Origin of the sequence: Collinsella sp. WCA1-178-WT-3 (M1) (assembly GCF_009696325.1) — a bacterium.
Classification (GTDB): Bacteria; Actinomycetota; Coriobacteriia; order Coriobacteriales; family Coriobacteriaceae; genus Collinsella.
The window spans coordinates 1-115343 of sequence record NZ_VUME01000004.1 but is presented as its reverse complement, the minus strand read 5'-3'; the positions used below and the strand labels follow the sequence as shown (position 1 = coordinate 115343).

The 115343-nt window shown below is 59.3% G+C and carries 93 protein-coding genes and 7 tRNA genes; 40 read left to right on the top strand and 60 right to left on the bottom strand.

Going from position 1 to position 115343, the window contains the following annotated elements:
- Positions 1-65: 65 nt before the first annotated feature.
- The 3 genes from FYJ40_RS04080 to FYJ40_RS04070 form a co-directional block, all read right to left on the bottom strand.
- On the bottom strand, positions 66-767 hold the full coding sequence (locus FYJ40_RS04080; protein ID WP_154516658.1) for a hypothetical protein: 702 nt from the start codon (positions 765-767) through the stop codon (positions 66-68).
- Entirely contained in the window at positions 768-2495 is a 1728-nt protein-coding gene (gene folP, locus FYJ40_RS04075) for a dihydropteroate synthase (protein ID WP_154516661.1), read from the bottom strand.
- Positions 2496-2589: 94 nt separating this feature from the next.
- Entirely contained in the window at positions 2590-3342 is a 753-nt protein-coding gene (locus FYJ40_RS04070) for an NAD-dependent protein deacylase (RefSeq protein WP_154516664.1), read from the bottom strand.
- 136 nt (positions 3343-3478) lie between these two features.
- On the opposite strand from FYJ40_RS04070, the gene FYJ40_RS04065 reads away from it, so the two are divergent.
- Positions 3479-4297: an exodeoxyribonuclease III gene (locus tag FYJ40_RS04065; RefSeq protein ID WP_154516667.1), complete on the top strand. Its 819-nt coding sequence runs from the start codon at positions 3479-3481 to the stop codon at positions 4295-4297.
- A 534-nt stretch (positions 4298-4831) separates the two neighbouring features.
- On the opposite strand, the gene FYJ40_RS04060 is transcribed toward FYJ40_RS04065, so the two are convergent.
- Genes FYJ40_RS04060 through FYJ40_RS04050 form a run of 3 tightly spaced genes read right to left on the bottom strand, consistent with a single transcriptional unit; the run spans position 4832 to position 8071 of the window.
- On the bottom strand, positions 4832-5545 hold the full coding sequence (locus FYJ40_RS04060; protein WP_154516669.1) for a DUF6580 family putative transport protein: 714 nt from the start codon (positions 5543-5545) through the stop codon (positions 4832-4834).
- A 4-nt stretch (positions 5546-5549) separates the two neighbouring features.
- On the bottom strand, positions 5550-7193 hold the full coding sequence (locus tag FYJ40_RS04055) for an ABC transporter ATP-binding protein (protein WP_154516672.1): 1644 nt from the start codon (positions 7191-7193) through the stop codon (positions 5550-5552).
- Positions 7193-8071, bottom strand: coding sequence for an energy-coupling factor transporter transmembrane protein EcfT (locus tag FYJ40_RS04050; protein WP_154516868.1), 879 nt, complete (start codon positions 8069-8071; stop codon positions 7193-7195). Before FYJ40_RS04050 ends, FYJ40_RS04055 begins: the two co-directional genes overlap by 1 nt.
- A 205-nt stretch (positions 8072-8276) precedes the next feature.
- Here FYJ40_RS04050 and glmU point away from each other — a divergent pair, with 205 nt between their 5' ends.
- The 6 genes from glmU to gltA all read left to right on the top strand — a co-directional run bounded on the left by glmU (position 8277) and on the right by gltA (position 16030).
- Positions 8277-9689, top strand: a complete 1413-nt coding sequence (gene glmU, locus FYJ40_RS04045) for a bifunctional UDP-N-acetylglucosamine diphosphorylase/glucosamine-1-phosphate N-acetyltransferase GlmU (protein ID WP_154516675.1) — start codon at positions 8277-8279, stop codon at positions 9687-9689.
- Between the two features lie 193 nt (positions 9690-9882).
- Positions 9883-10869, top strand: a complete 987-nt coding sequence (locus FYJ40_RS04040; RefSeq protein WP_154516678.1) for a ribose-phosphate pyrophosphokinase — start codon at positions 9883-9885, stop codon at positions 10867-10869.
- Between the two features lie 747 nt (positions 10870-11616).
- Positions 11617-12453: an endonuclease domain-containing protein gene (locus FYJ40_RS04035; protein WP_229770655.1), complete on the top strand. Its 837-nt coding sequence runs from the start codon at positions 11617-11619 to the stop codon at positions 12451-12453.
- 348 nt (positions 12454-12801) lie between these two features.
- Positions 12802-13431, top strand: coding sequence for an aminoacyl-tRNA hydrolase (gene pth / locus FYJ40_RS04030; protein WP_195838564.1), 630 nt, complete (start codon positions 12802-12804; stop codon positions 13429-13431).
- Positions 13432-13790: 359 nt separating this feature from the next.
- Positions 13791-14630 (top strand): sulfide/dihydroorotate dehydrogenase-like FAD/NAD-binding protein, encoded by an 840-nt coding sequence (locus FYJ40_RS04025; protein WP_006235793.1) that lies wholly within the window; start codon positions 13791-13793, stop codon positions 14628-14630.
- Positions 14621-16030: an NADPH-dependent glutamate synthase gene (gene gltA / locus FYJ40_RS04020; protein ID WP_154516684.1), complete on the top strand. Its 1410-nt coding sequence runs from the start codon at positions 14621-14623 to the stop codon at positions 16028-16030. The genes FYJ40_RS04025 and gltA overlap by 10 nt, the downstream gene beginning before the upstream one ends.
- A 325-nt stretch (positions 16031-16355) precedes the next feature.
- Here the strand turns inward: gltA and FYJ40_RS04015 are convergent, their stop codons facing one another.
- Both FYJ40_RS04015 and FYJ40_RS04010 read right to left on the bottom strand, forming a co-directional pair.
- Positions 16356-22958 carry a leucine-rich repeat protein gene (locus tag FYJ40_RS04015; protein WP_154516687.1) on the bottom strand — a complete coding sequence of 2201 codons (6603 nt, stop codon included), beginning with the start codon at positions 22956-22958 and terminating at the stop codon, positions 16356-16358.
- Positions 22959-23295: 337 nt separating this feature from the next.
- Positions 23296-25296: an LPXTG cell wall anchor domain-containing protein gene (locus tag FYJ40_RS04010; protein WP_154516690.1), complete on the bottom strand. Its 2001-nt coding sequence runs from the start codon at positions 25294-25296 to the stop codon at positions 23296-23298.
- A gap of 226 nt (positions 25297-25522) precedes the next feature.
- On the opposite strand from FYJ40_RS04010, the gene FYJ40_RS04005 reads away from it, so the two are divergent.
- Positions 25523-26926, top strand: a complete 1404-nt coding sequence (locus FYJ40_RS04005) for a LuxR C-terminal-related transcriptional regulator (RefSeq protein ID WP_154516693.1) — start codon at positions 25523-25525, stop codon at positions 26924-26926.
- A 52-nt stretch (positions 26927-26978) separates the two neighbouring features.
- Here the strand turns inward: FYJ40_RS04005 and FYJ40_RS04000 are convergent, their stop codons facing one another.
- The 13 genes from FYJ40_RS04000 to purF all read right to left on the bottom strand — a co-directional run bounded on the left by FYJ40_RS04000 (position 26979) and on the right by purF (position 38202).
- Entirely contained in the window at positions 26979-27602 is a 624-nt protein-coding gene (locus tag FYJ40_RS04000) for an AAA family ATPase (protein ID WP_154516696.1), read from the bottom strand.
- A 173-nt stretch (positions 27603-27775) separates the two neighbouring features.
- Positions 27776-28414, bottom strand: coding sequence for an amino acid ABC transporter permease (locus tag FYJ40_RS03995; protein WP_055285379.1), 639 nt, complete (start codon positions 28412-28414; stop codon positions 27776-27778).
- A gap of 3 nt (positions 28415-28417) precedes the next feature.
- A complete protein-coding gene (locus tag FYJ40_RS03990) occupies positions 28418-29164 on the bottom strand; it encodes an amino acid ABC transporter permease (RefSeq protein ID WP_154516699.1) in 747 nt (248 codons plus the stop codon).
- 25 nt (positions 29165-29189) lie between these two features.
- Positions 29190-30065 carry a transporter substrate-binding domain-containing protein gene (locus tag FYJ40_RS03985; protein ID WP_154516701.1) on the bottom strand — a complete coding sequence of 292 codons (876 nt, stop codon included), beginning with the start codon at positions 30063-30065 and terminating at the stop codon, positions 29190-29192.
- A gap of 8 nt (positions 30066-30073) precedes the next feature.
- Positions 30074-30805 (bottom strand): amino acid ABC transporter ATP-binding protein, encoded by a 732-nt coding sequence (locus FYJ40_RS03980; RefSeq protein ID WP_055251548.1) that lies wholly within the window; start codon positions 30803-30805, stop codon positions 30074-30076.
- Positions 30806-31157: 352 nt separating this feature from the next.
- Positions 31158-31601 carry a GatB/YqeY domain-containing protein gene (locus tag FYJ40_RS03975; RefSeq protein WP_117862823.1) on the bottom strand — a complete coding sequence of 148 codons (444 nt, stop codon included), beginning with the start codon at positions 31599-31601 and terminating at the stop codon, positions 31158-31160.
- Between the two features lie 54 nt (positions 31602-31655).
- Positions 31656-32879 carry a peptidylprolyl isomerase gene (locus FYJ40_RS03970; RefSeq protein WP_154516704.1) on the bottom strand — a complete coding sequence of 408 codons (1224 nt, stop codon included), beginning with the start codon at positions 32877-32879 and terminating at the stop codon, positions 31656-31658.
- 119 nt (positions 32880-32998) lie between these two features.
- Positions 32999-33466, bottom strand: a complete 468-nt coding sequence (locus tag FYJ40_RS03965) for a PTS sugar transporter subunit IIA (RefSeq protein ID WP_154516707.1) — start codon at positions 33464-33466, stop codon at positions 32999-33001.
- Between the two features lie 65 nt (positions 33467-33531).
- Positions 33532-33999, bottom strand: coding sequence for a PIN domain-containing protein (locus tag FYJ40_RS03960; protein ID WP_229770654.1), 468 nt, complete (start codon positions 33997-33999; stop codon positions 33532-33534).
- A complete protein-coding gene (locus tag FYJ40_RS03955; protein ID WP_154516713.1) occupies positions 33996-34340 on the bottom strand; it encodes a type II toxin-antitoxin system RelB/DinJ family antitoxin in 345 nt (114 codons plus the stop codon). Before FYJ40_RS03955 ends, FYJ40_RS03960 begins: the two co-directional genes overlap by 4 nt.
- 234 nt (positions 34341-34574) lie before the next feature.
- On the bottom strand, positions 34575-35282 hold the full coding sequence (purN, locus tag FYJ40_RS03950) for a phosphoribosylglycinamide formyltransferase (protein ID WP_154516716.1): 708 nt from the start codon (positions 35280-35282) through the stop codon (positions 34575-34577).
- Complete coding sequence (gene purM / locus FYJ40_RS03945) at positions 35272-36375, bottom strand: phosphoribosylformylglycinamidine cyclo-ligase (RefSeq protein WP_154516718.1); 1104 nt, start codon at positions 36373-36375, stop codon at positions 35272-35274. Before purM ends, purN begins: the two co-directional genes overlap by 11 nt.
- A gap of 156 nt (positions 36376-36531) precedes the next feature.
- On the bottom strand, positions 36532-38202 hold the full coding sequence (purF, locus tag FYJ40_RS03940; RefSeq protein ID WP_154516721.1) for an amidophosphoribosyltransferase: 1671 nt from the start codon (positions 38200-38202) through the stop codon (positions 36532-36534).
- A 297-nt stretch (positions 38203-38499) separates the two neighbouring features.
- Here purF and FYJ40_RS03935 point away from each other — a divergent pair, with 297 nt between their 5' ends.
- On the top strand, positions 38500-39729 hold the full coding sequence (locus FYJ40_RS03935; RefSeq protein ID WP_154516723.1) for a putative ABC transporter permease: 1230 nt from the start codon (positions 38500-38502) through the stop codon (positions 39727-39729).
- 106 nt (positions 39730-39835) lie between these two features.
- Here FYJ40_RS03935 and FYJ40_RS03930 read toward each other — a convergent pair whose 3' ends face one another.
- The 15 genes from FYJ40_RS03930 to rpsF form a co-directional block, all read right to left on the bottom strand.
- Positions 39836-40252 (bottom strand): molybdenum cofactor biosynthesis protein MoaE, encoded by a 417-nt coding sequence (locus FYJ40_RS03930; RefSeq protein ID WP_154516726.1) that lies wholly within the window; start codon positions 40250-40252, stop codon positions 39836-39838.
- 143 nt (positions 40253-40395) lie between these two features.
- Positions 40396-41394 carry a class B sortase gene (locus FYJ40_RS03925; protein ID WP_154516729.1) on the bottom strand — a complete coding sequence of 333 codons (999 nt, stop codon included), beginning with the start codon at positions 41392-41394 and terminating at the stop codon, positions 40396-40398.
- 35 nt (positions 41395-41429) lie between these two features.
- A complete protein-coding gene (purE, locus tag FYJ40_RS03920) occupies positions 41430-41894 on the bottom strand; it encodes a 5-(carboxyamino)imidazole ribonucleotide mutase (RefSeq protein ID WP_154516732.1) in 465 nt (154 codons plus the stop codon).
- 443 nt (positions 41895-42337) lie between these two features.
- Positions 42338-45652: a carbamoyl-phosphate synthase large subunit gene (gene carB, locus FYJ40_RS03915; RefSeq protein ID WP_154516735.1), complete on the bottom strand. Its 3315-nt coding sequence runs from the start codon at positions 45650-45652 to the stop codon at positions 42338-42340.
- A gap of 1 nt (position 45653) precedes the next feature.
- A complete protein-coding gene (carA, locus tag FYJ40_RS03910; RefSeq protein ID WP_154516738.1) occupies positions 45654-47099 on the bottom strand; it encodes a glutamine-hydrolyzing carbamoyl-phosphate synthase small subunit in 1446 nt (481 codons plus the stop codon).
- 411 nt (positions 47100-47510) lie between these two features.
- The gene (locus tag FYJ40_RS03905) at positions 47511-48476 is read right to left on the bottom strand and encodes a hypothetical protein (protein WP_154516741.1); all 966 of its coding nucleotides are present in this window, start codon (positions 48474-48476) and stop codon (positions 47511-47513) included.
- A 19-nt stretch (positions 48477-48495) separates the two neighbouring features.
- Positions 48496-50265 carry an ABC transporter ATP-binding protein gene (locus FYJ40_RS03900; protein WP_154516744.1) on the bottom strand — a complete coding sequence of 590 codons (1770 nt, stop codon included), beginning with the start codon at positions 50263-50265 and terminating at the stop codon, positions 48496-48498.
- Between the two features lie 82 nt (positions 50266-50347).
- Positions 50348-51043 (bottom strand): NUDIX domain-containing protein, encoded by a 696-nt coding sequence (locus tag FYJ40_RS03895; protein WP_195838565.1) that lies wholly within the window; start codon positions 51041-51043, stop codon positions 50348-50350.
- Between the two features lie 21 nt (positions 51044-51064).
- Positions 51065-52369: a phosphoribosylamine--glycine ligase gene (gene purD, locus FYJ40_RS03890; RefSeq protein ID WP_154516747.1), complete on the bottom strand. Its 1305-nt coding sequence runs from the start codon at positions 52367-52369 to the stop codon at positions 51065-51067.
- A 120-nt stretch (positions 52370-52489) separates the two neighbouring features.
- Entirely contained in the window at positions 52490-53776 is a 1287-nt protein-coding gene (locus FYJ40_RS03885) for an adenylosuccinate synthase (RefSeq protein ID WP_154516751.1), read from the bottom strand.
- Positions 53777-53868: 92 nt separating this feature from the next.
- The gene (gene dnaB / locus FYJ40_RS03880) at positions 53869-55266 is read right to left on the bottom strand and encodes a replicative DNA helicase (protein ID WP_154516876.1); all 1398 of its coding nucleotides are present in this window, start codon (positions 55264-55266) and stop codon (positions 53869-53871) included.
- 218 nt (positions 55267-55484) lie between these two features.
- Positions 55485-56024: a 50S ribosomal protein L9 gene (rplI, locus tag FYJ40_RS03875; protein ID WP_154516756.1), complete on the bottom strand. Its 540-nt coding sequence runs from the start codon at positions 56022-56024 to the stop codon at positions 55485-55487.
- 15 nt (positions 56025-56039) lie between these two features.
- Positions 56040-56306, bottom strand: coding sequence for a 30S ribosomal protein S18 (gene rpsR, locus FYJ40_RS03870; protein WP_006235829.1), 267 nt, complete (start codon positions 56304-56306; stop codon positions 56040-56042).
- A gap of 72 nt (positions 56307-56378) precedes the next feature.
- Positions 56379-56831, bottom strand: coding sequence for a single-stranded DNA-binding protein (locus FYJ40_RS03865; protein WP_154516758.1), 453 nt, complete (start codon positions 56829-56831; stop codon positions 56379-56381).
- Between the two features lie 48 nt (positions 56832-56879).
- Positions 56880-57173, bottom strand: coding sequence for a 30S ribosomal protein S6 (gene rpsF, locus FYJ40_RS03860; RefSeq protein WP_006235831.1), 294 nt, complete (start codon positions 57171-57173; stop codon positions 56880-56882).
- A 493-nt stretch (positions 57174-57666) separates the two neighbouring features.
- On the opposite strand from rpsF, the gene FYJ40_RS03855 reads away from it, so the two are divergent.
- From FYJ40_RS03855 to FYJ40_RS03840, 4 genes are all read left to right on the top strand, one after another.
- Positions 57667-57757: transfer RNA gene (locus FYJ40_RS03855), tRNA-Ser, on the top strand.
- A 48-nt stretch (positions 57758-57805) separates the two neighbouring features.
- Positions 57806-57896, top strand: a tRNA-Ser gene (locus FYJ40_RS03850).
- A 300-nt stretch (positions 57897-58196) separates the two neighbouring features.
- A complete protein-coding gene (locus FYJ40_RS03845) occupies positions 58197-58886 on the top strand; it encodes a trimeric intracellular cation channel family protein (RefSeq protein WP_229770653.1) in 690 nt (229 codons plus the stop codon).
- 184 nt (positions 58887-59070) lie between these two features.
- A complete protein-coding gene (locus FYJ40_RS03840; RefSeq protein WP_154516761.1) occupies positions 59071-60216 on the top strand; it encodes a polymer-forming cytoskeletal protein in 1146 nt (381 codons plus the stop codon).
- 104 nt (positions 60217-60320) lie between these two features.
- Here FYJ40_RS03840 and typA read toward each other — a convergent pair whose 3' ends face one another.
- From typA to FYJ40_RS03770, 14 genes are all read right to left on the bottom strand, one after another.
- Positions 60321-62159 carry a translational GTPase TypA gene (gene typA / locus FYJ40_RS03835; RefSeq protein ID WP_154516764.1) on the bottom strand — a complete coding sequence of 613 codons (1839 nt, stop codon included), beginning with the start codon at positions 62157-62159 and terminating at the stop codon, positions 60321-60323.
- A gap of 117 nt (positions 62160-62276) precedes the next feature.
- Positions 62277-62726 (bottom strand): hypothetical protein, encoded by a 450-nt coding sequence (locus FYJ40_RS03830; protein ID WP_154516767.1) that lies wholly within the window; start codon positions 62724-62726, stop codon positions 62277-62279.
- Between the two features lie 30 nt (positions 62727-62756).
- Positions 62757-63113, bottom strand: coding sequence for a hypothetical protein (locus FYJ40_RS03825; protein ID WP_154577083.1), 357 nt, complete (start codon positions 63111-63113; stop codon positions 62757-62759).
- Positions 63114-63146: 33 nt separating this feature from the next.
- A complete protein-coding gene (locus tag FYJ40_RS03820; RefSeq protein ID WP_154516773.1) occupies positions 63147-63647 on the bottom strand; it encodes a bifunctional nuclease family protein in 501 nt (166 codons plus the stop codon).
- Positions 63648-63902: 255 nt separating this feature from the next.
- Positions 63903-63979 (bottom strand) — tRNA-Ile (locus tag FYJ40_RS03815).
- A gap of 4 nt (positions 63980-63983) precedes the next feature.
- Positions 63984-64059, bottom strand: a tRNA-Ala gene (locus FYJ40_RS03810).
- Between the two features lie 67 nt (positions 64060-64126).
- Positions 64127-64203 (bottom strand) — tRNA-Ile (locus FYJ40_RS03805).
- Positions 64204-64500: 297 nt separating this feature from the next.
- Complete coding sequence (gyrA, locus tag FYJ40_RS03800; RefSeq protein WP_154516882.1) at positions 64501-67212, bottom strand: DNA gyrase subunit A; 2712 nt, start codon at positions 67210-67212, stop codon at positions 64501-64503.
- 185 nt (positions 67213-67397) lie between these two features.
- Entirely contained in the window at positions 67398-69428 is a 2031-nt protein-coding gene (gene gyrB, locus FYJ40_RS03795) for a DNA topoisomerase (ATP-hydrolyzing) subunit B (protein ID WP_370450606.1), read from the bottom strand.
- Between the two features lie 104 nt (positions 69429-69532).
- The gene (locus FYJ40_RS03790) at positions 69533-70096 is read right to left on the bottom strand and encodes a DciA family protein (RefSeq protein WP_370450607.1); all 564 of its coding nucleotides are present in this window, start codon (positions 70094-70096) and stop codon (positions 69533-69535) included.
- Positions 70083-71189, bottom strand: a complete 1107-nt coding sequence (locus tag FYJ40_RS03785) for a DNA replication/repair protein RecF (protein ID WP_154516776.1) — start codon at positions 71187-71189, stop codon at positions 70083-70085. Before FYJ40_RS03785 ends, FYJ40_RS03790 begins: the two co-directional genes overlap by 14 nt.
- A gap of 9 nt (positions 71190-71198) precedes the next feature.
- Entirely contained in the window at positions 71199-72302 is a 1104-nt protein-coding gene (gene dnaN / locus FYJ40_RS03780) for a DNA polymerase III subunit beta (RefSeq protein WP_154516779.1), read from the bottom strand.
- A gap of 238 nt (positions 72303-72540) precedes the next feature.
- Entirely contained in the window at positions 72541-74244 is a 1704-nt protein-coding gene (locus FYJ40_RS03775) for a DnaA ATPase domain-containing protein (protein ID WP_370450608.1), read from the bottom strand.
- Positions 74245-74259: 15 nt separating this feature from the next.
- A complete protein-coding gene (locus tag FYJ40_RS03770; protein ID WP_154516782.1) occupies positions 74260-75636 on the bottom strand; it encodes an ATP-binding protein in 1377 nt (458 codons plus the stop codon).
- 345 nt (positions 75637-75981) lie between these two features.
- Between FYJ40_RS03770 and rpmH the strand changes: the two genes are divergently transcribed.
- From rpmH to FYJ40_RS03725, 9 genes are all read left to right on the top strand, one after another.
- On the top strand, positions 75982-76116 hold the full coding sequence (rpmH, locus tag FYJ40_RS03765) for a 50S ribosomal protein L34 (RefSeq protein ID WP_019127408.1): 135 nt from the start codon (positions 75982-75984) through the stop codon (positions 76114-76116).
- Positions 76117-76136: 20 nt separating this feature from the next.
- Complete coding sequence (gene rnpA, locus FYJ40_RS03760) at positions 76137-76475, top strand: ribonuclease P protein component (protein WP_154516785.1); 339 nt, start codon at positions 76137-76139, stop codon at positions 76473-76475.
- Entirely contained in the window at positions 76472-76696 is a 225-nt protein-coding gene (yidD, locus tag FYJ40_RS03755) for a membrane protein insertion efficiency factor YidD (RefSeq protein WP_154516787.1), read from the top strand. The genes rnpA and yidD overlap by 4 nt, the downstream gene beginning before the upstream one ends.
- Positions 76697-76725: 29 nt before the next feature.
- Positions 76726-77496: a YidC/Oxa1 family membrane protein insertase gene (locus FYJ40_RS03750; protein WP_154516790.1), complete on the top strand. Its 771-nt coding sequence runs from the start codon at positions 76726-76728 to the stop codon at positions 77494-77496.
- A gap of 44 nt (positions 77497-77540) precedes the next feature.
- Positions 77541-78110: a R3H domain-containing nucleic acid-binding protein gene (locus FYJ40_RS03745; RefSeq protein WP_154516793.1), complete on the top strand. Its 570-nt coding sequence runs from the start codon at positions 77541-77543 to the stop codon at positions 78108-78110.
- 96 nt (positions 78111-78206) lie between these two features.
- Entirely contained in the window at positions 78207-78944 is a 738-nt protein-coding gene (gene rsmG / locus FYJ40_RS03740) for a 16S rRNA (guanine(527)-N(7))-methyltransferase RsmG (protein ID WP_229770652.1), read from the top strand.
- 130 nt (positions 78945-79074) lie between these two features.
- Positions 79075-79875 carry a ParA family protein gene (locus tag FYJ40_RS03735; protein WP_370450609.1) on the top strand — a complete coding sequence of 267 codons (801 nt, stop codon included), beginning with the start codon at positions 79075-79077 and terminating at the stop codon, positions 79873-79875.
- Complete coding sequence (locus FYJ40_RS03730; RefSeq protein WP_370450610.1) at positions 79868-80773, top strand: ParB/RepB/Spo0J family partition protein; 906 nt, start codon at positions 79868-79870, stop codon at positions 80771-80773. The genes FYJ40_RS03735 and FYJ40_RS03730 overlap by 8 nt, the downstream gene beginning before the upstream one ends.
- On the top strand, positions 80763-81017 hold the full coding sequence (locus tag FYJ40_RS03725) for a hypothetical protein (protein WP_154516796.1): 255 nt from the start codon (positions 80763-80765) through the stop codon (positions 81015-81017). Before FYJ40_RS03730 ends, FYJ40_RS03725 begins: the two co-directional genes overlap by 11 nt.
- Positions 81018-81208: 191 nt before the next feature.
- Here FYJ40_RS03725 and rlmN read toward each other — a convergent pair whose 3' ends face one another.
- Positions 81209-82261, bottom strand: a complete 1053-nt coding sequence (rlmN, locus tag FYJ40_RS03720) for a 23S rRNA (adenine(2503)-C(2))-methyltransferase RlmN (RefSeq protein WP_154516799.1) — start codon at positions 82259-82261, stop codon at positions 81209-81211.
- Positions 82262-82346: 85 nt separating this feature from the next.
- Here rlmN and FYJ40_RS03715 point away from each other — a divergent pair, with 85 nt between their 5' ends.
- Together FYJ40_RS03715 and FYJ40_RS03710 are read left to right on the top strand one after the other, a co-directional pair.
- The gene (locus FYJ40_RS03715; protein WP_154516802.1) at positions 82347-83312 is read left to right on the top strand and encodes a D-alanine--D-alanine ligase; all 966 of its coding nucleotides are present in this window, start codon (positions 82347-82349) and stop codon (positions 83310-83312) included.
- The gene (locus FYJ40_RS03710) at positions 83306-86200 is read left to right on the top strand and encodes a helicase C-terminal domain-containing protein (RefSeq protein WP_154516804.1); all 2895 of its coding nucleotides are present in this window, start codon (positions 83306-83308) and stop codon (positions 86198-86200) included. Before FYJ40_RS03715 ends, FYJ40_RS03710 begins: the two co-directional genes overlap by 7 nt.
- Here FYJ40_RS03710 and FYJ40_RS03705 read toward each other — a convergent pair.
- Positions 86197-87114, bottom strand: coding sequence for a YafY family protein (locus FYJ40_RS03705; RefSeq protein ID WP_154516807.1), 918 nt, complete (start codon positions 87112-87114; stop codon positions 86197-86199). The genes FYJ40_RS03710 and FYJ40_RS03705 overlap by 4 nt on opposite strands.
- A complete protein-coding gene (locus tag FYJ40_RS03700; protein WP_154516810.1) occupies positions 87101-88123 on the bottom strand; it encodes a YafY family protein in 1023 nt (340 codons plus the stop codon). Before FYJ40_RS03700 ends, FYJ40_RS03705 begins: the two co-directional genes overlap by 14 nt.
- Before the next feature lie 198 nt (positions 88124-88321).
- Here FYJ40_RS03700 and FYJ40_RS03695 point away from each other — a divergent pair, with 198 nt between their 5' ends.
- Together FYJ40_RS03695 and FYJ40_RS03690 are read left to right on the top strand one after the other, a co-directional pair.
- Positions 88322-91432, top strand: a complete 3111-nt coding sequence (locus tag FYJ40_RS03695; protein WP_154516813.1) for a hypothetical protein — start codon at positions 88322-88324, stop codon at positions 91430-91432.
- A gap of 20 nt (positions 91433-91452) precedes the next feature.
- Entirely contained in the window at positions 91453-91671 is a 219-nt protein-coding gene (locus tag FYJ40_RS03690; RefSeq protein WP_154516815.1) for a hypothetical protein, read from the top strand.
- Between the two features lie 62 nt (positions 91672-91733).
- Here the strand turns inward: FYJ40_RS03690 and FYJ40_RS03685 are convergent, their stop codons facing one another.
- Positions 91734-95165, bottom strand: a complete 3432-nt coding sequence (locus tag FYJ40_RS03685) for a SpaA isopeptide-forming pilin-related protein (protein ID WP_154516818.1) — start codon at positions 95163-95165, stop codon at positions 91734-91736.
- Positions 95166-95463: 298 nt separating this feature from the next.
- On the opposite strand from FYJ40_RS03685, the gene FYJ40_RS03680 reads away from it, so the two are divergent.
- From FYJ40_RS03680 to FYJ40_RS03635, 10 genes are all read left to right on the top strand, one after another.
- Positions 95464-95538 (top strand) — tRNA-Gly (locus FYJ40_RS03680).
- 384 nt (positions 95539-95922) lie between these two features.
- Complete coding sequence (gene purB / locus FYJ40_RS03675) at positions 95923-97269, top strand: adenylosuccinate lyase (protein ID WP_154516820.1); 1347 nt, start codon at positions 95923-95925, stop codon at positions 97267-97269.
- 128 nt (positions 97270-97397) lie between these two features.
- Complete coding sequence (locus FYJ40_RS03670; protein ID WP_154516822.1) at positions 97398-97661, top strand: TIGR03905 family TSCPD domain-containing protein; 264 nt, start codon at positions 97398-97400, stop codon at positions 97659-97661.
- 47 nt (positions 97662-97708) lie between these two features.
- Positions 97709-98872: a hypothetical protein gene (locus FYJ40_RS03665; RefSeq protein WP_370450614.1), complete on the top strand. Its 1164-nt coding sequence runs from the start codon at positions 97709-97711 to the stop codon at positions 98870-98872.
- 152 nt (positions 98873-99024) lie between these two features.
- The gene (locus FYJ40_RS03660) at positions 99025-99747 is read left to right on the top strand and encodes a response regulator transcription factor (RefSeq protein WP_006236208.1); all 723 of its coding nucleotides are present in this window, start codon (positions 99025-99027) and stop codon (positions 99745-99747) included.
- Positions 99748-99758: 11 nt separating this feature from the next.
- A complete protein-coding gene (locus tag FYJ40_RS03655) occupies positions 99759-101324 on the top strand; it encodes a cell wall metabolism sensor histidine kinase WalK (RefSeq protein WP_154516828.1) in 1566 nt (521 codons plus the stop codon).
- Between the two features lie 118 nt (positions 101325-101442).
- Positions 101443-102321, top strand: coding sequence for a phosphoribosylaminoimidazolesuccinocarboxamide synthase (locus FYJ40_RS03650; RefSeq protein WP_154516897.1), 879 nt, complete (start codon positions 101443-101445; stop codon positions 102319-102321).
- Positions 102322-102900 (top strand): hypothetical protein, encoded by a 579-nt coding sequence (locus tag FYJ40_RS03645; protein ID WP_195838567.1) that lies wholly within the window; start codon positions 102322-102324, stop codon positions 102898-102900.
- A 90-nt stretch (positions 102901-102990) separates the two neighbouring features.
- Entirely contained in the window at positions 102991-104271 is a 1281-nt protein-coding gene (locus FYJ40_RS03640) for an aminopeptidase (protein WP_154516831.1), read from the top strand.
- A 28-nt stretch (positions 104272-104299) separates the two neighbouring features.
- Positions 104300-104375: transfer RNA gene (locus FYJ40_RS03635), tRNA-Lys, on the top strand.
- A gap of 1362 nt (positions 104376-105737) precedes the next feature.
- On the opposite strand, the gene FYJ40_RS03625 is transcribed toward FYJ40_RS03635, so the two are convergent.
- Positions 105738-106355 carry a hypothetical protein gene (locus FYJ40_RS03625; RefSeq protein ID WP_154516836.1) on the bottom strand — a complete coding sequence of 206 codons (618 nt, stop codon included), beginning with the start codon at positions 106353-106355 and terminating at the stop codon, positions 105738-105740.
- Positions 106356-106517: 162 nt separating this feature from the next.
- On the opposite strand from FYJ40_RS03625, the gene istA reads away from it, so the two are divergent.
- The 4 genes from istA (at position 106518) to FYJ40_RS03605 (ending at position 110984) form a co-directional block, all read left to right on the top strand.
- Positions 106518-107759 carry an IS21 family transposase gene (istA, locus tag FYJ40_RS03620; protein ID WP_229770650.1) on the top strand — a complete coding sequence of 414 codons (1242 nt, stop codon included), beginning with the start codon at positions 106518-106520 and terminating at the stop codon, positions 107757-107759.
- Positions 107752-108528 carry an IS21-like element helper ATPase IstB gene (gene istB, locus FYJ40_RS03615; RefSeq protein WP_154516839.1) on the top strand — a complete coding sequence of 259 codons (777 nt, stop codon included), beginning with the start codon at positions 107752-107754 and terminating at the stop codon, positions 108526-108528. The genes istA and istB overlap by 8 nt, the downstream gene beginning before the upstream one ends.
- Before the next feature lie 348 nt (positions 108529-108876).
- Complete coding sequence (locus FYJ40_RS03610) at positions 108877-110364, top strand: ATP-binding cassette domain-containing protein (protein WP_154516842.1); 1488 nt, start codon at positions 108877-108879, stop codon at positions 110362-110364.
- 467 nt (positions 110365-110831) lie between these two features.
- A complete protein-coding gene (locus FYJ40_RS03605; RefSeq protein WP_154516845.1) occupies positions 110832-110984 on the top strand; it encodes a hypothetical protein in 153 nt (50 codons plus the stop codon).
- A gap of 170 nt (positions 110985-111154) precedes the next feature.
- Here FYJ40_RS03605 and FYJ40_RS03600 read toward each other — a convergent pair whose 3' ends face one another.
- The 5 genes from FYJ40_RS03600 to FYJ40_RS03580 form a co-directional block, all read right to left on the bottom strand.
- Positions 111155-111643: a hypothetical protein gene (locus FYJ40_RS03600; RefSeq protein WP_154516847.1), complete on the bottom strand. Its 489-nt coding sequence runs from the start codon at positions 111641-111643 to the stop codon at positions 111155-111157.
- Positions 111644-111645: 2 nt separating this feature from the next.
- Positions 111646-112068, bottom strand: coding sequence for a hypothetical protein (locus tag FYJ40_RS03595; protein ID WP_154516849.1), 423 nt, complete (start codon positions 112066-112068; stop codon positions 111646-111648).
- Complete coding sequence (locus FYJ40_RS03590) at positions 112068-112307, bottom strand: helix-turn-helix domain-containing protein (RefSeq protein WP_154516851.1); 240 nt, start codon at positions 112305-112307, stop codon at positions 112068-112070. The genes FYJ40_RS03595 and FYJ40_RS03590 overlap by 1 nt, the downstream gene beginning before the upstream one ends.
- Before the next feature lie 424 nt (positions 112308-112731).
- Positions 112732-112926 (bottom strand): hypothetical protein, encoded by a 195-nt coding sequence (locus tag FYJ40_RS03585; protein WP_154516854.1) that lies wholly within the window; start codon positions 112924-112926, stop codon positions 112732-112734.
- 177 nt (positions 112927-113103) lie between these two features.
- A complete protein-coding gene (locus tag FYJ40_RS03580) occupies positions 113104-114330 on the bottom strand; it encodes a tyrosine-type recombinase/integrase (protein ID WP_154516856.1) in 1227 nt (408 codons plus the stop codon).
- Positions 114331-115343 lie beyond the last annotated feature (1013 nt).

Below are 115343 nucleotides of genomic sequence, written 5' to 3'. Positions count from 1 at the left end.
AGGCAGCTCACTCTGCCGGGGAGGGTCTTGTTGTCATCGTTGTCTTTGAGCGCGGGCATCTCGCGTTACAGCCCGCGAATCCGTACGGCCTCGGGCGGAAACTCCTGCTCGCCGGCATCGGTCTTGATGGTCGCGCGACCCCAGATGTCCAGGCCCGCAAACACACCGACCGCAAGCGGCAAGCCGTTGGGCGACACCGCCGCAACCTGGTGGCCCAGCAGCGGCACCATGTCGAAGTACTCGCCCAGCACGGGAGCCAGCGGGCCGGCGGCGCCCTGCGGCGTGTTGGCGACAACCGCCCAGGCGTCCACGCGGGCCAGCACGGCGGTAGTCAGCGCTTCGACCAGCGCTTCATCGGTCACATCCACGCCAAGTTCGCCCAGCGCCGCACGCTCAATATCCACCGTCACGGCACCGAACATGCCCGCGGCACCGGCACCGCCGTTGACGGTGACGCGTGCAAACGACGTCTCAAACGCGGGCGCGCCGTACACGATATCGCTCGGCCACTGAATGCCCACCTTGCCGGCAAGGCCCAGCCCCGGCGTCGATGCCGTGCCCACGAGCGCGTCCATCATGCCCATCGCCGCCACAAACGGCAGGCCATGGAAGGCGTGCATATTCACATCCGGGCGCACGACCAGCGAAAACGTCAACGATGTGTCGCCGGCACTCCAGGCGCACCAGCCCGCGGACACGCCCTCGCGGCCCGCGTCACGTGCCGCGTCGAGCTCGGTACCGGCGGCAACAGCATTCATCTCGATCATCTACATACGCCCCAATTCGCCCACGATATGGCCCACGCGATCCTCGGGCTCCTTGACCTCGACGCCGTCGTAGCGGAAGAACCGCGCCGGGTCGTGCATCAGGTCCTCGAGCGGCACCAGCACAAAGTCGCGCTCGCCAATCAGCGGATGCGGCAGGCGCAGCTTTTTGCCGCCATGGGTCTCGCCATCCATCCACAGCAGGTCCAGGTCGATGGTGCGCGGGCCGTTGACCTTGGCCTTCTTGGATCGGTCGCGCCCCAGCTCGGCCTCGATCTTCATAAGCTCGTCGAGCAGCACCAGCGGCGCCAGCTCGGTCTTGATCTCGATGACAGCGTTGGCAAACGCGTCCTGGCGCGTCTCGTAGGCCGGCTCGCTCTCGTAGATGCGCGAGCAGTTGGACACACAGGTGAGCGGAATCTCGGCGATCATGTCGCGCGCGGCGCGGATGTTGTCGCAACGATGCCCCAGGTTGGAGCCCGCGGCCACAAACGCGCGACGCGGCTGCGGCTTGGCAACAGCCCAGTAGCCGTTCAGGAACTGCGCAAAGCCGGTGACATCGTGCACGCGCACGATGTTGGCACCGGCCTGGATAGCGCCCAGGCACACGCCAAAGGTGGCGGCATCGCGCTCGGCGGCCTCGGTCACGCCCGAGACGGCGCCCACAAAGCGCTTGCGCGACACGGCGCACATGAGCGGATAGCCCAGCGACGCCATCTTGGCGGTCTCGCGCTGGATGACAATATCTTCGTTGGCCGTCTTGCCAAAACCCGGACCCGGATCGATGCAGATACGGTCGCGTGACACGCCGGCATGGATGAGCGCGCGGGCCTGATCGGACAGAAAGCCCATGACGCGGCGCATGATGGGCGCCGAATCGGGCAGGGTAAAGCGGCGGAGCTGCGAGGTGGGCACATAAGCCTCCTCGCGGCGGGCGCTGCGGCGCATCATGGCGGCCAAGTGATCGCTGGGCTCCGGCGCGGGCTCAGGGGTCGCGGCGGCCTCGGCGGCAGGGGCAGCCTGCTCGGCGGCCGGCGTCTCCTGCTTCTGCTCGCCCGTTGGCTCGGGCGCTGGCTCCGGATCGCCAAACGGCAGCGAGGGCTGCACCACGCCACCCGGCAGTTTGGCCTCCGTCTTGGGCTCGCCCAGCAGCTTGCCACGACGACGGCGGGCGGGCTTCTCGGCCTCGCGCGCGGCCTCGGCAGCCGCCTCGCGCGCCTTCTCGGCAACAAACGCCGCGGCAGAGGTATCGAGCTGCACCGTTGCATGCGTGCGAGCGGGCGCGGCGACCTCGCCGGCGTGCATCACGATGACGCCGCAGGTGCTCGTCGCGACAAACTCGACCATCTTGGGGTCGGTGAATCCCGTCACGTCGTTGACGATCGAGGCGCCGCAGCGCACGGCCGCCTTGGCAACCGCCACGTGACGTGTGTCGATCGAGACGATGGCGCCCTCTTTGGCCAACGCACGCACAACGGGCAGCACGCGGCGAGCCTCCTCGTCGGGGTTGACCGGGGTAAAACCGGGGCGCGTGGACTCGCCGCCCACGTCGATGATGTCGGCACCGGCGTCGAGCATCGCCAGGCCGTACTCGATGGCGGCATCCGGGTCGAAATGCTCCCCGCCGTCGCTAAACGAATCGGGCGTCACGTTGAGGACGCCCATGATGCGCGGACGGTCAAAGCTGAGCTCGTACTTTCCGCACCGCCATGTCTTGCTGTCGTTCGCCATGAACATCCTCCTAAAATGCCCGCGCCGCCACGCTCGGGCGCAGGCGGCGGGGTCGCTTTGCAATTAGTCTTTCTATTGTATCCGCGCGCGCGGGCTAGAACGCAAACGCGGCAGCGATGTCGCAAGAAATCAGCAGGTCGGCATTTGCATCCTGATCGGTGGGAGCAAGATTGCATATGGCCAGCGTATCGCCGGTAAAGTATCGCGTAAGACCCGCCGCCGGATACACCACGAGCGAGGTCCCGCCCACAATGAGGGCATCGGCCGCGGCAATGGCGGCAACGGCGTCGGTCAGCACATGCTCGTCGAGCGGCTCCTCGTAGAGCACCACATCGGGCTTAATGCGCCCGCCGCACGCGGGGCACACGGGCACACCCGCGGCGTCCTCGTGCCCGCGGGCGCAAATCCACTCGGCGCTATAGACCGCGCCGCACGACTGGCAAATGTTGCGATGGACCGATCCGTGCAGCTCGAACACGCGCTGAGAGCCCGCCATCTGATGCAGACCGTCGATATTTTGCGTCACCACGGCATCAAGCTTGCCAATGCGCTCCAGCTCGGCCAGCTTGGTGTGGCAGCGGTTGGGCTTGGCGCCAAGCGAGATCATCTTGGTGCGGTAGAAGTCGAAGAACTCGGCCGGATGCGCCTCGTAAAAGCTATGCGAGAGCATGGTCTCGGGCGGGTAGGCAAACTGTTGGTGATATAGGCCGTCCACGCTGCGGAAATCGGGAATGCCACTCGCCGTGGAAACACCGGCGCCGCCGAAGAAGACCACACGCTTGTGGGTACCAAACAGCTCCGCCAGTGCGGCGGAGGCCCTCTTGGGATCCGATATCGCCTGCGTCATATAAGTCCTCCGTCCTTGTTGGTCGGGCAGCGTCGGGCGACATCCCAGCATGCGGCCTTTGAGTCAGCACGCGCGGAGCCCACCACCGCCCCTTTTGCGCTAATCTTAAGCCTGCAAACCCCGTCGAAAGGACACCATGCCTCAGACTTACACTTTCGCCTCGTGGAACGTCAACGGTCTGCGCGCCGTGCTCAAAAAGGACCCGAGCTTTATCCAGATCGCACAGGAGCTCAATGTCGATATCCTGGCGCTGCAAGAGACCAAGCTGCAGGAGGGCCAGGCCGATATCGACCTGCCCGGTTATCACCAAACCTGGAGCTACGCCGAGCGTAAAGGCTATTCGGGCACTGCGGTCTTTAGCCGCCAGGAACCGCTGCGCGTGCTGCGTGCCGATGCGCTGCTGCCTTACGCCGGCGAGGGCGCGGCAGCCGAGCTCGTGGCGCAGGCCGCGACCGAGGGCCGCGTCTGCGCGCTCGAGTTCGACAAGTTTTGGTTTGTGGACGTCTATACGCCCAACGCCCAAAATGAGCTCGCGCGCATCGATGTGCGCATGGCCTGGGACGATGCCTATCGCGGCTTTTTGGCGGGACTCGAGCGCGAGACCGGCAAGCCCGTGGTGACCTGCGGCGACTTTAACGTCGCGCACGAGGAGATCGACCTTAAGAACCCCAAGTCCAACCGCGGCAACGCAGGCTTTTCGGACGAGGAGCGCGGTAAGTTTACCGAGCTGCTCGACGCCGGGTTTACCGATACCTGGCGCGCGGCAAATCCCGACGTCGAGGGCGTCTACAGCTGGTGGAGCTACCGCTTTAATGCCCGCAAGAACAACGCGGGCTGGCGCATCGATTACTTCCTGGTGAGCGACGCCATCGCCGGCAACGTGCGCGACACCGGCATCCGCGGCGACATCTTTGGCAGCGACCACTGCCCCGTCACCCTCACCCTAGAGCTCTAGCCCCAGCCGACCCTCGGGGACGAAGCAAAACGGATCATTTTCACCTCGCGAGGGAATCCACGCGGCACACCCGCCACGAAACTGGCCCATCTACTACGTTTAAGCCACTACCCTCAACCACAGCGAACAACGCAAAAAGAAAACCGCAGGTAGAAAGCCTGCGGTTTTTCATAAAACGCGGTCATGGTCGAGGGTATCAAGCTAAACGTAGTAGATGGGCTAGTTTCGTGGCAAGCGCCGTCAACTGATTCCCTGGGGACGTCTGGGGGCGGAAGAAAGCGGATCGATTTGGCTCTCTGAGGGTCACGACGCCTGTCATATCAGCCGGCCATTCCAAAACTATGCCGGTTTACGGGGCTGAATCGCAAACCCCCAACCAAACGCAATTCAAGCAAAATAAAACCGCAGGTAGACGGCTCGTCTATTTTCGGGAAAAGCCGGTATGGTCTGCCTGTGCCAATCTAGCCCCGTAAACCGGCATAGTTTTGAAATGGCACTTCAACAGTATTGATTCTCGCCCCGGCGCAACCGCCACTACAGCCCGTATTTCACGACGACACGGTTAATGCGACGACACCAAGGTTTGTAGAGAGCGGCCAAGAACACGCAGGTCGCAAGGCCGTGTGTGATATCGAACGGTACCGCCGTGGCAAGACGCGCCACGGCGCCCGCCCACGTGAGCGGTTGCACAAAACCGATGATGTCGTAGGCGTTAATCACAGCGCCATAGAGCAGGCCCGACGCAAAGCCGTACGCCATCAGCGCCGGCATGCGCACGGTTCCATCGGCACGGTCGAACGCACCCGCATGCGCCAGCGCGCCGCCAACATAGCCGACCAGACCCCAGGCATACATCTGCCACGGTGTCCACATGCCCTGCCCAAAAAAGAAATTGCTGGTCAGCGCCGCCAGCGCACCGACCATAAAGCCGTTACGACGACCGAGCGTCGCCCCGGCGATAATGGAGATGGCGCTCACGGGTTTAAAGTCGGGAATGGGGCCAAACAAGATACGCCCCGCCGCGGCCAACGCCGCCAGAACCAGCGTGGGCATAATCTGGCGCAGGCCCGGTCGCGACGCCTCGTAACCCGCAAAGAACAGCGCGAGCACCAGCGCCACCACGACAAGCATGGCAAGCGCCGCCTGCTCAACGCCTGCTAGCAACGCCGCGGCCATTACCGCTGGCACCGCTAGCAGCAGTGGGATCTCCAGTTTTGCGAGTAGGCGCAAGACGCGATAATTCGCCATCCCATCACGCCCTATAAAACACATTGTCGGCAAAAAAGTCGGCGGGCGGCTCCATGCAGGCAATCTCGCCGTCGAACATCATGGCAATGTCATCGGCAACCTGCTCGGCAAAATCCAGATCGTGCGTTGCCATGATGACGGTACCGCCAGCCTCCGCATGGTCGCGCAGGGCGCGGGCGATGATGCGACGGCTGGCCAGGTCCAAACCCTTGGTGGGCTCATCGAGCAATAGCAGCTCGGGGCCGATCAACAGCAGCTTTGCCAACGCAAGCAGCTGGCGCTGCCCGCCCGAAAGATCGTACGGATGGCGCCCATCCAAGCCGGACAATCCCAGACTCGTCGCGCGCTCTCGCGCCATAGCCTCGTCATATCCGCAGGTCGAAGCCCATTCCATCAGCTCCTCGCGCACCGTCTCGGCAACCAGCAGCGCCTTGGGATTCTGAGGCAGCAGTGCCGCCGAGGCCGCCCCGCGCTCCATATGCCCACGCTGCAACTTGACCGTCTTGGCCAGCACCGAAAGCATTGTCGACTTACCGCAGCCGTTACCGCCCACAACAGCATGCACCGCGCCTGCCGAAAACGACGCATCGAGCCCGCGCAGCACCCAGCCGGACGCTCGATCGTAGCGAAACCAGCCCCCTGCCAGGGTGGTAGCCGACCCAGCGTGCATTTTTGGGAGTATTCGGCATCCACCGGCGCACGACGGCGCCCCCGAGTCGTCTTGCGACAGGATTTGCGCCTCAAATTCAGCCGATTTGTCCGATTTCGGTCTTTTTTTTGCGCCCGGAGCGCCCACGCGCGGGTCCAAATAGCCCGGCCGGCCACTGGCGCTGCTGAAAACTCCGTTTTTTGCACGCCGTGAGCCACCCCACCCTGGCACCTCGCCAGAAAACAGCTCTTCGCGATGCCCCAAGGAGGCGATGTCAGCGACCTCGCATACGCGCCCGCCCTCAATCCGATACGCGCACGTCGCGTATTCAAGCATCGGGCGCGGCTGGTGCGTTGCCACAACAACCGTGCAGCCCAGCTCGCGATTCACGCGAAACAGCGCATGCAGAAAATTTTTCTCGGCAACGGGATCCAGTTGGGACGTGGGCTCGTCGAGCAGCAGCACGCGAGGGCGCAACGCCAGCACGGCTGCCAGCGACAGCAGCTGCTTGCGTCCGCCCGAAAGCGTATCGGTATCGCGGTGGAGCCAATCCTCCACCCCAAAGAAATAACTGGTCTCGGCCACACGACGACGCATCTCGTCGCGCGACATGCCTAAGTTTTCCAGGCCAAACGCCATCTCGTGCCACACGGTTTCGCACACAATCTGGTTCTCGGGGTCCTGAAACACATAGCCCACGCGCTCCGCGGACGCGCGAACGTCCATGTCGGCAACGCTTTCACCCAGCATGCGCAACTCGCCGGAGCATTCGCCCGCCGGCGAAATCTCGGGCTTGAGCAACGAGAGTAATGTCGACTTGCCCGACCCGGTACCACCGACAAGCAACGCAAACGTCCCTTGGGGAACACGCCAATCGAGCTCCTCGAACACCGGCACTTCGGCCCCGGGGTAGGCAAAGCGCAGGCCCCGCACTTCAATCGCCGGTATATCCGAGCCGCACACCGCGTCCACCATGATGCTCCCGTCCAACCGAGCCATCAGCCAAACCTCTTCTCGTCAATCGCATGCAGCACGCAGGGCAGCGCCATCCAGGTCGCGTATACAACATAGCCAGGCCACGGCGCTGGCACCGAAAGCTGCGGGTAAAACGAATACTGCATCGTCGCGGTCCACGCCACTGCCGCCGTGGCCACGCCAAACAGCGCAAGCCCAACCAACGCGGCAACGTCGCCGCGCGCCAGCCGATACCGCGCGTACGTCGTGCGACGCGCCGCGGCGCCCCACCCACGGGAGCGCATGGCGTCCGCACGCTCCAGCGAATCTTCCATGCCCCAGCCCATCAACACGCTCGATGCCCGTAGGCGCGAACGCACGGGGTCGGCCGGCGCGCGGCCCGGCACATCAATCGCATCCTGCACCGCCAGCACCGTGCGACCGCGACGCAAAAACTGCGGGATAAGCCGCATACACATCGAGATCATGAGCGCGATCACCGGCGCGATGTTACCCAAAAGCGCAAGCACCCTGTCGTAGCTAAGCATGGACGCCGCGGCCTCAAACCACAGCACGCTCGCCACAAACAGCCCGCCCATGCACAGGCCGTATACCATGCTCTCCAGATACACCGCACGCATGCCAATACGGAACAGTTCCGTCGAGCCCGAAGCGCTAAATAACGGGTTGAGCACCGCGATAATCAAAATCACCGGCAGCTGCCAGCGAAGCGCCCCCAACGTGCGTGCGACGCCGCGCGTCGCAAACCCATACGCCAGCCCGCCCGCAAGCGACAGCGCAAGCAGCACCGGTTGCATCGAGAACATGGTGAGCCCCAGCGTCAGCACCATGTAGAGCGCCGGCACCGCCGGATGCGACATCGAGAATGCCGCGACGGGTTCGTTGCCCGATTCCTCTCGCATGATATCCACGGACACCCCCATCCCCTCGCTCAAACGCCAACGCCGCAGTGCCGCTGCCATGCACAACCAGCGCAAACGTCACGCCGGCGGAACCGACATCGGCCGCCATGCGCCAATCGTTACGCGCTCATCATATGCCTGCGGTATCATATTGCGCCGTGTATCGTTTCCAAACACACGTCTCTATAACGTAACAGGAGATCACATGGACGCAACCGCAATTATCCTCGCCGCCGGCGAGGGCACCCGCATGAAGTCGAACCACTGCAAGGTTTCGCACAAGATCCTGGGCAAGCCCATGGTCCAGTGGATCGTCGACGCCACCATCAAGGCCGGCTGCAGCCGCGTCGTGGTCGTCATCGGCAGCCACGCCGACGAGATGCGCGCCCTTATCGACGGCGCCTACGCCAACAGCGCCACCAAGGTCGAGTGCGTCGAACAGACCGAGCGCCTGGGCACCGGCCACGCCGTAAAGGTCGCGCTCGAGGCATGCGGCATCATGCAAGGCCCCGTCGTCGTGCTCAACGGCGACCTGCCGCTCATCACCGCCGACACCGTCGCCAAGTTCGCGCAGACCGTCGCCGGCGGCGAGCTCGCCTGCACCGTCATGACCATGACCCCGCCCGATCCCTTTGGCTACGGCCGCATCAAGCTGGGCGCCGACGGTCAGATCGAGCGCATCATCGAGCAGAAGGACTGCACGCCCGAGCAGGCCGCCACGCTGCTCGAGTGCAACGCCGGCTGCTACGCCTTCGACGGCGCGCAGCTCGCCGCCCACATCAGCGAGATCGGCAACGACAACGCGCAGTCCGAGTACTACCTGCCCGACATGCTCGAGATTCTCAAGGGCCACGGCCAGGCAGTCTCCATCTTCCACTGCGACGACTACCGCGACGGCCTGGGCGTCAACAGCCGGATCCAGCTCGCGCAACTCACCGCTATCGCGCGCGACCGCATCAACGAGCACTGGATGGCCGAGGGCGTTACCTTCATCGACCCCACGCAGGCCTGGATCGGCCCCGACGCCGTCATCGGCCGCGACACCGTCGTGTGGCCGCAGACGCATCTGATCGGCCACGTCACCGTGGGTGAGGAGTGCCAGCTCGGCCCCAACAGCCGCCTCACCGACACCACCGTTGGCAGCGGCTGCACCATCGATGAGACCATCGCCATCGAGGCTGTCATCGAGAACGGCGTCGACTGCGGCCCTCGCGCCTACCTGCGCCCGGGCACCCACATGCTCGATGGCTCCAAGGCCGGCACACACGTGGAGATCAAGAAGTCCACGATCGGCGAGGGCTCCAAGGTACCGCACCTGTCCTACATCGGCGACACCACCATGGGTTCCGGCGTCAACGTGGGCGCGGGCTCCATCACCTGCAACTACGACGGCGTGCACAAGCACAAGACCGTCATCGGCAAGGATGCCTTCATCGGTTCCGACACCATGATGGTCGCGCCCGCCCAGATCGGCGACGGCGCACTCGTGGCCGCCGGCTCCGTCATCACCGAGCCGGTCCCGGCTGACGCACTCGGCCTGGGCCGCGCCCGTCAGGTAAATATTGAGGGCTGGGCCGCCGATTATCGCCGCCGTCTGCACGAGGACGACGAGGTATAACGTTTTACCAAGCATCTAAGGAGCTGTTCCCATGGGGATGGCTCCTTTTTCTATGCTGACCTGCGCGACCGGATGAGTGGTCGGTTCGTGTCCGTTGACGGTAAAGACGTTATCAAGACCCGATAAACCCCGCCGCGCGGTTACAATGCAACAAGGCATCTATATGGCATTCGATATATAAAGGAGAAGGGTAATGCCGATTAATGATCCCGAGAAGTCGGAGAATATGCGCAAGTCCATCCGCGTGTATTCCGGTTCCTCCAACCGTCCCCTCGCTCAGAAGATCGCTGAGTACCTTGGGGTCGAGCTTTCGGGCCTTACGCTAAAGCAGTTCGCCAACGGTGAGATTTACGCCCGCTACGACGAGACCGTCCGCGGCGCCGACGTCTTCCTGATTCAGTCCGTGGCCGGCGGCAACGTCAACGACATGCTCATGGAGCTGCTCATCGCCACCGACGCTGCCAAGCGCGCATCCGCCCGCTCCATCACCGCCGTCATCACCCACTACGGCTATGCCCGCCAGGACCGCAAGGCCGGCCCGCGCGAGCCCATCACCGCCCGCCTCGTCGCCAACCTGCTCGAGCGCGCTGGCGTCAACCGCATCATCACCCTCGACCTGCATCAGGGCCAGATTCAGGGTTTCTTCGATATCCCGGTTAACCACCTGTCTGCACTGCCGCTGTTTGGCCAGTACTACAACGACATGCACTTCGACACCGACAACCTGGTTGTCGTCTCCCCCGACGTGGGTCGCGCCAAAGCTGCCAAGAAGCTCTCCGACATGCTCGGCTGCAGCCTCGCCATCGCCCACAAGGGCCGTCCGCGCCACAACGCCGCCGAGGTCATGGGCATCATCGGTGACATCAAGGGCAAGACCTGCATCATCAATGACGACATGATCGACACCGCTGGCACCCTGTGCGCCAACGTCAAGGAGCTCAAGGCCATGGGTGCCGGCGACATCTACGTGTGCGCCACCCACGGCATCTTCTCGGGCCCGGCCATCGAGCGCCTGAACGACGCCCCCATCGTCGAGTGCCTCGTCACCGATGCCATCCCCGTCGAGGTTGGCGGCAAGATCAAGACCATCTCGGTCGCCGAGGAGTTCGCCGAGGCCATCTCTGCCGTTTACCACGAGGAGCCCGTCTCCACGCTCGTCGGCGGCGACTTCGCGCTGTAATCCAGCGCGCAGCGCATCATCTTTGGTGTTTTTAAAGGGTCGGAGGCTCGCTTCCGACCCTTTTTTCTGCCCCTCGATAACCCGCCTTGGACAGTTAGTTCAGATTTGTATTAATTTGGGCATTCGTTTGGGCCATTTAATGTATCGAAAGCTCTCTTGCCGGCATAATTCCGCCCGATTCCTCCTCCCATGGATCTCTTCACCATGCCATTGGCCCCATTTTGCCCACCGAGTCCTTCAACAACGGCAATACACCCCGGTCGCCTTGTACAAATCTGAACTAACTGTCCAGCACCCATCTCAGTAGATGCCTCCAAGGCCAACCCATCACTCCATTCTCCACTTTTCCAAGGCATTCCGTATGATGTCGTTACCGCCCGCGGCGCGCGACGCCCCTTTGAGCGAAAAGAACGGCACGGCCATATCATTTCGCCAACGGCTTAGTACCTTATAGCTATGACAACCGTAATTTCACACCTCTCCGCCCTCCGCGCAATTCGCCGCGCTCGACGGGCGTACTCCGCCCTTCCCTGGGACGCCATCGATGACGAGCAACAGACACAAGCCCTCGTAGGTTGCGTTCCGAACAAGGACGCCATAGACTTTGCGGCCCTTGCAATACTTGACGCCTGGAGCGAAGACGACTCCGAGCGTCTAGACCTCTTTGTTGCGAGCGGCAGCAACAGACGGCCCGACGGACGGCTCCTCCAGCACACCATCACCGCCCCTCTCCCCCAGGGCGCGATCATGCACATCGAAGCCGACATCTACGCAACGTCTCCCGCCATGACGGCCATGCTTTGTTCCAAAAATGAATCGGTTGCCAAAACCTTGATGCTTCTCATGGAACTGCTCGGAACCTACTCACTTCCGCCCGAAGCAACTTACCCCATCGCCTACGACGACACGTGGCCCGAGGCCAACAGCTTCGAAACGATGGACGATCTCGATTGCCAGGGCGACCAACCGACACCCGAAAAGCAAGCCGAAACCCGCTACGAACAGGCACACTACAAATGCGAGCCCGCCACAACCATCGAAGAGCTCGAGGCGGTCGCACGGTTTGCCAAAAGTAGTTCCTACGCCTCGTTTCGCACAGCTATCAAACTCGCCCGGGCCGGATCCGCATCCCCAGCGGAATCATTGATGTTCGCTGTCCTGGGCGCACCCATGCGCTTTGGCGGATTCGGGTGTTGCAGCCTGCCCATGGGAGGCCTGCTGCTCAACTATCGAGTCGATTTCGACACCCTTGCGGTCAACATGTCCTCGGGCATCCCCTACGCCATCTGCGACTTATATTGCCCAGCCGCCGGAGTCGACAACGAATACAACGGAATTGGACATGAGCTTCAAAACGCTCGCATCCACGATGGCAATCGCAACAATGGCCTTAAGGCCATGGGTATCCACGTCCTGGTTATCAATCGTGACCAAATGAAGGACCTTGTTGCACTCGAAGCCTTCGCCCAGACGATGCATCGACTTGCGGGAGTTCGATTCCGCTACCGCATCAAGGGTTATCGCAAGCGTCAGGCCGCCTGGCTCAACGCCCTGCGGGCCGGAATCGGCCTCGCGCCGGTCTAAAAGACTTTTACCCAGTGTTACCGAGCATGGCTGGACAGTTAGTTCAGATTTGTATAAACAGACGGCTCATTTCGAGGTAGTTTGCCGCCATCCCGGCGCCAATCACCTCATTTGAAGACTCAAAAGATCTGAAATAGCACAAATTGTGCTCCCCAAAGCGCCGTGACAGTTCCGTAGCCCCGATTTTGGCAGTCAAAGATCTCTTGGTTTATACAAATCTGAACTAACTGTCCATCCCGGCTTCTGACGACTGTCCAAACGCCCTCATGCGGCCTCAATCACCCTCCATTTGACAGCAGCAACGGGGTCGCTCACCATAGCAGGCGACAAATCGATGAAAGGAAGCACATGGCAGCTGCACAGCCGCTTAAGATTCGCATGGTTGCCGGACTTGGCAACCCTGGCGATGAGTATGCCGAGACCCGCCACAACGCAGGCTTTAAGGCGATCGACGAGCTGGCGCGTCAGGCCGGCGTCACGTACTGGAAAAACCAGGCCGGCGCCGAGGTCGCGCTCATCAACATCAACGATCCAGAGGAAGAGGACGGCAAGCGCCAGATTGTGCTGGTCAAGCCGCAGTCGTACATGAACACCTCGGGCGGCCCCATCTCCAAGCTTTGCCGCGAGTACAAAATCAAGGCCGAGGAGCTGCTCGTAATCCACGATGAGCTCGACATTCCCGCCGGCGACGTGCGCGTCAAGGTGGGCGGCGGCCACGCCGGCCACAACGGCCTGCGTTCCATCATCGACAAGATGGGCAGCCGCGACTTTAGCCGCATCCGCACCGGCATCGGCAACCCTCCCGGCAAGATGGCTGTCGCCGACTACGTGCTCAAGCAGCTGCGCGCCCGCGAGGCCGAGGACTTCCAGGACACCTGCGCCCGCGCCGCCGACGCCGCCGGCCTGGCGATTGTGCACGGCGTAATCTATGCCCGCGACCACGTCAACGGCTCCGCCTCTGCCAACGGCAAGCACTAAAACCTACCAAAAAGGGATGTTTATTTTGGCAGGTTTTATATGCGAAAACGCCGCAGCGGCCGCATCGCAATAAACCCTGTGCCGACATACATACCCAACACCCCAAAAGGGGCCGGCCTCACCGATGTGCAAGGCCGGCCCCTTTTGTCGTTTTATCTGATAAAACCCGCCAAAATAAACCTGCCTCTTTGTGCTAGATCACTTTTCCCGCCTGCCAAAGATACACGTAAGCAACATGTCCATGAGGGTATAATTTACACCGTATGTCTGCACAACGCCTGTGCGCGTACGGTTTTATTCGGGCTGCCGTCCATTTCCGTGGAGGCACGGTTCGGTTGCCCTAACAAGAGAGGGGTTCTATGTATAAGATCCTGGAGAAGACGCAGTTCTCGGAGAAGGTGTTCAAGTTCCGCATCGAGGCGCCTGCAATCGCCAAGCATGCGCACGCTGGACAGTTCCTCATGGTTCGCGCCAACGAGACGGGCGAGCGTGTCCCGTTTACCCTGGCCGGCTGGAACGGTGACGAGGGCTGGGTCGAGTTCATCTTCATGGTGATCGGCAAGACCACCGAGATGCTTTCCACCTACGAGGCCGGCGAGTCGCTGCGCGACGTCGTGGGCCCGCTGGGCGTTCCCACCGAGATGGCCGAGGGCCCCTGCGCCGTCATTGGCGGCGGCGTCGGCCTGGCAATTGCCTTCCCGGTCGCCAAGCACCTGGTCGAGACCGGCCACGAGGTGCACGCCATCATGGGCGCTCGCACCAAGGACCTCCTGCTCATGGAGGACCAGTTCCGCGAGCTCCTCGACGAGGACCACATCCACATCACCACCGACGACGGTTCCTACGGCGAGCAGGGCGTTGTCACCGCTCCGCTGGAGCGCCTGCTGCAGGACAAGGCCGTGAGCCAGGTCTTCTGCGTCGGCCCCGTTCCGATGATGAAGTTCTCGACCCTCACCGCCCAGAAGTACGACACCCCCATCACCGCGTCGCTCAACCCCATCATGGTTGACGGCACCGGTATGTGCGGCTGCTGCCGCGTCGAGGTGGGCGGCGTGACCAAGTTTGCTTGCGTCGACGGCCCCGACTTCGATGCCACCCTGGTCGACTGGGATGACCTTCGTGCCCGCCAGGCCGCTTACCGTTCCGAAGAGGGCGAGTCCCTCAAGGCCTATGAGGAAAAGAGCTGCGCATGCCACTAGTTAACGGTCGTTTCGTTGCCGATATGAAGTCGCCCCGCACCCCCGATAACGAGGAGCCGGCCGCCGAGCGCGCCTGCGACTTCCGCCCCGTCGACAAGGGCTTCACCGAGGAGATGGCGCTGGCCGAGGCCGAGCGCTGCCTCAACTGCAAGAAGCCGTTCTGTGTTGAGGGTTGCCCCGTCAACATCAACATCCCCCGCTTTATCGAGCAGATCCGCGAGAAGGACTTTGGCGGCGCCCTCGATACCATCCGCGAGGACTCCATGCTTCCCGCCATCTGCGGTCGCGTCTGCCCGCAGGAGAACCAGTGCGAGGGCAAGTGCATCCGTGGTAAGAAGTCCGAGCCCGTGGCCATCGGCCAGCTCGAGCGCTTCCTGGGTGACCGCCCCGAGCTCGCCTCCACACCCAAGATGGCTCCCAAGAACGGCAAGAAGGTCGCCGTCGTCGGCTCCGGCCCGTCCGGCATCACCTGCGCCGGCGAGCTCGCCCGCAACGGCTTTGACGTTACCGTCTTTGAGGCCTTCTTTACCGGCGGCGGCGTGCTGGTCTATGGCATCCCCGAGTTCCGTCTGCCCAAGGCAGTCGTCAAGCGCGAGATTGACGGCCTTGAGAACATGGGCGTCAAGTTTGAGTACAACTCCGTCGTGGGCAACATGGCCACGGCCGATGAGCTGTTCGAGCAGGGCTTCGACGCCATCTACGTGGCAACCGGCGCTGGCCTGCCCAAGTTCCTCAACGTCCCCGGCGAGAACCTGCCCAACGTCTTCTTCGCTAACGAGTACCTCACCCGCGTGAACCTGATGAAGGCCAACAAGTTCCCCGAGTACGACACCCCCACCAAGCATGGCAAGAACGTCGTCGTCTTTGGCGGCGGCAACGTGGCTATGGACGCCGTCCGTACCGCCAAGCGCCTGGGCGCCGAGCACGCCATCATCGCCTACCGTCGTACCGAGGACGAGATGCCCTGCCGTCGCGCCGAGCTGCACCATGCCAAGGCCGAGGGCGTCGAGGTTCTGCCGCTCGTCTCCCCGCTCGAGTTTGTCGCTGGCGAGGACGGCTCCGTGTGCGCCGTCAAGGTCCAGAAGATGGAGCTCGGCGAGCCCGACGAGTCCGGCCGTCGTCGCCCGGTGCCTATCGAGGGCGCCATCGAGGAGATTCCCTGCGACGTCGCGATCTCGGCTATCGGCACCAACGCCAACCCCTTCGCTGCCAAGATCGGCGGCAAGATGGAGCTCAACAAGTGGGGCTACATCGTTGCCGATGAGGAGACCGGCCAGACCACCGACCCCCGCATCTGGGCCGGCGGCGACATCGTCACCGGTGCCGCTACGGTCATTCTGGCGATGGGCGCCGGCAAGAAGGCCGCCGCTTCGATCACCAAGAGCCTGCTGGGCGAGTAATCACCTGCAGCGCTAGCCACCAAACGGCAAAGTCCCCGTCGGGCACACGCCCGGCGGGGACTTTTTCTATGCCGGCCGCCCGATCACCATAAAGGGAACGGGCACCTTTGCGGTGGTTGAGGGCCTGGCCGGCGAACCGATTCCGACGTTTGTCTCAACCTGTAACAGTTAGAGACCAAATTCCTCGCTACGTGTTACAGATCGAGACGTTAGGTTGGCGGCCGAACAGTTCATCTCAATCTGTAACACTTGGAGTCCAAATATCTGGCTCGGTGTTACAGATTGAGATTTTGTTAAAGCCGAGGATGGGCGCCGCCGCCAAAACCTAGCGCTTGCGGCGCTTAGTCGCGGCGATGCCGGCGGTGGCTACGGTTGCGCCGGCGATGCCTAGGGCGGCGACCGTCATCACGGCGGAGTCACCCGTGCTGGCAAGCTCCGTGCCGCCGGACTTCTTGCCGTTCTTGCCCTTACCCTTGGACTTTTCCGTCGTCACCGTGGTCGTCGTCGAAGCCGAGCCGCCCGCAGGGACCCCGGCCCCACCAGAGCCATCCGTACCGCCGCCCTGCCCGCCGCCGTCAGGCGTCGGCTCGGGCGTCGGCTCAGGCGCCGCCTCATCGGTCACCGTAATCGTAATGTTCAGACGCTCGGAATACTCGCTGTACGACATGCCGGGTCGCTGTGCCGCAATGCGTACATACATGTTGCTGTCGAGCGCAATAGGCTCGGTGTACTTTACGCGGCCTTCGTCACGGCAGGGGCAGGTGTCGTTGGTGGTGTACCAAATCGTCGTGCCATCCTCGGCCGAAAGCTCTAGCTTCGTGCCCTTGGGCACTGTAATGTAGTTCTCCTTGGGCGACCATGCACCAAACGTCGTCGCACCAATCGTCGCCACCGGTCGCGCCGGTCGCACCGCCTCGGCAGACACGCGAACGTCGACCTGCTTGGACAGCGCCGTGCCGTCCACCGCCGCCGTCAACGTCGTCAAACCAGGCAGAGCGCCATGCAGCACAAACGTCGCCGCGCCGTCCTCGCCCGTCACGGCCTGGGTGGCATCGACAGAGCAGATAGCCGAGGACTCCAGCCCAACACTAACCTTGGCGCCCGCAAACGGCTTGCCCGCCTTATCGGTCACGTGCGCCACCAGCTCAAAGTCACTGCCATCAAGCATGGTCACGGCCTGCTCCACGTTGAGCTTGAGCTTGTCGGCACGAGCGCCCACGACAAGCTCTCCACTTGCCCAGCGCTCCATGGCCGTGCCGGCGTAGTTGCGAGCACCGTCGAGCTCAAGCGCCACCGTCGAGCCCGCCTCACACGCATCGGCATAGCGAATACGCAGCACGCGCGACAGCGGCTTGCCATTGGGATCGTCCTGCTTGTCGAGCCACGTATACGTCACGTCGCCCAAGCCCTGCGCGCACAATGCGGCCAGGGCATCGTCGCTCGCATCCATATACTGCGCAAACTCAACCTCGATGCAATCGGTATAGGCATGGGCCGAAACCACCTCGGGCGCCGCCGTCGACACCAAGCCAATGTTCACCTCAGTCTGAATCGGCGGCACGCGCAGCCAAGCCGAACGCGCTTCCTCATACCCGCCCTTGGTCACGCGCACCTGATACCAGCCGGTCGGCGTATTCCAGTTGTATGCACCGTCCGCACCCGTTGCAAGCGGATTGTCCTGCTCATACTCCTCGGCATCCCAACGCACTTCATTGGTACCGGCCGCATCGTCGGCGCTCCACAGCTCAACCGTTGCGCCTTCAACCGTATTGGACAGCAGACCCTCGTACACCACGCCCGCAGGGTCGGGTGCTGCCTTGGCAGCCACATTGCGATAACGCGCCTCGAAGATCGACTGCATCTTCTCGTCCGAGATCAAGCCATCCTTGTTGGCCTTGTAGACCTCGGCATCGGTCAGCTCGCCCCAGTTGACCGTAATACGATTCTGACACGCGCGCTCCACCTGCTCGCAGGCAACATCGTAGGCGCATTCGGCATTGGTCAACTTAACCGCGCGCTCCGAGCCCACGCTCGTCGAGGCCGCATCATAGGCGGCGCCCACCACGGTACCCGCCGAGCCAGCCGTTAGCACGCCGGCGATCGTCATAATGGAGCCCACCGCCACATCGGTACTATCGTGGCAGAGCTGGCGATACAGCAGATCCTCAAACGCACGCGCCTTCTCCATGGCGTCACGCAGCGCGTAAATGCACTTCCAGTCGTCCTCGGTCTTCTCGGGCTTGGCAAGCAAGCGCGTATGCTGAAGCTCATAGCCCTCGCGCTCGCCCTTCACCTTCTGCATACGGACGTTCACGTTCTCCCAGTTCTTGCTGGCATCGTTCACGCCGTAAATGCCGGTAAAGACGCCGATACCCTGGGTCGCCGCGGGAAACGCCTGTCCGGCCGCCTTCCACGCATCGGTCTTAAAGACCTGTCCGAACATCTCGCACTCGATCTTATAGCTCTTGAGCGAACGGATCGTGCGGATGAGCTTCATATGGGCGCTCACGTCGCCGTTGCGTTTCCAGGCCATGAGCCATCCGCGCACCTTGGAGTTGTTGAGGCTATGGACCACATTCCAGTTGTCGTACAGGTTGTCCAGAATATCGCACTGCATGGCGATCGAATTAAACAGAAGCGCCTGGTTCTTGTTGTTATTGGAGTTCTCGATAAATTCCGACTCTATATAGGCCGTCTGCTCGCCATCGGGCGCGGCGACCTTAAAGCCCTTGATGGTATCGTCGTCAGCCGCCTTGTAGCTCAGCGAGCTGCCGAGCGCCTGGCCCAAATCGTTAAACCCGCTCGTCGACTGGCCGTTGTATTCGCTGGCCTTAATGCCCGCACACTTGTTGAGCGCCGCAGCGGTTGCGTCATTCCAGCTTCCGTATTGGTTGAGCCGGCCGATACCCATCGACTGGCCCACCAGATCCTCGGCCTGCTGGGCGATAAACTCCGCTCGCGATGCATGGTCGACGAGATCCTTGATGGCGGCCGCATCCGCAGGGTTCGCACCCTGGGCCGCCGCGAGTTCCTGATACCAATCCTCGCTGGTGCCGTAAGCATCCTCAAAGATCATCTTGTCCACATTGACGCCATAGCTGTCGCCCTGCTGGGTCAGCAGCGCCGCCGACCCGCCTACCGCGGCCTTGAGCTCAGCCGCAAACTGCGCGGCCTCCTCGTTGCCAGCATCATCGCCCTCGCCGTCGCTGGCGGCAGGGGCGCGACGAGCCTTGCGGGCAGCTCCACCTTGGGCTTCGTCCTCTTTACCGTTCTCGTCCTCCTCGGCAAACGCATCGGCGACCATCTTGTCAATCGCGTCGTTAAAGGCCTCGTCGACATCATTAAACGAGTTATCCATCATATACTCGTGCCACTGCTGCACGGCATTCGAGAACTCCTGCTGGCGCTCCTCGGCCGCGGCGGAATGCTTTTTGGCCGAAGCTTTGGCGTCAAAACTCAGCATGGTCATAAGCTGGGCATTGGAGATGCGGTAGGTCTGCGGCATAAAGATCTGCTCAAAGTTGCCGCAGTTCACATAGGTCGAGTCATTCGCCTTGTTAAACTCGTCGAGCAGCTTAAGGTAGCCCTCGTCCACATACTCCGCCACATAGCGCACACGGGTGCCCTCGCGCGACTTTTGAGTCAGAGGAATCGTCACCGTCTTGCCATCCACGCAGTCCACGTACAGGTCGAGCGTGTCGGCGGCCTCTTCGTTTCCCACCTCGAGCGTGATGTCAAAGGTCCAGTAGGCGTTCTTCTTTTGTGGCAGATGATGGAAGGTCCACAGGCTCTTGCCGGTGTCCTTGCCGTCCTTGACCAAGTTTTGCGTACCGCCACGATACGTCACATCAAAGCTCCAGACCGAAGCGCTCGGAACATAGCGCACGTAGTTGCGAGCCGTCACCTCTGCGGCAGCGGCGGCAACATCGGTCGAGCCCACGCGCGCTTCGAGCGTCACACGCTCGGCGGCAAGCGTATCCTGCGGCAGGTCGTATTCAATCTTGGCACGGCCGAGTTTATTGGTCTTGCCGGTGTACTTTGCAGCCGACGAGCCCGTCCCCACGGTGAGCTGCACGCTCTTGCCCGGCGCTGCATAAACGTAGGCCACATTGCCCAGCAGGCTGTGAACGTCGGTGTTGTCGACCTCGATGCGCGATCCGCTAACCTCGAGTGTGGTACTTCCCAGCGGCAATGTCACCTCGCCCAGCGTAATGAGCGGCGAGATGGCATAGGTGCCCGAGGACTTAGGCTTAAAGCGCACAAAAACATCGGCGCCCGCGCTCTTCTTCATATCGAGAACGAGGTTGTCGCCCTCCCAAGTTGTGTCAGCCCACATGGCATCGGAGCTTGCGCCGGCTTCGCGAGCGCCTGCGGACACATCCTCGACGGCATCCTTGGCCAGCGGAATCTCAATCTTGGCAGCCTGGCTGTCCTTGAGCTCGTAATGAATGCGCAGCTCGGTCTCCACGCCAACGACCGCGGACGAATCAGCGATAACCGAGCCCGCCGTCAGCCCGCGCTCGGCACGATACGTCTCCACGTCAAACGTCGGCACGTCGAGCGTCACGTTGAGCTGCTTGCCGTCCTCGATCTTCACCTGTTTTTGCGCGATATGCTTACCCACGGTCAGTCCCAGGCGGCTAAACGTGGAATAGCTCGTCGCTTGGATGTCGTAGCTCGTCTTGTTAAAGGCGACGATGGTGTACGAACCGGCCTTAAGGCGCGGCGTCTCGGCCTTCATGATAGGCGTGGTGCCATCGTCTTCGTAACCCATCAGATAGGTGACGCCGTCGGCGACTAGCCTGCCGTCGGACGTACGGAACACCAGCACGCGGTTGGCGCCCTGGTAGTCGCCCTTGGTCGTGACCGTCGCCGTGCCCCAGGGCTTCAAGTCGATATCGACCTTGCCGACCGAAGGCTTCACCGTCGCCGTCGCCCCACCCAGCTTGAGGCTGTCTTTGGGCTCGAGCGTTATCTCCAGATCCTGGTCCGCGTCGGCAATGGCCTGCGACACCACGAGCACTGTGCCCTGGATGCGGTAGTCGTTTTCCTTGTCGCCCTTGGCAGGCTTGAGCGTCTTGCCGCCGCTCTTCACCGTCAGATCGATGTTATCGAGACTATCGAGCTCAATGCGTTCGGTCTTATCTTGGCCCACAATCGGTTCGAGATAGCCCACGTTGAGCTCAATCGCGCGCGAAGCCGGAATCTTGGTAAAGTCCTCCGCCTTAATCTCCCCGATATTCCATGTGCCCGTCATCTGGTCGCCCGGGCGCGCCAGCACCATGTCATAGTAACCGCTGAGCGAAATGCGCAGCGTTGCTGCCGTCTTGGAGAGGACGTCGGCAGCAACGGAGCCGTCGTCGCCAACCGTCAACGGCGTGGACTGCCCCGCCTGCACGAGCACGGCCGCCGCGCCCTGGGGAAGTTTGCCCGTGATTTGGGCGTCCTCGCCCATCCACTCAAAGGTATAGGCGGGACGCGTTGGGTCGGCCGAGTCCATGCGATCGGCGACGGCATCGGCAATCTTCTTGATCATCGAGGGGTTGCCCGCCGAGTCCGTCGCATAGGCATAGATGGTCTGGCCCTCGCTAAAAGGCATCAGGTAATCGACGCCATCGATCGTCACGCTGTTGGTGTACAGGCCCGCCTCTTCGAGCTTGATGTCGGGATTCATGACGCGCAGGGTCACCGCATTGTGGTTGGTGGTCGAGGTGCCGGCGCTGCTGGTATTACGCGTGTTGTCGAACGGCTCCAGATCAATCGACTGCACGCTCTTGGGCACAACGATTTCCTTACCGGCCAGCGCGGGATCGAGGTAAGTAAACGCGTGCGCTCCGATATATTTGACGCCATCGCCGATCGTCACCGACGACACATGCGAGCACCCGCCAAAGGCATAGCGCTCAATCCGCTCCACCGTGCCCGGCACGTCGATCTGCGTAAAGGTGAGTACCGTTGTGTCCGAGACATGGAACTGCGGCACGCCACAATTGGCAAAGGCACGATAGCCGATAGTCTTAACCGAAGGCGGCAGCGTTGCCACCACATTGTCGTCAAGTTGCTCGCAGCCCTCAAAGGCCTGCTCGGGAATCGTGGTAAAGGCCGCGTTGTTGGGCCAGGTCACCGTCTGAAGTGTCTTGCTCCCGGTAAACGCATTCCAGCCCAACTCCTCAACCGAATCGGGCAGTGCGATTTCCTTGATGCTGCTGCCGCCCAAGCCGCCAACCGAGCGAACGTGCGAATTCGAAGCGAAGGTAATCGATGTGAGCGCAGCGCTTCCCATACCCGTAAGGCTTACGACATGCTTGCCGTCGATGGTCGAGGGCACCTCCAACGTGGTAATGCCCGCGTCGCCATCCTCGATAGAAATTTCGTTGGTGAGGCTATCGATCGAGAAGTAGTACTGCGCGGGGGTCTGCTCGCCGGCCACGTAGCCATCGTCGTCTTCGCCCTTTACGCCCGTGGCGCCCTTCGAGGTTGCCCAGAGTTTAAGTTCCTCGTTCCAGGTTGCCTCGGCACCGGAAGCCTCCTCTTGCTTCTGCTGCTCGGCGAGTTCCTTGCCCTCGACAAGATCGGTGGCGAGCGTACCCGCAGGTGTGCTCTCGGTCTGCCCGGCGCCCGTCAGGCCCGCCGCCGATGCAATCTCGGAGTCCGGGGGCGTAGGGGTGTCACCGGTATCGAGCACTGTGGGGTCGGCAGCGCCGGCATCGGGCGCGAGGTCGGCGGAAGCAGAGTCTGGCGTTTGGGCGTCAGCCGAATCGGCGGGGGCGGCGTCGGCTGCTTGCCCGTTATCCGTCTGCACAAAAGTGCCGTCGGTGGTGAGGGTCTCGGCAAACGCGCCCGCGGGCAACGAACCCGCCACCATGGAGAGGGTCACCGCGGCAACGGTCAGGCGGCGGCAAAGCGCTCGAACAGCAGTCCACCTCATGGTCGTTCCTTTCCTGCAAACCTAAAGTCATCCAGCGTAATCGTCGTCCAAAAACAAAGCGAACGGTAGGTTCATATATACGAACCTACCGTTCTACCTGCGTAAACCACCAAAAAGGGGACAGGCACCTTTTTGGCGCTTCTGGACTTGGCCGGCCAGTTTGTCTCAATCTGTAACAGTTAGAGGTCAAATTCCCCGCTTGGTGTTACAGATCAAGACGTAAGATTGGCGGCCATTCGGTTCATCTCAATCTGTAACATCTAGAACCGTTTTGGGCAGTTTGGTGTTACAGATTGAGATTGTGCTAAAGCCGAGGATGGGCGCTGCCACCAAAAACCTAGCGCTTGCGGCGCTTGGTCGCGGCGATGCCGGCCGCGGCGACGGTTGCACCGGCGATGCCCAGGGCAGCGACCGTCATCGCGGTGGTATCCCCCGTGGTAGCCAGGACAGCGTCGCCCTTCTTGGTCGGCGCGGCTTTCTCAACCGTCTTGGTCGGGGTAGTTGTCGCGACCGGCTTTGTCGCGGGCTTGGTCTCGGGTTTCACCTCAGGCTTGGTCTCGGGCTTGACCTCAGGCTGCGGCGCCGGCTTCTCGGGATCGACCGGGGCCGGCGTGGCCTCGGGCGTAAACGTCAGGTTGGTGCTCAGCCATAGCGTGTAGATCAAACCGCTCTCGGGACCGATCTCGCTTGCCTCGCTCGCCTGATATCCACACTCCACGCCATTGACCATCAGCTTGGTGTTCGGCGTAAAGTAGAAACCGCGCGCCGGCTTAAAGTACAGGCCGTAACGATAGGTCACACCGGGCTTAAACGCGTCGATATGGTTGGTGATGTTCTGGTCCCAGAACTCAACGGAATTTACTTCGCTGCCGTCGCTGCCCGTCCAGAACTCGCACTGGAGAATAGAGTCGGAACCCGCCGGAGTACCCGCCGTAAAGACCGGCCTGTCGCCCGCCTTAAAGGTGGTCATGGCACCGCTAATCTCGATAAGGTCGATTGCCCGCCACTCATCAATCGGAGCCTCGCACAGCATATTGTCAGCGTTTGGCGCGAAGACACCGTTGGCGGTCTTGATATGGGGCACCCAAAGACCGTTGACGTTCATATTGCAGTCATCGGCCACGGTATTGTCGCCCTTGAGCCTCAGCTCAACGGAGTACATGTATAACTTGCCCTCTTCGAAGTACTCGATCCTCCTCGCGCCTGTCGGATACTTGGTAGGATCGGAATACCAGAAGGCAACGGGCCTGAGCTCCGCAGGGTCGCTGCCATCCATCTCCTCCCAGCACTCATACGCGATCTCGTACTTGTCGGCATCGGCAGCGGGGATCGTCGCGGTCGCGCGCGGTGCCTCGCCGGGCGCGTAGTCGGTCTTCACGTCGTTGACGTTCAGGTTATGGAGGGCTTCGTTTTCCGATGCATCAAGCGTAATTTCGCTATCGATGGCGTAGCAGAGGTAATAGTCGTCCCTGGTTTCGTTGAGGGTAATCGAGCTGCCCGCGTAGCTGTTGTCACCTTCATAGTCGGTGCCATAGTCAGTTCCGGTATACGTCAGTGCCGCGCCAATATAAAGAACCTTATTGCGCGTGAGTCGATACGAGCCGCCTGCCGCGCCACCCGTAAAGGTCAGCGTCAGCCTCATGTGATCGCCAACAGGCTCAAAGTGAGCCGTCACATCGGACATAGATGTGTCCTGGACTTCAGCCAGGGTGCCCGAAGCAGTATCGGCCCTGTAGTACTTGGTTTCGACAAGTTCGCGGAGCGGCTCATCCGGCATGCCACCCTCAACATCGGGAAAATCATAGGTGTACGACTGGCCCTTTTCGAGTGTGACATTGCTCGGAAGCACGCAGTCCGTGTAGTGGGGAACCACGGTCGTATTGACCCTAACGCCGCCCTCGCCTGTCACATCGGTCACGCCACAGGGCATGATGGCGTCGCTTGCCGGTGTGGCGGCGTTGTCGCTGGGAGTGTTTTGTTCAGCGGGTGTCGCATCGTTCGCCGTTGCCGCTGATGCATCCTGCTGAGGTTCTGCCGTGGATTGCGCCACCGGAGCCGCGTCAGTCATCGGCGCAGCCGGGGCCACCGGTACCGGCGCCGGAGCCGCCGTATCCTCCGCAACCGTCGGCGTCACCGGAGCCGCGGCAACCTCGTCCGCCGCAGCGACAGGATCGGCACATTCCGTCGCCAGCGCCACGCTCGGCAGCAACAGCTGGCCAACCATAAGCGCACACGCACCAACGCCGGCAATCCTCACGCCCACACAACGCCAGGTACCGTGAACCAGCGAGCAGGTACGCTCGCGTTGGGTTTGCTTATCAAAGTGGCTTCCGCACATAACGCCCTCCTTGGTCGTAGGGACATACCGCCACAAAGGTGCCCGTCCCCTTTGTGGTGGTCCTGTAGCACCAAGATGTGTCAAATGACTCCGTATACCTAGGTTCGTAGATGCGAACCTAGGCCTCTACCTGCGATTTAATTCAATATGATTTCGCCATCGCCGCACTCGTCCCGGAAACGCTACAATCGAGGGCACGATTATTCATCCACCCAAAGGACCGTCCTTGAACCTGAGCAAGCCTAAAATCAACGCGCTTCTGGCACTCGCGCTCTTCACCTTCGCCTTCCTTGCCGCCGAGTTTCGCTTCGACGTCAACGTCGGGCTGCTCGCCGATGCCGAACGCGTTGTAATCGCACAGGGCTTTATTCTGGGTGCGAGCGTGCTCGGCTTTATCGGGTACGCGCCGCTGCTCGGGCTCGCACAGCGCAAAGGCCACTCACTGGCAGCCGCCAGCGCCGCGGTTCCCATCGCCATCCTGGGATTGACCCAGATCCAGTCCCCCACAAGCCCGCTTGCGCTCGAGATTCTGGGATGTCTCGCATTCCTCGGACTCGGCCTACTGGGCGCCGCGGCGCACCACACATTCTCGATGGCGTTCCAAGATGACCCAAAACTCGCCACCGGCGCCGGAGCGGCCTATGCCGCAGGCATCCTGATGCAGTTCGCGATCAACCTGCTCGACTGCGGCGGCATCGCGGAGCTCATCGTTCTTGGCACGGCGACGATCGTCATTTCCGCCCTCAGCGCCGCTCCCCAAGCGACAGACAAGGGCTCCAGTCGCACCATCAATCCCTTAGCCGAGCCCTCACACGCCCTCGCCAAACAGGCGTGCTGGAGCATCGCACTCGTCATGATTCTCGCCTGCTTGTTCTCCACCCTCGACAACGTCGTCACGTTCTCAAACGCCCACGGCACTATTGCCGTGCAAACCTGGCCACGCCTCTTTTTGGCAGCGAGCGGTCTGCTTGCCGGCATCATCTTTGACCTTGCCGAGCGTCGCTATATGGGACTCGTCATGCTCGGCGTCACGGTGCTTTCCAGCATTTCGATCTTGGCCGTGGAAGCCGGCGCCGACCCCAACTTGGGCCTCATCGTCTTTTACCTGAGTTCAGGCTTTTTCGTCACGTTCTTCACCGCCACGTTTACACAGCTAGCGCCACGCATGCACGCGCCCGCCTTATGGGCCGGCATGGGTCGCGCGGCCAACAACGTATGCGCGTTCACTACATCGAGCATCTCGCTTGCCCTCGTGACCTCGGGCAACGTTGCCCGCATCATGATCGGTGCACTCGTCTTGCTCGTCGCCGCCTGCGCGGCATTCGTGGCAGCCGGCCTGTTCCGTCTACCCCAAACCGGGCAGGAGCGCGAGCGCGAGCAGCTGGCAGAAGTAGCACTCGCCGCCCCCACCATCGAGGAGCAGCGTCAGGCCTTCATCACCAACCACGCTCTCACCCCGCGCGAAGTCGACGTGCTCATGGCTGTAACCCAAGACGAACGCCCGCTCAAGCAGGTCGCCGAGGAGCTCGGTATCTCGATGCGCATGGTACAGCGCCACCTGAGCTCTATCTACCAAAAGACCGACACGCAGACGCGCGCCGGTCTCACCAAGGCCTTCCCCTCCGCCTAAAACAAAAGCCATCACAAAGGTGCCCGCCCCCTTTGTGATGGCTTTTGGTCGGCTAGCCTTCGAGCTGAGCCATCTTGTAGCGGTAGGCAGCGGCTATGACGTCTTTGCAGCCCTCGCGGCCCAGCTTGGCGCGGTTGACGACGATATCCTTGCCGCTCGTCATCTTCCACTTTCCGGCGCTGTAGCGTTTATAGAACGCCTCGCGTGCCTTCTGCTGCTGCTTGACCAGCTTGGCGCCCTTCTTTTTGTTGAGCCCACGCTTCTTGCGCACGATCTCGACGCGGTCCTCAAAGGGTGCGGTCACCAACACGGCAATGTGATTAGGGTTGTTACGCAGCAGGTAATCGGACAGACGACCCTCGATAATGCAGCTCTCGGTCTCGCCCAGGTCCAAAATCACCTGACTCATCTTTTGGAACAACTTGTCCGAGTACGAACGCGCATCGTAGCGGTCGGGCAGAAACGCCATGTTCTCCACGGCCAGACGCTCGTCATAGGCGGCCATCTTATCGAGCGACTCACCCGCGCGCATCGACGCGCGCACCAGCAGCTCGTTGTCGTACAGCGGAATTCCCAACTCGTTGGCAAGCATGCGGCCAATCTCGTGGCCCTCGGCGCCAAAGTCGCGCGCGATGGTAATGACCACAGGATTCTTCTTGTTCTCCAGATCGCTCATCGCGATTCCTTTCTCTATGTGACAAAGGGACAGTCCCTTTGTCACATTCATTTTGCCCCCACCTTCGTCCTGGTTTCCCAAGTGCGGCAGATTGCCCCGAAAGAGGAGCGCCGCGTACTAAATGTACGCAAGCGACGATTGAGGGGCAAGGTGCCGTGCTTGGGGAAGCAGGACTATGCGGCCACAATGCGACGTTGATATGCCCTCACCAGCAGCGAGATACCAAAGTTGAGCACAAAGTACATCGCAAACACCAGGCCGTAGAGCATAAGCACCTGCGACAGGTCGATCGCGTGGGCCATCACGACGTTTGCCGTGTACATGAGCTCGGCCACGTTAATGCCCGAAAGATACGAGCTGTCCTTGATGACGGTCGTGCACTGGCTAAACAGCGCCGGAATGATCGTCTTAAACGTCTGCGGCAGAATGATATAGCGCATGGTGGCAAAGAAGCCAAAGCCCTGGCTCTGCGCCGCCTCAAACTGGCCGCGTGGAATCGAGTTGAGGCCGCCGCGCACAATCTCGGCCATAACGGCGCTGGTAAACAGCGTAAAGGCGATGGTCGAAATCACAATGTCCAAACCCTGCACCGTAAAGTAGATAAACAGGATCCACAGCAAGTTTGGCGTGCAACGGAACAGCTCGATATAGGCGCTCACCAAAATACGGAATGGACGGGGCGCGTAGCTTTTAACGAGCGCCAGCACCGTGCCAAAGATGAGCGAGAAAAAGATCGACAGCGCCGAGATCTCGATCGTCTTAACAAAGCCGCCCCAAATGTAGAGCAGGTTGGTCGCGTTGAAGATTTCCATGCGCTAGGCCTCCTCTACGTTGTCGAGCCCCAGCTCGGCCAGGCTCACGCCGCGCGGGCGCTCCTTGGAGCGGCGCTCGAGCCACTGCACCAGCATGGCGAGCGGAAAGCAGATGATGAAATACATAAGGCAGCAGACGATGTATCCCTGCAGGTAACCGTACAGACTCACAAAGTTGTCGGAACGGTACATAAGGTCGCCGCCGGCCACAAGCGCCAGCACCGACGTGTTTTTGACCAGGTTGAGTGCCTGGTTACACAGCGGCGGCAGAATGATCTTGAACGTCTGGGGCAGCACGATGTACCAGTATGCCTGCGCACGGGTGAAGCCCTGGCTCTGGGCCGCCTCCATCTGGCCACGCGGAACGGCCTCGATACCGGTACGGATGACCTCCGAAATGTAGGCAGCGTGATACAGGCCCACGCCCAAGAAGCCCAGCACAAACGGCGCGATACGCACCGGCTGGTCGGCACCGGTTATGGCCTGCAAAAACTGCGGACCGGCCATGTACATAAAGAGCACCTGCACGGGCAGCGGGGTGTTCTGGTAAAACTCCACGTACACGCGGCTTATGGCGCGCAGAACGCGAGAACGAGTGGTAGAGAACACGCCCAGCAGCGTGCCCAACACCAGCGACAGCAGCAGGCCGGCAACGACCACCTGCATCGTCACGCCAAAGCCCTCCCAGAAGGGCCCCATGTTTTGGAATGTCGTCGACCAGCGGTCGGCGTCAAACAATCCTTCGAGCATTTGATTCCTTCCTTGGACGATGCGCCTATACAAGACCCCAGGTCTTGACCTCTTGGTCGAGCCAGCCGTCGGCCAGGCGATCGCATATCACCTGATCGACCACGGCCGAAAGATCGCAGCCCTTCTTGGTCGCCACGCCGTAGCCCTGCTCGCCAAACTTGACCTCGGGTTGCAGCAGCTCAACGGTCTCGTTCATGTAACCGGCCAGCGTGGAGCGGTCCATGGCAAAGACGTCGATGTTGCCGGCATCGAGCGAACTCTTGATGATGGGGTAGCCGCTAAAGGCCCTAAACTCGGGCTCGCAGCTAAAGCCGTTGTCCTTGATCATCTGCTCGATCAGGCCCTGCGTGGTGGCACCCTGGCTCACGCCAATGACCTTGCCGTCCAGGTCCTCAATCGAGGTAAAGCCCGAACGCTTCTTGACCATGAGTCCCACGTAGTCGGTGCGGTACGGCGTCGAGAAATCCCAGCTCTTCTTGCGCTCGTCGGTGATGGTGTAGGTCGCCGCGACCACGTCGAGCTGGCCGTTATCGATCAGCGGGCCGCGCGTCTTGGGCGTTACGTCGGTAAACTCGACAAGCTCCTGGGCACGGGCCTCCTTGTAGCTCACGCCAAAGACGGCAGCGGCGATCTGGTAGCACAAATCGACCTCCATGCCCTCAAAGCGGCCCTTGGCGGTGTCGTAATAGCCGTAGCCAGGAACGTCCTTCTTAACGCCGGCATTCAGATGGCCACGCGACTTGATGGCCGCAAGCTTAGACCCCTTGTCGGAGTCCTCGCCGCCGGTGGAGTTGCCGCAACCGGTAAGCGCGGTCCCCGTCAGCGCGAGCATACCGGCGCTCGCCAGCTGCAAAAAGTGGCGGCGCGACACGGCCGCCCTCGTCATATCCGTCATGTCCATCACCGCGCCTAGTGCAGAATCTTGGACAGAAACTCGCGGCAGCGCGGGTTCTCGGGGTTATCGAAGAAGTGCTCGGGTGTGCCCTCCTCCAGGATGCGGCCGTCCTCCATAAAGATGACGCGGTCGGCCACCTGGCGCGCAAAGCCCATCTCGTGCGTCACGCAGATCATGGTGATATCCTCCTGCGCGAGCTCAATCATAACGTCCAGGACTTCCTGGACCATCTCGGGGTCGAGTGCCGAGGTCGGCTCGTCAAACAGGATGATGGGCTGCTTGGTGCACAGGGCACGGGCAATGGCGATGCGCTGCTGCTGACCGCCCGAGAGGTTCTGCGGATACTCGCCGGCCTTATGCGCCATGCCGACGCGCTTGAGCGCGGCGATGGCGATCTCGGTCGCCTCCTCCTTACTCTTCTTTTGCAGCTTGATGGGCGCGAGCGTCAGGTTGCCCAGCACCGTCATGTTGGGATATAGGTTGAACTGCTGAAACACCATGGAGCTGTACTTGCGAGCCATCTCCAGATGATTCTTCTTGGTGAGCGGCGTACCGTCGATGATGACCTCGCCTGACGTGGGCTCCTCCAGATAATCGACGCAACGGATGAGCGTGGACTTGCCCGAGCCGGAAGGCCCGATCATTACGAGCTTCTCGCCGCGCTTGACGGTGAGGTTGATATCTTTGAGCACATGCAGGTCGCCAAAGTACTTGTTGAGATGCTTGATCTCGATCATGTCTGCCATGAATATCCCTTCCCTGCGCTTACACGAATTGCTCTATTTTACGGAAAGAACCACGTTTCCGCAGCCCACACTGCATTCCCGTAAAGAACCCGCAACCTTTAACCCACTCATTGGGGACCACTCATTGGGGACAGGCTTAAATGAGTACCCAGCCCAGCAAAAAGGGGCGCGACCATGACGGCCGCGCCCCTCAAGACCCGAAAATAATACAACCGCCCTTGTTGAGCATAAGTCAGCGAAAACCCGTACACGCGAGCAAGGTGACGTGAAATGAAAGGGCGCAGACCTTATGGTCGCGCCCTTGAAATTGAACGTCAGATTGCCGCGTGTACGGGTTTGCAGCGTCGAGCAATTACGCAAGCTTTGCGCCGACGATCTTTGCCGCGGCCGGTTTATCGAAGTTGCCGCCGGTGGCCTTGCCGAGCGCCCCCATAACCTGGCCCATCTGCTTCTTGGACGTGGCGCCCAGCTCGGCGATGACCTGCTCAATCAGAGCCTCGAGCTCCTCGCCCGAAACCTGCGCGGGCAGCAGGCTCTCCAGAATCTTGACCTGCTCGGTCAGGTTGTCGGTACGATCTTGATCGGTACCGGCCTTGATGGACATCTCCAACGTCTCGCTTGTCTGCTTAATCAGGCGCTTGATCATGCTGTTGACGTCTTCCTCGGTTACGTCGCGGCGCTCGTTGACCTCGATGTTCTTAACCTCGGCCTTGACCTGGCGAATGATAGACAGGCGAACCTTGTCCTTGGCCTTCATGGCGGCAATCATTTCCTGCTGCAGCTCTTCGTTGGTCATCTGCAAATCCTCCTCAATAACATGGGCGGCACTCGCACGAGCACCGCCCCTTGATTACTCAGTCGTCGACGAATCGTCGGTCGAGCTCTTGGTGACGCCCTTCAGGCTCACGTTATAGGGCACGTCCTTGGGCATGGGGTTGACGGTAATGTCGGCATCCTTCGTGTACTTCTCCAGCCACTCGTTGTATGCCGTGCCTGATGCCTGGGTCTTCACCACATTGGAAACGTACTTCTTAATAGCCTTGGGCACCTGATTGATGTCATCGACCTGGCCATCGACATGGAAGTAGTCGGTGCACTTGATGATGTGGTAGCCATACGTCGACTCGACCACATCGCTCATATCGCCCTTGTTAAGGCCCTCGAGCGCCGTCTGGTAGCTGTCGACAAAGGTGGTGAGCTTATCCCAGCCCACGTCACCCTTCTTCTCCTTGGAACCGGTGTCGTCGGAATACTGCTTCACGGCATCCTCAAAGCTCAGCTCGCCGGAGTTGATCTTATCCAGGCACTCCTGCGCCTCGGCCTTGGCGGCGGCCTTGTCCTCGTCGGAAGCGTCGGAATCAACCTTGATCAGGATGTTCGACGAGCGGCGGGCATCGTTGTAGTTAGACAGGTTCTCGTTAATGTAATCGACAATCTCGCTGTCCTTGGGCTTGCTGGTGGGAGCAACGGCATCCTTAAGCTTCTGCTGCGCCAGGCTCTCCTTGAGCGAGTCCTTGTAGGTGTCCTCGGTATAGCCGTAGGTCTTAAGGGTCTCCTTAAAGGTCTTGGCGCCGCCCGCGCTCTTGCAGGCGTCCTTCCAAGCCTTCTCTACTTCCTCGTCCGAAACCGTCACGCCGTTCTCCTTCTGCGCCTGCTGGAGCAGAATCTGCTGCGTATAGGAATCGATGAGCTGTTTGCGGTACTTCTTGGGCGTCAGGTCGTTATTGACCAGGTACTGCGCCCAATCCTTGTCCTTGGTATAGCCGTAGGACGTGCGCATGCTCATGATCTGCTTGGTCACGGTGTCCTCGGTGAGGTTGGTGCCGTTGATAGTAGCAGCAACACCGCCGGTCAGTTTGTAACCCGAGTTATTGTTCTCGGTCTGCGACATCAAACCGGAGCACGCCATGGCCGAGACGGAAAGCAGCATTGCCAGCACGCCGATAACCACCAGGACGATCTTGACGGTCTTAGACACATACGTCTTGCGCTGCTTCTTGCGAGAGCTGGAGGCAGCGCGGGACCGTTGCTCGGGCGTCGGTGCGGCCTCTGGGTTCTTTTTCTTGTTTGCCATAGTTGGCCTTTCGCATCACGAATCGAACAAACGTCATTGTGTCACAACGCAGCCCCGCGGCACACCTGGTGCATGGGAGACAGGTCAATCTGCACCATTTTGGTGCAAAGGTGCCAGTCTTAGAAGTGGCGGCGGATGGCGTCGACCATGCCCTGGGACGAAGTCTGACCGATCACGTCGGCTGCGGCGTCAGCATCCATAAAGATATTCATAAGCGCTTGCAGAGCCTCGACCTGGCCGCCCGGCTCGGCAATACCCAGATTGATGATGATCTGCGCCGGCACGGGGCCACCCATGCCCGCCATAGCATTGAACGTCACGGGCGCGGAGGGCTTAATCACCGCGATATAGGGCTTAGCCACAAACCCCGGATCGGTATGCGGAATGGCAATATTGGCCGCCGGCATAGCGAGGCCCGTGGGATAGATGTCCTCGCGCGTACGGACGGCATCGAGCCAACCGGACGCAATGTAGCCGCGCGGAGCGAGCTCGCCCTCGAGCCGCGCAAACACCTCATCCGGCGTCGCGCACTCCCAATCAAAAAACACCAGCTCAGGCGCGAATAGCATCTCGGCGTTATCCGCCATACCGTCCTCCAAGGTTGCATGAGGTTCACAATGCCCCATATGATAGCGAAACCAGACAGGCAAGGTTAGCCGAGGATCCCAATCATCTCGAGTGCGCGGGCAGGCGTCAAGCACACCTCGGGCATCGCCTCCAGCATGCGCCGGTCGCTCGTGACCACGTAGTCAACATCTGCCGTCTCGCCCGAAGCGATGATGAGGTTGTCTTCGAGATCCGGCATGCGCTTGCCAAGCATGCGCGCCATCTCGCACTCTGCCAACGAAAGCGGAGAGGCAGTTGCCACCTGCATCATATGCTCGATGCAGGCCCATGACGCCGAGGCAAACGACATGTTAATCCCATTCGCATTCCGCCGGGCCAGACGCCGAGGCAGGATATAGAACACATCCTTTGCCGTCGTGGGCGTGTACAGAAGGTCAATCTTTCCCGCCTCGGCCAGTTCAACTAATCTCTTCGCTTCGTCGAACGCCCCCTCTTGCAGGTAATAATCGAGCCAAACGTTCGTATCTACCAAGAGATGCTTTGCCTCGATCATCGGCAATTCGCCTCGGTGTCGGCAATCATCGCGTCATACATATCATCTCGTACGGCATCCCAGTCTTCCGCAGATGATCCAACTGGCGCAAAATCCGAAGCATTTAGCCCCAGCGATGAAAAAGCTAGGCCACACCCCTGCTCAGCCAGGCTCTCCGCGCGGGGCGCCTCGCGCTTATCCGTCACCATAAATCCCGGCAGCGCTTGATGCTCGACAAGATAGGCCCAAAGCGCACGAACGGCATCGCTCGGCCCCAATCCATTGCGTGTCAGGACCGCATCGCCACCAGCCTTGAGCATAGGATCGATTCGTGTGTTGAGCTGCACCGTTGCTGCACCCATAGCGGCTCCTCTCTACTTGCTAGCAGTATAGCAAACATAAAAGGCCGCGCAAAAGGGCCCCGCCCACACACGGACGAGGCCCTATCGGATTTCTTGGAATGGGAATGGTGCCCGTCACGTTATCCAGAGCCCAAAATCAAAGAGGTATTAAGCTGATTGGGGCACATGTGATTCCATATGCCCCAATCAGCTTTTTTGATAGTTTACGTCGCAAGGAAAACCAGGCGAATCCTTTTACGCACGATGGCGCGCCGGGTCAATTGCCACCTTACCGCTCTCCAGCACGTGGACGCGGCCGTCAGCGAGCATCTGCACGACTTCGGGATACAGCACGTGCTCGATCGCGTGAATGTGCTCCTCGAGTGTGTCGACATCCCAGCCTTCCTCAACAGCCAGCGCGCGCTGGGCGATGATGGGACCGTTGTCGTAGATCTCGTTGGCAAAATGCACCGTCACACCGGTCACCTTGACGCCGCGCGTAAAGGCATCGTCGATCGCATGCGCACCGGTAAAGCTCGGCAGCAGCGCCGGATGCAGATTGACAACGCGGTTGGGGAACGCCGCCAGCAGCGGCGTATGCACCATGCGCATGTAGCCAGCCATGACCACATACTCGCAGCCGCGCTCGAGAAGCTCGTGCGCAATAATCTCGTCGGCGGCGATAGGGTCGGCGTAGACATCCTTGGAGAGCGTCAGCGTCTGGATACCCGCACGCTCTGCACGCTGCAGGCCCTTGGCCGAAGGACGGCTCGACACCACGAGCTCGATCGAAGCATTGAGCTTGCCGGCGGCGATCAGGTCGATCAGCGCCTGCAGGTTGGTGCCCGAACCGCTGATGAGCACGCCGATCTTGAGCGGCTCGGTGGTATCGGTACCGGTCGGACGGGTGTAGGGCACAAAGTCCAAGCCCTCGGCGGCAGCCGTCTGCTCGTTAGCGCTCATCGGAGTACACGACCTTACCGGAGCCCTCGACGCATTCGCCCACGCGGAACGGCTTCTCGCCCAGCGCGACCAGGGCATCGGTTACCGCGGCCTCATCTTCGGGGGCGACAATCAGGCACAGGCCGACGCCCATGTTGAAGGTCTTGCATGCCTCGTTGGGCGTAAGCTCGGCCTGGTGCGAAACATAGGCGATGACGGGCGGAATGTCCCAGCCCATCTCGGCGCCATTGCGGGTGACCACGGCGTCGACGTCGTCGGCCAACGCACGGTTAAGGTTCTCGGTGATGCCACCGCCGGTGATATGGGCGATGGCGTGCACCGGAGCGCCGCCGCGGAGCAGCTCAAGAATCGGCTTGACGTAGATGCGCGTGGGGGCCAGCAGAGCGTCTGCCAGTGATGCGCCGCCGAGCTCCTCGAGCGGACGGCTCAGCTCCTCGGCCTTAGCGGCGGCCTCGGGCGTACCCGGCTTGATGCCGTCAACGCCGATGACCTTACGCACGAGCGAGTAGCCGTTGGAGTGCACGCCGGTGGAGGGAAGGCCCAGAATCACGTCGCCGGGGCGGACGTTGGCGGGGTCGAGCATCTTGGGACGGTCGACGACACCCACGGTAAAGCCGGCGAGGTCGTAGTCGGCGGGAGCCATGACGCCCGGGTGCTCGGCCATCTCGCCGCCCACGAGCGCGCAGCCCGCGAGCTTGCAGCCGTCTGCCACGCCCTTGATGATCTTTGCCATGTGCTCGGCCTCGATGTGGCCGATGGCAACATAGTCCAAAAAGAAGAGCGGCTCGGCGCCCGAAGCCAAAATGTCGTTGACGCACATGGCAACCAGGTCCTGGCCCACCGTCTCGTGACGGTCCATAATCTGGGCGAGGACGAGCTTGGTGCCCACGCCGTCGGTGCCGCTGATCAGGATCGGGTCTTCCATATCCTTAAGTGCGGCGGCCGAGAACAGGCCACCAAAGCCACCGATGCCACCGATAACCTCGGGACGGTTGGTATCCTTAACCATTTGCTTAATAGCGTCGACGGCGCGGCCGCCCTCGGCGGTATCGACGCCGGCATCCTCATACGTCACATGCTTGCTGTCGCTCATCTGAGCCTTCCTCTCCCACTACCGTTTGACACACAGACGCCAAACAGTGCCCATAGTTGCCCTCAAGTTGGCGCACACGGTAACAACACGCGCCGCCAAATCAACAAAACAGCAGGTAAAACCTACCAAAATAAACCTGTCCCTAAATGGCAGGTTCTAGGCCTCGCCGTGTTTCTCTTCCCAGCTGCGGTCATCGTATTTCTCGACCACGGCGTCGTCGCCAAAGTACAGCGGCTTATCCAGGTTGCGGGGCTTAAAGCCCTCCATAAACTTGTCGCGGCCAAAGCTCTCGGGAATCGCCACGGGATAACGGCCGGTAAAGCACGCATCGCAGTAGCCGCCCTTGGGCATGACCTTCAGCAGGCCCTCGACCGAAAGGAAGGCCAGCGAATCGGCGCCAATGTACTCGCAGATCTCATCGACCGTCTTGTTAGCGCTGATGAGCTGCGACTGCACGTCGGTATCGATGCCGTAGAAGCACGGCCAGATGACCTCGGGCGAGTTGATGCGGATGTGAATCTCCTTGGCGCCGGCGTTGCGCAGCATCTTGACGAGCTGCACCATGGTGGTGCCGCGAACGATGGAGTCGTCGATGACGACCAGGCGCTTGCCCTCGATATTGTCGCGCAGTGGATTGAGCTTCATGCGCACGCCCATGGCACGCAGCTCCTGCGTGGGCTCGATAAACGTACGGCCCACATAGCGATTCTTGATGAGGCCCTCGCCAAAGGGAATGCCGCTCTCGCGCGAATAACCCTCCGCAGGCGGCAGACCGGAGTCGGGCACGCCGATGACCAGGTCGGCATCGACGGGCTCCTCGTGTGCCAGCTGACGACCCATGTCGTAACGGCAGGCGTAGACACTCTTGCCATTCATGATGGAGTCGGGGCGGGCAAAGTAGACCTGCTCAAAGATGCAGTTAGCGGGCTCTTCGGCAGCGGGCACACCCTGCTCGGATACCAGGCCCTCGGCACTGATGCGCAAGATCTCGCCGGGACGGACATCACGGACATACTCGGCGCCCACGATATCGAGTGCACATGTCTCGGAGGCAACGACCCAGCCGCCAGCGCGCGTGACATGAGCGGCAGCGTCGACCCTCGCGGCGTCGTCTTGCGACGGTAGCTGCGAAACGGATGCGGCGTCGGCCTGGTCCAGGCCCTCGTCCACGAGCTTGCCCAGCACCAGCGGACGAATGCCATGCGGGTCGCGGAAAGCGTAGAGCGCCTGCTCGTTGATGAGCGTCATGGCGTAGCCGCCGCGCACGAGCTCCATGGTCTTGCGAATGCCCTCGCGCAGGTGGCCCGTACGCTGGGTAAAGTAGCCAATGAGCTTGGTCGCGACCTCGGAATCCGAATTGGAGAGGAACGGCACGCCGAGCTCGATCAGCTGGCGGCGCAGCTCGTCAGTGTTAACCAGGGTGCCGTTGTGCGCGAGCGCGATGATGACGCTGTTGATGGTGGAAAGATGCGGCTGCGAGGCTTCCCAGCTCTTGGCGCCGGCGGTGCCATAGCGCACGTGGCCCACAGCCAACTGGCCGGAGAGCGTCGACAGGTCGGCGTTGGAGAACACGCGATCGAGCAGTCCCAGGTCTTTGCGAACCATAACCGTGCCGCCATCGCCCACGGCGATTCCCGCCGATTCCTGGCCGCGATGCTGCAGCGCACGCAGACCAAAGTACGTCAGTCGAGCCACGTCGCGATCGGGTGCCCACACACCAAAGATGCCGCATTCCTCATGCAGCTGGTCGGAGTCCGGATCATACGTCGACATGGTCGTCACCCGTCCCGTAGCACGCTCGGCCGCGCGGATGGTTTCTTGAGACATGGCATCCCCTCAGAGCCTCGTTATTTGGCGTTACCTGACCTATTATACGCACGGCAAGACAAGCACTCCCGCGCATGAACAGCGGTTTTTAAAAGCCCACCGAGCTTATAATCCGTTTTGCGGCCAAACATTTTATCGGGCAACCCGCCCTCGGGGCCAACGGTCCCGTATGTTTCCGTCGCGACGCGTTTCGCCCACCGTTAGGGCTTACATTGCTGCAATTGGGCCATTCGTCCTGTCTTTTAGCAGGTCGGCGGCGTATCCTTGTAACCTACAACAAAACGAGAAAGGTTCCGTATGGATCGAAACGAACTCGACCCCAGCGTCCCCAGCGCCACGGAGGTCAAGAAGATTCCCCTCATCATTAAGGTGTACGCCGTCCTGTGCATCCTGTCCGGCGTAGGCACGCTCCCTTCGGTCGGCGCCTTTATGTGGCAGGTCATCACCGCGCTCATCAACGGCAACGCCGCCGCCAAGCTCGGCGACAACACGCTCGTCGCGGTCGGCCTTATCGTCGCCGGCATCATGCTCTCGGCGGCGAGCGCGGTCATCTTGATCATCTTTGGCCTGGACCTCATCAAGAACCAGCGCCGCAACGCCGCGCGCCTGTCCTATATCCTTATCGCACTTACCGTCGTTGAGCTTTTGGTCGACGTGATGCTCCAGGGTATCGGGCCGTTCTTGCTGCGCCCCGCCATCCAGCTCGGCATCCTCGTCGCGCTTTCGGCCACTGTTGACCCAACGCTTCGTCAGGAGCGCGAACTGCAGCGCCGCCTGCAGGAGATGCTCGATCGCGACGCCGCCGCCGAGGGCATGCTCGGCCGCGATGAGACCGGCGAGGGCTACATTAAGCTCAACTACTTCAACCTGTTTTGGGTATTCTTTGTCTGCTGCGTGCTCGGCCTGATCCTGGAGGACATCTGGCACATGACGGTCGACGATCCAGGCGTCTACCAGAACCGCGCCGGCATGCTATTTGGCCCCTTCAGCCCCATCTACGGATTTGGCGCCGTACTTATGACCATGGTGCTCAACCGCTTCTACAAAAAGAACCCCATCATTATCTTTTTGGTGAGCGCCCTGCTTGGCGCAAGCTTTGAGGTCTTTGTGGGCTGGTTTATGCAGACCTCGTTCGGTGTGGTCTCGTGGAGCTACTCGCATATGAAGCTCTTTGGCATGCCCGATCCGCTCGCCGTGCTTACGGGCGGTCGCACTTGCACGGGCTTCGCCTGCCTGTGGGGTCTGGGCGGACTCATCTGGATCAAGCTGCTGCTGCCCAGATTGCTCAAGCTCATTAACATGATTCCCTGGAAGAGTCGCTACTCAGCCACCGTCATCTTTACCATCATCATGCTGGTCGACGGCGTCATGACGCTGCAATCGCTCGACTACTGGTACCAGCGTGTCAACGGCACGGCCAGCGATATTCCCGTTGCGCAGTTCTACGGAAAGTTCTTCGATAACGAGTATATGGAAAATCGCTTCCAGAGCATGACCATGAGCCCCAAGGACGCCACGCGCGTGTAGCGAGCGCCGGCACAAAACAGCCCCAACACACCAAAGCCCGCTGGCAGATCTACATGAACTGCCAGCGGGCTTTTGCTATAGATGTACACGGGTTGCCGGCTAGGCGTTACGCTTCGCGCTCGACCTCGCTCACGCACTCGTTCTTGATAGTGCCGACGAGCGCCTGCAGGGCATCGACCACATGCGGGCGAATGTCTCCGCCAATGAGCACGAGCATGATATCGTCGCCCACGGCAAGCTCGCCGCTCGCCAGCCATACGCGCACATAGCCGATGCCGGGCATCGCGCGCGTCGCCTCGATGGCAGCCTGCACCTTGCTGGCGTCGTAGCCAAACACCACGCCGCCCACCTTGTGGCCCGGCGCCACGCCATCGGTCTCGACACCGCGCGCCTCGGACTTGGGTGTCGCACGCACCACGCCATTGTGCGTCAGGTACATGCCACACGCCGGCGCCGAAGCGTCGGCCTTGGCTTCACGCAGCCACGCATCGACCGAAGGCATCAATTTGCCACTTTCAAGCATCGCTTCCCCTTTTTTCCGTCGTCGAGTAGCTAATTTGGGACGGGGCTCTTTTAGCTACCCCGGGTATGCAGAATGATTTTACTGGGTTAGGTGACTGGGGTAGCTAAAAGAGCCCCGTCCCAAATTAGCTACTCTCGAACCACTTATTCCTCGACCGGCGTGAGTACCATGACTGCGCGCGTATTGCTAAATGACAGTGAGCGGCAGGTCACAAGTGTTACGACCTTGGTTGCCGAGGCAGCACGGTCGGTGGCATCGCTCGCCACGGCAGAGGCACCGTCGAGCATCTCGGACAGATAGTTCTTCAGTCCGTCGTCGCCCTCAAAGTTGGTCGCGCGCGCCTTGGCATACGTATCCTCAACCACCTTGGTCGCCAGCGGTCTCAGCTTATACGTGCCATCGCGCGTGATGTAGTACACGTACTCGATGCTGTCGAACGTCGCCTGGTCGGTGGTGTCCGAGATCACATTAAACATCGATCCGTCGTTCATATGGTGGCCGTAGATTGTCGTCTGCTGGTCCACCATGCCCGGCGCGACATCTTCGAAGTCCAAGAAAATCGCACCCGATGCATTGGACGTACCGTCAAACAGCGTGTTGAGGTATTTAGAGTTGTCCTTGGCCTGCACCACGGGATAGTTGATGTTGGTATCCGGCACATAAATCCATCCCACGATCTCGGGATTTGCCTTAGCAAGAGCGTCAAAATCGACAATCGGCACGCCGCTCGCATCCTTATCGCTCACGTACTGCTTCTCGATCTTTTGGTACGAATCGCTCGCCTGCTTGTAGCCAATCTGTGCATTGATAAAGATGGCGGCGGCGGCAACGATCAGACCGACACCGATAATGATGAGCAGGATGGGAAAAACGGAACGGCGCTTTTTGCGCGGCGGTTCGGTGTAATCCGACAGCGCGGCGTGCGATGAAGACCGGGGTGGCTTCTTAGCTGCGCTATAAGACGAGGGACGATACGCCGCCGGCGTGTCCTGGCGGCGGTGCGTCGCCGGCGTCACAGGACGCGCCGCTCGCGGCTGCTGAGGAGAGGATGTCCGACCCTGCTGCGCCGCATGGGTAGCACCCGGCTTCGACGGATCGGGAATCTGAGAAGCCTTGAATCGTTTTCCCTGATAATCGGACATGGCTCTCCTTATACTGCGATGAAACGGCGGAACGCTTAGGCGTCAGCCATCTCCTGCTTCATCTTCTCGATAATTGCGCGATACTCGGGATCGCAAGCACCCAGAATCTGCGTGGCGTAGATGGCGGCGTTCTTGGCGCCGTTGATGGCAACGCATGCCACAGGCACGCCCGAAGGCATCTGCACCATCGACAGCAGCGAGTCCATGCCGCCCAGATCACTCGTCTTCATAGGCACGCCGATAACCGGCAGCGGCGTAAAGGCAGCCACGACACCGCCCAGATGCGCGGCCTTGCCGGCTGCGGCGATAATCACCTTGATGCCACGGTCGGCGGCAGTCGAAGCCCACTCGTGGACCTTCGCCGGCGTACGGTGCGCGCTGGCAATCACGAGCTCATAGGGCACACCGAGCGCCTCGAGCTCGGCGGTGCAGCCTTCCATAACGCCCAGATCGGACTTGGAACCCATGATGATCCCGACAACCGGCTTTTGATCTGCCATAAACAAAGACCTCCTGTTGAGAGCGGTGACGCGGCCAATCCGCGACCCTTAACTACAGAGAGTAGTATAGCTGCTCCCGTCCCTGCGGTCTGCGTGTGCCCCGCGGCGGTCTGGTGTTTTCATCTTCACTCCGGTTGCTTCGCAAAGTCGTTCAGATGAAAACACCAGACCGCCGCGGGGCACCCTCGACCTACCGGGGATTGCCATGACGTACGTTGGCTGAAATATTAACGTGGGCGCCGCCGTTCGAATGAACGGCGGCGCCCACACTCACTTTTTATTCAACCCTAGTCGTCGCGCAAAGCCCCTTCGACAGTACACGGTGCAGCCAAGTCACCACAGGCCGGGGCGGGAGGGGCCGAGTTTCCCCCTGAGCGACTCTGCTTGCAGCCGGAGCGAAAGGGGGAAACTCGGCCCCTCCCGCCCCGGCCGACCAGGTCACATTACACCGTGTACTGCGGCAGGTCCTGCAGGGCGATGACGTCCATGCCCATGTCGTTGGCGCTGCCGTGGCCCTGCTGGTCCTCGCGCACCGCCTCGATAGCGCTCACGTAGGTGTTGGCGGCAGACATCGCCGTCACGCAGGTCACGCCTCGGCGCACCGCCTCGGTGCGCAACAGATAGCCGTCGCCGCGCGAGCCCGGGCCGTACGGCGTATTGATGATCACCGCGATCTTGCCATCGGCGATAAGGTCACCGATGTTGGGACGTTCGCCGTCGTGCGGGCCGCTGATCTTTTCCACGACCTCGCACGTCACGTTGCCTCCACGCAGAACGCGCGCCGTACCCTCGGTAGAGCAGATGTCAAAGCCCAGATAGCGCAGGATACGGGCGACCGAAAGGATATGGCGCTTGTCGCGATCGCACACGCTAATGAACACCTTGCCGGCGCTCGGATCGGGCAGCTTGTAGTCAATCGCCAGCTGTGTCTTGGCGTATGCCTCGGGATAGCTCTTGGCGACACCCATGACCTCGCCCGTCGACTTCATCTCGGGCCCCAGGATAACGTCGGCTCCCGGGAAACGGCCCCAGGGCATAACGGCTTCCTTCATGCAGAAGCAGTCCAGCTGGCGCTCGTCGCTCGGCAGGCCCAGGCTCGCGATGGAATCGCCCGCCATGATGCGCGCCGCGCACTTGGCCAGCGGCACGCCGGTGGCCTTGGAGATAAACGGCACGGTACGGCTGGCACGCGGGTTGGCCTCGATCACGTAGACGGTCTCGCCCTTGATGGCATACTGCACATTGACCAGGCCGCGGACTCCCAGCGCCATCGCGATGCGGCGCGTGGTCTCGCGGAGCTTCGCCTGCAGACTCTCGCTAAAGCTAAACGGCGGAATGCAAGTCGCGGAGTCACCGGAGTGGATACCGGCCTCCTCGATATGCTCCAGAATACCGCCGATGTAGACCTCCTCGCCGTCGCACAGGGCATCGACATCGGACTCGATCGCGCCCTCCAGGAAGCGGTCGAGGTACACCGGGTAGTCGGGGCTAATGCGCGCAGCCTCGGCCATGTAATCGTGCAGATGCTCGGCATCGTAGGCGATCATCATGCCGCGGCCGCCCAACACATAGCTCGGACGAACCAGCAGCGGGTAGCCGATATGCGCGGCCACGGCCTCGGCCTCCTCAAACGAGGTGGCCTGACCCGCCGGCGGGTACATAATGCCCAGCTTGTCGAGCAGGGCGGCAAAGCGCTCGCGGTCCTCGGCAAAATCGATGGCATCGGGCTTAGTACCCATGATGTTCACGCCGCTCTCCTCGAGCATGCGCGCCAGCTTAAGCGGGGTCTGGCCGCCGAGCGTCACCACGACGCCGTCGGGGCGCTCAACATCGATAACGTCCATGACGTCCTCGTAGGTGAGCGGCTCAAAGTACAGACGATCGGACGTGTCGTAGTCGGTCGAGACGGTCTCGGGGTTGCAGTTGACCATGATGGTCTCGAAGCCACGGGCCGCCAGCGCATAGCTCGCGTGCACGCAGCAGTAGTCAAACTCGATACCCTGGCCGATACGGTTGGGGCCGGCACCCAGAATCATCGCCTTGGGCTTATCTGCCGGCGTGGTCTCGTCGGGGGCAACGCACTTCTTGGCGACCGGGCTCGTGCGGTAGATGTTTTCGTAGGTCTTGTAGTGATACTCCGTGGCACTCGAGAACTCAGCAGCGCAGGTGTCGACCGTCTTCATGCTGGGAACCACGCCCAGACCCTTACGGTAAGCGCGAACAAAGCGCTCGTCCGAGCCGGTCAGCGCGGCAATCTCGGCATCGCTCGTGCCATACTGCTTGAGCAGGCGCATCGCGTCGGCGTCGATGTCCTCCACGCGCAGGCCGCGAATGCTCTCCTGGACCTGCACCATATCGTTGATACGGTTGAGATACCACGGATCGATGCCGCAGATGGCGTGGATGCGCGCGACATCCCAGCCACGACGCAGGGCCTCGACCACAAAGAAGATGCGGTGCTCAGTCGGGGTGCCCACGGCCTGAGCGAGCTCGTCGTCGCTCAGCTTATCGGCACCTTCCTTGCCACCAGCGCAAATGCCCTGATGCCCGTCCTCCAGCGAGCGCATGGCCTTACCAAAGGCCTCCTCAAAGGTGCGGCCGATCGCCATGATCTCGCCCACGGCTTTCATGCGCGTGGTGAGCGTGGGGTCGGTACCCTTGAACTTCTCAAAGGCAAAGCGCGGCACCTTGACCACACAGTAGTCGATCGTGGGCTCAAAGCAGGCAGGCGTGGCTTTGGTGATGTCGTTGACGATCTCGTCGAGCGTGTAGCCCACAGCCAGGCGAGCGGCGGCCTTGGCGATGGGGAAGCCCGTGGCCTTGGAGGCCAGTGCGGACGAACGGCTCACGCGCGGGTTCATCTCGATGACGATCAGGCGACCGGTCTGCGGGTTCACGGCAAACTGCACGTTGGAGCCACCGGTCTCGACGCCGATCTTCTCCAGAATGGCGAGCGAGGCGACACGCATGCGCTGATACTCAAGGTCGGAGAGGGTCTGCGCCGGCGCCACGGTGATGGAGTCGCCGGTATGCACGCCCATGGGGTCGAGGTTCTCGATGGAGCACACGATGATGCCGTTGCCGGCGTGGTCGCGCATGACCTCCATCTCGTACTCTTTCCAACCCTCGATGGACTCCTCGACCAGTACCTCGTGGGCGGGCGAAAGCTCAAGGCCTTGGCTCACGATGGAGACGAGCTCCTCGTGGGTGTGCGCGATGCCGCCGCCGGCGCCGCCCAGGGTAAAGCTCGGGCGCAGCACGCAGGGATATCCCACGCGCTCGGCGATGGCCTCGGCGTCGGCCACGCTGTAGGCATAGCCCGAGCGCGCGACCTCCAGGCCGATCTCAGCCATGGCCTCGTTAAAGAGCTTGCGGTCCTCGCCGCGCTCGATGGCGGCAAGGTCGCAGCCGATCATCTCGACGCCGTACTGGTCGAGCGTGCCGTCCTTTGCCAGCTCGACGGCGGCGTTCAGACCGGTCTGGCCGCCCAGCGTGGGCAGCAGCGCGTCCGGGCGCTCCTTCTTGATCACGCGCTCGATAAATTCGGCGGTGATGGGCTCGACATAGGTGCGGTCGGCCAGGCCCGGGTCGGTCATGATGGTCGCCGGGTTGGAGTTGACCAGGATGACCTCAAAGCCATCCTCCTTGAGTACCTTGCAGGCCTGGGCGCCGGAGTAATCGAACTCGCAGGCCTGGCCAATGACGATGGGACCCGAGCCAATGACGAGGATACGCTTGATGTCAGTACGCTTAGGCATGTTAGTTCTCCTCGGTCTCGGTCGTGGCGGAACCATTGTCGGCAAAGTTCCAGCCCTGCAGGCGGTCCTTCGCGGTGTCGATGTCCAGGTAGTTCTCCTCGCCGTCCATGAGTCGCGTAAAGGCGGTAAAGAGATAGTGGGCATCGGTGGGGCCGGGCGAGGCCTCGGGGTGGTACTGGACCGAGAAGCACGGGGCGTCGAGCAGCTGAATGCCCTCGGCGGTGCCGTCGTTGAGGTTCACGTGCGTCAGGCGAATGCGGCCAAAGCGCTCGTTCATCACGACGGGCGCGATACCACGGCGCACCCAGACGCGCAGATCGCCGTCGGCCGCATGCTCGGTCTCGCCGCCCGAAAGTTCGGGGACAAGCTTGTCCAAGCTGGGGAACAGCAAGCCAAAGCCATGGTTTTGCGCGGTAATTTCCACGCGGCGGCTGACCAGGTTCATAACCGGCTGGTTACCGCCACGGTGACCGAATTTGAGTTTTTCCATCTGGGCGCCGCATGCCAAGCTGATCATCTGGTGACCCAGGCAAATGCCAAAGACGGGCACCTTGCCGATCAGCTGCTGCACCTGCTCGTAGGTCTCTACCACGGCATCGGGGTCGCCGGGACCGTTGGACAAAAAGACGCCATCGGGATTCATGTCGAGTACCTGACGCGCGGGTGTATCCCACGGCACGACGGTGAGGGCGCAGCCAGCACGGACCAGACCCTCCAGGATGCCACGCTTGACACCGCAGTCGTACGCGACCACGTTGTGGCGGGCGGGAGCGGGGGCCGCAAGCGCAAAGCCATGCTCGGCGGGCAGATCGCTCCCGGCGAACGGATGGGGCGCAAGGCAGCTCACGGTCTTGACCAGGTTCTCCCCCACCAGCGCGGGAGCAGAGGCCAAGCGCTCGGCAAGCTCGTCGATGTCGAGGACCTCAGTCGAGATAATGCCCATCTTGGAGCCATTGTCGCGCAGGTGGCGCACCAGGGCTCGGGTGTCGACGCCCTCGATAGCGACGATGCCGTGTGCGCGCAGGTACTCCGGCACGCTGACGGCCGAGCGCCAGTTAGAAGGCGTGGCACACATGTCGCGCACGATCATGCCGCGCATGGCGGGAGCACTCGCAGGGCGTACGTCATCGCCGGGGAAGGCGGACTGGACATCGGTCTCGTCGATGCCATAGTTGCCAATCTGCGGATAGGTCATGGTAACGATCTGGCCAGCATAGCTCGGGTCGGTCATAACCTCAAAGTAACCCTCGAGTGAGGTATTGAAGCAGACTTCGCCGGTCGCGGTGCCCTCGGCACCACATGCACGGCCATAAAAAATGGTCCCATCCTCAAGGTACAGGATGCAGGGACCGCAAGCACCCTTGCTGGTTTTGGCCAGCATGCGCTGGCACAGTTCGCTGGGCGCGATGGTGCGGGCGGCAGCGCCCGCAATATGGTTGTTCGCCATAGTTCTCCTTCCCGGTCTCTCGGGACCGGCTTAAAGGTGTGTAGTTAGGCCTCGCGGTATTCTAACCGCAAGTATGCCGTATGGCGTTAATTACATAGAATTGTTTACAAAATGATAATTATGACTTCTTATGCATAATGATTTTTCTGGGACGGGGATTAAAAAATCATTCTGAAAGCAGAGCTTTGTCGCTGAGTAGTCAATTTGGGACGGGGCTATTTTAGCTGCCCCGTCCGTCAATCAACCTAACCGTCGTGCCACCAGCCGGGGTAGCTAAAATAGCCCCGTCCCAAATTGACTACTCGCCAACCGCATACATGACAGAATGATTTTTTAATCCCCGTCCCAGAAAAATCGTCCCGCGTGGGCTTGCGGCTCACGCGGGATGTCATCGTTCTATGTGGCTGCGGACTACTTTTGCTTGTCCTGCTCAAGTAATTCGGACGGGGTGCGGCCAAGCTTGCCGCCACGGAAAATCTCGCGGCCGTGCAGGCGGTGCTCCAGGTCACGTTCGGCCTTTTCCTCGTCAATCTTAGTCTGGCTCACCGCCGGGTCCTCGATGAGCGACGATACCGAGTTCACCTGTTTCTGAATACGCTCGGCAATGGTGTCATCCATGCTCACGATACGCATCTTCCAGTCGATATTGGTGGCGTTGGAAGAGCTCTTGGTCCAGACGAACGTCATGATGGCACTCTGGTGGCCCTGGGCGGGAAACATGCCAAAGAAGGAATCATGCTGAATCCTGCTGTCCTCGTCGATATAGGCGTGGACGTTATACACCACACGGTCAATCTTGTCGTTGAGCAGGGCATTGGTTGCGAGCGCCGCCGCCTGAATCTGACCGTTGGACAGCAACTCGAGTTCATTGGCAGAAGACGTGTCCAGCACCGTCACCTCAACCGTGCCCGTACCCTCGTCGGCCTCGTCGACGGTAAAATCGAGCGGGAACTGCGTAAAGCCGTTGCCCCATTCAAGTCCACCTTTGAGCGCGGTCGAGACGGTATCCACCGAAACGCTCTCGGAGAGGTTCGCGGTGTTCAGGCGTCGCATCACGCCGTAGCCGATCTGCATGCCCACAATCAGCACCAAGATGCCGATAACCACGGCCATGGCAGTTTTCGTAATGGTATGGCTCACCTGCGAACCAGAAGGATCGTCCTCGGACAGCGGGTCGATATGTTTTGCCTGGCTCGCGCGATCCTCGCTGCGCAGCCGCGCCAGTGTCGCCTTGTCACCGCGTTTGACGGCAGACTCTTTCTCGCGCATGCGCTCGGTACGCTTTTTGGCGAGTGTAGGATCCAAGACGCCGGATGCATCGATTTCGGAGAATAACTCCGTCACTTCTTCCGGAGTCAGATGGTTCTTATCAGCCATAACCTTCCTGTCATATCAATCAGTCGAGCTCGTGCGCACGCGCACCTTCGAACTGCATTCGATAGTAACGGGCATAAGTGCCGCCACGGGCGAGAAGCTCCTCGTGCGTGCCACGTTCCACAACGCGACCATGCTCAACGGTCGCAATCTCGTCGGCATGCTTAATGGTCGAGAGACGGTGAGCGATGATGATCGTGGTGCGGCCGCGCGCCAAGCGCTCGAGCGACTCCTGCACCGCCTCCTCGCTCTCGTTATCCAGAGCACTGGTCGCCTCATCCAAAATAAGGATCTTGGGATTTTTGAGAAACACGCGCGCGATGGCGACGCGCTGCTTTTGACCACCAGAAAGACGGCTGCCGCGCTCGCCCACCACGGTGTCGTAGCCCTGCGGAAGCGACTCGATAAAAGCATCGATGTTGGCGCGATGGGCCGCCTCGGCGATTTCTTCTGCCGTGGCGCCCGGCTTGCCATAGGCGATGTTCTCGCCAATCGTTCCGTCGAACAGATAGACATCTTGCTGCACCAGGCCGATGGATTGGCGCAGGCTACGCTGCGTCACGTCGCGCACATCCTGGCCGTCAATGCTAATGGAGCCGGCGGCAACGTCGTAAAAGCGCGGCAACAGCGAACAAGTCGTTGATTTGCCGCCGCCCGAGGGACCAACCAAAGCGATGGTTTGACCGGGCTTAATGGACAGATCCATATGGTCGATAACGGGACGCGTCCCGTCGCCCGCGCCCAGCTCGACATCCTCGTAGCTAAAGCACACGTCGCGATACTCAACAGCGCCGGCCGTCACCTGCAGATCCGCAGCACCCGGCTTATCCTGAATATCGGGGACAGTCGAGAGCACCTCGTCCATGCGCTTAAAGCCGGCGATGGCTTTCTGATACGTCTCGGCCGAATTGACGAGCGTCTCAAGCGGCGTGCAGAACAGCGAAATGTAGAGCGCGAAGGTTGCCATATCGACCGCCTGCAGCTGGCCTTGGGCAACGAGCCAACCGCCCAGCAGCACCACGATCACATAGAGCACGCCCGAGAGCAGACCATACGTCGCGGTGTAGACGCCCATGGCGTGATACATGTTTTCCTTGGACGAAAGGTAGCGATCGTTAGAGGCACGGAACTTAGAGCGTTCGGTCTGCTCATTGGCAAAGCTTTTGACCACACGCATGCCCGCCAGCGAATCCTGCAGCTGCGCATTGATGCCGCTGATCTTTTTGCGGTTATCGCTAAAGACCTCGCGCATGCGCATATTCTGCCAAAACATAATGACCGCGAACACCGCCGTCACCACGGCCATGGCGAGCGCGAGCACCGGCGCAATGGTAAACAGAATCACAAACGAGCCAATGATCTCGATACCGCAAATAATGATCCATTCGGGCACGTGGTGCGCCGCCTCGCAGATATCGAACAGGTCGTTGACCACGCGGCTCATCATGTCACCCGAGCTGTTGCGATCAAAGTACGCAAAGCTAAAACGCTCGTACTGATCGAACAAGTCCTCGCGCATCTTGGACTCCATGCGCGCGCCCATCACGTGGCCCCAATAGCTCACAAAGTAGCGGCAGGCGCAGCGGGTGGCATACATCAGCACCAGTCCCACCGCGATCATACCGAGCGCCTGCATAATGGCAGTCTGGCCCTGGGTAAACAGCCCGCCGCACAGATTGCGCAGGATAATGGGAAACGCCAGGTCAATGGCGGCGAGCACCAGGGCGCAAATGGTATCGGCAACAAAAAGCCCCATCTGGGGCTTGTAGTAAGACAGAAAACGCTTCAGCATGTGATCCTCAAAGAAATATCAGCAACGTAAGACCCTGGGACAAAGCAATCAGTAGTACTTGTCCCAGGGCTATCCCCACTCGTTACAGCTCAGAACCACCAAGGCGGTGCGCGATGCTGTCGCAGGCGAGCGCGCCCACGACGGTCTTGGCATCCTCGATCTTGCCGTCGAGCACGGCATCGATCAGCTCGTGCAGCGGCACCAGGTCAACGTTGACAAACTCGTCATCGTCGGGGTTGGGCGCATCGAACTCGAGCTTGGTGGCCAGGTAGATGTGAATAATCTCGTCGCAAAAACCGCAGGTCGTGACAATAGACGTTAAAAAGCGAATGCGCCCGGCCTTAAAGCCCGTCTCCTCATGCAGCTCGCGCCTGGCACAATCGAGCGGGTCCTCGCCTGGGTCGAGCTTGCCGGCGGGAATCTCAACCGTCACGCGGTCGATGGCGGTGCGGTACTGACGCACCAGTACGATCTTGCCGCTCTCGGTCAGCGCCACAACGGCTGCCGCACCCGGATGGCGAACGATATCGCGGGCGCTGCGGTGACCGTTGGGCAGCTCAACCTCAAGACGGTGGACGTCGAGGATCTTGCCCTTCCAGGCGCACTCCTCCGAAAGAATCTTCTCGTGCAGCTCGGCATCGTGCGGGTCGTCGTCGCCCAGCACCAGCGCCGGCTCGTCAGCGACCTCGCCACCAGGCTCGCCCTCGGCGTGCCCATACATGCGGCTGTCCTCTTCGACGATTTGCGCGTCCACGAGCTCTTCGTTCTTCTCGTCCATCCGTCTCATTCCTCTCGGATTTTAGGCATCCCAGGCGTCGCGGCCGCGCAGCGCGCGCAGGCCAATGTCGTGACGCAGGGTCTTGCCCTCAAAATCGATCTTTTCGCAAGCCTCGTAGGCAAGGTTGCGAGCGTTCTCGAACGTGTCGCCCAGCGCGGTCACGGCGAGCACGCGGCCGCCGTTGGTCACGAGCTGGCCGTCCACCACGGCGGTGCCGGCGTGATACACGGTCACGTTCTCCATGGCCTCGGCATCCTCGATACCGGTGATGACCTTGCCCTTCTCGTAGCTGCCGGGATAACCCGCGCTCGTCAGGACAACGGCCACCGCCCACTCGTCACGCCAATCGAGCTCAATCTGGTCGAGCTCGCAGTTAGCGCAGGCAAGCATGACCTCGACCAGGTCGTTCTTAAGGCGCGGCAGCACGACCTGCGTCTCGGGGTCGCCAAAGCGGGCGTTAAACTCCAGCACCTTGGGGCCGGCGGGGGTAAGCATAAAGCCGCCGTACAGGCAGCCACGGTAATCGATGCCCTCGGCGGCGAGCTCGGCCACGGTCTGCTCCATGACCTTCACCATGGTGGCATGCTCCTCGTCGGTCACGATGGGCACCGGGCTGTAGACGCCCATGCCGCCCGTGTTGGGACCAAGGTCGCCCTCAAGCGCGCGCTTGTGGTCCTGCGAGGTGGCCATGGGTCGCACGGTCTTGCCGTCGGTAAAGGCCAGCAGCGAGCACTCGGGGCCAACGAGCATCTCCTCGATAACCACGGTGTTGCCGGCGTCGCCAAAGGTGCCGCCAAAGCACTCGCGCACGGCCTCTTCGGCCTGCGAAAGCTCGGTTGCCACAATAACGCCCTTGCCCGCGGCAAGACCGTCGGCCTTCACGACCAGCGGAGCGCCCTGCTCTCGCACATAGGCGAGAGCCGAAGCCTCGTCGGTAAACGAGCCGTAGGCGGCCGTCGGAATGCCCGCGCGCTCCATGAGCTGCTTGGAGAACAGCTTAGAGCCCTCCATCTGAGCGCCCTCGGCACCCGGGCCAAAGCAGGGAATACCCGCCGCGCGCACGGCGTCGGCCACGCCCGCCACGAGCGGAGCCTCGGGGCCAATCACCACGAGTCCGCATCCGTGGCTCTGTGCAAACGCCGCCACGGCAGCAGGATCGCAATCGTCGAGAACCACGTTCTCGCCGCAGCTCGCGGTGCCGCCGTTGCCCGGGGCGATGTAGAGCTTGCCGGCGCGCGGTGATGCCGCGAGCTTGGCTGCCAAAGCATGCTCGCGGCCGCCGCTGCCCAACAACAGGATGTCGATGGTTTGAGTGTCCGCCTTCAAGGGTGCCTCCTCTATGGATTAACGGCCCGTCAACCATGCGGGCCCATTACAAGCAAATATACCCCTCGGCCGCCCGTCCGGGCTGCGAAGGGGTATATCGCAATAACCAAATAACGCCGATTACTTCCAGAATCGGTTGATGATCTGCTCGCGGCCGGCGCCAACACCGACAAACGTCACGCGCGTGTGCGCCAGATCCTCGACAAATGCCACGTAGTCCTGAGCCTCCTGCGGCAGCTCCTCAAAGCTGCGGCAGCCGGTGATATCGCACTTCCAGCCAGGAAGCTCCTCATAGATGGGCTTGGCATGCTCAAAGCGCACCTGGTGCTCGGGCACGCTGGTGTAGCGCTCGCCGTCGACGTCATAGGCCACGCACACCTTAATGGTGTCGAAGACCGAAAGCACGTCGAGCTTGGTCAGGGCGATGTCGGTAAGACCGTTGACGCGCGAGGCGTAGTTGGCGATGGGACCGTCAAACCAGCCGCAGCGACGACGGCGACCGGTGGTCACGCCGTACTCATGGCCCTCCTCGGTCAGCGTATGGCCGGCCTCGGACTCGTAGGAAAGCTCGGTGGGCATGGGGCCTGCACCGACGCGGGTGATGTAGGCCTTCATGACGCCCAGCACACGGTCGACGTTTTTCATGCCAACACCAGAACCGGTGATCGCGCCGCCGGCGGTGCAGTTAGAAGACGTGACAAACGGATAGGTGCCATGGTCGATATCGAGCAATGTTGCCTGGGCGCCCTCAAAGAGCAGGGTCTTGCCCTCATCGATCATGTTGTTGAGCAGCAGGCTCGTCTCGGTGATGTACGGGCGCAGGCGCTCGGCCATGGGCAGGTACTCTTCACAGATCTGGTCCACGGTGTAGGTGGGCAGGCCGTAAAGCAGCTCGAGCTCGGGATTCACGCGGGCAAGAGCGGTTTCCAACTTGTCGCGGAAGAGCTCCTCGTCCAGCATGTCCTGCATACGAAGACCAATACGGGCCATCTTGTCCTGATAGCACGGGCCAATGCCGCGCTTGGTGGTACCGATACTCTTCTTGCCGAGCTTCTGCTCAAAGGCACCGTCCAGGTCGACGTGATATGGCATGACCACGTGTGCGTTGCCGCTGATCTTGAGGTTCTTGGTGGTGATGCCATCGGCCTCGAACATGTCGATCTCCTCAAGGACAACCTTGGGGTTGACGACGCAGCCGTTGCCAATCACCGACACGTGGTCGGCGTACATGATGCCGGAAGGCACCTGGTGCAGGCCGTACTTCTTGCCGTTGACGACGATGGTGTGCCCGGCGTTGTTGCCGCCCGAATAGCGCACGACGGCATCGAAGTCGCCAGCGATCAGGTCGCAGATCTTACCCTTGCCCTCATCGCCCCACTGGGCACCGACCAAAACGGTTGACGGCATGTTTACTCCTTACATACATGGACTGTCTGCGCGCCACACGGCAGGCAGAAGCACAAAACATTCCCAGTATACCCGTGCAACGGGCGCCTGTCCTACTCCTCGGTATGCACCCCATCAAGCTCATAGAACTTGGTGGATGCCGGCAGGAACATCAGGTCGACGTCGCCGATCGGGCCCGAACGGTTCTTGGCCACGACAATACGCGTGACGCCCTCGTCGGGTCGGTCGTCGCGCGAGGCCTCAGCCTCGTCGGCGGAACGGTCCAAGAACATGACGATATCGGCGTCCTGCTCGATGGAGCCCGATTCGCGCAGGTCGGAAAGCTGCGGGCGCTTGCCGGTACGGGATTCGACCTGACGCGACAGCTGAGACAGCGCGATCAGCGGGATCTTGAGTTCCTTGGCCATAATCTTTAAGCCACGAGACATCTCGGAGACCTCGACGGTGCGGCTCTCGGAACGGCGTCCCGGCGGAGGACTCACCAGCTGCAGGTAGTCCAAGATAATGATGGCTTTCTCCTTGTTGTGGAGCATGCGGCGGCTCTTGGCGCGAATCTCGGTCACCGTGGTGCCGGGCGTATCGTCAATCAGAATATCGAGCTTGGACAAGGTCTGCGTGGCCTCGTTGATATTGGCCCACTGCTCGGGGCTAATGCGACCCATGCGAAAATCACTGATCGAAATCATGGCATAGGCGCAAATCAGGCGCTGGGCAATTTCCTTGCCCGACATCTCCAGCGAGAAAAAGCCGACGGTGTAGCCCGCAGCGGCGGCATTGAGCGCCAAGTTTAGAGCGAATGAGGTCTTACCCACGGCGGGGCGGGCGCCGATAATGATGAGCTGGCCCTCACGGAAGCCCATAAGCATGCGGTCGAGTGACGGGAAGCCCGTGGGAACGCCCACTGCCTGGCCACCGGCCTGGCAAACTTCCTCGGCCTCGTTATAGGCCTCGACCATAAACTCGGTCAGTGTCTTGTAGCTCGACTTAACCTCGCGCGCCGTAACCTTGAGCAGCTTGCTCTCGGCCAGCTCAACGACCTCTTTGGTATCGGTGGGGGCGTTATAGGCCAGCGCGTTAATCTCGTTGGTGGCGCCAATCAGCTCACGAAGCATCGAGTCGCGACGAACGATGGCGGCATGGTGCTGCCAGTTGACGAGCGACAGGGTCTGACCCATCAGCTCCAAAATGTACGCCTCGCCGCCCACGGCATCGAGCTTGTTGATGCTTCGCAGGTAATCGATCAGCGAGATGGAGTCGATGGGGATGCGACTGTTGTACATATCGACCATCGCGGTATAGATGGTCTTATGAATGGGCCGGTAGAAATCATCGGGCTGCAGCTCGACCTGGGCTTCTTCGACCACTTCGGGCGATAGCAGCATGGCGGCCAGTACGTTGGCCTCTGCATCTTGGTTTTGGGGGAGACCCAACTTGGAGCCGCGGTCCTCGACCGTCAGCCATGTCTCCCTATCGTCATATGCCATGAGCATCCTCATTCATATCGCTTGCGAGCATCCATAGTATCAGGCACAGCTTTAAATCGAGGCGCGCCTTAACAATCATCACCGAACCAAACGGATGAACGGTCCCTTATGTGGAACTGCATCTCAATGTATGACGTGACACCCACTCAGCGCAAAAAATAAAAGGGCGCCCCGGTCTCCCAGAGCGCCCTTCTTAGAACAAGATTGTTGCGTTGCAGCAAATGCTACTCAGCAGCAGCCTCGGTCTCGACCTCGGCGGTCTCGGCCTCGGCGACCTCAGCGGCCTCCTCGACCTCAGCCTCGGCAGCGAGCTCCTCGGCGGTAACGCCGACGAGAACGACAACCTCGGCCTTGATCTCGCGGTACAGCGAGATGGCAACGGTGTGGGCACCGGCAACCTTGATGGGCTTACCGAGCTCGACGCGCTTGCGGTCGATGTCCATACCGAGCTGATCCTTGATGGCGTCAGCGATCATAGCGGCGGTGACAGAGCCAAAGAGGATGCCCTCGTCGCCGACCTTGACGTCAACGGTGACCTGCTTGCCCTCGAGGGCAGCCTTGGTCTCGTTGGCGGTAGCCAGACGGACGGCCTCGCGCTTGGCGATGTTGTTGCGACGCTCGTCAAGCTGCTTGAGGTTGCCCTTGGTGGCGGCAACAGCGAGCTTCTTGGGGAACAGGAAGTTCTCAGCGTAACCCTGAGCGACCTCTACGACGTCACCCTCGCCGCCCTTGCCCTTGATCTCATCGAGAAGAATAACCTTCATGATGCGTCTCCCTTCTTAGCCGCGGTCGCGGTTGCCACGAGAGGAAACCACGGGGACGGTGTACGGCAGGAGAGCCATCTCGCGGGCACGCTTGATGGCGTTGGCGATGTCATGCTGATGCTGCGTGCAAGCGCCAGTGACGCGACGGGGCTTGATCTTGCCACGGTCGGTCATGTACTTACGGAGAAGCTGAGTGTCCTTATAGTCGATGAACTCAGTGTTCTCCTTGCAGAACTGGCAGTACTTACGACGCGGCTGACGTGCAGAAAAATCATTAGCCATGTCAAAATACCTTTCATTTGGCAACTTCGGCGAACCGAAGCCGCCTCTCACTCAAAAATAGGTGAACAACCCTTAAAACGGGATGTCCTCATCGTAGACGTCGACCGCGGGCGGCGTAGCCACCGGTGCGGCAGGACGCGCTGCGGGCGCGGGAGATGCGGGGGCGTAACCGCCCTGATCGTAGCCACCCTGGCCACCACGGGAGCTCATAAACTCGATCTCATCGACGATGACCTCAAGCTTGCTCCTGCGCTGACCGTCGCGCTCCCAAGAGCTGTAGCGCAGCTTGCCCTCGATCGCGACCTTGTTTCCCTTTGCCAGGAAACGGCTCACGGCCTCGGCGCGGGTGCCGAACATAGTGCAGTCGACAAAGTTGGGATAGTCCTCCCACTCGCCAGTCTGCGCATTGCGGCGGCGATCGTTCACGGCGACGCCAAAGGACAGAACCTGGGTTCCGCCGGCAGTGGCGCGCAGCTCGGGATCGCGGGTGAGGTTACCGGTGATGTTCACTCGATTGATGCTCATTACTCACTACTTCCTCTTGGGGCACAAGCCCAGTCCAAAACGACAGTCTTACTCCTGGTCGTCGCGACGGACGATCATGTGGCGGACCACAGCGTCGGTGATGCGCAGGACGCGATCAAGCTCGGCGATCTGGGTAGGATCTGCGTGGAAGTTGATGAGGGTGTAGTCACCATCGGTGAGGTCGTTGATCTCGTAGGCGAGCTTGCGCTTGCCCCACTCGTCAACGGAGTCGACCTTGCCAGCGCCCTCAGCGATCGTGGTATCGATACGCTTCATAACAGCGAGACGAGTCTCGGGGTCGAGCGACGGGTCAACAAAGAACAGCAGTTCATAAGCCTTCATATTGTCACCTCCTCTGGACAAATGTGGCTTCAGGTCGTGAAGGTGCGCCTGAAGCAGGAAAAGACTTGGTAATAGTATCTTTCAACCTCCCAGGCTGCAAGAATATGCAGCTACAACCTCATGACCTCCACATATGCCCATACTCGCACGGCCTTTCTTGCGTATTCCAACCAAATGCCGTCCAAGAGCTTGACGGATTTGAGGACAAGGGCGGGTACATACCGACTTTCTGCCAGATAACCGCAAGTCGCTCGCAGCATGGCTGCGGTCGCAAAATGCATACCAGCGGTACAACGCGACATTTTGAATTATTAAACTTGATTCCCGACCGTCCGTAACTACCTCATTTGAACAGTTCGCCTGGGCCGATTACGCAGGTCATCGATTGGTTTCGACACGGTTGGGCAAACGACGGAGCGATGCAATTTAAAAAATGCCAAGTTTTTGGTTTGCACTTTGCGATTCCTCGTGTATACTGACTTTCGCATTTAACGGAGAGTTGTCCGAGTGGCCGAAGGAGCACGATTGGAAATCGTGTAGGCGTCAAAAGCGTCTCCAGGGTTCAAATCCCTGACTCTCCGCCAGTTAATTCCAAAGCAGGCCTTTGTGCCTGCTTTGTTTTTACCCCACGCGGAGGGGTGGCAGAGTGGTTGAATGCGGCGGTCTCGAAAACCGTTTGGCCTGTATAAGGTCACGAGGGTTCGAATCCCTCCTCCTCCGCCATTTTGGTTGAGAAAGCTCCCAACAAAGGGAGCTTTTTTGTTTTGAGTCCCTTACAGACAAATACGGCGGCGGAGGAGGGGTTCGAACCCGCCAGGGCGTTCAACACCAACCCAGATCTCCAAACATGTACATCACCCTCCAAAGATGTCAGAGAATGTCGTTTTTGGATGCTGATGTACATGTTTGGAACCTGTGACCGTGCCCAGTTCCGACCGTTTACCGAGCAATGGGGTCACGACCTCCCACAACCATGTACTATGTACGGGCATTTTCCAATCCAACTACCCAAAGGAACCCACCTTGCCCGTCATCGCCACTGTAATCGTTACCGCACACGCCTCGGATGCCATGGTTGCCATCCCGTTTTGGCTCGAGATGTTCGCTGTCGTCGCGGCGTCGATCTCGGGTGTACTGGTTGCGCGCGAGCACAAACTCGATCTGGTGGGCGCCGTCGCGCTCGCCGTGGTCTGCGGCCTGGGCGGCGGTCTTTTGCGCGATATGACGCTCCAGGTGGGCAACGTTTACATCCTTAACCAGCCCATGGCGCTTCCGCTGTCCATCGCCACGGCGGCCATCATCTACATCTTCCCTGCCATCGTCGACAAGCCCGACAAGCTCATCCCCCTGCTCGACATCATCTCGGTAGGTATTTATGCGGCAACCGGCGCAGATAAGGCGCTCGTGTACGGATTTGCACCGGTCGTGTGCATCATGATGGGCTTTTTTACCGCGGTAGGCGGCGGCATGCTGCGCGATGGTTTTATGGGCGTGGTGCCGGGTATTTTCCAGCGCACCAACTTCTATGCCATCGCGGCTATCGCTGGATCGGCAAGCTATGTTTGCCTTGTCATGAGCGGCTTGGTCAGCAATGTCGTCGCGCTGGTCGTTTGCGTCGCAGTGACCATGGGCCTGCGCTGGCTCTCGCTGCGCTTTGACATCAAAAGCCCCACCGAGGACGATATCGCGCGTTTCCTACATCGTAAAAAATAGATAGCACGGCCCGGCCCATCGCAAGGTGACGGCCTATCTACAACCGGCCGCAGGCCCGATATCCCGCGACGCCTTACGTAGGCAATTGCCCATGCAGAATACTGCAACCGCGAGTTTCTTTTAGAGCGAAGGCGCAATGGGTACCATATTGGGCGTATGCAAATCACCAAGCAAAGGATTCACCATGCCTCACAACCAACCCGCGGCAGCGCAACATCACAACATGCGCGGACACCTCATTATGGCCTTCGCGCTTATCGCGCTGGCGTTTACCGCGCTGCCTTCCATGGCATTCGCCGGCACCGACACCGCGGGCAATGTTTTCGTGTCCGACGGGGATTCCAGTCCATCCGGCGTCGGGGGCGATCTGTACTGGGCCGGTCAAAGCCTTAGCCTGGACGACGCGTCCATCGACCGCGATATCATCGCCGCCGGCGAAAGCCTGTCGATTCGCGACTGCACCGTAGGCGGCGCCGTTCGCCTGGCGGCGCGCACCATCGATATCGCCAAGACCACCATTGATGGAAGCGTGACAGTTGCCGCTCAGCACGTCGTACTTAACTCCGGCAGTACCGCCAATTGCTTCTATGCCGCAGGTGAGACGGTTGCCCTGCGCGGCTCCGCCAAGTCGGCAGTGCTCGCGGGCAGTACGGTAACCATCGACGGCACTGTCGATGGCGATGTTGAGGTCTGGGCCGACAAGCTGGTGCTCGGCAAAAACGCCAACATTACCGGTACCGTAAACGCTCATGTCTCACAGGACCCCGAACGCGCCGACGGCGCCAAAGTGGGGGCCCTCAAGATCGACCGCACCGAGAACGAGGATACCTCCACCGTCAACGACGTCATCGGCGGCATCGTTGCCGCAGCTCTTTCCACCTGCTTTGTCGCGATTCTCCTTGAGCTCGTCTTTCCGCGTGCAACAGCCAGCGCGGCCGGCATGCTTCACCAGCACCCCGCCCCGCTGTGGGTGAGCGGTCTTTTGGGCACGGTAGCCGCCGTTCCCGCCATCTTGCTGCTCATCATCTCTATTGCCGGCCTGTCGCTCGCCGGAGCCCTGATGTGCGGCGTCATCGGCATCGCCCTGGTCTCGGCGGCCTTTGCGGGCACCGCGGTCGCACGCATGGTCGGACACAGCCAGAACCGCTACGCCATGGCCGCCGTGGGCGGCGCCATCGCCGGCGCCCTTACGGCACTTCCCCTTATGGGCAACTTTATCAGCGGCGTAGCCTTCGTCTTTATGCTGGGCTATCTCATTCAGATCATCTGGCGCAACGCCCACGTCAAGCCGCAACAAGCCCCCAACACCCCGGGCCTTCCCTCCGCCTAACCGCCAACCACCGCAAAGGTGTCCTTCCTCTTTGTGGTGGTACAAAAAGGGCGCCGACCGCGATGGTCGACGCCCTTTCTTGTGAATGCTACAGAGCTCAGCGCTTATTTGTTGACCTGACCGGCGCGAACGGCAGCCTTCTTGCGATCGGTGGCGTTGAGCAGACGCTTGCGCAGACGGATGTTCTTGGGGGTGATCTCCACCAGTTCGTCATCGGCGATGTACTCCAGTGCCTCCTCCAGCGAGAAGGTGCGAGGCGGCACCAGCTGCACGGAGATATCGGAGGTCGAGGAACGCTGGTTGCCCAGGTTCTTGGTACGGGCGATGTTGACGACCATGTCGCCGGCCTTGCTGCGCTCACCCACGATCATGCCCTCGTAGCACTCGACACCCGGCTCAACAAACAGCTGGCCGCGCTCCTGCAGCGTGCCCAGAGCGTAGGCAACGGCCTTCTCGGTGGTCATGGAGATCATGGCGCCGTTCTGACGGTTGCCGATCTCGCCGGCGTAAGGACCGTACTCCAGGAAGGTGTGATAGAACACGCCCTCGCCGTGAGTGACGTTCATGATGCGGTTCTTAAGGCCCATGATGCCGCGGGTCGGGATCTTAAACTCAAGGTGCGTCACGATGCCCGAGGTGTCCATGCTGGTCATAATGCCGCCAGAGGTGCCAAAGACCTCGACGACCTTGCCCGAGTACTCGTCCGGGCACTCGACGACAGCCTGCTCGACGGGCTCCATCTTGTTGCCGTTCTCATCCTTCTTAAACAGAACGCGGGGACGGCCGACCTGGAACTCAAAGCCCTCGCGACGCATGGACTCCATCAGGACGGACAGGTGCAGAATGCCGCGGCCCGAGACCTCGACGCCGCTCTTGTCCTCGAGCTCCTCAATCTTCATGGTCACATTGTTCTCGGCCTCATTGAACAGGCGCTCCTTGAGCTGACGAGCGCCCACAATGTCGCCATCGCGGCCGACGAGCGGAGAGGTCGAGGCCTCAAAGACGATGGACAGGGTCGGCGGATCGATCTCGATAGGCTCGAGCTCGACGGGGTTCTCGGGATCGGTGTAGACATCGCCGATGTCGGTGCGCTCGATACCCACGACGGCGGCAATGTCGCCGGCGCCGACTTCCTGGCACTCGGTGCGGCCCAGGTAGTCGAAGGTAAAGAGCTGCTTGACGGTAGCGGTGGCGCTGGAACCGTCGTTCTTGACGACCAGGATCTGATCGCCCTGGCGAATGGTGCCGGAGTACACGCGGCCAATGCCGATGCGGCCGACAAAGTTGGAGTGGTCGATGGTCACGCACTGCATAGCGAGCGGCGCGGTCTCGTCAACCTCGGGCGCGGGCATGTCGTCGATGATCATGTCGAGCAGCGGGTACATGTCCATGTTGCCGTCGTTGGGGTCAAGGCGGGCAAAGCCATTCATGGCGCTGGCATAGACCACGTGCTCCATGGCAAACTCGAGCTGGTCGTCGGTGGCGCCCAGGTCGGCCATAAGGTCCAGACAGTCGTTGTAGGCCTTCTCGGGGTTGGCGCCCGGACGGTCGATCTTGTTGATGACGATCATGATCTTAAGGCCGGTGTCGATGGCGTGACGTAGGACGAAGCGGGTCTGGGGCATGGGGCCCTCAAAGGCGTCGACCAGCAACAGGGCACCGTCGGCCATGCGCAGCACGCGCTCGACCTCACCACCAAAGTCGGCGTGGCCCGGGGTGTCGATGACGTTGATCTTAACGTCCTTGTACTCGATAGAGATGTTCTTGGCGAGAATCGTGATGCCGCGCTCGCGCTCCTGGTCGTTGGAGTCCAGGACGCGATCCTCGACCTGCTGGTTGGCACGGAAGGCGTCCGTGGCACGCAGGAGCTTATCGACCATCGTCGTCTTACCGTGGTCGACGTGGGCGATAATGGCGATGTTCCTCAGATTGTCTACGCGCATGTAGTTCCCCTATCTTCTATCTATATACAAACGGCACGCGTATATGACCCGTCCAGCAACACAACGCTCGGCGGGAATATTGAGCCTTTTACCGAAAACTCGTTTATTTTAGCGATTCTAGATGAGAGGGGTTTCCTCACCTGCAGGTTCAGGGTCGCTCCACATAAAACCATCGCCGGCGCCCATGCCCTCGTACAGCACATATGCCGAAAAACCGCTCTCGAGCGTGGTCTCGAAGAAGCTAACGAGCAAAGCGTCGTGATATCCGCCCTCGATCTCCACACAGCCGGTGTAGCCGATGGCATAGCGGGCGATGCGGCCCAGGCCTTCGTCCTTGAGACCCATCTTGTGCTCGGAGATAAAGTTGGTGGCAGCCTCCAGGCATGCCTCCTCACCGTCCTCGTCGAGAGCCGCAAGATAGCGGTTGGAGGCGGCATCCTCGATCGCCACGACTACGCCCGGGTTTTCACCGGCGGCAAGGTCGTCCAAAAACGCACCGATCAGATCGCACACCATGGCGTCGAGCTCGGCGGAGACGTTACCGGCGTCCTGCATATCCTGTGCCATCTTTTGACCTTCCCATCGCATTCGGCGTCGTTATAACTCCTGTGCCTCGGCCGCGATTCTGGCGGCAGCGTCACGGGCGCGAACCATATCCGCCGCACGCTTGTCGAGCACCTTGATCTGGCTGGTCAGCATTACCGCATCGACCACGCCCCAGATCACCAGGCCCGTCGAAATCGAAAACCCAAGCGCACCAACTGTACCACGAAGCCGCGACAAGATTACCGCGGCAAGCGCGGAGACAACAACCATCTTGATATAGGAGCCACGGCGCTCGCGAAGGGTGCGAGCCTGCGTCACATACGCAATGCGCGCGGCCTCAAATGCCTCGGCGCGCATATGGGCCTCACGCGCGATAGCGGCTGCTTCGGTCGACACACTGGTACCCATCAGCGCTCGCCGTGCATCGTGCTCAACCGACATTTAGAAATCATCGGGCGAGAGCGTGTGGACAAACTCGTCAAACTTCTCGAACTCACTCTCGTCGTCAACCTCGTCGGCAAGCGGAGAGACGGTGCCCAAGCGATTCATGATGTCGTCCTCCACAAACATGGGGGCATTGCTGCGCACGGCAAGGGCGATAGCGTCGCTCGGTCGTGCGTCAAGCATACGCTCGCCCCTATCGGTGTGCACGACGACCGTCGCGTAGAACACCGGCGGCTCGGCGCGCGCGATCTCGATACGCTCGATCTTCGCTCCCACCACTTCGATGGTATCGAGCAAAAGATCGTGGGTGATGGGGCGATCGGTGCGGCCGGTATCGATACCGCGGCTGATGGCCGCTGCCTCGTAGGAACCGGTCTGGATGGAAAGAGAGCGCAGCGGCGCGGACGAATCCGACTTACGGCAACGCTCGCGCAAGACGATCAGCGATGGCACGGGACCGGCGGCCATGACGATGGTCTCTATGTCGACACGAACCATGGAACACCTCCGGTACGTAGCGGTTAACACACGGCAGGGTCGCCGCATTGAATAGCTATACTACCCAATCTTTTGCCCAGCACACAAAATCAAAGTAGTTAATTTGGGACGGGGCTTTTTTAGCTACCCAGCGGCAGGTCTAGAAACTGAGGCTGCGCAGAACAGGGTAGCCAAAAAAGCCCCGTCCCAAATTAACTGCTCCAACGGGTAAGAAAAAAGCCCCGAGGCAATACCCCAGGGCTCTTAACGTTTTGATGGTGGACCTGACAAGATTCGAACTTGTGACCTCCCGGTTATCAGCCGGACGCTCTAACCAACTGAGCTACAGGTCCATCATGGTGGAGGTTAGGGGGATCGAACCCCTGACCTCAGGCTTGCAAAGCCCGCGCTCTCCCAGCTGAGCTAAACCCCCACGGAGAAAGTAATAAACACCCCAGCGGCGACTCGGCTCTCGCTGGGGTGTTTATTGCGAAAGAAAGTGGTGGACCTGACAAGATTCGAACTTGTGACCTCCCGGTTATCAGCCGGACGCTCTAACCAACTGAGCTACAGGTCCATCGCGCAAGGGATATATTAGACGAGTCGTTACGCGCGCGTCAACAACTTTTTTGAAAATCTTTGGGAGGGGTGGTCGCTGGGCTGGCGAGATAGTGTTGGTTTGCTGCTCGGGCAGTCCTGCGCAAGACGAAGGCCACATTAAGTGGCCTTCTTTGCGTGCGGAACTCGCGACAAACCAACACTATCTCGCCAGCCCAGCGACCATGGGGTCCCAAGGTTTTCAAAAAAGCGGTCGGCGCGCAGTGCGCCGACCGCCGATATATGGGGTCTGATGATTTTTACCAGCTAGGGCCTCTTACTCGTCTAGGAGATCCTCTGGCATGTCGTTGCCCTCGCCTAGGTCGACTGGAGCCTCTTCGGTGACGTCTGCGGTCTCGGCACTTTCGCCCTCGGGCTTCTCTTCGGCGGCCGTCATGCGGGCAACGGCGCACACGCGGTCGTCATCGCTTACGGTCATCATCTTGACACCCTGCGTGGTTCGACCGGTCTGGCTGATCTCGTCGGTCTTGACGCGAATGACCGTCGCGCCCTCCGTCACGATAAACAGCTCATGCTGCGGGCCGACCGCCTTCATGGCCGCAAGGTTGCCCTTGCGCTCGGTCATTTGGATGGTGTAGACACCCTGGCCGCCGCGGTTTTGCTCCGGATAATCCGAGACCGGCGTGCGCTTGCCGTAGCCGCACTCGGTAATGACAAACAGGTCTCCCTCGCCGTTGGTGACCTCCATGCCCAGGACACTCACGCCGTCCTTCATGCCAATGCCGCGGACACCGCTGGTGTCGCGGCCGGTAGCGCGAACCTGGTCCTCGGGGAACATGATCGCCTTGCCCGCAGTGGTGGCCATAATGATCTTGTCGCCCTCGCGTACGCGGCGCACGGCGAGCAGCGCGTCGTCGTCCCTCAGGTTGATGGCGATTAGGCCATCGCGGCGGCTGCGATCATAGGCGCTCATCACGGTCTTCTTGACCATGCCGTTCTTGGTGGCAAACATCAGGTACTCATCGGCGGGGAACTCACGACAGCTAATGACGCTCGCGATCTTCTCGCCCTCCTCAAAGGGAAGCAGGTTGACGATCGCGGTGCCGCGCGCCTGGCGCGTACCAACCGGCAGCTCGTGCACCTTCAGACGGTAGACCTTGCCCTTGCTCGAGAAGAACAGCACATACTCGTGGGTGGACGCGATAAACATCTCGTCGATAACGTCGTCCTCTTTAAGGTTGACGCCCGACACGCCCTTGCCGCCGCGCTTCTGAGCGCGGTAAGCGGCCACCGGGATACGTTTCACATAGCCGGTGTGGGTGATGGTCACGACCATGTCCTCGTCGGCGATGAGGTCCTCGACATCCAGATCCTTCTCGACCTGGCTGATCTCGGTACGGCGCTTGTCGCCAAACTTCTTGGAGATCTCGCGCATCTCTTCCTTGATGACGCCCAGAATCTTCTCCTCGTGCGTCAGCAGGTCCTCGTAGTAGGCGATAGCACGGCGCAGGCCGTCCAGCTCTTCCTGGATCTTGTCGCGCTCCAGGCCGGTCAGGCGACGCAACTTCATCTCGAGGATGGCCGTGGTCTGCTCGGGCGTAAAGCCAAAACGCTCAATCAGGCGGCTGCTGGCCTCGGAATCGGTCTGCGAGGAGCGGATGATGCTAATGACCTCGTCGATATGGTCGAGGGCCATAAGGTAGCCCTCAAGGATATGTGCACGGGCCTGGGCCTTTTTAAGGTCAAAGTGGGTGCGGCGGGTGACTACGTCGACCTGGTGGTCGATGTAGTGCTGCAGCATCTCGCGCAGGCTCAGGCATTTAGGAACGCCATTGACGAGCGCCAGATTGTTGGCACCAAAGGTGGTCTGCAGCGAGGTGTACTTATACAGGTTGTTAAGTACGACCTGCGGGATAACGCCCTTCTTGAGCTCAATGACCAGACGGATGCCCTTTTGGTTGGACTCGTCGCGCATGTCCGAGATGCCCTCGATGCGCTTGTCGTTTACGAGCTGGGCGATTTTCTCCTGCAGGGTGCCCTTGTTGACCATGTAGGGAATCTCGGTAAAGACCAGGCGGCTGCGGCCGGTCTTGGTGGACTCCACATGGGCCTTGGCACGCACGGTGATGGAACCGCGGCCGGTCTCGTAGCTCTGCCTAATGCCGGCGCTACCCATGATGATGGCACCGGTGGGAAAGTCCGGGCCGGGCATAATCTGCATGAGCTCGTCGACGGTGGCGTCGGGGTTGTCGATCAGGTAGCAGGTGGCCTCGATCGCCTCGGTGAGGTTATGCGGGGCGATATTGGTGGCCATGCCTACAGCGATGCCTTGGCTGCCGTTAACCAGCAGGTTGGGGAAGCGTGCGGGCAGTACCACGGGCTCGGCGAGCGACTCGTCGTAGTTGGGCTGCCAGTCGACGGTATCCTTCTGCAGGTCGCGGAGCAGCTCCATGGCGGGCTTTGCCAGACGGCTCTCGGTGTAACGCATAGCTGCGGCACCGTCGCCGTCGATGTTGCCAAAGTTGCCGTGGCCGTCGATAAGCGGCGTGCGCATGGAGAACCACTGCGCCAGACGAACCATGGTCTCATAGACCGCGGAGTCGCCGTGGGGGTGGTACTTACCGATAACTTCGCCGACCGTCCAGGCCGACTTCTTGTGCGGGCGGTTGGGGTAGATGCCGCTCTCGTTCATGGCGTACAGGATGCGGCGGTGCACCGGCTTTAAGCCGTCGCGCACGTCCGGCAGGGCGCGTGCCGTAATGACCGACATCGAGTACTCGATAAACGACTGCTTCATCTCGCGGCCAAACTCCGAAATCTGGAGCTGGCCGCCGTTGATGTCCTCGCCGGCCGAGGCACCGCGATCGACCGCGCCAAAGCTCTCCTCGAGCTCGGCGTCGTCATCCTCTTCCTCTTCATCCTCGACATCGGGGTTGTAGGAATCCGGGTCGCCATCCTCGCCCTGCTCGGCGCGGGCGAGCAGGCGCTTCAGATCATCGGGCATACCGGCGTCGCCGGCCTCGTCCATACCCTCGTTGCTGTTGATATCGTCTGCCACGTTACCTCCTCATGGTTTGCGTGGTCCATTAGTTCCCTACCACGGAGACGGCTTTTCCAGGTGCCGCAGATTCGCCCGAAAGAGGAGGGAAGCGTACTTGGGTACGCGACCGACGATTGAGGGCGAAGGTGCGGTGGCTGGGAAAGCCGAACAGGTTAGGCATCTAAGAAGCGTGCATCATGCGCGTGTTTTTCAATGTACTCGCGGCGATAGCCCACCTCGGAACCCATGAGCTCGCGTACGGCACGGTCCGCCACCACGGCATCCTCGATCGTCACGCGCTGCAAAATGCGGGTCTTGGGGTCCATCGTCGTCGAGGCAAGCTGCTTGGGGTCCATCTCACCCAGGCCCTTGTAGCGCTGGACGGTATAGCCCTTGCGCTTCTTGGTGATCTTGCCATCCTTGGCCTTGCCGTCCTCGTCGTTGTCGTCGGGGTTCAGGCCCAGGCTCTGAATGGTGTCGCGCAGAATCTCGTCTTCGGGCTGTCGGCCGTTGGGATACACGTAGTGGATCTTGTTGCGCACCTTAATGCCAAAGATGGGCGGGCAGGCAACATAGACATAGCCGGCATCGATCAGCGGACGCATGTACTTGTAGAAGAACGTCAGCAGCAGGATGCGGATATGCGCACCGTCGACGTCTGCATCGGTCATGATGATGATCTTGTGGTAGCGCGCCTTGGTGATATCGAAGTCGCCGCCGTCGCCGGCGCTCGTCGTGACGCCGCAACCGATCGCGGTGATCAGAGACTGGATGGTGTCGCTCGAGAACGCACGATGGTCGCCCACGCGCTCGACGTTCAGAATCTTGCCGCGCAGGGGCAGAATCGCCTGGATGTCTCGGCGACGGCCGTCCTTGGCCGAACCGCCTGCCGAGTCGCCCTCTACGATGAAGAGCTCGGTCAGCTCGGCATCGCGCACCGAGCAGTCGGCGAGTTTGCCGGGCAGCGACGCCGTCTCGAGCAGGCTCTTGCGACGGGTCGCCTCGCGCGCCTTGCGGGCGGCGTTGCGGGCCTTGCAGGCCTGCTGCGCCTTCTTGACGATCTCGCGGGCGGGCTTGGGGTGCTCCTCAAGGTAGTCGGCAAGACCGTCGGTCACGATCTTGAGCGTAAGCGTGCGCATGTAGGAACTACCGAGCTTGGCCTTGGTCTGGCCCTCAAACTGCGGATCGGGCAGCTTGACCGAGATGACGGCCGAGAGACCCTCGCGCACGTCGTCACCGCTCAGGTTGGCCTCTTTCTCCTTAAGCAGGTTCTGCTTGCGGGCGTAATCGTTAATCACGCGGGTGAGGGCGGTGCGGAAGCCCTCGAGGTGCATGCCGCCCTCGGGGGTATAGATGTCGTTGGCAAACGACATGACGTTCTCGCCATAACCGGCGTTCCACTGCAGGGATACCTCGACCTCGCCCATCTTGGCCACGGGCGCATCCGGGTCCGATTTGCCCTCAATGTAGATGGGCTCCTTAAAGGCCTCGGGGACGTCCTTGCCGTCGTTGAGGAACTTGACGAAGTCGATGATGCCGCCCTCATAGCAAAACTCCTCCACGCGGGGAGCCGCCTCACGCTCGTCAGTCAGCACGATCTTGAGGTTCTTGTTGAGAAACGCCGTCTCTTGCAGACGATTGTGCAGTGTATCGAAATCGTAGACACAGGTCTCGAAGATCTCGTCGTCGGGCCAGAAGGAGACGGTGGTGCCCGTCGAATCCGAGGTGCCCACGACTTCCATCTTCCTGACGGTCTTGCCGCGCGAGAATTCCATCTCGTAGATATTGCCGTCGCGGCGCACCTGCACGACCACGCGCTTGGACAGGGCGTTGACAACGGAGATGCCCACGCCGTGCAGGCCGCCGGAAACCTTATAGGCCGAGTTATCGAACTTACCGCCGGCGTGAAGGATCGTCATGACGACCTCGAGCGTCGGAATCTTTTTGACAGGGTGCTCGTCGACGGGGATGCCGCGCCCGTTATCGACGACCGTAATGGAGTTGTCGGCGTGGACCGTCACCTGAATCTCGGTGCAGAAACCGGCCATGGCCTCGTCGACGGAGTTGTCAACGATCTCCCACACCAGGTGGTGCAGACCGCTGGCGCTCGTCGAGCCGATATACATGCCCGGGCGCTTACGGACGGCTTCGAGACCCTCGAGGATCTTAATTTCGCCGCCATCGTAATCGTTTTCGTTTGCCACACGTCCTCCTTCGGTTAAGAAAATCTGTATAGCCTTACTATTTTATCGTAAAAAATACCCTCGGGGACGAGGGTATTTGCCTATACAAGGCCACCAGATGCGATTTAAGACTCTTTTTTGCTTTGCACGCCCTTGGCCCACTCTGCACTGGCCCTCATGGCGTTCTGGAGGGCCTCACGCAGTTTTTGGTCTTCGATGGGCGACACCTGGCGCTCGATCTCGGCGCGCTCGGCTTCATTCAGGTCGGCATGCGGCGCGGGCGGGCGCGCGGGCGCGACCGGACGCAGGCGCTCTTTTGCCGCAGGCGGCGTGTGGCCGGGGCGGGTCGTCTTAAATACCAGGCCATCCACATGCGCGCCGGCACGCTCCATGCGCGCGCGGATTATCTCGCGCAAAAGTGTCATCTCCTGTGTCCACGAGGGCGAATCGAGATACACCAGCAGCTCGTTGGACTCGGGAAGATAACGCAGCCCCGTCACATGCCGGCCCTCGCGCGTGCCCGAGCACACCGCGTTCCAAGCACGGTAGACCGCACGCGATTCCTCGGCGGCCTCCATTTGCGCACGACGCTCGGGCGTAGCCGACGCCAAGATGTGCTGGCGCTCGGCACCCAAAAAGTCACTGAAGGCAGTTGTGCCGTTCTCACGCTCGTAATTAGCACGCCTCACCCATGCTCACCACCTTGGCTCGATCAAGCAACTCATCGGTAAAGTATCCCAAATTGGTGGTGGTTATGACTGTCTGGATGTCATCGCCGATCAGCTGCAAAAAAGCGGTGCGGCGATCGCCGTCGAGCTCGCTCATCACGTCATCCAAAAGCAGCAGCGGGGCGGTACCCAGAATATCGCGGGCTACGGCCACCTCGGCCACCTTCCAAGCCAGAACCAACGTACGTTGCTGACCCTGACTGGCAAACGAGCGGGCCGAGCGGCCGGCGACCGAAAACTCAATCTCGTCGCGGTGCGGACCCACGAGTGTCACGCCGCGGCGGATTTCCTCGTCGGCGCGCTCGTCGAGCGCCGCGAGCATGCGCTCGTATGCCCAGCCCCTCAGCTCCTCGCGGTCATCGGTCTGGGGCAGCTCCCCCAACGTGGACGCATAGGCCACATCGGCCTCCTCCCCGGACGCAACCAGCCCGTAGGCATTGCGCACGTGGGCGTCCAAGCGATCGAGCAAGGCCAAGCGGTGCACCAGCAGGGCCGATCCGGCGCGGGCAATCGACTCATTCCACGCACCGAGCATCTCACGGCAGCACCACGTCTCTTTGAGCAGGGCGTTACGCTGCGTCACGCAGCGGCCATAGGCGCTTGCCAGATCGGCATAGCGGGCGCTCAGCTGCACACCAAAGTCGTCGAGTGCGGCGCGACGCACGCTGGCACCACGCTTAACCATATCCAGATGATCGGGGCAGAACAAAACACTCGGCAGCACGCCGCGCACGCCAGAGGCGGCACACCGCTTGCCGTTGCGGCTAAACGAACGCTTACCGTCCTCCACGCATAGGCCCATGTCCAGTACGCGGCCATCGCCCTCGAGTCTAAGCTCGGCCTTGCACAAACCCGTGCCGTCGTGCACAAGCTCGGCGGCAGTGGAATGCCTAAACGAGGCGCCGCTCGTTAGCAGCTGCAGCGCCTCTATGAGGTTGGTCTTTCCCGCCGCGTTGGGCCCCGCGAGCACCGTCACGCCATCGCTCAGTTCCAGGCGATAGCTATCGAAGCTGCGGTAGCGCGCGACGGAAAGATCGCGGGCGAACATGGCCATAGGGCGCCGCTAGATGCGCACCGGCATGACCAGGTACAGATAGTTGATCTTGTCGTAGGACTTAAAGATGCCGGCCTGCGAGTAGCTCTTGAGCTCCAGCGTGATCTCCTTCTCCTTGGACAGGGCGTTGAGACAGCCAAAGATGTAGTGGTAGTTAAAGGCAATGGTGCCCGACTCGCCCGCGGCCTCGACATCGATCGTCTCCTGCGCCAGATCCTGGTCATTGGAGATGGAGGACAGGCCCATCTGGCCGTTCTCGACATCGATTTCAAACTTGACGGCGGGGTTTGCGCTCGCGATGACCGCCACGCGCTTGAGGGCGGCATTAAAAGCTGCCACGTCGATCTTGACGCTCGTTACGCATGAATCGGGGATGAGCTGCTTGTAGTTGGGATACACACCCTCTATGCGGCGCGACACGTAGGTGGTGTTGCCGGCTTCAAAGACAACCTGGGTGTCGGTGGCACCGATCATAATGGTCGCCTGGCTCGCCATGATGCTCAGGGCGTCGTTGAAGGCATCGGCCGGCACGTTGAGCTCAAAGGAGCCCTCGAGCGTCGAGGTCTCCACCTGCGTATCGCACACGGCCAGACGGAAGGAGTCGGTCGCCACCAGGCGCACGGTGTTGTTTTCGACTCTCATATGCACACCGCCCAGGATGGGGCGGGCCTTGTCGGTCGAGGTGACGCGCCACACGCGGCTGACCATCTCGGACAGAATGTCGGTCGGGAGCTCAACGGCGCTCTCGATGGCATAGGCCGGGAACTCGGGGAAATCGTTGGCATCGAGCGTATTCAGGCGGAAGGAACTCTTCTCGCAACCGATCAGCACCTGGCGCTCCGAAAGCTCAAAGGTAACTGGGGCATCGGGAAGGGTCTTGGTGATGTTGGAGAGCATCTTGCAGGGGATTACCATCTCACCTTCCTCTTCCACATGTGCCGCGATGCGGTGACGAATCGAGATAGTGTAGTTAGAGGTCTGGAATTCCAAGATGCCGTCTTGTGCCTTGATGAGCACGCCCGACAGAATAGGGAGGGTGGATGCCGAAGCGACACCCTTCATGACGACGCCGATTGCTTGCGTAAGCGAGCTCTGGCTGACGGTGAACTTCATCTTTTAATACCTTTCTATAGATATAAATATCTTAATAATAGTAATAGTACTGACGAAACTGTTGATTACTCCCAAACATGCAGGTCAAACCCAAAAAGAGAATCGACAGTTCCCTGTGTGCAACAGGGGTCGTTTTCCACGTTCAAAACCTGCGCAAAACTTTTCATCGGAGCGGGCTGGGTTTTAGACACCTTATGCCCGCGGTTTCGACAAGTTTTCAACAGGTGTGCCTATTTCCCTACGAGCGCAGTGTAATTTTGTCTCGTAGCGATTTGAGGTCCTCGGTCACGGTCCGGTCTTCCTGGATCATCTTCTGGACTTTTTTGTAGCTCGTGCTGACGGTCGAGTGGTTGCGGTTGCCAAACTCCGCACCCACGGCGGTGGTTGTCATCTCGCACATCTCGATCGCTAGGTAGATGGCGATATGGCGCGCCTTGGCGATATTGGCATTGCGGCGCGGACCAATGAGCTCCTCATGCGTCACGCCGTACTGCTCCTCGATAACAGACTGAACTGTCTGCACGTTGATCTTTTTGGCCGACGTGTCGAAGTACTGGCTGGCGATGGCATCGATGTCGTCGAAGCTCAGCTCGCTACCCTCGCGCTCGCGGTCGCCCGCCTCCCCGGCGCAGCGCTCGCAGAAGCTCTCGAGCTCACGGATGTTGGTGCCCGATACCTCCGCCATATGTTTAAAGTGCTCGTCGGTCAGATGTCCGCTGTCGCCACCGTAGGCCGCCAGCAGCGAGTCGTCGCCCGCCTCGGGCGCCGCTGCGATCGTGTTCTCGTAATAGCGCTGCAGAATCTTGTACTTCATCTCGTAGCTGGGCTCTGCTACCAAGCAGAGCATGCCAGCGTTAAAGCGGCTGGTCAGACGCTCGTCCATGTTCAGGTCCTTGGGCGCACGGTCTGCGGCAATCACGACCTTCTTGTTGTTGCGGATAAACTCGTCCATGAGCTGGAAAAAGTAGTCCACGCTCGCGCGCTTGCCGATGATGTTTTGGATGTCATCGATGATGAGCACGTCCACGCCGTGGTATGCCTGCATGATGGGAGCGTTACTCTTCTTTTGGCGGTCGAATTCTGTCATCAGATCATCGATGTATGCCTGTGAGTTGGCGTATTTCACTTTGATCTCGGGCGACTTCTCGGCGAGCTCGTTTTTGATGGCGAGCAGCAGGTGGGTCTTGCCTAAGCCCGATTTGCCATAGATGAACAGGGATGTGCAAGTACCGCGTTCGTCTGCGAGTGCGGCGAATTTAAGCGCCGAACGATAGGCGTGGCTGTTTTCGGGGCCGTAGACAAAGTTTTCGAAGGTGAATTTTGAGTTGGCCACGAGGGGCGCGCCATCGGCGTTCTGCTCGCCCGCCGCCGCAGCCGCAGGCACGCTCACAGGCGATGTCGAGACTGGTTTTGCGCTCTTGGCGGGTGCCACGCCCTTCATCTGATTCATCATGCGGCGGAAATCGTCGGCCGACAGCGTGTTTTTGATCGCGATGCCCGGTTCTTCGCCCGGCGCCGCGTCGTGCGCGACGGGCATGTGTGAAACGCTGGGCGCGGTTGCTACCGGCACGGCTGTTGCGTGGGGCATGGTTTCACGGGAAACATCGCCCGCATTGGTCTCCGGAGCCGCCACGGGGGCGGCGGTCGTCAAAGGGGGAGTGACGGGTACCGCCCCTGTGGCGCCTGTCGTGGGGCCCTGCGGTGCCACGATGTTGAGCGCGATCGGCGCAAAGGCAATCTCTTCTAGGTAGTGCTCGATAGTCGGCTGATGCTTTTTGAGCTGCGCAATGGCAAAGCGCGACGGTGCCTCGATGGTCAAGGTGTCCTCGGTCAGGTTCACGGCACGCGATTGCCCCAACATGTTGATGAGGCGTGCATCTTGGCCGTCGCGCTGGCAAAAGGCGATGGCATCCTCCAGGATGATGCTTGCTTCCTCGTCCACTGTCTCTCCCGTTCCTTAACTTTGGGCACGCACGCGAGCGCTGCCGAGTTCGGTCAGATGGTATTTCTGACCGTGTTTGATTACCAAGCCGGCCTGCGCCAAGTCATTGAGTGTGCGTGACCACGTGGGCGCGGAGTTTCCAAATGCTCGCGCCAGGTCGGTGGCGCCGCACTCTTGGTTTTGAGCCAGATATCCCAGCGCCGCGTTGCCGCGCTCGCTCACAAATACGTCCGGTTGCGGCTGTGCGTATTGATTCGCCGCATTAGGATACATCATTTGAGCTGCTGGTTGTTGAGAACTCTGCATGGTTGGCATCGGCTGTTGAAAACTTTGCGGCCACTGTTGGTATGGCTGCGGCGGCATCTGCTGGGCCCAGGGATGGTACGGCTGCGGCATCTGCTGATACGGCTGCTGATAGCCCTGGTGATACTGCTGCATATATTGCTGGGAGTATCCCTGCTGCGGCATATATTGTCCCGGATATGCCTGCGGGTACGGTTGGAAGCCCATCTGCCGAGCTCCTTGCATGCCCGTCACCTGCTGCATCGCGGCTGCATCCAAATCGGCCGGGACCATGGACTCTGCCGAGCCTTGAGTTGTCGTCTGTCCCGCGGGCTGGGGGTCCTGCATGGGCGGCATGCCGGGTTGATGCATCTGCTGCGAAGCCATGGGCTGTTGTAGTGGGGACGCGGCCATGGTTTGCTGCGGAGTCATCATTGCTTGCTGCGGAAATGCTCCCGGCAGTGGGTATTCCTGCTGCTGGGCCTCGGGGCGCACGGCTGCCCCGCGCCCTCCCGCGCGCTCAATTTCCTGCACGCGCTTGGGGTCGAGGCTCACCGTGACGACGGTGCCGTTGCCCATGTTGTCTTCGATGGAGACTGCCCCGCCGGCGTTTTCCAGGTATTCCTGCACCATGGGAAAACCTGCCCCGGTGCCGCGTATATACCGCTTCATCTTGCTGTTTGCGCTGGTGACGCCAAAGTCGAAGGCGCGCTCTTTGTCGTCGATGCCCGGACCTTGGTCGGCAAAGCGGATAGTTTCCCCGCCGTCCAGGATCGAGATAATGGGCTCGGCAAAGTGGGCGTGGATAAAGTTTTCGACAATCTCGCGGATAACCATGAGTGAGATGTGTCCGCCTTGCTCTTTCATGCACTGGTAGACGGTGTTAGTCGTCTCTTCCAGATACGTGCGGATGTCTTGCGGCTCGATGACGATCACGCGCGGGGTCGAAAGCATGTCGTCATAGACGGCGATGCGCGCCGCATACATGGTTTTCGGTGTCTGTTTCGATGTCTGCTCGCCCTCTTTGCGCTCTTCGCGTACGCCGTTGATGTGCTCGTTGTCGGGTGCCGGGTCACCGGAATCGACCATGGTGTAAAAGTCGTCAGACATGCCGCTCGCAATCTTTCAAAAGGTTTCGGATAAATAGTAGCTCACCGCGCAATGTTTCTCATCTTTCGACAAGTTTTCAAAACATGTTGAAAACTTTGGAAAATGGGCGAAAAGTTCTCAACATTGGCAACATGACCTGTTGAAAACTCGGTGAAATATCGTGAAAAGTTGGAGTCATACTCAAAAACTCATCCGGCTTATGGCGGAACCGTGTGAACTGCGCAACCTTTTACCTTTGATTTCTTGACATTTGAACATTGATTTCCCTACAATCTTCAAGCTCACGTGTCTATATCTGCGTCCGCGCCCTCGCGGACACTCGAAATGCAGCAGGAGGAACTTAAGATGAAGCGTACGTATCAGCCTAATAAGCGTAAGCGTGCCAAGACCCATGGCTTCCGTGCCCGTATGGCCACCAAGGGTGGTCGTGCCGTGCTCGCCCGTCGCCGCGCCAAGGGCCGCAAGCGTCTCACTGTCTAGCAGCGATACACACATCTCGCATGAAGACTATTAAGTCTCGGCAAGATTTCGAGCATGTGTTCAGTCAGGGGCGTCGTTTCAATCATCCTCTGATTCGAATGACCATATGTGAATCGGTTGGCGAAGGCGACTCTGGAAGGGTCGCCTTCGTTGGTGCTAAACGACTCGGTTGCGCAGTTGTGCGCAACCGTTCTAAGCGTGTGATGCGCGAGGCCGCCCGCAGCTGCGGATTTCCCGTTGCGGGTTATGACATCATCTTGTTCGCGACCCCCAAGACGAGGATCTCGTCGCCGGAGGAGATGAACGAGGCATTGCGTTCGCTTGTGATACGCGCCGGCGTTGCCGGGGAGGAGCGATGAGCAATCACGTTTTGCGACGTGTTGCCATCGCTCCTATTCGCATATATCAACAGGTTATTTCGCCCTTATTGCCTGACGCCTGCATTTATTATCCAACGTGTTCTCATTACGCCGTTCAGGCTATCGAGAAATACGGTGTTTGTAGAGGCTGCTGGCTTGCCGTGAGGCGCATCGCTCGCTGCAATCCCCTGCACGTCGGCGGTTATGACCCTGTGCCCTAGCGGGCACTCGCTATCGGAGGAAAAATTACATGTGGGATTGGATCGTTAACATCCTTTTCGAGCTGCTCAAGCTCATCCAGACCTTTGCGGTCGACTGGGGCCTGTCCATCATTATCCTGGTGGTCATCGTCCGTCTGCTGCTGACGCCGCTCATGCTCAAGTCGACCAAGTCGACGGCCCGTATGCAGGTGCTGCAGCCCAAGATGCTCGAGATCCAGGAGCGCTACGCCGACGATCCCCAGCGTCAGGCCGAGGAGATGCAGAAGTTCTACAGCGAGAACAAGTTCAATCCGCTGTCCGGCTGTCTGCCGCTTCTGATTCAGATGCCTATCCTCATCGCCCTGTTTACGCTTCTGCAAAACCTGCCTCATTACTTTAACGAGGGCACCTTCTCGTTCTTCAACATTCTGCCCGATCTGACTACCACGCCGAGTGCCTCTTTTGCCGATGGCTTTATGGTCGCACTGCCTGCGCTGGTTTGCCTGATTCTGTTTGCTGTCCTGACCCTGATTCCGCAGCTGTACATGTCGCGCAATCAGACTGGTCAGCAGGCCCAGAGCATGCGCATGATGGCCGTCGTCATGACCGTCATGATGCTCTGGATGGGTTGGAGCCTGCCCGTTGGTGTTCTTTTGTACTACGACGTGTCTTCTGCCTGGCAGGTCATCCAGCAGATCTTTGTGACGCAGAAGGTTATCGAGAAGGCTAAGGCCGAAGAGGAGGAGCGTCTTAAGAACGCCCCGCTGCAGGTTGAGGTCACGCGTCGCGAGAAGAAGCCGCGCCCGCATAAGAAGAAGTAGCGGTATAGTAATCTAATTTAGGTACCTAACTTTTGGAGTACGTTATGTCTGAAGAGATCGTCGAGGATATGCTTGAGGAGGTTGCCCCGCAGGCCGCGGGCGATTATCTCGAGATTGCACAGCGCTACAAGGCTGGTGAAGAGCTTACGGACGAAGAGCTCGACACCATTGCCGATGTTGCGATTTCTATTCTTCGTTCCATCCTTTCGCATTTCGACGCCGCCAACTCTCCTATCGATGAGTATGAGGGCGACGAGGGCGAACTGATTCTTGATGTAACGGCTCCCGACCTTGCCGTCCTTATTGGTCGTCATGGTCGCACCCTTGATGCCCTTCAGGTTATGTTCTCGCTGTTGGTGAGCCGCAAGCTTGGCTTTAGGTATCCGGTCGTCGTCGACGTCGAGGGATATAAGAGCCGCCGCCAGGACAAGGTTGCCTCTATGGCTCAGTCTGCTGCCGAGCGGGCGGTTCGCACTCACAAAAGCGTTTCGCTTCCGCCCATGAATGCCTATGAGCGCCGTCTGGTTCATATTGCTCTTCGCGGCAACGATGCCGTCGACACGCATTCTGAGGGTTCTGATCCCGATCGTCATGTTGTGATTGTTGCTCGATAACCTAAACGAGCTTATCTTAAGGGGGCGTGGTTTCCACGTCCCCTTTTTTTGTCAAAAGTTCTTGATACACTGATTTTTGTCAGATAGGAGTTTGTCTTGTTTGTACTAACCGATGAGCAGACAAGCCAGATGCTTAGTCGTCTAATTTCGTATTGCGAAGACTATTCTTTGAAGGTCTCCCATGATGCCCTACGCTCCTGTATTGAGCATCTTGATCTTGTTTTGGATGCTAATAAGACCACCAATCTTACGCGCATCCTAAATATCGAAGATGCGGCTGTTCTTCATATTCTTGATTCGCTTGTGTTGCTTCCCTATATAGACATAGCTCCAGAAGGCGCTTTGTTAGACATGGGTACTGGTGCTGGGTTTCCTGGTATCCCTTTGACAATTGCTAGCGGACGTAAGGCTACCTATATCGATTCGGTTGGCAAGAAGGTTGATGCCGTCAACTCATTTGTTGAGGCTCTCGGTCTCAAGCATGCTCGCGCGGTTCATGATCGTCTTGAAGAATATGCCCGAAGCCATAAGAAACAGTTTGCTGTTGTTACTGCTCGTGCACTTGCACCGTTACCAGTTCTCGTCGAGTATGCTTCACCATTTCTAATAGATAGTGGTCTCTTTGTTATTACTAAGGGAAACCCGTCAGACATCGAACTTCAGTCTGGTCTAACTGCCGCTAGCATATGCGGGTTCACCACACTTATGACAGATGATTTAGATTTGCCAAATGGTTTGGGTCATCGCGAGTTTATCATTCTAAAAAAATCTCGTCCGGCAGCTATTTCGCTTCCACGTGCTAATGGCATGGCGAAGAAGAATCCGCTTGCCTAGATGTTTCACGTGAAACATAATGGATAGTAATTACTTGTTATGTTTCACGTGAAACATAACAGATGATGAATCGGAATGTTTCACGTGAAACATCCTCCGTTTAACAGTTTAAAATACACCAGGAGGGACCGTGGGATTTCGCGACGTTAAGCGTTCAAAGAGCGCAAAAGACACGCGTATCATTGCAATCATCAATCAAAAGGGTGGTGTGGGTAAGTCCACCACAGCAGTAAACCTTGCAGCAGCACTGGGTGAACAGGGTCGAAAGACGCTGATTGTTGATTTTGATCCACAGGGTAATAGCACGAGCGGCTTTGGAATCGAAAAAGAAGAACTCGATAGCTGCATCTATGATGCATTGCTGAATGATGTTCCGGCAGAATCGCTTGTTCTGGATACAAATTGCAGTAAGGTATTTGTAATTCCGGCTACTATCCAGCTTGCAGGTGCCGAAATTGAGCTTGTAAGTGCGATTGCACGAGAAACGCGCTTGAAGGATCTGCTTGAGCCTGTTAAGGATGAGTTTGACTTCATATTTATCGACTGTCCGCCTTCACTTGGCTTGTTGACCATTAATGCGTTGACGGCGGCGGACAGTGTTCTGATTCCAATTCAGTGCGAGTATTACGCACTCGAAGGTGTAACGAAGCTGCTTGAGTCGATGAAGATGGTCAAAACACGCTTAAATAAGAGCCTTGATACCTATGGCGTGCTTATGACGATGTATGATTCGCGCACATCGCTCTCAAATCAGGTTGTCGAAGAAGTGCAGTCGTACTTTGGCGATAAGGCATTTAAGACCTTGATTCCGCGTACAGTTAAAATATCAGAAGCACCGTCGTTCGGTGAGCCGGTGATTACATATGCGCCGCAAAATAAGGGTGCAAAGGCGTATATGAACCTTGCCAAAGAGGTGATCAAGCGTGCCTAGTCCTAAGAAGCGTGGCGGTTTAGGTCGCGGACTCAATGCGCTGGTCTCCGAAGCAGAATATGAGACCGGTGGATCTGCGACGTCCGCATCCAATGCTGCTTCGAAAACTAAACTACCAATCGAAGATATCGTTCCAAACCCAAACCAACCCCGAATTCATTTCAATGAGACTGAGCTTCGAGAGTTGAGTGAGTCGATTCAGGAGCATGGTGTTCTTCAGCCGCTTCTTGTACGCAAGCACGGTAATGGTTATGAGATTATCGCGGGTGAGCGCCGTTATCAGGCTTCTAAGCTTGCTGGACTTGAGGAAGTTCCTGTCATCATAAAAAATGTTGATGATGAACAGATGCTTGCGCTTGCATTGATTGAAAATCTGCAACGCTCTGACCTCAATCCCGTCGAAGAGGCTAAGGGGTATCGACAGCTCATCGATGCGAGTGGCATGACTCAAGAGGCCTTGTCAAAGGCTGTTAGCAAGTCTCGCTCTGCAATCACCAATTCGCTGCGACTGCTTGATCTTCCAGAGGTTGTTCAGCAGATGATCTTTGAAGGTAAGCTGACTGCTGGCCATGCTCGTGCAATTCTTGCAGTTCCATACGAAGATGCACGAATTAAGTTAGCTGAGAAGGTTGTTGCGGAAGGATTGTCCGTCCGCGCGACAGAAAATCTTGCTCCGTTGTTTTCTGCCGGAGAGACACCAAAAACGCCTCGAACCGCAACGCCTCAGTCTTTTAAGAAGGCAGCACGCGTTCTGCGTCAGGTGTTTAACACGAATGTTCGCGTAAAGAGCTCGCGCGGAAAGAACAAGATCGAGATTGAATTTAAGGATGAAGAGGAACTCTCTCGCATTCTTGGAGAAATCATTCAGTTTGATCAAGGAGGTCAGGATGAGGAATAAAGTTCTGACTGCTGTCGCTTTGGCTGCAACTGTTGCAGTTGGCGCTTTTGCCGGTTATAAGATTGCGACAGATGATGAATTGCGTGGTCGTTTACTTCGAGGAGCGCAGGATATCGTCGATACCTCAAAAAAGAAAATGGATGTTATGACTGAGGACGTTGCCATGCGTACGGCTCAGATGACTAAGAATCCCAAGATCAACCAAGATTGGGTAAATCATCAGTGGGAAAATGTAGGTTTTTAGGTACCTAACAATTAATCGCCTATTCTGAAGGGCCATTGTCTGATTACCAGTACAGGGATCCCTAATTTCGTCCTAAATAATATTGGACAATCGTATGATGCAGACGGTCGATGAATATGAAACAGCCCCGGTTGCAATTAAGCAACCGGGGCTTTCTGATGTTTCACATGAAACGTTTGGGCTGGTCTCCCCTACGCGTTCTTCTGAACTTTGAAACGCTGCTTGAGTTGGCCACAAGCCGCATCGATGTCGTTGCCACGAGAGTTGCGGATCGTGGTCTCGATACCGCGGGACTCAAGACGGCGTTGAAGGTCTTCTACCTTATGGATCGGTGACGGCTTGAGCGGGCTGCCCTCAATATCGTTGAGCTGAATCAGGTTGACGTGGCACAGCGTGCCCTCACAGAAGTCACAGAGTGCCTGCATTTCGGGGTTGGTGTCGTTGACGCCCTCGATCATGGCATATTCGTACGTCGGACGGCGGCCGGTCTTCTCGGTGTAAAGCTGCAGTGCCTCGTGTAGGCGCAGGAGTGTGTATTTCTTGACACCGGGCATGAGCTTATTGCGTGTGGACTGGATAGCGGAGTGCAGCGAGACAGCTAGGGTGAACTGCTCGGGAATATCGGCAAACTTACGGATACCAGGAATAACACCGCTGGTAGACACGGTGAGATGGCGCGCTCCAATGCCGATACCGTCGGGGTCATTAAGGATGCGCAGTGCCTTAAGAACCTCATCGTAGTTGGCAAAAGGCTCGCCCTGGCCCATGAACACCACGCTTGTCGCGCGCTCGCCAAAGTCATTGGAAACGTGAAGTACCTGGTCGACGATTTCCTGGGCGGTCAGCGAGCGCCTGAGGCCGTTGAGGCCGGTGGCGCAAAAAGCGCAGCCCATTCCGCAGCCGGCCTGGGTGGATACGCAGACAGAGAGCTTGTTACGACGGGGCATGCCGACGGTCTCGACAGAAATGCCATCGTGGTACTCGAGTAGGTATTTACGAGATCCGTCCTTGGACACCTGCTTGGTGAGCTCGGTCGGCGTGTCGAAGGCAAATGCCTCCTTTAACTGCTCGCGAAAAGCCTTGGGAAGGTTGGTCATATCGTCAAACGAACAAACGTTCTTCTCAAAAACCCATTCAATGAGCTGCTTCGCGCGGAAAGCGGGCTGGCCGAGTTCGGCCACGAGCTCGCGAATATCGTTTTGGCTCAAGTCGCGAATGTCCTGAGATTTAGTCCTGGGATTCATGGAAGCCTTTCGATTTTGGGGAAACGTAGGGGGTATCGCTACAATATGGTATCAGCTGCAGAAATCATAGAGGAGGAGTCTGCCCATGCCGGGTAAAAGCCTAGAGAACATGCACGTAGCGGTCTTGGCGGGCGGCCATTCCGCCGAGCGCGAGATTTCGCTCAATTCGGGAAAGAACGTCGTGGTGGCCCTAAAGGAGGCTGGCTACACTTCGGTGGAGCTGCTCGATACGGCTGCCGATGATTTTATGGTGACTATGGCAACTGGCGATTTTGACGTGGCGTTTATCGCCATGCACGGCGCCGGCGGCGAGGATGGCGCCATGCAGGGAGCCATGGAGACGCTGGGTATCCCCTATACGGCGTCGGGTGTGCTCGCCAGCGCGTGTGGCGCCGATAAAGAGGTTTCAAAGCTTCTGTATGCTAAGGCGGGCATCCCCATTGCCCCCGGTTTGGCGCTTGAGGCGGGCGACGAGGTTGATATCGATCGCATCGTTGAGATTTGCGGCGAGCGTTGCTTTGTAAAGCCCGCCGTCAACGGCTCCAGCTACGGCATCTCCCTGGTACACGAGTCCTCTGAGCTGCCTGCCGCCATCGTCAAGGCCTTTGAGTACGGCGATAAGGTGCTGGTCGAAAAGTGCATCGAGGGAACCGAGATTACCGTAGGCGTCTACGGCGAGGATGACGTGCGCGCCCTGCCGATCGTCGAGATTCGCAAGCCTGAGGACTGTGAGTTCTACGACCTGGATGTGAAGTACATCGATCCCACGGATATCCACCGTATTCCGGCGCAGATTTCGCCCGAAAACTATGCTCGTGCCCAGGAACTAGCCTGTGCGGCCCACAGAGCCCTCGGCTGTCTGGGCATTTCGCGCAGCGATTTTATCGTGAGCGAGGACGGCCCCGTCATCCTCGAGACCAATACGATTCCCGGTATGACCGATACGTCGCTGTATCCGGACGAGATTCGTCATACCAAAGACATGACCTTCCCGCAGGTCTGTGACAGTCTGATTCGCATGGGTCTCCGTCGAGCGGGCATTGCATGCTAATCGAGGATGCTGTATCTCCTGGAACGCCGCAGTTTGTCATTGATTCCTATGCAACGCTCGCCGAGCGTGCCCGCACACAATCGTTTGGCCTTATCGAGGAGGATGTTATCGTCCTCGATACCGAGACCACGGGCCTTTCGGTCCAGGACAACGAACTTATCGAGATTTCCGCGGCCCGTCTTTCGGGCCGCGAGGTCGTTGACCGCTTTGATACGTTTGTGCATCCCAAGCAGCTGATCCCTGCCGAAATCACTGAGCTCACAAGCATCACAAACGCCGATGTGGCCGATGCCCCCTCGGCTGTAGAGGCCGTGGCTGCGCTCGCCGATTTTGTGGGCGGGTGCCCGGTTATCGCGCACAATGCCACGTTTGACCGATCATTCATCGAATCGGTCAAGGGCGGTGTCAACGTCAGCGACATCTGGATCGATTCGCTGGCGCTGTCCCGTATCGCGCTGCCGCGCCTGGCATCGCACAAGTTGTCCTTTATGGCCGATCTGTTTGGCTGCGACTCCGTGTCGCACCGCGCAAACGCCGATGTCGATGCCCTGTGTGGGGTGTGGCGCGTGCTGCTGGTTGCCCTTACGGACTTGCCGCAGGGCCTTATGGCGCGTCTGGCGGATATGCACGCGGATGTTCCTTGGTCCTATCGTCCCATTTTCTCGTTTTTGGCAGGTCAAAACCCCGGCTCGATTTTCTCGCTTGCCGCCGCCCGCGCCGACGTGCTCAAGGCCGATCGCGCCGATGATCGCGTGGATGCCGACGAGCTGCCGGTTCTTAACATGCCGAGCCGCGAAGAGATCGAGGCGGATTATGCCCCCGGTGGCCTGGTCAATCGCATGTATCCCACTTATGAGCCGCGCGACGAGCAGATTGCCATGGCGCTCGAGGTACGCGACGCGTTGGTTACGGATACGCATCGCGTGATAGAGGCCGGTACGGGCGTCGGTAAATCGATGGCGTATCTCGTGCCCTTTGCCGAGGCCGCCCGCCGAAACAACATTACCGTTGGCATTGCGACCAAATCGAATAATCTTGCCGATCAGCTTATGTATCACGAGCTGCCAAAACTCGCCGAACAGCTGGACGGAGGCTTGTCATTCTGTGCGCTCAAGGGATATGACCACTATCCGTGTCTGCGCAAACTCGAGCGCATGAGCCGAAGTCAGGCCGAGATTACCACCAAGCGCGATCCTGCCGACACGCTCACAGCGGTTGCGGTGATCATGGCGTATGTATGCCAATCTGCCGATGGTGACCTCGATTCGCTCGGCATTCGCTGGCGCAGCGTCAACCGTCCCGACTTTACGACGGCCTCGCGCGAATGCGCTCGCCGCCTGTGTCCGTTCTTCCCCGATAAATGCCTCGTCCACGGTGCCCGTCGTCGCGCGGCGCATGCCGATGTCGTGGTCACAAATCATTCCCTGCTGTTTCGCAACGTTGCGGCCGAAGGGAGAATTTTGCCTCCCATCCGCCACTGGGTAATCGACGAGGCCCATTCCATCGAGCGCGAGGCGCGCCGCCAGTGGGCGCGCGTGGTCTCGGCAGACGAATCTCGCGTGCTATTTGAGCGCCTTGGCGGGTCGAGCTCCGGTGCATTGAGCCAGGTATCTCGTGATTTGGCGACATCCGAAGGCTCCACGCTTTATCTGGGTCTCACCGCGAAGGCGACGTCTACGGTCGCACGCGCGAGCATGGCACTCGCCGAGGTGTTTGACGGCGTGCGTGAGCTCGGCCGTCGCGCCCACGGTGGCTACGACAGCGCAAATCTGTGGATTGGCCCCGAGTTGCGCGAGTCGGATGACTGGCATGACTTCTTGCAGTCTGCCAGCGCTGCTATCGATGCCCTGGAGCAGGCGGATAAAAATGTTGCCGCGCTGGTGCAGGCTGTCGCTGCCGATAAACCCGAGGTCGTCGTCGACCTGGGCGATATTTCGCGCCGTCTGCACGAGCTGGCCGAGAACCTCAAGCTCATCATTGACGGCACCGACGAGCATTATGTGTACTCGCTGCAGGTCAACCGCCGCCTACGTGCGGGCGGAGAATCCATGACCGCCGAGCGCATCGACATCGGCGAGGCCCTGGCGAACGAGTGGCTGCCCGAGGTGCATACGGCCATCTTTGCCTCGGCAACCATGACGGTGTCCAAGAGCTTTGAGCACTTTAACCATGCCGTAGGCCTCGATCGCATTGCCGCTTCGGCATCCTCGTCACTACATCTGGATTCGAGCTATGACTTCGATTCGAACATGGCCGTAGTCGTGGCGGGGGACATTCCCGACCCTCGCGACCGCGAGGGCTATCTATCCGCGCTCGAGCGCGTACTGGTCGATGCCCATCTTGCCATGGGCGGGTCGGTGCTCACGCTGTTCACCAATCGCCGCGATATGGAAGACCTGTACGCTCGGGTTGAGCCCAAGCTGGCGCGTGCCGGCCTGGAACTCAATTGTCAGCAGCGCAATTCGTCTCCCCGTCGCTTGCGCGATCGCTTTATCAACGAGTCGACCTCGTCGCTCTTTGCTCTCAAGGCTTTTTGGGAGGGCTTCGATGCCAGCGGCGAAACGCTGAGATGCGTCATTATCCCCAAGCTGCCATTCTCGAGTCCCACCGATCCTCTCTCGTGCGAGCGCAATCTGCGCGAGGACCGCGCCTGGGTACGCTACTCGCTGCCCGAGGCGGTTCTCGAGGTCAAGCAGGCGGCCGGTCGCCTGATTCGTTCATCGACCGATTGCGGCGTGTTGATTTTGGCCGACCCGCGTCTGGTGACGAAGGGTTACGGCAAGAAATTTCTGACATCGCTGCCTACGAGCTCGTATCAGCGCATCGAAACGGCGCAGATCGGCCACTATCTTCAGTTATGGCGCCAAGCGCACGAACGCCATCGCTAAGAACGGAAGGCCATTGCCTCGGCGGCATCACATAGGCGCTTTGAAAGGGCGGGGTCGTCTGCGATGCGGATGGCTCCGCCCGCTGCGATAATCTGGCTAAACAGCCAGTTTTCGGAGCTATAGGAAACGGTCACGCTTGCCGTACCCTCCCCATCGGCTTTAATTGACCTGATACCTGCCCACCTCACGCGTTCTGCCATATCGAGCGGCATCAGGAGCTTAACGCTCTGGCTTGCCTGTGCAAGGGAGTCGTGCAGGGACGTGGTTTCGGTCGTGTGACGCACGACGGAGTCTTCCGTCAGCAGAAGCTCCTCGATCTTGTCCATACGGTAGGAGCGCTGCCCGTCTGCCTCGACATCCCAGGCAATCAGGTACGTTTGGTCGCCGTTGGTCGTGATCTTTAGGGGGTCGATCAATCGCCTGCGTGGATGCTGGTCGTCCAGGGAGCGGTAGGTGACGAGGCATCGCACACCATCCTGAATTGCACAGCAGAGTTGCTGCCAATAAGATCCGCGGGCGACGGTATCGACAACGCGTTGGTTGTATCCGAGTTCCGCCGGAAGGAGTGCGCGCCGGATGCGCGCCGCCGCGCACTCCTCGATTCCGAGCGACTCCAATTCATGGTTGAGTACGGCGCCCTCGGCGGCACTCAGGCGAAGCGGCAGCACACGGCCCGCATCGCCGATGAGAACCACACGTTCATCGCGGCATTCGCAAATGATGCGCGCGCCCGATTCGCGGTCTGCGAGCGTCGAGATGATGCCGATGATCTCGTCGAGCGAAGCTCCGGAGATATCGAAGCGACTGCAGATTTCGTCTCGCGTCATGCCCGCCTCGCCGGCGGCATAGAGTGCCTCCATAATGTCAATGGAGCGCGAGAGCCTTTGTTCGCTGGTGAGCTTACGCACGGCCATGAGCGCTCACTGTCCTTTCGATGAGGCGGTTCCACGCCTGCTTGAGTTCGTTGGGCGCTACGGGCCTCATACCGTCAACGCTGTGCTCCATGCAAAATGACGCCGCCGCATTCAGGTCGCGAACGTCAACGGTCCAGGTCCAGCCGTCTTTGGCGTGCTCGAGCCTTCCTCGCCCACGTGTGAGGCCGTGGACCATGTCGGATTGAGCCTGCGGAGCAAACGAGAAAGTTGCCGTGACGGGCTGGCAATCGGAGAAATCGAATTCAAAGAAGAGGTAATCGTTGAGATTGAAGTCTGCGGGAATGGCGTAGGCCCGCGATGGACGCCACGCACGAACGATGCGATCGCAGCGAAAGGTTCTGATTTTTCCGGTGGCGTCATCTAGGCCGCAAAAGTAGGCTGTTCCTTCACGCTCGAACATGCCGTAGACGCAAACAGTGCGTTGTCGTTGCTCACCCCGTCCGTTTTGATACAAAAAACGCAGCGCGCATCGGTCGGCAAACGCGCTCCATACTGCATCGACCGTCGGCGAGTGAACAACGGGGGGCTCGGCCGTATTCGTCTCGCCGGTAAGATAGGCAATTTTGGAGCGTATGTCGGCGAGCGGGGTCGCAAAGGCCGAAGAGCCCGTGGTGAGGGTCTGATCGATAGCGTTTAGCAGAATGTCGGCATCGTCTGCGGTGATCAAGCCGCCCGCGGCAAACGTATGCTCACGGTCGATTGTCCAGGCGCTCTCCTCGGTCTCCTGGGCACCCGCGGCGCGAACTTCCTTGATCACAATGCCCCGCTCGAGCAGCTTGTCGCGGTCGCGGCGAAACTTTCGCTTATCCGAGTCGACGTTGCCCGATCCGTAGCCTAGGTCAGAATCCAGCACGATCTGCTCGGTTGTTAGAGGCTCGGGGGAACTGTTGAGGACAAAGAACAGGTTGAGGATACGCTGGGCGGTTTTGTCGAAACCGGGTTCTGGCGCATTTGTTTTGTTTGTCGCGGTCATATCGCTTACCGTCATAGAATCCTCGCATGGGAAGGTTATTTGATGCCATGATTTTAATCCGATATGGAGATTAGGCTATATCCTTGTCCGCTCAGTGCGTTAAGATGCCCAGATTTCGGCCGATTGCGTTCGCTCGGGGTATACTTTCGACTATATACGGTTCTAATGTGCAAGCATTGGGCCTATTTGTCGGATTATGGATGTGGAGCGCACATGGCGAACACCCAGAACTATATCAATCACCTGCTGCAGGGCACGGGCATCACGCCGGCGTGCAGCGAAGAAGAGCGTTTGGCTGCCGAGGATATCGCCCAGATCTTCCGCAATCATGGCTTTGATCCCGAAGTCCAGGAATTTAACGCTCCTGCACCCAGCAGGCTGGCATTTGCCGTCACAGGCATTCTGTCTTTTGCCGGTGCCCTGCTTATGGGTATTGGCGGCAGCATCGGCTTAATCGGTGTGCTGCTGGCCATCGCCGGTGCCGTGTTGTATGTGCTCGAGCGTACCGGTCACCCTGTTATTTCTCGCCTGGGCAAGACGGGCGTGAGTCAAAATGTCATTGCCTATCACAAGGCCACAGGTCCGCTTGCATCTCCGCGCAACCGTCCGGTGGTTGTTGTCGCCCATTACGATTCTCCGCGTGCCGAGCTCCTCGCTCGCGAACCGTACGCGCCGTATCGCGCGCTCATCGCCAAGATGCTGCCGGTCGCCACGATTGTCCCCGCTGCCGTCGTCATTCTGCGTATACTGCCGCTCCCCGGCGCTCTGAAGGTTCTGCTTTGGATCATTGCGATCCTCGCCTCTCTTGTGGCGCTCGCCAACGCGGCCAATATCATTGCCAACCGTTTTGTTCTTCCCTATACGTCCGGTGCGGTCTGCAATAAGTCTTCTGTAGCCGCGATGCTCGGTGTCATGGATAACGTTGCCCCTTACCGGGGCGAAAATGAGTTCCCCCACGACATTCCGTTTGATGACTATTTTGGTGAGCAAAAGCGTCGTGCCGAGGAGATGGCGCGCGCGGCGGCTGAGTATGCCGCTGCCCAGCAGCAAAACGACTACGGCAACACGATCGAGTACGAAGAGCCCTCCTACACCGAGGACGAGTTTGGCCAGCCGATCGCTCCCGAATCCGAGCAGGGCGAAGTTTTTGACGAACAGATCGATGGCTTTGAGGGTGCCTCGGCTGACGAGACCCTGATTGGTGTCATTGCTCCCGAGGCTCAGGCTGAAGCCGAGGTTGCTGCCGAGCCGGTCGCGGATGAGGGTGTCGTCGAATCGATTGGGGCGCCCGCTGTCGCCGAGCCGAGCGAGCCCGAGCCTAAGCTGTATCGCAATGCCGCCGGTAATATTCGCTTTGGTTCTGATGCCATTCGTGCCTTGGGGATGCTTCCCGAGTCGTGCACGCTTGATTACGAAGAGGGTGAGGAGCCGACGATCGATCCTGAGCCTGCTTCGGTTGAACCTGTCGCCGCGCCTGCCGACGAGCCCGTCGTCGATACCGAGCCCGAGACGGAACCCGAGCCCAGCCCTGCACCCGAGCCGGATGCCGCCGCGCCTGCCCCGGTGGTTCAGGATGTGCACGACGATTCCGCCAGCGATTACGATGAGTATCCGCAGCGCGTTTCCTATGAGAGCGATACCGATTTTTCGGCCGATCTACCGGTCGCGACGCCCCATGCCGATATAGCATCTGCATTCTCTTCGATTGGAGCCAGCGCTTCAAGCTTCTTTAAGGGCGCACTCGCTAAGGGTAAAAAACTTGTCGACGACCTTGAGGAAAAGCGTGCCGCTGCGCGCGAGGTGGCAGAGCAGGAGGCTATCGCCCACCAGCAGGCTGCCGAGGCCGAGCGTGAGCGTACGGCGCGGGAATTTGAACAGCATGAGGCTGAGCAGCCTGCCGCGACGGAGGTCGCCGAGGCTACGACGTCCTTTGAGGCCCAGCAGCCAATCGACGCCACCGAGACGCTCGATGCCGCGAAGTTCGATGCCACGATAGCGTTCGAGAAGCAGGGTACTGCCATCGCCGAGCCCCTTTCTGTTTCCGATGAGTCCCAGGATGCTGCAGATGAGATCGAGGCGCCCGAAGCCGAGCCGGCTGAGAGTGTCGATGCCGAGCAGGTTGAGAACGTTGACGCCGAGCCGAACATCGCCGACGAGATTGAAGCCGACGCGACAGTCGTCGTTGAGCAAGAAGAGACCCCGGTGGTTTCTAACGCCGATGAGTCCAGGCCGTACTCTACGCAGATCTTTACCATGCCTGCCCCGAGCGATCCCGGCTCCACGGTTGCCAACCCCGCATCGGTGCAGGTCGAGACGGTTGATTCGCTTATGGCGCAGATTTCGTCCAAGGCCGCACCGCGTCCGCAGATGAATATCCCCGATCCCGCTTCTGCTCCGGTGCCCACACCTTCTTCTTCGCCGCTTGCCTCGGTCCCCGATCCGTCGCTGCCCTCGATGCAGCAGGCCAACGTCGCATCCCGCACATCCCTCTTCGATCTCCCCGACCCCTCGGCTCAGGCCGACGATCCTTTCGCGACGGCTCAGGGGCCCGAGCCCACGTCGGCACCGGTTGCCCCCTCCATGCCCGTTTCTTCGGGCGCTCAGCCCATCGAAACCATCTCGGCTCCCGTCGCCAAGGAGGCAAAGCCTCAGAAGCGCGGTCTGGGCGGCTTGTTCGGACGTAAAAAGAAGAATGAGCAGAACAGCATGAGCGACTGGCTGGGCGTCGAGGATGACTACGATGCCAAGAAGTCTGGCCGCGGTATCGGCTCTTGGGATAACTTTGAGGACGATGATAACGGCTGGAAGGGCGGTGCCACCTCTTCTGACGGCGCTTCTGCCGAGGACATGCTTTCGGCTGTTGCCTCCATGGGTGATGACGAGCTGCTTGGTCACGATATCTGGTTTGTGGCAACGGGTGCCTCGGATTGTGACGGCGCCGGTATGAAGGCGTTCCTCGAAGCCCATCGCGATAAGCTGCGTGGTGTGTTCTTTATCAATCTTGAGTCCATTGGAGCCGGTAGGCTTTCGGTCGTGACGGTCGAAGGCGAGCAGCAGTTGCTCAAGGGTGATCGCCGCATCATGAATCTGGTCAGCAAGGTGTGCAAGTCGTTCCACGTTGATTGTGGCGCGTTTGAGATGCCCTATGCCAAGACCGATGCCTATGCCGCGCTCGAGGCGAGCCGTCGCGCCCTCACAATTGCCGGTGTCGATGGCCCGCGTCTTGCCTGCGCGCGCACCGAAGACGATTTGCCGTACAACGTCAACCCGACGAACATCGCTACGGTGTCCGAGGTTGTCACCGAGGTCATCCGCCGTTCGTAACGGACCTCTAAGGAGTTAGCGTGTTTTCATACATCAAACGCCATTGGCCCGTCTATGTGGTTCTGTTTTTGATCGCCATCGCTTTGGGTCTGGGGGCCGCATATATCGTGGGCGCTAAGGGGTCGACGCCCAGGTCCACGATGAGCGAAGAGGTGGAGCAAGAGCAGAGTTTGGGTGCCGACGGCATTTCGGATAGCGATCTGGAACTTGTTGACGGCGGGTCTGCGTCTACGGAATAGCCTTTGGTTACATATGCCAGATAACGGGCGAGCCGGCATATCGGCTCGCCCGTTATTTCTACCTACTCCTCTTTTGATGCCGAGCTTAGCCAAGTGAGCCAAATTGCTGTGCCACCGGCGGTCAATAGTGCGGTGAGAAAAGAGATGATGGGTGCATTGCCCGTATTTGGAAGATCCTGCGGAATGGCGCATTTTTGAACAACACGATCTTTATCGTGCGACTCGAGTTTTTCGCCTCCTCCGTTGCGGCAAAGGTCAACACGGGCACTGTTGGCGAGTGCGGTTTGGGGCGTATAAGATGAGGTCGCACACATCCGGATGATTGCTCCGTGTAAATCCGATTTGAGGGATGCCGTCGCTTCGTCAAGGTCGTCATGCTCGTCTTTAAGCCCATTGCGATTCCAAGAATCGTTGTCGCGCCGGGTCGTAAAGTCTGCGGAAACCGAGCCATACTCAAAGCGAATCCCCGTGATAACATCGTCGTCCGAAAGCGTAAGGTCCTTTACTTCGAGGGTGGAAGACTCCGTGGTCGAGACATCGGCTTTCCAAAGACTCCAGCCATCGTAATCGACAATCCGCACATCCTCGCCCAGCTGCTCTTTGACCTCGGCTGTCTCGAGCCACGGGTTGGTGTGTTCATCGTCAAGTGTGGCGTTGGCCTTTTCCTTTATGCCCAACTTTTCTGCCGGTGACGTTCGATACCAAACATTGCAGAGCCCGTTTAAGTCGCCGACGGCGATCGGGGTTTTAATGGCGACAAGTTTGGCCGTGCCGTCTTTGGCACACTCGAGATCGTCGGTGACGGTGAACTCGTCGACCCAGGTGCTCGATTCGTTTTGTGCGTCGATGGTGTAGGAATAGGAGCCCTTACTGTCGGGTTGCGTCGCCGCCCGGTTTTTACCGTCGCCGTTCGCCACTGTTCCCTTTGCGGTTGGCCGCGCGATTTCTTGTCGCTTGTCGACGCTCCCCTTAATCTCAATCGGTGCATCCGTCATGGTTACGGCCTGGATCTTCCCCGTATCCTCGACTTCAAAGGATACGTCTTCAGCGAGGTCATAGGAGCGCGGGGACATTGTTTCGCGTAGGGTATAAGAACCGGGTTCAAGGTGCTCCACGCGATGGGGCTGCTCGGATGATATCCAAGAATCAATTTCTGTTCCATCGGCGTCGCATAAGACCAGTCGGGCGCCTTTAACTTCATGCTTGTCTGTTATATCGACCTTGGAGAAATCGACCTTGGTGTAATCATTAGGCAATTCGATCTGCGACTCGACCACGGGGACCTTCTGGTCGATATAAGTAAGCTCAACGATATGTGCTGTCCGATCAAGTAGATAGCCGTCGGGAGACTGGGTTTCAACGACTTCGTATCGTGCCGTTCCGCAACCCAGCGAAAGGTTGTCTACGCGAGCTTTACCCTGTTCATCAGTTGTGACGGCGGCAACGGCTTCACCGGCAAGGGCGGCAATGTGGCCATCGGGGCAAACGATATCGTCGGCAGCGCGAATTTCAAACTTGGCACCAGATAGGACACTGCCGTCTACTGCGTCAGCCTTCACGATCTCGATGCTTCCGGTTGCCGCGCTGTTGAAATACGAGACGGCGGCGATAGGCGTGAGATCTGCATCGGCGGGAATCGTCACCTTCAGTTCGTCGCCCACAAGGTAGGGCGCTTTGGCTGCGACTTCTCGTACGTAATATGTACCCGGCTTGAGCGATTCTGGCAACGTGACGGTGCCGGTCGCATTGGTGGTAAAGGTGTTCATAACGTTGTGCGTCGGATACCAGCATGTTTGAGAGATGGGTTCACGGTTGCTGTTGAGCAGCTGAAAACTAAAGCCGGCAAGGGGGACGGAAGCTCCCGTCTGGGCATCGCGTTTGATGATTTGGAGATGTGTCGAAAGGGTGTGATTGTCCACTATGTACTGAAGCTTGGCTCCGTCGGCGATTTGCTCGGGCGCGATGGTCCAATCCTCTGCCCGCTTGAAGCCTGCGGGAACAGTTTCCGGGACCTCGCGAACGGTATACCCCTCACGATCGTAGGGGATGGCTCCATGAACGCCCTCCGGTCGTGTGCCCGCGCCAAACCAGGCCTTGGGCTGGTCTTTGGTGGATGCGAAGCCATAGATATTTGTCGTCAATGTGCCTACGACCTGCTTAGAGCTGTTGCTGACGATTTCAAAGACGACGCCTTCCGCTGGCTGTTCTAATCCCGATTGTTCGTCGTTCCCGTAATCCTTGAACTTGGAAATCTCGATGTCAAACGCAACATGAGTATTGGGGATGCGGCGTTCGAGCTCAACGACGCCCATGTCGTTTAGTTGATTGGGGCCGACCGTATAGGTCCAGCTGTCATGGGGGAGCAAGTAGCCCTCTGGTGCTTTCGATTCGTAGAGGGTAAAGGTTCCCAGGGGAATGCCGCTTAAGGTCGCCTGGCCATCGTCTTCGGTCGTGAAGGTGCGCGTCCACCCAGGGGTAGACTGCGAGACACAGGTAAATTCGGCTTTGGCGAGCGAGGTTCCCGCCTGCGCTCCGGCATTCGTGGCGGCATCGGTTTTGACGACACGCAGCGTGATAGAACCTGGCTGCTCGTTGATTGTGACATGTCCGCCGCTCTTTCCGGTGGTAAAGGCAATGCGATCGCGTCGTGACAGATAGCCTGTCGGCGCTTTGGTTTCGATTAGGTAGTATGCCGTGTTGGGCAAAAGTGTTGCCCGTGCACGACCGTTGCCGTCCATTTTGATGCTGCCGACGTGTTTGTCTGTGTTTTCCTCAAAGATGTTAAACGTCGCCCCACCTAACTGATACGTATCGTTCCCGCTGGTAATGACAGTGTCTGCAGATCTTTTCTCAAAGGATACGTTGATGGTGGGCAAAACGTAGAGCATATCCTGGTGCCGGCCTTCGTTAGAGACGGGTCCGTGATAGCGTCTGGCGCGATGCGGGTCGGCCTTAATATTTCCGGCTTTTGCGTTGTCGTAGAGCCAGCGCGCCGCCGCGACAACCTCGGCGTCTTGATCGAACTTGCCGCTTTTGGCAACGCCGGCGTTGTTTGTATACGCAAAAGAGCCATCGGGGCGCGTGGTTCCTTTGAGCATCCACACGGCAATCTGGGTTGCGGCGCGGGCGCGTTCGGCCGTTAGGTTATGGCCGCCAAATGATGTGGCGGAAGGGTATCCATGGCAGATGACGGCGGCAAACTCGTTGTCGAGCCATGTCCAACCCTGATTGTAGGTCCGCCAGGGTCCTCCCGGGCTGCTGGGGCCGGGGCAGTCTTGGTTCATGCAGTAAGAAATTGAGGCGTCTTGTGCCTCGTACTTGCCAATGCCAAACGGTCCGCACATATCGCTGATGGTGCGAAAACTAAGCGTATCGTTTCCATCGACGGCGCAGGCGGTACCAGGCGTGGCGCAGGCTAGAAACAACAAGAGGAATAGGAGCAGCGGTGCTGTTGCGATTGCGCTGTGGACAGAGTGCGTGGGTGCATTGGACATGGCTGCTCCTTATCCTTTGTGCGCCGCGCTGGGAGATTGCGGCGCGTGGGATGAGATTAGCGCCGGGGGTCATACGGGTAAGTACCGCGAGCTGACCAAGAACTTGCCAAGTTCCCAACAAATGGAGACCGGTTTTAGATAATCAAACAAAAGAGCAGGTAGAAGACGGTGTAAAACAGGTTACTCGAGTCCCTGTTTTCGCAATTCGAGCAACAAGAAGATGATTTTCCATGCGTAAAACAAGGGTTAGTGCCCTTGTATCAAACAAGACAACCGCGTTATACTATCCCCCACATATGCGGGCATCGCCAAGTGGTAAGGCATCAGCTTCCCAAGCTGACACTCGCGGGTTCGAGTCCCGTTGCCCGCTCCAAAAAAATAAAAGCACGGTACCGCTGCGGTACCGTGCTTTTTTCAATAAAGCGCCGGGACTCGAACCCGACAGGGTGTGAGCGTTAAGCAAACGCGAAGCGTTTGTAGCGAGCAGGTGAAGGCGCCGACAGGCGCCTGAAGCCGGTGCGGATTTGCGAAGCAAATGCGCGGATGTCCCGTTGCCCGCTCCAGTTAAAAGTACAAGCACGGCACCATCACGGTGTCGTGCTTTTTTCAATAAAGTGCCCGGACTCGAACCCGACAGGGTGTGAACGTTAGGCAAATGGCAAAATGTTAGGTTAATACCTGCTGCCTATACTTGCACCTGCGCACGGTACAATGGTTGGGTTACGACCAACGTGCCAATAACCAAAAAGGAGCCGCTATGATCGATCGCTATACCCGCCCGGAGATGGGACACATCTTCTCCCTCGAGAACAAGTACGCCATTTGGCAGGAGATTGAGGTTCTGGCCTGCGAGGCCCAGGCGGAGCTCGGCAAGATCGGTATTTCTAAAGAAGAAGCTCAGTGGATCCGCGACCACGCCAACTTTGAGAAGGCGAAGGTCGACGAGATCGAAGAAGTCACGCGCCATGACGTCATTGCCTTCCTGACCAATATGAAGGAGTATATCGACGCCGATGTTCCCGAGGGCGAGCCTAAACCCAGCCGTTGGGTTCACTATGGCATGACCAGCTCTGACTTGGGCGATACGGCCCTGTGCTATCAGCTTACCCAGGCCTGCGACCTAATTATCGAGGACGTCAAGAAACTCGGCGAGATCTGCAAACGTCGCGCTTTCGAGGAGCGTAACACGCTCTGCGCCGGTCGCACTCACGGCATCCACGCCGAGCCTATGACCTTTGGTATGAAGTTTGGCTCTTGGGCCTGGGAGCTCAAGCGCGATCTGGATCGCCTTGAGGACGCTCGCAAGAACGTCGCCTTCGGTGCCATCTCGGGTGCCGTTGGCACCTACAGCTCCATCGAGCCGTTTGTCGAGGAGTATGTCTGCGAGCACCTGGGTTTGGTTCACGACCCGCTGTCCACGCAGGTTATCAGCCGCGACCATCATGCCTACCTCGCCGGCGTCCTTGCCACCACGGCGGCCACCTGCGAGCGTATCGCTACCGAGGTTCGCAATCTGCAGAAGACCGATACGCTCGAGGCCGAGGAGCCGTTCCGCAAGGGTCAAAAGGGCAGCTCCGCCATGCCGCACAAGCGTAACCCCATCACCATGGAGAAGGTCTGCGGCCTGTCGCGCGTCGTGAAGTCCAACGCCCAGGTCGCCTTCGACAACGTCGCCCTGTGGCATGAGCGTGACATTTCGCACTCTTCTGCCGAGCGCGTCGCCCAGGCCGATAGCTTTATCGCGCTTGACCACATGTTCCAGTGCCTTATCCGCGTTATCGATGGCCTCCAGCTGTATCCGGCTCGCATGATGGCCAACCTCAACAAGACCCGCGGTCTCATCTTCTCCTCCAAGGTTCTGTTGGCCCTCGTCGATACGGGCATTACCCGTGAGGACGCCTACGCAATCGTGCAGGAAAACGCCATGGCGACCTGGCATGAGGTGCAGGACTGCGTTTCCGGCCCCACCTTCAAGGAGCGCCTCGAGGCCGATCCGCGCTGCACCGTCAGCCAGGAGAAGCTCGACGAGATCTTTGATCCGTGGGACTTCCTCACCCGCATCGATACGGTCTTCGATCGTCTGGAGCAGCTGAGCTTCGAGTAGGTTCGGCATAACGTTAGCTTTTTAGGGCGCTTTGCTGGTAATGTGTGTTGCCGGTAAAGCGCCTCGTTGCATTTAAGGAAAGACGGGGATAATAGTCGTCTCGAATGACATTCTGAGAAGGAGATCGCATGATTTCGTTTGATTACAAGCCCCAGGGCGTGTGTACTCGCAATATTCACCTCAATCTTTCCGATGACGGCAGCAAGGTGCTGGGCGTTGAGTTTACCGGCGGCTGCAGCGGCAACCTCAAGGCCATCTCTAAATTGGTCGAAGGTGCATCTTCCGATCGTGTGATTGAGGTGTTGGCCGGCAATACGTGCGGCACGAAAAAGACCTCCTGTGCCGACCAACTTACGCGTGCCATCGAGGCCGCGCGTGCCGAGATTGCCTAATGAGTATTTTTGATCGCGTTAAGAATGGGGTAACGCGCCGAGGATTTGTGTTGGGTGGTGCTGCCGCGAGTGCTGCCACGCTGCTTGCGGGGTGCTCGAAAAAAACGGGCACCAGCGATGATGCTGCCGGTGAGCCGCAGGTTATCAAAGATGATTCCAAGATCGTCTCGATTACCGAAGAGTATGAGGCCGTCGACATTGATCTTAAGCCGACGGCGTCGTGGACGTTGCCATTGGGGACGCTGCTGTACTACTGCGATGGAGGTTACGCTGCGGCGATGATGGCGCCCGCATCTGCGCTGCATGCCAACACGCTTGGCGTGTTCAACATGGGGGACGGCTCACTCACCACGTTGATTGACGATCCTGTCGAGGGTTCCGGTTATGCGTTTTACGACGTTCGCGCCACCGATAGCGTGTTTGCGTGGGTTGAGATGAACTACGCGAATTCGTCGTGGAAGCTCTATGCGCAAACCCTGTCGGGCGCGGCGCTTACTGGTAATGCCGTTGAGCTTGATCGCGGCGGTGAGGACTACGACCCTCCGCTGTTTACCGCCTTTGACTCGTCGGTCATCTGGTACAAGATACCTTCGACCGGTGGCAATAAGACCGGCAGCGATTCATATTGCTACCGCCGTTCGCTCGATGAATCTAAAGCGGAGGCAATCTGGAAGTCGACAGGCCGCTTTGCGTCTGCACCGCGCGTGAGCGATGGCATCCTGACTATCTCACCCCGCGTGCGCAATGACGAGGGCGTCTACTACGGCATGACGGCGATCGACCTGACGGACGGCAACAATACCAAGAGGGCTCAGCTGGTCCTTCCTTCGTCGGTGTCACCTTTCGAGGCCGTATATATGGGCGATACGTTTGTGTTCTCCATTGAGGCGACCTATGCCGGCGTGGGCGGCCTGGGCAATATGGGTACCTACATTGGTAACGAGGGCGGCCCGTATCAATTTCTATCGCGCGAACCGCTCGCGTGCGCCGCCGGCAGGAAGGGCAAATATCTGGTTAAGGTTCAGGCATCGCATTTTCTGATCGATACCTCCGCTAAAACCTATGGTTCGCTGCTGTCGCCCGACCGCGCTCTCGAATATGGCGACTATCCAGCTACGGCGGGAAAATCGAATACGTTTTTAACCTATGCCACGGTGCGTAATAGCCAAGGAATTCCCGAGACGGTTACCGCTCGCCTGTTCTCTCTTTAGCGCCGAGGGGTTAAAAAGGCGCCAACGGGGGAATAAGCCCATTGTAACCGTGAGTACCGCCCGCCGAGCTGTCGCGCCCATGCGATGCCCGGTGGGCTCAGGTGCGTTAAAATGGGCTTGTTCTTAGCTAATTGAGACAGGGGGGCCGTGTTATGGCTTCAGATGCAAAAAAGATTCTGCTGGTCGAGGACGAGAAGGCGATCCGTGACGCTGTCGCTGCCTATCTCGAGCGCGAGGGCTACTGGGTTGTTGGCGTTGGCGATGGCCAGTCTGCGATCGAGGAGTTCGAGAAGCACCAGTTCGACCTGGTTGTGCTCGACCTTATGCTCCCCAAGATCCCCGGCGAGCGCGTTTGCCGCACTATCCGCGATACCTCGGATGTGCCCATCATCATGCTTACCGCCAAGGGCGAGATCGAGGATCGCATCATCGGCCTCGAGCTTGGTGCCGACGACTACCTGATCAAGCCGTTCTCGCCGCGCGAGCTCGTCGCCCGCGTTCGCGCCCTGTTCCGTCGTGCTCACCAGGCAGACGAGCCCGCCGTTGAGGTACTCGACTTTGGCGATCTGGTCATCGATATCTCGGGCCACAAGATCTTGGTCGAGGGCAAGGAAGTTGATTTGACCGCTTCCGAGTTTAAGCTGCTTACCACGCTTGCTCGCCATCCCGGTCGCGTCTATAACCGTATGGAGCTGGTCGAGAAGGTGCTCGGCTACGACTTTGAGGGCTACGAGCGCACCATCGACAGCCACGTGAAGAACCTTCGCGCCAAGCTGGGCGACGACCCCAAGAAGCCTAAGTGGCTCTATACCGTTCACGGCGTCGGTTATCGCTTCGAGGCTCCGGCCAAGACCGATAAGTCGGACGAGAAATAGGTAAATCACATATGACACCTGCGCGCTTTGAAATCGGACAAAAGCACAAGCAGGAGAACGAGGCGGGTTCCAAGGCAAGTTGGAACACGCCTCGTTCCGATTCACGGCCGGCGATGAGCTATCCCTCGCGTATGGCTTTGGCTTTTGCCCTGACATCGCTCATGACGGTATTGGTGCTGGTGGGCGTTGTCTCCGTTGTGTGGGGCACCGTCTTTTCGGATTACACGCGCTCCAATATCGTCGAGATCGCCAATTCTGCTGCCGAAAAGCTTGCGACGTCGTATGAGGAAAACGGCAATTGGACTGCGGGCGAGCTGCGCACGGTCGCGACATCGAGCTTGGTGTCCGACGACCTGGGTATGCAGGTCGTCAACAAAAAGGGCGTTGTCGTTTATGACGACTCATGGCCTTCGGCAAGTGCGACCGCCGATGTGCGCGAGAGCGAATTGCCGTCGAGCAGCTCGAGCGGTAAAAAGGCCTCGCATAGCCCGGTCTCGTCAGCGCCCACCGACTCCGATAGCGTTGCCAACGTCGAAATCGTTACGTCCTCTGGCGAGCATGTCGGACAGGTAAAGCTATGGGCTATCGGCTCCGACGCTCTGCTCACTAAGGCAGATTCTGCGTTTAGGGAGAAGACCTTTAACGCCATGGCTCTTGCCGCGGTTGTTGCAATCTGCATCTCGGTCGTTATCGGATCGCTCGTGTCGCGCATGCTTACCAAGCCAATTCATCGTATTACGAGCACAGCCAAGCAAATTCGCGACGGCGATCTGTCTGCTCGTACGGGCTTGCGCGGCGATGACGAAATCGATCAGCTGGGTGAGACCTTTGACGAGATGGCCACCTCGCTCGAGAAAGATATGAAGCACGAAAAGCGCCTGACCTCGGATGTCGCACACGAGCTTCGTACACCGCTCATGGCCATGCTTGCAACGGTCGAGGCCATGCAAGACGGCGTGTACCCCACCGACGACGAGCATCTGGAGACGGTCGCTTCCGAGACGCGTCGCCTGGCTCGTTTGGTGCAGCAGATGCTCGACCTATCGCGTATGGAAAACAGCACGGCTCCGCTCAATCTCGAACCGGTGGACATGGTTCCGTTCGTGCGATCGATTGTGAACGGCCAGGAGCGTCTGTTTGCCGACCGTGACCTTCGCCTTCGCTTTGCAGATGAAACCCAGGGGCACGACGATGTCGTCGAGGCCGATCCCGACATGATCACGCAATGCGTCATCAACCTCATGAGCAACGCCATGCGCTACACCCCCGAGGGCGGTTGGGTCGTAGTGTCGGTGCTCAGTGACCGCAAGCATGTCAGTATTGCCGTTTCGGATACCGGTATCGGTATTGCCAAGGACGATCTGTCGCGTATCTTCGGACGATTTTGGCGCGCCGATGCCAGCCGCGCCCGCGAAGCTGGCGGCCTGGGCGTCGGCCTCGCCGTAACTAAACAGATCGTCGAGCGTCACCATGGCTACATATCCGTGGAGTCAGAGCTTGGAAAGGGTACGACTTTTACGATTCATCTGCCCCGCGAGCACACGGCGGACGCGGCATCTACTACAATGGAGCACTAGCTTTTCGCTATTCGGTGAAGGAGGGGCCGCGTCCCTGCCGCTCCGAGTTTGCGAAAACGTGCGGGAAAGAACCCGCATTTCTATCGTATTTAGGTAAGGAGTGACTCACGTGACAACGATGGAGCGTCGTCCGGATTCCCGTGGCAAGGTTCGTGATATCTACGATGCCGGCGAAAACCTGTTGATGGTCGCCACCGATCGCATTTCTGCGTTCGACTTTATTCTTCCCGACGAAATTCCGTTTAAGGGAGAGGTGCTCAACCGTATCTCGGCGTTCTGGTTCGACAAGTTTGCCGATATCGTCCCCAATCACCTCGTCTCCATCGATCCGGCGGATTTCCCCAAGGAGTTTGCCGAGTATCGTGACTATCTCGCAGGCCGCGCCATGCTGGTTAAGAAGGCCCAGACGATTCCTATCGAGTGCATCGTCCGCGGCTATCTGACCGGTTCGGGCAAGAAGACCTACGACGAGAACGGCACCGTCTGCGGCATCCAGCTGCCTGAGGGCCTGACCGAGGCCTCCAAGCTCCCCGAGCCGCTGTTCACCCCGTCCACGAAGGCCGAGATCGGTGATCACGACGAGAATATCTCGTTTGAGCGTTGCTGCGAGATCGTTGGCGAGGACATCGCCACGCAGATCCGAGATCTGTCTCTTAAGATCTACAAAGCTGCCGCCGAGTATGCAGCGACCCGTGGCATCATCATTGCCGACACCAAGTTTGAGTTTGGTGTCATCGATGGCAAGGTCACGCTGATCGACGAGTGCCTCACGCCCGACTCCAGCCGTTTCTGGCCTGCCGCCAGCTACGAGGAGGGTAAGATTCAGCCTAGCTACGACAAGCAATTCGTCCGCAATTGGCTCAAGGCCAACTGGGATATGACGGGGGAGACCCCGCATCTGCCCGCCGAGGTCATCGATGGCACGTCCGAGCGCTATCGCGAGGCCTTCCAGATCATCACGGGCTCCCAGTTTACAAGCATGAAGGAGAACGCGTAAGTGAGTACCCGCAGCGCCACGAACAAGCGCACGCAATCCCACGAGGTTACCGGGGTTGCGCGCAAGTCCGCCGCATCCGCCAAGCCAGCTCGTCAGGCAGCGAGTTCTGTTCGCGTCGTGCCGGCATCATCCAAGGCACGCCGCAAGGAGCTCGAGAAGGGCGAGAGCCTCGAGGGCCTCTCTAAAGAGGAGAAGCGCGCCCGCAAGGCTAAGCGGCGCGCCAAGGAGGACCGCATCTACACGGTGTCGAGCATTCTTCTCAAGCAGGATGAGGACTACACCAAGCGCCGCCGCATCTGGTGGGCCGTGCTTACTATCGGCATGGTGCTCGTCGTGGCCATTTGGTCTTCGCTGTACTTCGCTCCCGCTGGCATGGTGTCCAGTCCCGTCCAGATGGCCGGCATTGTTTTGTCCTACATCGTCATTCTGGGTGACTTCATCTACGACTTCGTGCGCATCCGTCCCTTGCGTAATATGTATCGCGCGCAGGCCGAGGGCATGTCCGATAACAAGCTCAACGCTATTATCGAGCGCTCGGCTGCCAAAGAGGACAAGAAGGCCTCCAAGAAGAAGTGGTAGCGTTACAACCTATAGATATCGCTAAGATATAAGGCGCGTCGTTTTTTGCGGCGCGCCTTTTTACTGTCCTGTAGATAGATGGAGTGGCACATGATTCGAGCTGCCCTGACGGTCGAAGAGGCTCTGGAGGGTATGAAGTCCCTGGAGCCCAAGATTAAAAATTATGCGCGTCTCGTTGTCCGCAAGGGCGTCAACGTTAAGCCCGGTCAGGAGGTCGTCGTTCAGTCTCCCGTCGAGTGCGCGTCATTTGCGCGCGTGGTGGTTGCGGAGGCTTATGACGCCGGTGCCGGTCACGTGACGGTCATCTGGGCTGACGATGCCGTGACGAGGCTTACCTACGAGCATGTCGAGAAAAGCTATTTTGAGCAGACTCCCGAGTGGAAGCGCATGCAGCTGGATTCGTTTGCCCAGGACGGTGCCTGCTTTATCTTTATTGAGGGCACGGACCCTGCTGCCCTCAAGGGCATCGATCCCGCTAAGCCTGCCGCAGCTTCTAAGGCGAGGAACACGCAGTGTAAGGTCTTCCGCCGTGGACTGGACTACAACATTAACCCGTGGTGCATCGCCGGCGCTCCGGTCGCTGCTTGGGCGCGCGAGGTATTCCCGGGAGACGCCGATGAGGTTGCAGTCTATAAACTGTGGAATGCGATTCTGCACACCGCTCGTGCTGATGGCCAGGACCCGGAGAGCGACTGGGAGCTCCATGACGCCACATTCGAAAAGAACCTGCGCTTCCTAAACGATAATCAATTTGATTCCCTGCACTACACCGCTTCGAATGGAACTGATCTGACGATTGGAATGACGAAAGGCCATGAGTGGGCCGGCGGCAAGGGAAAAACTCCCGACGGTCACCCTTTCTTCCCCAACATTCCCACCGAGGAGGTCTTCACCTCGCCCGATCGTATGCGCGCCGACGGCATCGTGTACTCGGCTATGCCGCTCATTCACCACGGCAATAAGGTTGACGATTTTTGGATTAAGTTCGAGAACGGCCGCGTAGTGGACTATGACGCTCGTGTGGGTAAGGCAACGCTTGCGAGCATTATTGAAACCGATGAAGGTGCTGCTCATCTGGGCGAGGTCGCGCTTATTTCCAAGAACACACCGATTCGTGAAAGCGGCATTCTATTCTACGACACACTTTATGACGAGAACGCCAGCTGTCACCTTGCGTTGGGTGTCGGTTTTCCCGAGTGCATCGAAAGCGGGTATGACATGTCCAAAGAGGAACTTCTGGAGCATGGCGTCAACGTTTCGAGCACGCACGTTGACTTTATGATTGGCACGGACGACATCGATATTACGGGCATTACACCTGATGGACGTGAAATTGTGATTTTCCAGAACGGCCAATGGAGTTGGGAATAGTCTCAGACCGTGGTACAATGCCATCCGCGGGCCGTTAGCTCAGCTGGCAGAGCAGGGGACTTTTAATCCCAAGGTCCAGGGTTCGAACCCCTGACGGCCCACCATAGTTTTCGCAGGTCAGAGACGGTGTTGTCTCTGACCTTTTTCTTTGTGTACCCCACGAGTACCCAAAACGGTACCCCTCAAATCACGTGGATTCCATAATTCTGGGCTGTCTGTAGAGGGGTATAGCGTCCCGATGGTCGGACGGATGGATCATTGTTGATGCGTCCGTCCATCCGTCCGAGGGGGCAGGGGACGGCCCGAGCGAGTGCGAGCGTTCTGCGCGCTTTCGATAGCCGTAGGGGCTCCATGCCTAGCTCCAGGCTGTTGGAAGGGCGTTGAACGCGAGCTTCGAGCGCGGATTGAAGGGTCAACCGAGTGGCTCTGTGGTGGGGCGGGCTTCATGACGATTCGGCAGCCCACACCTATTTCTATAACTTATATATCTATATAAAAGGGGAATTGACTTCATGTCAATTTTGCAACTTGTTTACCTGCGGATATGCGGAATTGGATGCCCCCTTTTGAGGGTGGGTTTAAATTGACATGAGGTCAACCGAAATTGACATGAAGTCAATTTTTATTGACATGAAGCCAATCCTTTCTAGGGTTAGAAATTGACATGAGGTCAATTTCTAACCCTGTTTTTTTGGAAGGAAAAAGCCCTTGCGTCCATATTGTCTGTGCCGTTGGTGCAGTCGCATCAAGCAGGAGCTCGCAACATGTCGCAAATGCGGCTGAGCAGAAAGCGCAAGCAGACGGCGGCGCGTCTCTAAAAGATGAGAACCCGGACTATGCCGGTTGGCTTACGGTCGAAAGGACCTCGATCTCAACGCCCGTTGTCTCATGCCGCCAGGGTGACCTTAACGGGCTCTACCTCAATCACGGTTTCGATCGCTTGCCGTCATTCTCCGGGTGTCCGTTTTTAGCTGAAGGCTCATCGCCATCAAGTACGAATATGCTCGTGTACGCCCATAACATGGGATATGGAAACCTTGGCTTTACCGAGCTCCAGAATTGTTATCGGACGGATTGTTTTGCAAATATTGGAGCCGTGACATTCACGAACGCAAATGGCAATACCACTCGCTATAGGCCGTTGTTCGGCTTGAGAGTGCCTAAAAAATTTGATTTGCTTCTACGATTTGACTTTGCTGGAGAGCCAGACTTCAAGGCCTGGCTTAATTCTTTGTCCGAGCACGCTAGCGCGAAGTCAGATTCCGCTGGGTCCGACTCTGTTATCACTTTGGTGACATGCTCTTCCGCGATTGGCGGTGATCGATACCGCAGCGTTTTAGTTTGCAGGAGAGCATTTTGATTAAGGCAGATGTCCTTCCTAGAATATAGTCATGATTTCTTGAACTCAGGAATAGGCCCTAATGATTCGAGATAATGCGAATCATTAGGGCCTACATGCTGTCTTTCTAATCCTCGGGAAGCTCGATTGGGTAGTGGGCCGTCAGGCTTCGGTACTTGCGGTAGAACCCGGACAGCAGGTCGGCCACGCGGTGGCGTTGTCTGTCCCTCGCCTCGGCCTTCGCGCCGAAGCGCGAGCCGGGCGGCATGACCCTCGTCACGGCGGTGCCCTCCTGCGGCACGCCGCCGACCTCGAACGCCTCGTGCATGAGGTCGCGCGTCGGCTCGGCCTTCAGCCTCTCGGCCTCGATGATGCCGGATATCTCGTCCTCCATGGAGTCGGCCACGAACTTGCGCCAGTTGCGCTCGACGGCGTCGTGGCGCTCGGACTCGGGCGCGGCCGGGTCGATGTCGAACTGGGCGTCCGCCTCCCCGAAGCCGGCGATCTCGAGGAACCGCTCGATGAGCTCGGACTTGTCGCGCAGCTCGGGCGACGCCGCCACCGAGGACATGATCCGCGCGGCGATCTCCCTGTCCTTCACGTGGTCGCCGTGGCGCTGCTCGACGAGCATCAGGATGTAGTCGATGTTGATCTCCACCTGGCGCACGAGCTCCATCTCGAAGACGAGGTCCTCGGCGATGGACTCCTTCTCGGAGCGCTCCCGGTCGCGCATCTCGTCGCGCACGGCGAGGTGTTAATGCCAATATAAATCCCGCCAGTTATGCCAACATACAGCGCCAATCGCACCAACGCAGTTGCGCCGATCGCACCAACGTATTTCTGCCGATTTGACCAATGGGAATATGCTCTTCCCGCCTCGATATCTGTCTGGCGGGAAGGAGCGGGATTGGAAGAGAGGAACATCATGGGCGAGCTGAACATGTACAGGCAGCTCGGGCTGAAGCCCAACTTCAGCGAGATCGGAAGGCGATACGGCCTCGATCGCCACACCGTCTCACGGTATTGGAACGAGGGAGGGGATGTCGACGACGGGAGGTGCAGGCGCCCCAGCGGCTTCGACAAGCACGGCGACCTGATCGCGCAGAAGGCCGCGATGCCCGGCGCCACCAAGAAGGCGGTGCACGAGTACCTGCTGCATCGGTGCAAGGGGCCGTCCCTGCCCGGCTACAACGCCTTCACGCACTACTGCCGCAAGCACGACGTGCGCTTCGACGGAGGGGCCGAGCAGGATGCCCATCCCCGATACGAGACCCCGATGGGCCGCCAGCTGCAGTTCGACTGGAAGGAGGACCTGCGCATGGTGAGCAGGCACGGCGAGGTGTTCGAGTTCAACGTCTTCTCCGCCACCCTGGGGTACTCCAGGATGCACAGGTTCGTCTACACGAGGGGAAGGACCAGGGACGACCTGCTCGCATGCTGGATCTCCGCGATATCGTTCTACGGGGGCATCGCCGAGGAGTGGCTCACCGACAACATGTCGGCGAAAGTCGGCTTCGAGGGGCGCAGGCGCGTCAAGAGCCCGCGGGTGCTGCGGTTCGCCAGGGAGGCGGGGTTCGAGCTGCACCTCTGCAAGCCCGGCTCGCCGGAGACGAAGGGCAAGGACGAGAGCGCGAACCGCTTCCTGGGCAGGCTCTCCGTCTACGACGGCGACTTCGAGGACGAGGACGACCTCATCGGCATAATCGCCCACATAGAGGCCAGGTCCAACGCGGAGCCGAACGAGACCACGGGGCTGCCGCCGGCGGTCCTGTTCATGAGGGAGAAGGAGCACCTGCGGCCGGTGGGCAACATGGCGCTGCTGGAGCAGATGGCCGGGGACGTCAGGACCCAGACGGTGCCCCCGACCATGCTGGTCAGGGCCGCGGGCAGGGAGTGGTCCGTGCCCCGCAGGTGCATCGGGAAGAAGGCCAGGGTGATCACCATGCCGGGCGGGCAGATCAGGGTCACCGTCGCCGGAGAGCTCGTCGCCGTCCACGATGCGTCGCAGGGCACCGGCAGGTTCAATTATACAGACGAGCACTACATGGAGGCGCTGGAGGGGAAATCCCGCTACGCGGACGCGGACATCAGGGAGGCGGCCATGGAGAACCTCAGGCTCCTGGAGGAAATGGGGGAAGTCGATGGATAGCGCGATCGCGGAGGCGAGCCCCTACGTCAGGGCGCAGCGAAACCTGGCCACCCTGAAACTGGACCAGATGGCGGCATCGCTGCCCGACTACATGAGGATGGTTTCGGAGGGCGACATGGAGTTCGTGTCGGCGCTGGCGGAGATGACCTCCGCCGAGGTGAGGTCGAGGGAGCAGCGTATCCTGAGGCAGAGGCTCAGGTCATCGGGCTTCCCGTACGTCAAGTCCCTGGCGGACTTCGACTGGTCGTTCCAGCCCTCGGTGCCGAGGCCGAAGGTCGAGGAGCTGGCGACCCTGCGGTTCGTCGATCGCGCCGAGAACGTCCTGCTCGTGGGCAGCCCGGGGGTCGGCAAGACGCACCTGGCGATCGCGTTGGGCGTCGAGGCGGTGAGGGCCGGGAGGGAGGTGCGGTTCATGGACTGCGCGCGCCTGGTCGACGACCTGAGGGACGCCCAGTCCAGGGGGATCCTGAAGAAGAGGCTCAAGTACTACGCCCACTCGAAGCTGCTGATAATCGACGAGCTGGGCTACCTGAACATCGACGAGGGCGGCGCCGACCTGCTGTTCCAGCTGGTCAGCACCCGGTACGAGCAGCGGTCCACCATCATCACCACCAACGTGGGCATCGGGGGCTGGGCCAAGGTGTTCGGCGACGAGGTCGCGGCGAGCGCCATCGCCGACAGGGTCTGCCACCACTGCAGCATGATAAAGATCACGGGCAGGTCCTACAGGCTTAAGGACCTGCCCGCGGAGAAGAAGAGGGAGGAATGAGTCGGCGGGCGCGCCGAAACCGGTGAAAACGCGTTGGTGCACATGGCGCATATATGTTGGTGCAACCGGCGCGATATGTTGGTGAATGTGGCACAAACTATATTGACATTATCAATTACCATGCTATAATCCTAGATATCAATCATCCAGCGGGGCCTTTGGCAAGCGCCGCTTCGAGTTAGGTCAGGTTAGATGAAGAACTAGCGATGCCCGTTTCGGGTACCCCATACGACCATTCTGTACATCCGGTCGCGCTTCAGGGTGCCGCATCGCTTCAGTGCCTTCTCGTTCCAAATCCATACATCGCGTGCCTGACCCCTGCGCGACCTCCTCTCAAAGGAGCTCGCCATGCAACTGAATCTCACTCACATCAGCTATACCTACCCCGGTACGGCATCGCCAGCCATCGAAGACGTCAGCGCCACGTTCCCATCGGGATGGACGGGCATCATCGGCGACAACGGATGCGGGAAGAGCACGCTCGCCCGTATCGCCGCCCGCGTTATTACACCCGATTCCGGGACGGTGAGCCCGAATCTGTTCGCGTCGTATTGCGAGCAAGACTCGACCCAAGAGCCAGACAAGCTCTTCGATCTCGCATCGGATTGGGGCAAGGAGGCGCAACGGGCAAGGGCGCTGCTCCGCATCGAAGACGACTGGTTCTGGCGCTACGACACGCTCTCGGGCGGTCAGCAGAAGCGGTTCCAGATCGCGTGCGCCCTCTATGCACAGCCAGATGTCCTCATCATGGATGAGCCGACCAACGACCTCGATGCCGCCACGCGCGACATCGTGAAGGAGGCGCTGGCCTCCTTCAGCGGCATCGGCATCCTCATCTCGCACGATAGGGATCTGCTCGATGGCCTTGTGGGCCAGAGCCTCATGTGCGAGGGCACGCGTTGGACCATGCGCCCCGGCGGGTACTCGAAGGCAAGCGACCAGGCGGCGAGCGAACGCGCCTCTGCGATGAGGGATCGCGAGCAAGCCTCTCGTGAAGCTAAGCGCCTGAAGGCAGAAGCCCAGCGCAGGAGCGAAGAGGCGGCACGTCAGAAGGGCAAGCGAAGCAAGCGCGGCTTGAGCAAAAAAGACAGCGACGCTCGGGAGAAGATCGGACGCGCCATAGTCTCTGGAAAGGACGGCGTTGCAGGGAAGCTCTCGTCCAAAATGAGCGGGCGGCTCGCAAAGGCCGAGGCAGAGCTTTCTGAGAAAACCGTCTCGAAAAGATACGACCATCGTATCGGCGAGTTCGGCGTCGCTGCGCGCTCAAGTTGCGTGGCGCACTTGGAGGCATCGCGACTGTCTGCTGGCGAGTTCTCGATAGATGTGCCGGAGCTCTGGATCTCGCCAACGGATCACGTGGTGTTGACCGGTGCGAACGGAACGGGAAAGAGCCTGGTGGTACGAAGCGTCATCGAATCTGTCCCCGACAATGTCAAAGTTGCGTACGTTCCCCAGGACGTCGGGCCAGAGGAACGCGAGCGAGCACTGAGGCATCTCCGAGACCAGGACCAGGAGACGAAAGGTCGCATCCTCTCCATCGTGGCGCGGTTGAACTCCGACCCTGACAAACTGCTCGATGGCGACGATTTGAGTCCTGGCGAACTCCGCAAACTCATGCTTGCTGAACAGCTTGTTACGAATCCCAACCTCCTCGTACTCGACGAGCCGACGAATCATCTTGATGTGGGTTCTATTGAGGCGCTGCAGGAGATGCTGAGCGGTTTCTCTGGCGCGTTACTGTTGGTTACGCATGATAGACAGCTGTCGGAGGCAGTCACGCAGATTGGCTGGGAAACTATTCAAGGTGAGAGCCTGATGAGATTGCTGGTCGTCTAAACAATGGGTTTTATAAAAGAGCCTTGTCGGGTGGATTTGCAGCTTCAGTTTGCAATTATTGTTTAACTCCGCGTGGGTAGTCGCAAGCGGCTTGCTCGTGACGACAGCGACTATTGCCAAAGGGTGGAACAAATAAGGACTCATAGAAACCCTTGGTCGGTGTGCTAACATGATTACAGTGAGTAAGTAAGTCTTCAATAACACTAAGCCATTACATAATAAAATCCGACTCCGCGCCGTCAAAATCCGACTCCAAGCCCTCTTCCGGCTCCTCCGGCAAGCCGTCCCATGAGCATACGTGGCAGGCGCAGTACCGCAACGACCCCGTATACGAGACCCGCACTCGAACTGTTGTAGACCAGGACGCATGGGACGAGCAGGTTCTAAGTGGCTCGCATGCTGTCTGTTCAGATGGTACGGTTTTCTACGACAATGCCGCTCTTGCTGCTTACTGCAAGAAAATGGCAATGGCTGGAACGCCCGTTTCGTACTACACCGTGGATGATTACACAACCGTTCACCATGAAGCAGTGACGCATCAGGAGACATATCAGGTACAGACCGGGACCAAGCAGGTCCTCACCGGCTACCGCTGCTCTGGCTGCGGCGCCACGAAATAGGCCCGAAGCGGATAGATGGACTGGCTTCATGGAACCAGGTGTGAATTTGCTCCGCGCCATTTCGCTCTTCGGTCGATTCGGCTTCGCCCTGCTCTTGATAATACGACCGGAGCACTTCGGGAAGAGGCTCCCGCTCGGAATGGGCGGGAGCCTCTGTTTTACCGAGTCCTTTATTGATTCCAACCTTTAGCCTTGGCGGCTTTGAGGACAGCAGCGTACCGCAGTTGCAGGACTCCATCGACTGCGTCGATTAGACCGCGCCGTAATAGTGCGTTCTTCGTTCGGGACATGCTGTCGTTTCCAACGGCAAAGAACGCGGCCAAGTCCTGATTGGACTTTTTGAGCCCACAAATGGGGTATCCCTTGCGGGTACCGATGCGCTCGTAACGCAGTATCTCGAGCATGAGCTCTAACTCGAGTTTCCCCCGTGCAACGAGGTACAGCCAACGATTGCTTTTGTCGGCGCGGAGCCGTGCTCTTGCCGATAATTCGGCTTCACTTGCAGCGGCGCAGATTTGTGGTGGTTCAGAGCCGCTGAGCTGTGTAAACCGTTCACGTGATATAGTATTTTTAATGCTAATCGCACTCTTCGTGGTGCTTGGCGCCGCCGGAGCTACTACTTCCGGCGGCGCTGCTTTTTTAGGCGGATCTTCATCCATGATTATCGCCTCCGTTTCTTTTTAGGACGCCCGCCACGGGTGCCGCCGACGATCATTTTTCCGTGCCTAACAAATTCAGACTCGATTGCTGGTAAATACAGTAATCCGTCAGTGCCCACAAAAACGAGCCCTGCTGCGGCCAGCGCATTTACATGTTCGGCCGCGATGGTCGATTTGCCGCGCGATCCATAAAGCTGCAATGCGAGCAGCTCGTTGTCTGCTGGCAATGAGTGACCTGAAGTCGATGATGCGAGCGAGCACATTGCGAGCCATACGCCTATATCTGCGTATGTTCTGTCACCGCGAGCTGCATACAGTTGTTTGAGTTCGAGGGTGTTTGTTATCGGCAGCTCAATTCGCAGCGAGGGCAGCTGCGCATCCCATGCCGCTTCGATTGCTTCGTCATCACTTATCGAACGAGTCATTATGCTGCGCCTTTATTACTGTCGCGCAGGCCGCAGACGCTCAGCAGGTCATCGCGATTGATCTTCCAGCAACGGCCGATTTGCACTCCGCGAATGTCGCTGCGCTCGACCATGCGGATTAGATGTTTGGCGCTGATCCCAACGGCGGCTTCAGCAGTGCTCGGTGTGATAAGTAGCGGTAGCGAGGTGTAGTCCCCCGCGCGGAACCGCTCAACGATGGCCTGCTCTGATTTGCGCATAGTCGCGCTCCTTTCTGGCCCGTTCTGGGCTCACAAGACTGGACGGCTTTTGCCGTTAATAAAAGACTAAGTCGCTTGTAACCCCAGTGCGGACCCATTTGGTGCCACGCGGTGCCAAATGGTGACAAGCCCGAGCATGGGGCATATTGCTTTCTTAAATCTGTGGTTATGAGAACGAGGGTTTCGCCCTGCAGGGCGCCGGGTTTTAGGGCAGAGCCCTAACAAGCGCCGAACCGTAGGTTTCGGCGCGTACGCGGACGGGCAAAACGCAGTTTTGTACGGCAGCGTACGACTCTTGCGTATTTCAAAAACCTACCCTTACGGTCATTTCGCCCGATTAAGTCTGTCCCGCTCTAAACGGTGGGTTTCCGTACTCGGGCCCGCCTTTCGCCTTAGCCGAAAGGCGGGCATTGTGTGGGGTCGTCTAGGGATGCTTTTCAAGGTTGGCAAGCATCCAGCCCATGACCTTGTCCTCATCCAGTTCGAGATAGATCCGACAACCTTCCTCGTCCCTGTTGCGATAGGGCTTCGAGCGCCTGACGACATAGCCCGCCCTCTCCAGCTGGTCTGCCAGGCAACCGACCTCGGCAGTTTCGCCGCTTATCCTGAATTCGAGCATGGTTCACCTCCGTTTCATTGTCTGAATAGTCTGAATAGTCTCTATAAGAAACAGCTGTCTAGCTGGTCTTTTGCTCAAATCAGAGCCGATTTTCGGCCTTGAAAAAGAAGGGTCGGCACCGAAGGACGGCTCATGTTTTTACGGGCCAAAAAAACAGTATCTGGACGCCGCATAGCCCTATTTTCCGACCGCTCGTAGTTCCAAGATTTCAGTCGCAGGCGGTGCCGCCGTCATCGTTGCCGCCACAGCATCCATTGCCGTTCGCTTTGCTTGAGGGTTGACGCCCGTGTAGATGTTGAGCGTCATGGCAGCGTTGGCGTGGCCCAGGAGCGAGGACACGGACTTGATGTCCGTCCCCGCGAGGATCGCTGCGGTGGCGAACGTGTGACGCAGGTCGTGGAACTTGGGCGGCTCGCCCTCCGAGCCCACCAGCCCTAACTGTCGAACCGTGACGGCCCAGTGACGCGACAGGCGCTCGGGGGCCATGAACTCGCCGTCAGGGCCGCCCAACACGAACATCGATTGCTCGAATGGCACGCCTGCCTTAAAGCACTCGGCGCGTGCTGAAGTTAAGCGGCGTGTAAGGATCCCCACGACTTCATCCGGCATGGGAATGCTCCTCCGGCTCCCGCCGTTTTTTGGCTCTTTCTCGTAATGGCCGTTTTCGCCGAAGCCGATAGATGCTTTGACGTGGAGTATCCTCTGCTCGAAGTCAACGTTTCGCCATCTCAGAGCGAGTAGTTCTCCGCGCCTCATGCCTGTGAGAAGTGCGAGGTAGATCCCCACGTTTTCGGGGCAGTCGCGAGCAATGGAGAGGAATGTGAGCAGCCGTCCGCGCTCGCGCTCGTCCAGCGCATTGGGCTCACGGTGACGGGCCTTGGGCACGCGAACGCAGTCAACGGGGGAGTAGTCGATCACGCGGAGCCTGCCGACGGCGTCGCGGTAGGCGGCCTTGAGCAATGTCACGCTCTTGCGGATGGTGGATGGCTTGTAGCCCTCCTCAACGGCCCAGTTAATCCAGTTTTGAGCTGCTGTTACATCCAGCGAATCGAACTCAATACCGCCGATTCTGCGCTCAACGAGTCGCGCGGCACCGCGGTAGTCGTAGACGGTTGAGGACTCAATTGAGCCGGATGCACTGAGCATGTCGATATAGCCGTCTAGCAGGTCTTTCACTGTCTTATGGGCCATGCTGCCAAGTTTAAGTTTCTTCTGTGCAAGATCTTCCATCTCTTCGCGCCATTCCTTCAACTCGGCCTGAGCTGCACGTTTCGATTTGGCGGCCATGACCTTGCTGACCTGCCCATATGTTCCGTCTTGTTTCTTGAATTTCAGACGTCCGCGCCATCCGCCGCAGCGGTACGGGATGAGACAGGACGAGGTGTAGTAGCGCTTGGGTTTCACGGGGCCTCCACGATTGCGGATGTACCCCCGCGTGTACCGCGGGGTGTACCGATTGTGATTGGAATAGCCCTGTCCTTGCAGTCCCTTCAGTCTAATGAAACCGCAGGTCAGAGTGGGTGTAAGGTAGCACTGCTCAATTCTAAAATCAAACGATATTCCGCTTTTAATCCCAAGGTCCAGGGTTCGAACCCCTGACGGCCCACCATAGAATAGAAAAGCGACTGGCGGATGCCGGCCGCTTTTTTGTTGCCGGTGCACGGGTTCGAACCCGAAAGGGCGCGGAGCTGAGGAAACGCGTCAGCGTTTGCCAGCGCAGCGCGCGAGGCGCGGAGGCGCCGAAGCGGCCGCCCGCGCAGCGGGCCCGAACCCCTGACGGCCCACCATAGAATAGAAAAGCGACTGGCGGATGCCGGCCGCTTTTTTGTTGCCGGTGCACGGGTTCGAACCCGATCTTCTCTATATATAAGGACGCCTGGCGGCCAAAACCAGCCTTTTACCGACAGGAAACCAAAACCAGATGCCGTTAGAGTAAAGTAGTGCAGCAGGGATGACCGATACCTCAACACCTATAAACCAGCTGGTCATCGCCAATACCGGAAGCCGATGCTTCAGATATGACTTCAGTGGAACAGCTGAAGGATCAATTTATTTGTGAACAAAATATGGAGTGCGGGATTCCCGCCCCGCGGGCCCCTCCGGTCTGGCAATATATCTCCTTGCCGCGCGGCCCGGTCGAACCGGATGAGCCGCGGGGCGTGCACCTTGAGAACCGGATACTGCGAGGATGGACACACATGATGTGTCGCATCCGGGCAGACATCGAACCATTTGAAATGGTCTGACTTGGATTCGTTTTTCGCAAGGCCGCCGAGAGGCGGCCCCGAGAAATTCCTTTTCCTATCTAACAGAACCATATGAATCGAACGGAACCGATCAGCGATGACTGAGAGGACCGGACGGGCTCGAGGCCCAAACATATTTGGACGGAGAGTTCGATCCTGGCTCAGGATGAA

Excerpts from the sequence above, each read along its gene's own strand:
- purB (WP_154516820.1), top strand. The coding sequence starts at position 95,923 with ATGATCGATCGCTATACCCGCCCGGAGATGGGACACATCTTCTCCCTC.
- FYJ40_RS03830 (WP_154516767.1), bottom strand. The coding sequence starts at position 62,726 with ATGGCACAGGATATGCAGGACGCCGGTAACGTCTCCGCCGAGCTCGAC.
- FYJ40_RS04040 (WP_154516678.1), top strand. The coding sequence starts at position 9,883 with ATGCCGATTAATGATCCCGAGAAGTCGGAGAATATGCGCAAGTCCATC.
- dnaN (WP_154516779.1), bottom strand. The coding sequence starts at position 72,302 with ATGAAGTTCACCGTCAGCCAGAGCTCGCTTACGCAAGCAATCGGCGTC.
- FYJ40_RS03995 (WP_055285379.1), bottom strand. The coding sequence starts at position 28,414 with ATGGAAATCTTCAACGCGACCAACCTGCTCTACATTTGGGGCGGCTTT.
- FYJ40_RS03905 (WP_154516741.1), bottom strand. The coding sequence starts at position 48,476 with ATGGCTGATAAGAACCATCTGACTCCGGAAGAAGTGACGGAGTTATTC.
- FYJ40_RS03670 (WP_154516822.1), top strand. The coding sequence starts at position 97,398 with ATGATTTCGTTTGATTACAAGCCCCAGGGCGTGTGTACTCGCAATATT.
- FYJ40_RS03895 (WP_195838565.1), bottom strand. The coding sequence starts at position 51,043 with ATGGACGAGAAGAACGAAGAGCTCGTGGACGCGCAAATCGTCGAAGAG.
- FYJ40_RS04010 (WP_154516690.1), bottom strand. The coding sequence starts at position 25,296 with ATGTGCGGAAGCCACTTTGATAAGCAAACCCAACGCGAGCGTACCTGC.
- typA (WP_154516764.1), bottom strand. The coding sequence starts at position 62,159 with ATGCGCGTAGACAATCTGAGGAACATCGCCATTATCGCCCACGTCGAC.
- purM (WP_154516718.1), bottom strand. The coding sequence starts at position 36,375 with ATGAGCGACAGCAAGCATGTGACGTATGAGGATGCCGGCGTCGATACC.
- FYJ40_RS03960 (WP_229770654.1), bottom strand. The coding sequence starts at position 33,999 with ATGATCGAGGCAAAGCATCTCTTGGTAGATACGAACGTTTGGCTCGAT.
- FYJ40_RS03925 (WP_154516729.1), bottom strand. The coding sequence starts at position 41,394 with ATGTCCGATTATCAGGGAAAACGATTCAAGGCTTCTCAGATTCCCGAT.
- pth (WP_195838564.1), top strand. The coding sequence starts at position 12,802 with ATGGCAGCTGCACAGCCGCTTAAGATTCGCATGGTTGCCGGACTTGGC.
- FYJ40_RS03770 (WP_154516782.1), bottom strand. The coding sequence starts at position 75,636 with ATGTCTGACGACTTTTACACCATGGTCGATTCCGGTGACCCGGCACCC.
- FYJ40_RS03975 (WP_117862823.1), bottom strand. The coding sequence starts at position 31,601 with ATGACCAACGAAGAGCTGCAGCAGGAAATGATTGCCGCCATGAAGGCC.
- FYJ40_RS03955 (WP_154516713.1), bottom strand. The coding sequence starts at position 34,340 with ATGGGTGCAGCAACGGTGCAGCTCAACACACGAATCGATCCTATGCTC.
- FYJ40_RS03750 (WP_154516790.1), top strand. The coding sequence starts at position 76,726 with ATGTGGGATTGGATCGTTAACATCCTTTTCGAGCTGCTCAAGCTCATC.
- FYJ40_RS03695 (WP_154516813.1), top strand. The coding sequence starts at position 88,322 with ATGGCGAACACCCAGAACTATATCAATCACCTGCTGCAGGGCACGGGC.
- FYJ40_RS03865 (WP_154516758.1), bottom strand. The coding sequence starts at position 56,831 with ATGAGCATCAATCGAGTGAACATCACCGGTAACCTCACCCGCGATCCC.
- FYJ40_RS03640 (WP_154516831.1), top strand. The coding sequence starts at position 102,991 with ATGATTCGAGCTGCCCTGACGGTCGAAGAGGCTCTGGAGGGTATGAAG.
- FYJ40_RS04025 (WP_006235793.1), top strand. The coding sequence starts at position 13,791 with ATGTATAAGATCCTGGAGAAGACGCAGTTCTCGGAGAAGGTGTTCAAG.
- FYJ40_RS04000 (WP_154516696.1), bottom strand. The coding sequence starts at position 27,602 with ATGAGCGATCTGGAGAACAAGAAGAATCCTGTGGTCATTACCATCGCG.
- FYJ40_RS03585 (WP_154516854.1), bottom strand. The coding sequence starts at position 112,926 with ATGCTCGAATTCAGGATAAGCGGCGAAACTGCCGAGGTCGGTTGCCTG.
- FYJ40_RS03655 (WP_154516828.1), top strand. The coding sequence starts at position 99,759 with ATGACACCTGCGCGCTTTGAAATCGGACAAAAGCACAAGCAGGAGAAC.
- purN (WP_154516716.1), bottom strand. The coding sequence starts at position 35,282 with ATGAGCGCTAACGAGCAGACGGCTGCCGCCGAGGGCTTGGACTTTGTG.
- carB (WP_154516735.1), bottom strand. The coding sequence starts at position 45,652 with ATGCCTAAGCGTACTGACATCAAGCGTATCCTCGTCATTGGCTCGGGT.
- rplI (WP_154516756.1), bottom strand. The coding sequence starts at position 56,024 with ATGAAGGTTATTCTTCTCGATGAGATCAAGGGCAAGGGCGGCGAGGGT.
- yidD (WP_154516787.1), top strand. The coding sequence starts at position 76,472 with ATGAGCAATCACGTTTTGCGACGTGTTGCCATCGCTCCTATTCGCATA.
- rpsR (WP_006235829.1), bottom strand. The coding sequence starts at position 56,306 with ATGGCTAATGATTTTTCTGCACGTCAGCCGCGTCGTAAGTACTGCCAG.
- FYJ40_RS03965 (WP_154516707.1), bottom strand. The coding sequence starts at position 33,466 with ATGGCGGATAACGCCGAGATGCTATTCGCGCCTGAGCTGGTGTTTTTT.
- FYJ40_RS04065 (WP_154516667.1), top strand. The coding sequence starts at position 3,479 with ATGCCTCAGACTTACACTTTCGCCTCGTGGAACGTCAACGGTCTGCGC.
- FYJ40_RS03785 (WP_154516776.1), bottom strand. The coding sequence starts at position 71,189 with ATGGCCATGTTCGCCCGCGATCTTTCCGTCGCGCGCTACCGCAGCTTC.
- FYJ40_RS04035 (WP_229770655.1), top strand. The coding sequence starts at position 11,617 with ATGCACATCGAAGCCGACATCTACGCAACGTCTCCCGCCATGACGGCC.
- FYJ40_RS03745 (WP_154516793.1), top strand. The coding sequence starts at position 77,541 with ATGTCTGAAGAGATCGTCGAGGATATGCTTGAGGAGGTTGCCCCGCAG.
- FYJ40_RS03725 (WP_154516796.1), top strand. The coding sequence starts at position 80,763 with ATGAGGAATAAAGTTCTGACTGCTGTCGCTTTGGCTGCAACTGTTGCA.
- FYJ40_RS03710 (WP_154516804.1), top strand. The coding sequence starts at position 83,306 with ATGCTAATCGAGGATGCTGTATCTCCTGGAACGCCGCAGTTTGTCATT.
- dnaB (WP_154516876.1), bottom strand. The coding sequence starts at position 55,266 with ATGCTCATGGCATATGACGATAGGGAGACATGGCTGACGGTCGAGGAC.
- FYJ40_RS03605 (WP_154516845.1), top strand. The coding sequence starts at position 110,832 with ATGGCTGGAACGCCCGTTTCGTACTACACCGTGGATGATTACACAACC.
- carA (WP_154516738.1), bottom strand. The coding sequence starts at position 47,099 with ATGGCGAACAACCATATTGCGGGCGCTGCCGCCCGCACCATCGCGCCC.
- istB (WP_154516839.1), top strand. The coding sequence starts at position 107,752 with ATGGATAGCGCGATCGCGGAGGCGAGCCCCTACGTCAGGGCGCAGCGA.
- FYJ40_RS03900 (WP_154516744.1), bottom strand. The coding sequence starts at position 50,265 with ATGCTGAAGCGTTTTCTGTCTTACTACAAGCCCCAGATGGGGCTTTTT.
- FYJ40_RS03595 (WP_154516849.1), bottom strand. The coding sequence starts at position 112,068 with ATGACTCGTTCGATAAGTGATGACGAAGCAATCGAAGCGGCATGGGAT.
- purE (WP_154516732.1), bottom strand. The coding sequence starts at position 41,894 with ATGGCAGATCAAAAGCCGGTTGTCGGGATCATCATGGGTTCCAAGTCC.
- FYJ40_RS03685 (WP_154516818.1), bottom strand. The coding sequence starts at position 95,165 with ATGTCCAATGCACCCACGCACTCTGTCCACAGCGCAATCGCAACAGCA.
- FYJ40_RS04080 (WP_154516658.1), bottom strand. The coding sequence starts at position 767 with ATGATCGAGATGAATGCTGTTGCCGCCGGTACCGAGCTCGACGCGGCA.
- FYJ40_RS04050 (WP_154516868.1), bottom strand. The coding sequence starts at position 8,071 with ATGCGAGAGGAATCGGGCAACGAACCCGTCGCGGCATTCTCGATGTCG.
- FYJ40_RS03660 (WP_006236208.1), top strand. The coding sequence starts at position 99,025 with ATGGCTTCAGATGCAAAAAAGATTCTGCTGGTCGAGGACGAGAAGGCG.
- FYJ40_RS04060 (WP_154516669.1), bottom strand. The coding sequence starts at position 5,545 with ATGGCGAATTATCGCGTCTTGCGCCTACTCGCAAAACTGGAGATCCCA.
- rpsF (WP_006235831.1), bottom strand. The coding sequence starts at position 57,173 with ATGAAGGCTTATGAACTGCTGTTCTTTGTTGACCCGTCGCTCGACCCC.
- FYJ40_RS03930 (WP_154516726.1), bottom strand. The coding sequence starts at position 40,252 with ATGCTTGAAAGTGGCAAATTGATGCCTTCGGTCGATGCGTGGCTGCGT.
- FYJ40_RS03825 (WP_154577083.1), bottom strand. The coding sequence starts at position 63,113 with ATGGGTACCAGTGTGTCGACCGAAGCAGCCGCTATCGCGCGTGAGGCC.
- FYJ40_RS04015 (WP_154516687.1), bottom strand. The coding sequence starts at position 22,958 with ATGAGGTGGACTGCTGTTCGAGCGCTTTGCCGCCGCCTGACCGTTGCC.
- gyrA (WP_154516882.1), bottom strand. The coding sequence starts at position 67,212 with ATGGACGAGGCCGGCGACGCCGGTATGCCCGATGATCTGAAGCGCCTG.
- FYJ40_RS03840 (WP_154516761.1), top strand. The coding sequence starts at position 59,071 with ATGCCTCACAACCAACCCGCGGCAGCGCAACATCACAACATGCGCGGA.
- rpmH (WP_019127408.1), top strand. The coding sequence starts at position 75,982 with ATGAAGCGTACGTATCAGCCTAATAAGCGTAAGCGTGCCAAGACCCAT.
- purF (WP_154516721.1), bottom strand. The coding sequence starts at position 38,202 with ATGTCTCAAGAAACCATCCGCGCGGCCGAGCGTGCTACGGGACGGGTG.
- gltA (WP_154516684.1), top strand. The coding sequence starts at position 14,621 with ATGCCACTAGTTAACGGTCGTTTCGTTGCCGATATGAAGTCGCCCCGC.
- FYJ40_RS03990 (WP_154516699.1), bottom strand. The coding sequence starts at position 29,164 with ATGCTCGAAGGATTGTTTGACGCCGACCGCTGGTCGACGACATTCCAA.
- rlmN (WP_154516799.1), bottom strand. The coding sequence starts at position 82,261 with ATGAATCCCAGGACTAAATCTCAGGACATTCGCGACTTGAGCCAAAAC.
- FYJ40_RS03985 (WP_154516701.1), bottom strand. The coding sequence starts at position 30,065 with ATGGACATGACGGATATGACGAGGGCGGCCGTGTCGCGCCGCCACTTT.
- FYJ40_RS03970 (WP_154516704.1), bottom strand. The coding sequence starts at position 32,879 with ATGGCAAACAAGAAAAAGAACCCAGAGGCCGCACCGACGCCCGAGCAA.
- glmU (WP_154516675.1), top strand. The coding sequence starts at position 8,277 with ATGGACGCAACCGCAATTATCCTCGCCGCCGGCGAGGGCACCCGCATG.
- FYJ40_RS03715 (WP_154516802.1), top strand. The coding sequence starts at position 82,347 with ATGCCGGGTAAAAGCCTAGAGAACATGCACGTAGCGGTCTTGGCGGGC.
- FYJ40_RS03700 (WP_154516810.1), bottom strand. The coding sequence starts at position 88,123 with ATGACGGTAAGCGATATGACCGCGACAAACAAAACAAATGCGCCAGAA.
- FYJ40_RS03980 (WP_055251548.1), bottom strand. The coding sequence starts at position 30,805 with ATGGCAGACATGATCGAGATCAAGCATCTCAACAAGTACTTTGGCGAC.
- FYJ40_RS04055 (WP_154516672.1), bottom strand. The coding sequence starts at position 7,193 with ATGGCTCGGTTGGACGGGAGCATCATGGTGGACGCGGTGTGCGGCTCG.
- FYJ40_RS03705 (WP_154516807.1), bottom strand. The coding sequence starts at position 87,114 with ATGGCCGTGCGTAAGCTCACCAGCGAACAAAGGCTCTCGCGCTCCATT.
- FYJ40_RS03650 (WP_154516897.1), top strand. The coding sequence starts at position 101,443 with ATGGAGCGTCGTCCGGATTCCCGTGGCAAGGTTCGTGATATCTACGAT.
- FYJ40_RS04070 (WP_154516664.1), bottom strand. The coding sequence starts at position 3,342 with ATGACGCAGGCGATATCGGATCCCAAGAGGGCCTCCGCCGCACTGGCG.
- FYJ40_RS03885 (WP_154516751.1), bottom strand. The coding sequence starts at position 53,776 with ATGCCGTCAACCGTTTTGGTCGGTGCCCAGTGGGGCGATGAGGGCAAG.
- rnpA (WP_154516785.1), top strand. The coding sequence starts at position 76,137 with ATGAAGACTATTAAGTCTCGGCAAGATTTCGAGCATGTGTTCAGTCAG.
- FYJ40_RS03600 (WP_154516847.1), bottom strand. The coding sequence starts at position 111,643 with ATGGATGAAGATCCGCCTAAAAAAGCAGCGCCGCCGGAAGTAGTAGCT.
- FYJ40_RS03590 (WP_154516851.1), bottom strand. The coding sequence starts at position 112,307 with ATGCGCAAATCAGAGCAGGCCATCGTTGAGCGGTTCCGCGCGGGGGAC.
- FYJ40_RS03820 (WP_154516773.1), bottom strand. The coding sequence starts at position 63,647 with ATGGTTCGTGTCGACATAGAGACCATCGTCATGGCCGCCGGTCCCGTG.
- folP (WP_154516661.1), bottom strand. The coding sequence starts at position 2,495 with ATGGCGAACGACAGCAAGACATGGCGGTGCGGAAAGTACGAGCTCAGC.
- FYJ40_RS03610 (WP_154516842.1), top strand. The coding sequence starts at position 108,877 with ATGCAACTGAATCTCACTCACATCAGCTATACCTACCCCGGTACGGCA.
- FYJ40_RS03935 (WP_154516723.1), top strand. The coding sequence starts at position 38,500 with ATGGATCGAAACGAACTCGACCCCAGCGTCCCCAGCGCCACGGAGGTC.